The following is a 114455-nucleotide window of genomic DNA, read 5'->3' as shown; positions in this document are numbered from 1 at the left end:
GCCCGTTGCCACCTATTACGCCTTTGCTCAAGACACCGCCGGTCACTGGTTTATCAGTCTGGCATTTGTGGCGCTCTATATGTATCTGGTCAGTACGGCCGGTCGTGTATCGGAACTGGTGTGGGGCTTTTTAACGCATAACCACGAATTGAAAATGCGTTTGCGAGCACTGGAACAGGCGCGCGAAGCCAATGTGATTCAGGCCACGACCAACCGCCGCTTCATCAATCAATTGCTGCATCGGGTGAAGAACCCACTCAGCGGCTTGCTGGGTGTTTTGGGCATGCTCAGCCACGATGAGTCATCCAGCGAGCATCAAGGCATGCTGAACATTGCTCGTCGTAGCGGTCATTCCATTCTCGATCTGGTGAATGACCTGGAAGCCTACATCGAACAGCGAGATCAGGCGCGAGTGCCGCAGTCGGTGGTGTTCAATTTGCGCAAAACGCTTGAGCATGCGTTGTCGGATATGGGCAGTAAGGCTCATGAACATGGTCTGGAACTGGCGTATCTCTATCACCCTGCGGTGCCTGAACGCATTGAATCGGACCCACAATGGTTGTCCAACGCCTTCCGCCGTCTGCTTGATTTCGCCCTCGACAGCGCTCAGGAAGGTGAAATCACGGTGCGTATTGCGGTCGATCAGCGCGGTGAAGAAGAGCGTCTGTTGTTGTCGTTCTATTTCATCAATGAAGAAGTCACTACTGAAGATTTACGTGCGGCCATTCATCGCAATATGGATACCTTGCCGGAAGACGAGGATGTTTCCGATCAACTAACGCTGATGGTCGCCTCCGCTCAATTCCGCGCGATGGGCGCTGAACTCACCGCTAGTAGTCGAGACAAGGGTCACCTGAAAACCATACGGGTGTCGCTGCCGATGATTGCATCCTCGCAACAGGCCAGTTCGTTCCGTCCCGCACGGTTTATGGCGGGTCGCTCGGTGGTGTTGTCCGATTTGAGTCCGGTCAACGAACGAGCGCTGAGCGCCGAATTCCTCAGTTGGGAGATGAGTGTTTCCACCTGGCCTTTGGAACGATTGCTGCAGGAATCGGATCAGCCAGCTGACTTTATTTTGTTGAATATTCCGGTTCAGGATGGGCCAGCGCGCCACACCCTGGCGCAAGTGCAACAACTGCTACAGCGGCTAGAGGGACAGTCGGTTTCGGTTTTCCTCTACGCCTCCGAACTGCAACGCGGCTTATTGTCTGATTTGAGCGGCCGTTTCCAGTTCATTGAAAAGCCCATTACCCGTGATGCGTTGCTGCATGCATTTCGTCGCGCTTTGGATGATCATCGTCCTGACAGCGATCAGGATTATCGCTGTGGCGATACCCGTGTGTTGTTGGCTGAAGATAATCTGGTGACTCAAAAGGTGATCAGCCGCTTGCTGGAGCGCATTGGCGTGACTGTCGATTCCGTGGTTAACGGTCGCGAAGCTGCGCACATGGCCATGTCGGGTGATCCGTATGATCTGGTCATCATGGATTGCTTGATGCCGCGCATGGATGGCTTGGAAGCCACCCGTCTGATTCGCCAGCAGGAGTTAAACTCGGGCGAGCACATACCGATCATCGCTATGACGGCCGAAGATACACCGGAGCAGGAGCGGGCCTGCCTGGCCGCCGGAATGGATGATTTCATGGTGAAACCGGTCAGTTATGAAAACCTGGTGACGTTGGTCCAACGCTGGGTAGGCTGACGTTTCCGCCGTTTGGGTCGCCAGGATCAGGACGGTTACTATAACGCTTAAGGATAAGCGGATTGAACATCGGGATGACGCAATGACAGCGGTACCTTCGGTCGAATTTGAACGGCGTTTGCCATTCGCCTTTGCCAAACGACATGGCGTGGTGATTGATTTTCAGCATGTCGATGGCCCTCGCTTGCTGTATCGGCCTAATGCCAACCTGAATGCCTTACAGGAAGCGCAGCGACTGGCACAGCAGCTGTTGCCACAGGTTCAGGTCAACGATCAGGAATTTGCCGATCATCTGAATAAGGCCTATCAAACCGATGGCGATGACGCCATGCAAATGGTTGAAGGTCTGGGGGAAACTCTGGATCTGAGCTCACTGGCCGATTCTGTCCCTGAAACCGAAGATCTGATGGAGCAGGAAGACGACGCGCCCATCATTCGCCTGATTAACGCCATTCTGACCGAGGCGGTGCGAGAAAATGCCTCGGATATTCACATCGAAACCTATGAAAAACGCCTGTCGGTGCGTTTTCGTGTGGATGGCGTACTGCGTGAAGTGGTCCAGCCCAAGCGCGCCTTAGCGCCACTTCTGGTGTCACGGATCAAGGTGATGGCGCGACTCGACATCGCTGAAAAGCGGGTGCCGCAAGACGGCCGAATTGGCCTGCGCGTGGCCGGAAGAGAAGTTGATTTGCGGGTCTCAACAATGCCTGCGAATCACGGTGAACGGGTCGTGTTACGTCTGCTCGACAAGCAGGCCGGGCATTTGGAGCTGACGCATCTCGGTTTGCACGAACAGGCTTTGTCGACACTGAGCGATCTGATCCAGCGTCCCCACGGCATCATTCTGGTAACCGGGCCGACCGGTTCGGGTAAGACCACCACGCTCTATGGCGCGCTGCAGGCGTTAAACAGCCACGCTCGCAATATCATGACGGTTGAAGACCCTATCGAATACAGCCTTGCCGGTGTCGGCCAGACTCAGGTGAATACCAAGGTGGACATGACCTTTGCGCGGGGGTTGCGGGCCATTTTGCGTCAGGATCCGGACGTGGTGATGATCGGTGAGATCCGCGATCACGAAACCGGCGAAATTGCCGTTCAAGCCAGCTTGACGGGCCATCTGGTGCTTTCAACGCTGCACACCAACAGCGCGGTGGGCGCCGTTACGCGGTTGCAGGATATGGGTATTGAGCCCTTCCTGCTGGCGTCGAGTCTGATTGGCCTGGTGGCCCAACGTCTGGTGCGCACGCTCTGTCCCGACTGCAAAACGCCTTATCAGGCTGATCCCGCCGAATGTGACTATCTGGGTTTGGACCCGGCACAGCCTCCAACCTTGTATCACGCAGCCGGTTGCAGTGCTTGTCGCAACTCCGGCTACCGGGGCCGAGCCGGCCTTTATGAAGTGATTCGTGTCGATGAAGCCATGCGTCAACTGATACACGACCAAGCAGGTGACATTGATCTGGAACGTCACGCCCGCACCTTGTCGCCAAGCATTTTGCAAGACGGCAAAGATAAGGTGCTGGCGGGTCAGACCACGCTGGAAGAAGTTCTGCGCGTTTACCGGAGCTATTGATGGCTGCTTTTGAATTTGCCGCTCTGGATGAAAATGGTAAGCGTCGTACCGGCGTTTTAGAGGCGGACAGCAGCCGACAGGTACGCCAGCAACTGCGCGATAAAGGCTGGTTCCCCGTTGAGGTTGAAGCCAGCCAGAAGAGCCAGAACCGCGGCCCGGGTTTATTGGGTGGTCCATCGATTTCGGTGCCTGACCTGGCTTTGGTGACACGCCAGCTGGCAACCTTGGTGGCGGCAGGTATCCCGCTGGAAGAGGGGTTGCGAGCCGTGGCGGAGCAATCCGAAAAAGCCCGTATACGCAGCCTCATGCTGGCGGTGCGCTCACGCGTGCTGGAAGGTTACAGCCTGGCGCGGGCCCTTGGTGATTTCCCGCGGGCGTTTCCACGTTTGTATTGCGCGACCGTCGATGCGGGCGAACACAGTGGGCACCTTGATCGGGTTCTGAACCGTCTGGCGGATTACCAGGAAGACCAGCAAAAGACGCGCAAACAGATTCAGATGTCGTCCATCTACCCAACCTTTCTGACCCTCGTCGCGCTGGGCATTGTTGTCTTTCTGCTCAACTCGGTGGTACCCGACATCATCGGCGTTTTCACCTCCACAGGCGAGCAACTCCCTGGACCAACCCGTGCCTTGCTGGCGGCCAGTAACTGGGTACAAAGCTGGTGGCTGGTGAGCCTGATTGTCATCGCATTGGCATTGTTGGGGTTTATGATCTGGAACCGCGACCCGAGCCGGCGACGCATCACCCATCGCTGGTTATTGCGTCTGCCACTGATTGGCCGCGTTTCCCGGGGTTTTAACACCGCTCGATTCATCGGTACGGTGGCCATTCTTTCCGGCAGCGGCGTGCCGTTGGTGGAGGCCATGCGCATTGCCGCCGAGGTGGTCTCCAATCTGGAAATTCAGGCGGCCGTTCGAACGGCAACCGTTCGGGTGTCTGAAGGTGGTTCGTTGCATAAGGCACTGGCAGAATCCGGATATTTCCGGCCGATGATGCTGCATATGATTGCCAGTGGTGAGGCCAGTGGTGAATTGGATGCCATGTTGCAACGCACCGCCGATGCCGAGGACCAGCAGATCAAGGATTTGATCAATACGGTACTGGGCTTGTTTGAACCGATCATGGTGTTGTTGATGGGCGGCATTGTGCTGATCATCGTACTCGCCATCGTTTTGCCCATTATGGAAATGAACAGTTTTGTCGCTTAGGAAATATCACGTTATGCGTAAACAGCAGGGTTTTACACTGATTGAATTGATGGTCGTTCTGGTCATCCTGGGGATCTTATTCGGGCTGGTGGTACCCAATGTCATTGGGCGCGGTGATGAAGCCCGTGTTACGGCCGCACAAACCGACATCCGCACGCTGGAAAATGCGCTGGAAACATACCGGCTGCACAACTCGCACTACCCATCGACCGATCAGGGTCTGGAAGCGTTGGTCAGCCAGCCCAGCGGCAGCCCGCAGCCGAACAACTGGCGCGGACCTTATGTGAAGCAGACACCGGCTGATCCTTGGGGCAATCCGTACGCCTATATCAATGACGGTAACGACTACGAGATTATCTCCTACGGCGCCGATGGCCAGGCTGGCGGCAACGACATCAACGAAGACATTTCCTCCAACGCCAGCGAATGATCCTTCGTCCAAATCGCCCAGCCAGCCCTCACGCTGGCGCTGGCTTCAGCCTGATCGAATTGCTGGTGGTGATCATCATCATTGGCGTAGCGGCTGGGGCGGTTCGCTTGGCCATCAGCCAGCCGGATCCACTGGGGGATTTGGAGCGTTCGGCGCAGCAGCTGGTCTATCGCTTCGGGCAAGTCCAGGACCGGGTTTTGCTCAGTGGCAAAGACCGTGGTTTGGTCGTGGTGGATGGAGAAGTTCAGTTTTTGGGTTGGAAGAAGGGGGATCCACGCCAAGGGGAACCCGACATCCTTTGGGCTATCGATGACGCTTTGCCGATCTGGCAAGCGCCTGATGACACCGAGCTGACGTTGTTCAGCGCGGGGCAACCCACCATGACGTTGACTCAAGCGCCGGAAGACCCTCGGGATTGGCGGCCGATGATTATCCTGTTGCCATCAGAAGACTACCAGCCCAGGTTTGACCTCTACCTAAGACCCCAAGGTATGGATAACCAGGCCATACGCGTGCATGGCGACGGTTTTAACCGTCTGGAGGTCAGTCGTGTCACGCTCTGAAGCGGGCTTTACTCTGCTGGAGGTGATGGTCGCCTTAGCCGTGTTTGCGGTGATGGCAGGGGCCATTGCCCTGGCGAACACTCAGAACCTGGCGGCAGCACGGCAAATTGAAGAGCAATCCGATGCGCGCTGGGTGAACCAAAACATCCTGTCACAGCTGCGCTTTTCTGCCTTACCCGATGCCGGTGACCGGTTGACCCGCGACGCCCGTTTTAATGGCCGCGACTGGGAAGTTGAGGTGTCTGTTGCCCCTTTCAGCTTTCCAGGGTTGCCGGCGGTAGAACCTTATTTGCGCCAAGTGGAGCTCAGTGCTCGTCTGGTCAATGAACCCGCAGATGCGCCCCCAGCCGACCGCCTGACAGCGGTCCTGGCGGCGCCATGAACCCGATGAAACACGCCGGATTTACCCTGATCGAATTACTGATTGCTCTGGCTATTTCAGCCATCTTGGCGGTGGGCACCTTCTATTTGGTGCAAACCTCCCGCCAGACTCAGACCACTTTGGTTGAGCGTAATGAAATGCGCAGTCAGTTAACCCGTGTGGTGCGTAAGCTTGAATCGGATATCCGCCAGTGGGTGCCTGACCGTCCGGTACGCGATGCCTTTGGCCAGGAAGTGGCTGCATTGGTTGTCGATGAAAACGGCTTAAGTCTGACCCGGGCAGGATGGGCTCGCAGTGAACTGCTGGAGCTACTGACTGACAACTCATCGATAACGCCATCGAAACGATCGCAACTGCAGCGGGTACGGTACCGCCTGGCCGAGGAGGGCAGTGAACTTTGTCCGTTGCCAGACGATGAAGCGACATTCAATGAGTCACCCCAGGGCTGTCTGATTCGCAGTTTCCTGTGGCAACTGGATGACGATGGTCGTTTGGAGTGGCAGCACCAGCAATTGTTTCGTCCGATTCGGGCGCTGCAATTCCGCTTCCTGGGCCGAGTGGGCGACGAACTGCGCTTCTTCGACAACTGGCCGCCCGACACCCCAGAGGTATTGGACAGCGCGCCGATCCTGGTTGCGATCGAAGTAAAACTGATGTTGCCCGAAGTAGAACTGGAACGCCTGATTGCCGTGCCAATGCAACGAGAAGACGTTCAGGAGGCGGCTGATGCCACTTCGTGAGCGGGGTTTCGCGTTGATTCAAGTATTGCTGGTCTTTGCTTTACTGGCGGTCATTGTTGCGCGCTTGCAGTATCAGCAAGTTGTTCAGCGTGAACGCGCCTCACTGGGCTTGTCATTAAGTCAGGTACAGACGTGTTTAGACAGCACCGAAACACTCGCGCAAACGGCATTGAGACTGGAAGCGCAACTGAGTGATGCGCAGCCATTGAGCGCAATGATGGACGACAAGGGCAATGCTACGCTTGGGTTTCCGTTAAACAACTGCGAACTGACAGTGGTGCTGAGTGATTTGCAGGGTCGATTCAACCTGAATTGGCTGCATCCGTCAGCAGCCAACCCCGAAGCGGCCGCTGCCGGGTTTAAACGTTTGTTACTGCAACTTGAGCTTGATGAGGGCATTGCCGACGAACTGTTGACGTGGTTTGATTCGGACCGCGGCGGCGAGTTCAATTACATCGATCAACAACCCAGTTATCGGCCGTCGTTCCTGCCTATGGCCGATGTCGGTGAACTCTATTTGTTAAAGGCCATCACCCCCGAAGCGTTTGACGCCTTGGCACCCTATGTCAGCACGTTAAGGCCTGATGAACCGTTGAATATCAACACAGCCACCGCCGAGGTTCTGATGACGCTGGCGCCGTTTATCAGTCGCGAAGAGGCCGATGCTCTGACTGAACAACGCAGAGATCATGATTTTGAGCGGGTTGATGAGCTTCTGAATCAGTCATTGTTCCAGGAAAACGACGATAAGCCGCTCTATAACGAGCAATTGAGCGTTACCTCAGACTGGTATGATCTGTATGTTAGAGCGATCTACCAAGAACTCGATGTGCGTCAGGTCAGCCGGCTGTATCGCTCTGAAAACAACGCCGTCATCGTGAATTTTCGGACGCAGGCGGTGAATGACCCCAGCATTTTGATGAATGACAAGGAAGAAGGAAGTACCGAATGACCCCTGTATTGTCCATTTATTGGCAAGAGCTGGATCAACTGGAATGGCGTTGGCACAGCCAGACCGAATCTCAAGCAGGACGCTGGGATGATTTGGTCGATCAGATAGGTGAAACCAACCAGGCCGGTGCTGCAACCCGGCTGTACTTGCCCCATACCCATTTCACCGCTCTGGTCATTAACGTGCCCACTGGCCGCCGTCGTTTAGCTCCAGCAGTCATGCGTTTTACGGCGGAAGAACAATTGGCCCAGGACATCGATGCCCTGCACCTGGTGCCGTTAGATCAGCCGCAGGATGGTCGGATGACCGTTTTGGTGACTGAGGCGTCGTTCCTGACCCAGCTTCAATCCACGCTGGCTGAAGGCGGTTTGACGCTGGTTGAGGCCTATGACGCCGGGTACTTCCAATGGCCGGAGATGCCTTACAGCGATATCCAGCTCGACCTCGATGGTCACCGTGTGTTCTGCCGCCATGGTGGTTTGTTGCACCAGACACACATCCAGGGTTTTGCTGAGTGGTTTGAACGCTTTAAACAACAACAAAATCTGGCTTCACCGCTGCGTTTGGCACTGACCTCACGTGCCAATGACGACGGGGCGCGTCAGTTGCGTACCGAGTTGGAAGCAACCGGCGATGCGTTGGAATGGGTTGTCACCCCGCTGCCCGACATGGCGCAGTGGGACGAGCAGGCGAGCCAGAATCAACACGGCAACCTGATGACCGGGGCGCTGGCCATTAAACGTGAGGGAGGACAGCGTCGCTATTGGTGGCCGACGGCCATAGCAGCGGCCGTTACGCTCTGCCTGTGGCTGGTGGTCAGTGGCGCCAATGCTTGGCGCGATCAGCAACGCGCCGAATCAACCTGGACCGCCAGTGATACGGTTTTTCGCCAGGTCTTTGGCCCCGACAAACGCATACAACGTCCATTGATGATCCGCGAAATCGACAACCGCATTCGATCACTCAACAGCGGTCAAAGTGGCAGTGAAACAACGGTGATCAGTGCTCTAGAAGCCCTGAATGTTTTAGATGATGTGCTGGTTCTCGATGACTTCCGTTATCAACAAAGCAGTGGCCAGATGCTGTTTACGTTGCGCCAACCCAATGGCATTGAGGGCGATGCATTTGCTCGGTTTGAAGCCACTAAAACCGCGTTGCAGGACCGAGGCTATCAAGTGGAATATTCAGCGAGTCAGGACAGTCAGGCGGTCCGCGGTCGCTTTCAGGTGAGTCTGGAGAGTAACGGATGAAGGCAGCTATCTTACAAACCCTGGAGTCGTTGAACACGCGCTGGCAGCAACTGGGGCAGCGTGAGCAACAGGCGTTGCGTCTCTTGGCAATCGTTGTCGGGTTGCTGGCGATGTGGCTGTTATTAATTCAGCCGGTCTATCAATGGCGTCAACAAGCCAGCCAGCAACTTGAAAATGCTCAGTCCACCTACCAGCAATTACTTCAAAAAGCGCCATTGGCACTCGCGTCAGGCTCCGCAACCTCGGCGACCAGTAATGCCTCACTGAACACAGAACTTCGCCAGCAAGCCAACCGATTTGGTTTATCCATCCAAGGATTTGAACCCGACGGTGATTGGCTCCGTGTTCGGTTGGACGAAGCTCGTTACAGCCAGGTCGTTCAATGGCTGGCGGCGCTTCAGGCGCAGGGCGTTGTTGTGGATCAACTGACACTGAACGGACGTGACCGACCCGGCCGCGTTCAAGTCATCGCAGTGATGCGACGCTAGGCAGCTTTTCCAAAAGCTGGCACGATTGGGCCTCAAGCCAAAATAACAACATCAGAGGCCTGCATGACCCAAAACGACCTGGATTGGGTGGAACTGGTTCGGCTGGATGAGCGCAACAGCCGTCAGGCGCGCTCCTTGCTGTACCATTCCTACCGCAATGAACCCACCTTTCGTTACCTGCTTAATGCCGAACGTCCGGGCTATCGACAGCGCATTCGGGCGACGATCCGTGAACTGATCTTTCTGCATTTTGAGCGTGGCGAAACCGTCTTTGGCGTGCTCGACAAAGCCAGCCAACGCTTATTAGGTGTGGTCTTTGTCAGTGATGTCGGGCTGAAAATGGACATATCCCGGCAATTGCGTTGGCGCTTGAAAATGACACTGACGGCGGGTTTTGAAGCCACTCGTCGGTTCATCAACTATTACAACGATGTGCAGAACAGCCTTCCTGACAAGCACCATCGCTTGGTCAGCCTGATCGGTATTCATCCGGATTTTCAAAAACGTGGGCTAGGGCGCATGTTGATGGAGGCGGTCCATGATTTAACGGAACAGGACCATGAATCGATCGGACTGTTTCTCGATACGGGCAATACGCGGTATTTGTCGTTTTATGAATCCCTGGGCTATCGCAGCTTTGCCGAACTGCCGTTAGGGGAACTGACCGAGACGGTTCTGTTTCGGCCTAATCCTAACTATGCCGAGCAAGCAGCCTGAACGGTTGGTTTAATGGCACCGGCGCCGGTTGGAACTTTTCACCGGCGCCCCCATCCAAGCCTCTCATTTACCTCTCTAGGAAGTCCCATGTCTGCATCCTATGACTATGACCTGGTGGTCATCGGCGCGGGATCCGGCGGAGTTCGTGCCGCTCGGATGTCAGCTTCTCGCGGTGCCAAAGTCGCTGTTATTGAATCACGGTACCTCGGTGGCACCTGTGTGAACGTGGGTTGTGTGCCCAAGAAACTTTTCGTTTATGCCTCAGAATACCGCCAGGCGTTCGACGATGCGCAAGGTTATGGCTACCGTGTAGATAATATGCCGAGCTTCGATTGGGCCACACTTAGAGATAACAAGACGGCAGAGATTGAACGCTTAAACACTGTCTATGACGGGCTTTTAAGTCGGGCTGGGGTGGAGATTATTAATGGTCATGGCCGTTTCGTAGACAATAATACGGTCGAGGTAAATGGCGAAAAACGCCTCACGGCGAAGAACATTCTGATCGCCACAGGCACTTGGCCCAGTAAGCCGAATATTCCCGGGGCCGAACATTCCATCACCTCTAACGAAGTGTTCTACCTCGACCAATTGCCCGATGATGCCATCGTAGTTGGCGGTGGTTATATTGCGGTCGAATTCGCAGGAATTTTCACCGGTTTGGGTGTTTCAACCCATTTGGTTTATCGCGGTGAACCGGTGTTGCGTGGCTTTGATGAAGAGGTTCGGCATTTCGTATCGGCCGAGATGGCCAAAGCCGGTGTCGATCTTCAATACAACCGCAACCTCGCCAGCATCAAAAAACTGGATAACGGCCGTCTTCGCGTCACCTATGATGACGGCGCTGAGGTCGAAACCGGTCTGGTTCTCTTTGCAACCGGTCGTGATGCCTTAGTCGACAATCTTGGCCTCGAAAACACCGGCGTGACGCTGCAAAAGAATGGGTTTATCCAGGTGGATGAGCATTACCGAACCGAAATCCCACACATCCGCGCGCTGGGTGATGTGATCGGTCGGGTACCACTGACACCAGTAGCCATTGCCGAAGGCATGTTTATCTCGGCCGACCTCTTTGCCGATCAGGCGCCTGCACCGGTTAACTATGAGCAGATTCCTACTGCGGTATTCTGCCAACCCAATGTGGCCACCGTTGGGTTAACCGAGGAGGCTGCAGCAGAACGCTTTGATCGGGTCGAGGTTTACAGCACCCAGTTCCGGGCAATGCGCAACACCTTGTCGGGCAATGCCGGCCGAACACTGATGAAAATGCTGGTGGAAGCCGAATCACAACAGGTGATTGGCCTGCATATGGTAGGCGATGATGCGGGTGAGATCGTTCAAGGGTTAGCAGTTGCCATAATTGCGGGGGCGACCAAAGCCGATTTTGACCGCACCATCGGTATTCACCCAACGTCGGCAGAAGAATTCGTCACCATGCGCGAACCCAGCCGAGTCGTGGGGCAAGCCGTCTAATCAGACCGGATTGATCTTCTTGTTGCGCGCCGAGGCATGGCGCGCTTGCCGTTCGACATCGATATAGCGGTCAGTGATGGCGCTGGAGCCGTGTCCGGCGTCATCGCGTACGTGCTCACGCGGTCGTGTTTTAACGTCTTCGGAAATACCCGTATGGCGCAGCCAATGCACCGTAGCCGCTTGGAGGGCGTCGGCTTCTTCGGGCTCGCCCTGGGCGCGAAGCCGATCAATCGCCAAGTCGAAGCACTCCTGCACAATAAAACGAATTTGTCGCGTACTGGTGATACCGCCACGGCCTCGAACCTTAGGGATTAGCGGCGCAGACTCACCAGGCAATGGCAAAGGTGTCTGTCCTAAAAAGCTGCGAAAACGGCGCAGCGATGTCAGCATCGCATCGGACACCGATACGTCGCGTTCTTTGTTGCCTTTACCAACGGTCGTAAACCACCAGTTGCCGTGAGCATCCTGTGTGAAATCGCCCATGCTGGGCTGCCAGCGATCGGTTTCAGCCAGTTCAGAAATCCGCAGATACATGCCAAACAGGCAGCTGACAATGAACAACGCGCGTTCATAGCGTTCCGGGTTTTCCGGAACGGCCTGTTCTATGGCATTTAACACCTCGTGCCATTGGGCTTCGGAGAGTCGACGAATGGTCGCTGCGCCCTGGCGTTTGCGCAGGAATTTGCCTTTCTGGCGGATCTGAGCAACCGGATTCAGTTCGACATGTTCTTCCTGCAGCAGGTAATTGAAGAAGGTCGACAACACCGAAAAGATCGCCTGTAACGCGCTTTGGCTTAAATCGAAACCACCGATATCGGCACTCTGGCCACGCTTATGGTCACGTTTTGAAACCTTGGCAACAAAGGGCTTCCACTCTGTGTTACGCACCCGCTCACCGCCGCTGTCACGAAACCGCGCCACACTTTTTGTACCAATCCAGTGTCTGGGAGGAGCCTGGCAAAACTCAACAAAGGCTTCGATGTGCTGACGCCGCACCTCGGCCAGAGCGATTCCTTGCAGAAACCAACACCATTGCATAAAGCGCTCAATTTCGCGGCGGTAAGACGCAAAGGTATCGGAGCTACCTCGGTAGCTGTACAAAAATTCATGGCAAAGCTGCAAATCGCCGGCTAAGGCGGCTTCGTCAATACGAGCGTGTTCGCGTACCAAGGCACTGGGGTGTGGCCGGTGTCGGAACGGGTTCTCAACGTGACTGAGGTTATCGAAGATGGGGATCGGGTCGGGGAGGGGGGTTGTCACTGGTAAAACATCCTGCTTTATAGCGATTGATAGCGGTCAGTGCCGTCTAGCCAATCTTTGATAGAAACCAGCACCAAAGGACCGCCGTTGTACGCACCACGGTCGATAAAGACGGAATTACCCAACTGAGCGACGGATGGCACAATGGTATGTCCGTGGAATATCCAGTCAACGCCTGCCACCGTTTGGCGGTCTCCGCTGTTTAAGCGCGACCGACCCCACATCCAGTCAGCTCTGTCGTAGTCGCCCGCACTTAAGCGGTCATCCCAGTTTGGCAGCCGATACTGAGCGTGGCACACACCAATTCGGTGATCCCCGTGCGATACCGTCAGGCTGTAGGGCAAGGCTTGCAGCCGCTCGGCCCAGTACTGCAGTTGGGCGTCAGCGCAGTCGAGCGCCCAGTTACCGCCGTTCATCAGCCAGCGACTCCAGGCCAAGGAATTCTGATCCTGAACGGCATCGATCAGCATCTGCTCGTGGTTACCACGAACGGCGTAAAACCAGGGTTCGTCGAGTAACGCCAGACAGCCCAGACTATCCGGGCCTCGATCAATGAGGTCGCCGACAGACAACAACCGATCACGCTTGGGGTCAAAGGCTCGCTCGGCCAGACTGTCTTCCAATTGTGACCGATGGCCGTGCAAATCAGCTAAGACAAAGTCACGTCCGTGAGGATTGGAAGCAAGCAGCTGATGATTCTCGGTCTGAACAGTCATAAGTGCATTATGCGCGTGCGGCCGCCCAAGCGAAAGACGACTGAGTCACGTGGTTGATGACCTTTGGGCACTGGGCGTTATACGCGGCTCAGGCTAAACTTCGAGTAATTCGACGACTGTCTAACAGCGTCACAGCGAACTGTTTTAGGAGATGTCTGTGTACCGCAATGTGCTGGTGCAAACGTTAGAGGGGGCCATAGGCTACCTGGCTTGGGCGGTGGTCTGCTACCTGACGCTCAGCAGCGAACCGGCAGATACCCCCGGAGGCCAGATCCGGCTATTGCTGATCGTGGCTGGCTTACTGGTCTATATCGTCGGGTTCTACTTCTCGTCACGTGATGCTCAATATGAGCGCTTTGACCTGCGCATCCGGCAGCTGGCCTATATGGCACAGTTTCTGGCCGTCGTCAGCATTCGATTTGAAACCGAAACCGGCGTTATTGCCATTCTCAGTGTCGCGCTGGCGGCCCAATTGCCGTTTTTCTTTTCACGTCAGGGTGCCTTGGTCGGCTTGGCAGTACTGGTGGGCATTGATTTCGGTTTCACCTTTTGGGCTTGGGAGCTGGAAGATCCGGTACTGCGCTGGACCATGGTTGCCGCATTTCATGCCTTCGCCATGCTGATGAGCCAGAGAGTCATCCAGGAACAGGAAGCGCGTGATCAGGTATCCGCGCTGAACCGCGAGCTGCTGGCGACTCAGGCCTTGCTGGAGGAATCGGCAAAACAAACCGAGCGTATTCGTATTGCCCGCGATCTGCATGACGGTTTGGGGCACAAACTGACGGCGCTGATTCTTAAGCTCCAATACCTGACGCACACGACGGAAGGCGAAACCCAGAAAAGAGTAGGGGAAACGCACGAACTGTCCCGGGCATTATTGTCAGATGTGCGCGAAACCGTGCATCAGATGCGCGGTGATTCCAGTATTCGCCTCAAAGAAGCGTTAGAGGCGCTGGTATCACAGGTGCCCCGGCTGCGCATCGAACTCGACCTGGATCCTACCGCCAGTGTCGCTGACGTCGAAGTCGCTGAAGCTCTGTTCCGGTGCATTCAGGAAGCCATTACCAATACGCTTAAACACGGTAATGCCAGCCGGATGACCATCACCACGCGCAAAGGCCCTAATGATATTCAGCTGTTTGTGGCGGATAACGGCGGCTGCCAGGGCGGTTGTTTTGAAGAAGGCGACGGCCTGCGAGGCATGCGTGAACGCATTGAAGCGTTGCGTGGCCGTTTAGACATTGCGACCCAAAGCGGTTTTGCACTGAACATTTCCATTCCTGTTGCGGAGGCGCTATGAGCGAGTCCATCAAAGTCATGCTGGTGGATGACCAGACCCTGGTGCGCGAAGGCATCAAATCCCTGCTGCAGTTGGCCGGACATATCGACATTGTCGGCGAAGCCAGCGATGGCGTTGAAGCGCTGGAGCGCATTCCGCAATGCCAACCTGACGTCGTATTGATGGACATTCGCATGCCTCGGCTGGATGGCATCGAGACCACGCAGCGTCTGGCAGAAGAAGAGAGCGCACCTCCGGTGATTATCCTCACCACCTTCGACGATCACGAGCTGGTGCTCAATGGCATTCGCGCAGGCGCCCGAGGGTTTCTGCTCAAAGATGTCTCCCTGGAGAGCCTGGTTGAAGCCATAGAAGCGGTTAACCGCGGCGAAACCCTGATACAGCCGGCGGTTACTGAACGGGTGATGCGTGGCTACACCGAATTAACTGGGGAAACCAAGATCGACAGCGATCCGATTCAGGAGCCGCTGACGCAGCGTGAAATTGAAATTCTGCGGTTAATGGCCGGTGGCTACAGCAACAAAGAAATCTCCCGTGCGATCTTCAAATCCGAAGGGACCATCAAGAACCACGTCTCCAATATTCTTGCCAAAATGAACGTCCGAGACCGCACAAGAGCCGTCCTGAAAGCGCTCGAGCTTGGCCTGATCTAAGCCGGGTTGATTTCGCTCTCAGGCCATGGATACTGGGCTTAAATAATCTACCGTGTAGACGTTTATGCCCAGACCTCGCTTTCGCATCGGCGCTGATGACTGGTTCGATGCTCTCGACTGGATCGATTACCAACTCAGCCAACCTACCTGGCTGCTCGCGGAGCAGCATCCCATTCACCATTACGGCCTGGCTACCTTCAAAGAGCAGTGTCGGGCGTTTCGTGACGTCACTGAGCCTGGCCAGGGGCATTGTGACGACCTGCAAGCCATTTTGAATGAGATTCTTGAGCGATCGGACTGGGATAGGCTGCGCAAAACGTTGTCAGCAAGACGCCGACGCCGTCGGGAAAAACGCACCAATCAAGGACCCGTCAATCTGACACTCAGTGGCCAAGCACACCAATGGTTGAAACAACTGGCACAAGCCGGTCAATACAGCACGCTCAGTGAAGCACTGGAACAGCTACTGCCGGACGTCGTCGCTCAACTCGAAGCCGATCTACAAGCTGAGCGCGCCTCGGCGATAGAAGCCGAGCTGCAACGATGGCCACAAGATCGTTTACTCACGGCCATCGAAGCCTACTTGGCTAAAGCCGCCGATGAACGCAGCCTGGCAACGGCCTGCCGCATTGCTTACCAGTGGTATCAGCGTGAGCCGGACAACACCAAGGCAGCGTTACTGCGTGAGCGCTTTATCGAAGACCTGGTGTGGAACGAAGCGCATCTAAAACGGCCGGCTGCCGACTTTTTAAGCGACTTCTGACGGTCTTTTCAAAATACCAAGACAGCTCAGCGTCAGCAGACAGAAGAGAGCGCCGATCACAAAGGTTAGGGCAGGAGAATAAAGCGTCCAAAGCAGACCTGCGATGATGCTCGCCAACAGCACCGTCAGTCCCATGATGAGGTTAAAAATGCCAAAGGCCGTGCCCCGGGATTCGGCGGGCGCCGTTCGGGCAACCAAGGTTGCCAATAACCCCTGAGTCATGCCCATATGCAGGCCCCAGAAGGCGGCGCCGATCATCAGGCTGAACCAGCCCGACGACCAGGCAAGCACCAGGTCGGCAACGATCAATAGCAGTAACCCTGCCGCCAATAGCTGACGAGGGTCCATTCGGTCTGACATCCGGCCGGATGGATAGGCGGACAGCGAAAAAGCGATGTTCATTACGACAAGCACCAGCGGCGCCCACAGCAGTGACAGCCCTGCATCTTCAGCCTTTAACAAGAGAAAGGCCTCGCTGAATCGAGCCAGGGTAAAGAGGGATCCAATCAGCACCACCGCCCAGTAAGCCTGAGTAAAACGCTTTAGATGACTGAATTGGATGGGATTACCCCGGTTTTGGCGATTTTGGCGTTCGGGCTCGCGCAGCCCAACACACAGCAGGATGACGGCAAGAAACGCCGGGATAACGGCGATCCAGAACACCCATTGATAGTTGTTCGCCAACAACGCCATCAAGGCGATGGCCAGCACAGGCCCGACAAAGGCACCAATGGTATCGAGCGACTGACGTAAACCATAGGCTGCGCCGCGCATCTGCGGTGGCGTTAGATCGGCCACCAAGGCGTCTCTGGGAGCGCCACGAATGCCTTTGCCAACGCGGTCAGTTAAGCGTGCTGCCAAAACCCAGCCAACACTGGGCGCTAAGGCAAAAACGGGTTTGGTGATGGCCGCCAGGCCATAACCGAGCAACGCCAGACCTTTGCGTTTGCGCCAGTAATCGCTCAAGGCGCCGGAGAAGACTTTGAGCATCATCGCAGTAGCTTCAGCAAAGCCTTCAATCAGCCCCAGCGTTAAAGCGCTGGCGCCCAGAACGCCAACCAGGTACAGCGGCAACAGACTGTGAATCATCTCCGAAGAGACATCCATTAACAGGCTGACAAACCCCAGCACCCAAACACCAGCGGGTAAAGAGCGGCGGTAAGATTTCGTTGATGACATCAAGACATGGCAGTTACGGCAAAGACGCTCAACGTTAGCAAAAAGCGTTAGCTGAGGCGATACGCAATGGACAAAGACCGGGGCTGATCGTCTTTCGACTCCTTAATATAAATTATCCTGTAATAAAGATTACAGGAAATAATGGAAGACCAGATTACCCTCCCATCACACGTCACAAACCCGATCGATCAGATCGGGCTTTCTCATTAGCCGACGCCGTTCTTCAGTTCCGCTCTGTGCCTGAGCCCGACACCACTCACTCAAACGACTCAGGCACGACGGTTTGTCGTAATGCCGCTAGTACGACACGAAATGCTGCGGTCTGTTGGCGACGACTGGTGTAATACAGATGGTAACCACTGAACGGTTCCGACCAGTCGGCCAGTACCTCAATGAGATCGCCGTTGCGCAAACCCTCATCCACCAGTCCGTCTGGTAGCTGCGCCAAGCCGATACCCGCTAGGCAGGCATCGAGAATTTGCTCAACGCTGTTCATGATCAATGGCCCCTGCACACGCACCTGAAACTCTTTCCCGTCGCGACTGAATTCCCAGGCAAAGAGTCCGCCTTGCGTTGGCAGACGCAAGTTAATGCAACGATGTTGTGTGAGTTCATTTGGGGTCGCCGGCACTGAGTGAGTGTTGAGGTAGCTTGGCGATGCAACCGTGACCAGACGCATATCCGGAGCAATGGGAATGGCGATCATATCGGCGGCCACGACGTCTCCAAGGCGTACCCCGCCATCGAAACGCTCCGCAGCAATATCGGTCAGGCCGTAATCGGTGCTCAGTTCTATGGTGATGTCGGGATAGGCTTCCAGCACGGGCTTTAAGCGTGGCCAAAGTACGTAACGAGCCGCAAATTCATCAGCCGTGATACGTACAGTGCCCGCCGGATGGTTGCGTAAATCAGAAACTGCGGCCAAATGCCCTTCAATTTGATCGAGCAAAGGTGCTAACGATGCCATTAACCGCTCACCGGCTTCTGTGCGGGTAACGCTGCGGGTTGTGCGGGTTAACAGCCGAATGCCCAGCTGTTCTTCCAGCGTTTTGATGGTCTGACTCACCGACGAGGGAGACACACCTAACTGTGCCGCCGCCCGGGTGAAGTTGCCTTCACGACCCACACTGACAAACACCGCCAAATCGTCGAGACTGGGTGCACTCATTATGAAGCCCTGCTTTATATTGCATTAAGTATTTTGTATCTAATCAATTAAATCCCGCCCTGCTATTTTGATCAATGCCCCAATTCGATCAACAAAGAGAGACTGAGCATGAGTGATTCCGATCAAGATATGCAGGTGATTCGTGCCGGTAACCAAGCCGCCATTGACGGCCCTGCCGACTGGTTTACGGGTACGGTTCGTATCGAGAAGATGTTTAATGCCCCTGCGCCTGCTCGTGTGGGCGTGGCCGTCGTGAGTTTTGCGCCAGGCGCGCGGACAAACTGGCACACCCATCCGTTAGGCCAGGTTTTACTGGTTACGGACGGCGTTGGCTGGACGCAGTGTGAAGGCGGCCCGAAGACTGAGGTTCGACCGGGTGATTTGATCTGGTGTAACTGTGGTCGTCGTCACTGGCATGGCGCTACGGACAAAACCTCGATGCAGCACGTGGCCGTTAACGAAGCGCTGGATGGTAAACCGGTGGATTGGATGGAGCCGGTAAGCGACGAGCAGTATATGGCCGAGCCGGTCAGTCGCGGCTGACGCCTTAAGAGCGTGCAAGCGGGTTGAGCAAACCGGCTGTGTATCCATGATCCGTCAGAATTCATCACCGGTTTGCTCATAATGAATGCCTCAAGTCAGGTATTCGACAATCACCACATCCAGCCATTGACCGTTCAACTGGCCATGGCGTTCGTAGATCCCCACCTCGCGGAAACCGAGCTTTCGACACAGGCCTCGGCTGGCCTCATTGGCGGTAAAGATGCGCGATAGCACCTTATAAAAGCCAGCTGCACGCGCCGTTGTTAATAACTCCGTTAGCAGTCGTCTACCGACGCCCTGCCCCTGAACTTGCGGAGTCAGATAAATCGAAAACTCGGCAATGCCGTCGTAACAAGGGCGATCGCGGTAGGACGAAAGCCGAGCGAATCCGGTGACTGAGTTGCCCTGAACGGCCACCAGCGTCGGATAGCGTTCAGCGTCGTCCAGCCAGGCGGCAATCTCCGCGGGCTCCCGCAGACGAGTTTCAAAGGTTCCCAGCCCGGATTCTATGCCCCGGTTATAGATATCGGTAATGTCGGCAACGTCGTCTGCCAGGGCTTGTCGAATCGTCAGTTCATCAGTCATTAGTACGAAACCAGTGTTGGGTGCGATTAGCAAAGGCCACCAGCGACAACATAACCGGCACCTCGACCAGGACACCGACCACCGTAGCCAGGGCTGCACCGGAATTCAGACCGAACAAGGCGATCGCCACGGCGACCGCCATTTCAAAGAAATTGGAGGTGCCGATCATGCAGGCTGGCGCGGCTACGCTGTAAGGCAACTTAATCAGCCGCGCCAACGCGTAGGTTAATGCGAAAATGCCATAGGTCTGAATCAGCAAAGGGATGGCAATGAGCGCAATCACCAGAGGTTGATCAAGAATGCGCGGTGCTTGCAGACCAAACAGCAGCAGCACGGTGATCACTAAACCCACAATGGAGCCAGGCTTGAGCCGTTGAATAAACGCATTCAGTCGTTGATCGCCCTGACGCTGTAGGTGTTGACGCGTCAAGTAACCGGCAATAACCGGCAACACAACATAAAGCAACACCGACAAAATCAACGTCTGCCAGGGAACTTGTATGTCGTTTAATCCCAGCAGCCAAGCGGTAATGGGGGCATAGGCAACGATCAGGATCAGGTCGTTCAGCGACACCTGCACCAGGGTGTAGTTGGCATCGCCCCGCGTCAGCTGGCTCCAGACAAAGACCATGGCGGTACAGGGCGCAGCACCCAAGAGAATCATACCGGCAATGTATTCTCCGGCAGATTGAGGGTCGACCCAGGGTTCAAACAACACCCGAAAAAACAACCAGCCCAGCGCAGCCATGGTAAAAGGCTTGATTAGCCAATTGACGACAAGCGTCAACACCAGGCCTTGAGGTCTCTGTCCGACGTACTTCAGCGCGCTGAAATCGACCTGAATCATCATCGGATAGATCATCAGCCAGATCAGTACCGCAATGACGCCATTGACCTGAGCGTATTCAAACGCCGCGAGGAACTCGAACCAGGACGGGAAAGCCGACCCCAGTGCCAGACCCAGCACAATAGCAAGGCCAACCCACACCGATAGATAGCGTTCAAAAAGACCCATGCGTTACTCCGTCGTGGTCGGTTGATTGACCCGTTGCATCAGTTCTTCAGCACTTTCGACCCGTTCGGAATAGCGATCGACCAGATAAGCCCCCTGCCCGCGCGTCAGCAAGGTGAATTTCATCAATTCCTCCATGACATCGACGATGCGGTTGTAGTAACTCGACGGCTTCATGCGGTCGTTCTCATCGAACTCATTAAAGACTTTGGCAACGGACGACTGATTGGGGATGGTGATCATGCGCATCCAGCGACCCAGCACGCGCAACTGATTGACCACATTAAACGATTGGGAGCCACCGCAGACCTGCATCACCGCCAGCGTTTTGCCCTGAGTCGGACGTACGGCCCCCAAGGATAATGGAATCCAGTCAATCTGGCTTTTAAACACCCCGGTCATGGCACCATGTCGCTCGGGTGAACACCAAACCTGACCTTCGGACCATTGCACCCAATCGCGCAGCTGCTGGACTTTGGGGTGTTGAATGTTGTCCTCGTCCGGCAATGGCAGGCCGTGTGGATCAAAAATACGCACGTCAGCGCCCATTTCGATCAATAAGCGGGCGCTTTCCTCAATCACCAAGCGGCTGTAAGAGCGCTCGCGCAAGGAGCCGTATAGCAGCAGGAAACGCGGTGGTTGCTCAGCATAGTCGCGCTGAAAATGCTCATTCGACGGGCGCTTGAATTGCTCGCTATCCAGGTTAGGCAGGTTCAGATCATTGAGGGTCATGGTGTGCTCCCAGTTCAGTCAGCCTCATTGGCCATTGCGAGGGGGCTTGTTGAGACAGTTCTATCAAGGCGTTCACGCGTTGCTCAATAATCTGGATGGTCGCGCGAAACGCATCGGCCACCTCCGCTTCTGTGCCCGAATGCTTGGATGGATCGTCCAATCCCCAATGCACCTTCAGCGTTTTACCAAACCAGACAGGGCAGCTTTCACCGGCGGCTGAATCACAGACCGTGACCACGATATCTGGCGCAAAATCCTCAAACTCATCCCATGACTGACTGCTCAGGTTTTGTGTGTCGTAGCCGGCTTCGGCAAGGTATTTGAGCGACAAGGGGTGCACTTCCCCCGCCGGTTGACTGCCGGCGCTGCGCGCTTCGATCAGCCCTGCCGCGTGTGCCCGGGTGATGGCTTCACACAGAATGCTGCGGCAGCGGTTATGGGTGCAGATATAGAGAATCTTCATCAGCAGCTCTCGGCTTCAGTGGTTCGGTTGGCATCGCTCTCACAGCAACCCTCGGGCAGCCGTGTCAGGCAGTCATTTAAGTAGTTCGTGTTGTTGGCGACCGTCACCCTCAGGACTTCTTGGGCCCAGTCGGGCAAGCCGGGATTGAGTCGGTAATGCACCCATTTACCGCGGCGTTCGTCCGTCACCAGTTCACATTTGCGCAGTTCAGCCAGGTGTCGTGAGACTTTGGGCTGGCTCAGCTGCAGTGCGTCTTGAATATCGCAGACGCAGAGCTCCCCTGCCCGACTGATCAGCAGCAGGGTTTTTAGCCGAGTGTCATCGGCGAGACATTTGTAAAAAGCCAAGGGTGATTGCATGACGCACCTCCTGATATACGAAATAACATATATATGAAATTTCGAATGTCAACTGTTTAGGTGCGCTTAGGGTATTGAGGTTTGTTGTTTAAGAGCCTGTCCCAGTTGACTGAAGTACTCACTGAACGCCCGTTTTATGCGCTCTCGCTCCACGCCTTGAGGATAGAGACCGGCGCGTGCTTCCGGCGATGTACGACTGCCGCGTACCAGAAATCCGTTACGGATACCGGCGTCTTCAACAAAGGCTTCAAAAGCGCGCGCGCAGAGTTCCTCTGGTTGGCTGTAATAGAGCTGCCCGCGTTCACGGTCGGCCTGGGCAGAGGCTTGGAACAGTTCGCTGGGTTGTTTGCCATCGGCATCGAGCAGCACCGCCTGATAACAGCCAAACAATCGTTGATTAAGGGGGTGGGATTGAGCCGGACGGCTGTCCAGCCAGGCACGCGACCCCATCATGCTTGAAGGCGCGCCCATAAAGGCTTTGTCGGCGATGTAATGGTCAAAAGCGTGAAACCATTCGTGAGCGATGCTCCCGGGACCGGCGTTCTTGGCCAACGCAAAGGCGCGACTGGTGGGCATATAGTGCGCCGCCACGCCCAGCTGCCCGCCCAAACCGTACTCTAATGAGAGTGTGCCGCGCAGGCCGATCAACACTTCATTGCCACCAAGAATGACCATCAGATCGCACAGCGCGTCGTAAAAAGCCGTGGCTGCACGATCACGCTCGTCTGGCGTGACCCAGCGACCCAGGCGCACCGAGCGAAAATCGAAACGTCGTCGAATATCAGCAAAGCCGACCGCTTGACCGTTACGGTGGTCCGGGCCATGTCGTTGCCAGTGTCGGTTGGTCATTGAATGCAGGGCCTGGCTGGTAAGTTACAAATTCTGACGTCTGTCAGCTGGCAAAGTAAACCACGCCAATTATACTGTATTTATATACAGTATTCGTGTGCAGTTTCATGTCTCTACTGACGACTTTAACCGAACGCGGCGACCTCTGGTCTGGTCAGCACTGGCCACAACACCAACTCGCGGCGCTGCCTACGGGTTTGTCCGATCTGGACGCCATTTTACCCGGCGGTGGCTGGCCGGCCGCTGCCATGACCGAGCTGTTTTACCACTGTTCGGGCCAGGGTGAATTGCGACTTCTGTTACCGGCGTTGGCGCAACTGAGCCAGAGCGATCCGCGTTGGCAGATCTGGTGCAATGCGCCCTACCGGCCTCACGGCTCAGCATTGGCGCACTGGGGACTGCAGCTTGATCGAATTCTGCTGTGTCAGACCCAAAGCGAAGCAGAACTGAGTTGGACACTGGAGCACAGTCTGAGCAGCGGTGGCAGTCAGGCAGTATTGGCCTGGGTGGATCAACTCGACCCTCGGCGTTTACGGCGCTTGCAGTTAGCGGCCGAAAAAAGCGCCGCGCCCTTGTTTTTGCTGCGGCCAGCGCGCTTGCAGCACCAGGCTTCCATGGCGGCCTTGCGGTTGTTGATCGAGCCAGACAGTGCTGAGCGCTTACATTGCCGGGTACTCAAACGCCGCGGCGGTTGGCCGGGCGCCGATGTTCAATTGACGCTGCCCTTAATTCAAGAGCCTGGGGGTAAGGTTCATCATGCCTAGCCCCTATCAGTCACTGTGGCTTTATCTGCACTTCCCGCTATTAGCGCTGGAAGCCCGCTTTGGTGAGGTGGCGCAAAGCCGGTCTGTGCTGCTCACGGCCAGCGATGGCCGAACGGTTAAACAATGCAATGCGCTGGCGCAGGCACAGGGTGTGAAACCGGGCATGACACTGCGGACGGCGTATTGTCTGGTCGATAACGTCGCCCAGGCCAGTTACAGCGCTGAGCTTGAAGCGGCCCAACTGCGGAATCTGGCCGTGATTTGTTATCAATATTGCGCCGACATCCGCTTATGCGCGCCCTTGGGGTTGAGCCTGGAAGTAGGTTCCATGTTGCGCTGGCACGGCGGTCTGGATGCCTTTATCGATGTCCTGGAAAGCGCCATAAAGCACAGCGGACATGGCTACCAGCTGGCGCTGGGCCACACCCCGCTGGCCGCGCGTTTATTGGCAGAAAACCGCGCTGGCTGGCGGGTCATCGATGCACCGGCTGAACAACAACAGCTGGCTAAGCTGAGCATCACCCAGTTGGCCTTACCGCTGGAAGCGCGCGATATCCGCTCGCTGGCCGCTATGGGCCTGAAAACGTTACAGCAGCTGCGCCAGGCTCCGCGCTCTGAGCTGGGCTATCGCTTCGGGCAAGCGCTGATTGATCACCTGAATGCGCTGCAGAAACCGCGTGAACTGGGCGAACGGTTTCAGTTACCGCCCTGTTACGATGAACGCCTTGAGTTGTGGCACGAAGTGGCCGCCGCCGATGCACTGATTTTCCCCATCAAACGCTTGCTGCATGGGCTGGATGCCTATTTAAACGCCCGCCAACTGAGCACGGGTAAGCTTTGTTTCAGCCTGGCGCATCGCGAAGCGCCCGTCACACCCCTGACGATCCAACTGAATAGCGCCTCACGTGGCTCACAGAGCTGGGCTGTGCTGGTGGCGCTGGCCTTGGAACGTCTGACGCTGCCAGAACCCGTGCTTATCATTGGCTTACGCGCAGAAGCGCTGACCGCCCGGGACGCTATTAACGAGGATTTGCTGGGTGACCGTCGCCCTCAAGCCGAGGCGCAACATCTGTTGGCAATGCTGGCGTCCAAGCTGGGCAATCAGTCCATTCAACAACCCAATGCTGGTGCGGATTGGCGCCCGGCTCTGGCCAGTCGACCGGTCGCGGTTGGTCAGACAACCGGCGCGTCTTATGCTCGCGCCCAGCCGGCCTTACTGCTGGCCCAACCAGAGCCCATTGATCCGACGCATTATCACGCCCTAAGCGGCCCGGAGCGCATTGCTGTGCCCGCCTGGGCGCAACCGGGCGGATTCCAGCGGGACTACTACCGGGCCTGGCACCCCAAAAGCCGCAGTTATCACTGGATCAGCCGACATCGCGACGGGCGCTGGTACCGCGAAGGCGTTTTCGCATGAGCGCAGACTTCGACTATGCCGAGCTGCATTGCCTGAGCAACCACAGCTTTTTGCGCGGAGCTTCCCACCCGGATGAGCTGGTACTGCGGGCCGCTGAACTGGGTTACCAGGCCTTGGCGTTGACCGATGAGTGCTCCGTCGCAGGTGTGGTCAAAGCCTGGCGGCCCATTAAAGAAAAGCGCGTCTGTCTGAAACTGATCATTGGCAGTGAGTTCCGGTTCGATGATCAAGGGGTTGTGCTGTTAGCGCCCAACCGACAAGCCTACGCCCAACTCTGCCATCTGATCACTCGCGCCCGGCGTCGCTGTGGTAAAGGCGACTACAGCATCACCCGTGCTGACTTTTCGCAGGGGCTCGACGACTGCTTTTGCCTGTGGCTGCCATCGGGGCATTCGGATGATCTGAAACGTCTACACGGTTTCCGAAATGACTTTCCTGAGCGCTGCTGGGTGCTGGTTGAAAACCTGCTTGATGAAGGCGCCTTTGAACGTGCCCGGCGCGCGATAGCGCTCGCTGAAGCCGCTGATGTACCCGCCGTTTGCGGCAATGCAGTTCTGATGCATCACCCTCAGCGCAAGGAATTACACGATGCATTGACCGCCATCCACTATCGGCAACCACTGGATCAGGTGTGGCTCCACCTTAAGCCCAATGCGGAGAATCACCTGCGCTCTTTTAACAAGCTGCGCTCGCTCTATTCCCCTGCACTGCTGGCCGAAACGATGCGCATCGCCGAACGTTGCCATTTTGATCTCAGTGAATTGAGCTACAGCTACCCCAGCGATCTGGTACCGGGCCAATTCACAGCACCGGAATACCTGCGGTTACTGGTGCGCCAGGGCGCGAAACGACGTCACCCGAAAGGCATCAGCGCAGCCTTTGAAGAACAGCTTGATAAGGAACTGGCGCTGATCCGTGAGAAAGGTTACGAGCACTACTTCCTGACGGTCTATGACATTGTCCGCTTTGCCCGCTCACAAGGCATTCTGTGTCAGGGGCGCGGTTCGGCGGCCAATTCAGCGGTGTGTTATTGCCTGGGCATTACCGAGGTCGACCCGGTGGCGGGCAAGCTGGTGTTTGAGCGTTTTATCTCCACAGGACGCAATGAGCCGCCGGACATCGATGTCGATTTCGAGCACGAGCGCCGTGAAGAAGTGATTCAGTATTTGTACCGCCGTTATGGCCGCAAACGGGCTGCCTTGGCAGCAACGCTGATCAGTTATCGCCCCAAAAGTGCGGTGCGTGATGTGGGTCGTGCCCTGGGCATCGATCTGGCCCAACTGGAGCGACGTCTGGCCAACTACGGCTGGCGCTATCGCTCCAAAAACTGGATTGATGAACTGGTTCAGGACGAAGGGCTGGGCCTGTCCGCACAGCAAATCAGCGTCTTTAAGCGATTGCTGGCGGGTATTCTGGGCTTTCCGCGCCATCTGTCGCAGCACGTGGGTGGCTTTGTGCTGACCGATCAGCGCATAGCAGACTACGTGCCGATCGAAAACGCGGCTATGGCCGAGCGCACCGTTATCCAGTGGGATAAGGACGACCTCGAAGCCGTCGGCCTGATGAAGGTGGATGTGCTGGCGCTGGGCATGCTCACGGCGGTGCGCAAGACGCTGGACCTGATCCGCCAGCATCAGGGCAAGACACTGCGTTTGCAGGACATCCCACAGGATGACGCCGAGGTCTACGCCATGATTCAGCGCGCCGATACCATCGGAGTGTTCCAGATCGAATCCCGCGCGCAAATGAGTATGTTGCCAAGGCTCAAACCCAAGGCGTTCTACGACCTGGTGGTCCAGGTCGCCATTGTGCGCCCGGGTCCCATTCACGGCGACATGGTGCATCCCTACCTGCGTCGCCGGCTGGGACAGGAAAAGGTCGATTATCCCAATGACGCATTAAAGGATGTGCTCGAACGAACCCTGGGCGTGCCCATTTTTCAGGAACAGGTGATCTCTCTGGCGCGAGTGGCGGCCAATTTTAGTTCGGATGAAGCCAACACCTTGAGATCTTCGATGGCAAGCTGGAAAAAAACCGGACATATCAGTGACTTACGAGACAAACTTCAAGCCAATATGAGGGCGAATGGCTATACCGAAGACTTCATACAGCGCATTAATCGGCAGATCGAAGGCTTTGGTGAGTATGGCTTTCCCGAGTCACACGCCACCGGTTTCGCGATGATTGCCTACGTCTCGTCTTGGTTGAAGCACCACCACCCCGCCGCATTCTGCTGCGCACTGCTGAACAGCTTGCCGATGGGCTTCTATTCAGCATCGCAGCTAGTGCAGGATGTGCGTCGACACGGCGTTGAGGTCCGTCCGGTCGACATTAACGCCAGCGCGTGGGATTCCACCTTGGAAGCCAGCAACCAAGATTGGGCCATTCGCCTGGGACTGTGTCGGGTAAAAGGATTAAACGAAACGGTGGCGCGCGCACTCATTGCCTGCCGGCCCAGCGATGGTTTTCAACATTGGCGGCAGTTAGAAGGCATTCCCGGCTTAAGTCGACGTGACCTGGAAGCTCTGGCCGCAGCGGATGCCTTCCGCACTTTGTCTGAAAACCGCCATCAGGCGCGCTGGGAGAGTGCAGCGCTTAACCTTCAGGCACCACTGTTGAAAGACGCATTCGAGCAACCGGTGACGACTGACTACGCCTTACCCGCCCCCGATGCCATGGACAACCTGGTTGAGGACTATCACAGCCAGGGACTGACTCTGGGGCAGCATCCGGTGCAGTTGCTGCGCGAGCGCGGTCAGATACCCGACAGCGTCTGCGCCGACCAGCTGCTGGTCTTGGCTGAAGCCGAACAGGCACGACTGGAACGCCTGGCCGAACAACACAGCCTGCCGTTGCCTGAACGGGTGCGGATACCGGTTCAGGTACTGGGTTTAGTGACTAATCGACAGATGCCCAAGACCGCTACGCGCATCACCTTCGTCACCCTTGAAGACGACACCGGCAATATCAACGTCATCGTGCGACTGACCTTGGCGCAGTCGTCACTGAAAGTGCTGACCACTCGCAGCCTGATTCGCGTCACTGGCGTGCTGGAAAAAGCGCTCGATAACGATGTCATTCATGTGCTGGCCGATCGGCTGGAGGCGCTGGAAGCGGAGCTTGAATTCAGCGTGCGTTCGCGTGACTACCATTAGTCATTAGCGTCAGCGCTGGGCGACCCATTCGTCCACCTCCAACAGCCCACTGGCCACGGCTTGCTGACGAACCCACTGGCGCAACAGGCGGATGCCGGCTTCCTGGCGGCGTGACGTTTTAAAAGCGAAGTAGAAGCGATCGCCGGTAACCAGGCTGTGACAGGGAATGCGCACCAGATCCGGGTCGTCATCGACGTTGTGCATATAATCGTTGGTCAACGCCAGGCCCTGATGATGACGCGCCGCTTCCAGCGCCATCAACATATGGCTGAAATGCTGCACGCGGGTGCTCTCTGGCAACGTCAGGTCGGCCTGGGCAAACCAACGGCGCCAGTCTTCGGTATGGATGTCGTAGATGCTATACGTCGATAACAAGGGGTAGCGCAACAACCAGGCGGGATCGATTTGCTGCGGTTCATTGCTGTCAATCAGGCCGGCTTGCTGCCAATCGGCACACATGGATTGCCAGAAGGATCGGCTGGCAATCACGAACATCCGCTCGCAATACAGCAGATCGGCGGTAAAGCCCCGGTGTTCGTTCTGCAGGGTTATAAAACAGTCGGCGACCCGATCCGACAATTGCGGCGACTCGTTCATCATTTCCAGTGCCAGGTCCAGCTGGGGATGCTGCCGTTGTAGTGTGGGAAGCCGGGGAATCAACCAACGCACGGCAATAGAGCTGTACATGGCGATCCGTACCCGGGTATCCACTCGGCCTTGCAGTTGCTCGCTGGCGCACTCCAACTGAAACAACGCCGAACTGACTGCCTCCTGATACTCCCGCCCTTCGTTGGTCAAACTGAGGCGACGACCCTGACGTTGAAACAGCGTCTCGCCCAAATAGGCTTCCAACTGATGAATTTGATGGCTGACCGCGCTCTGGCTGACGTTCAGCTCAACCGCGGCGCGTGAAAAGCTGTTCAAACGAGCGACGGCTTCAAACACCGGCAAGGCTTTCAGCGGTGGCAATTTCATCGCAAACCTCAGTATCTAAAAAACTAATAGATAAAAGAATAACTCATTTCTCGTGATGACACTGTCTCACTAAACTGCCCTGCTCTGGTGCGACTGAGCGCCTTCATCGTTTTAATCAGGAGTAGGATATGTCGGGTAAGACGGTTCCCAGCGCCATTCTTTTGCTGGTAATCGGCAACGCCTTGGCGCTGGTGTCGGACATCATCATCAAGCTTCAGGACGCCGATGCACCCATTTTTCAGTTTATTCTGGTGCGCACGCTGTGCGTGCTGGTGATTCTGTCGCCCTTGATGCGTCAGATCGACCGTCAGCAGCTATTGCGAGGCTGGCGAATCCACCTGTTGCGCGCCCATATCAGCATCTTTGGTATTGCCTGCATGGTGGTGGCATTGAAATCCCTGCCACTGGCGACCGCCAATGCCGTCTTCTACGCCGCTCCCTTATTGGTCATGCTGCTCGGCCTGCTGTTTTTCGGCGAGCGTTTGACCGCACCAAGCCTGACCGCGGTGCTCAGCGGCTTTATTGGTATCGTGGTGATCCTGCGTCCGGTCAATGTTGATTGGGGTGCCTTAAGCGCCGTCGGTGTGGCGTTTACGCTGGCGCTCGGTGTGCTGCTGGTGCGTAAGTTGCCGTCGGGCCAATCGACGGTACATTCACTGGTGCTGGTGCATGTGTTGATGGTGCCGACCTTGGTCCTGCTGGCTCTTATTGAAGGCGCCCCTTGGAAGACCGAAATCCTGCTGTCAGGTGTCGGATCGGCCTTTTTTATCCTCTGCTATCAGGTCACGGTGCTGAAGGCCTATCGCTGGGTCGCCGCTAATCAGGTCACCAGCGCTGAATACACGGGACTTATTTGGGCGTTGCTGGGGGGCTGGGTGTTCTTTGGCGAGCAACCGGACCTGTTTTTCATTCTCGGCTCGCTGTTAATTGTTGTGCCGTTGCTGTGGCTGGGTTTGCGTGAGCGTCGGCCGCGTCGTCGGGCTTCCATTACCAGTGCGGAATCTCAGCCTTCCTCGATATAAAGTACGAGTGAGGCGGGTTTAATCTTCAGCCTCTTCCGGCCACAGGGTTGGGTAACCTCTGACAATACGTCCGAAATCGCCGTTGTTTTTCAAGCGCGCCAGGCCGGTATTGAACTGTTCGATAATGGCTTTCCCGGCCGGGGTTTTTGCGGCGATCAAATAATGATGACTGCGTTGAACCGGCGTTGTGGCGAGGTGGAAATCGTCGGGATTCAGATGATTGACCTGCGCCTGGACTTCCCATTGCAGGTTGTTACTGAGTAGAAAATCAACGCGTCCGGCCAGCAGCATGCGAAAGCAAGAGGTGTATTGCGGCGCATCAACAACCTCGATAATCCCTGCGTCGATGCCGTCGCGAATAGCCGCGGGCAGCCCCCAGCCTTGCGCCCTGCATAAAGCCATGCCCTGCAACGACGCCACCGACGCGTAGTCCAGTGGCTGTGTCGCGCGGCTGATTATCACGGTGTCGACGTTCATAAAAGGATCTGAAAATACCATTTCAGATTCGCGTTGATCGGTGTGGACATAGGGAAAGGTCGCGGCAAAGTCGCCGTTCAGGGTGGCACGGTAGCCGCGTAACCAAGGTTGGAAATGTATCTCGACCATTGCTCCTGTGGCGGCAAATGCGGCCTGAACCAGGCGTGTGCTGAGCCCGCCATCGGGCAGGTCTTGGTCGGTAAAGGGTGGGTAGTCATTCCCGGTCACCAACATGACATCAGCCCGGACCGAGACAGCCAAGGCCATCCCCAGGATGGCCAGTACGATACGTTTAGCACTCACCGCATTACTCACTGCAGAGCAGAAACTCCAATAATGCCTTTTGCGCGTGTAGACGGTTGCCCGCTTGCTCCCAAACGACCGCGCGTGGGTCATCCAGCATGTCTTCGCTGACTTCTTCGCCACGATGCGCCGGTAAGCAATGCAGGAACAAGGCCTCTTTATCGGCTTTGTCCATCAGCGCAGGCGACACCTGGAAACCGTCGAAGGCTTTAAACCGCGCTTGCGCTTCTTCTTCCTGACCCATGCTGGCCCAGACGTCCGTGGTAACCAGGTGGGCACCTTCGACCGCTTCGGCCGGATCGCGCAGAATACGCACCCGATCACCCGCTTCGTCAACCAGAGACTGAATGGGCTCGTAGCCTTCCGGGCAGGCAATGTTCAACTGGAAATCGTACAGACGGGCAGCGTTGATGTAAGAGTTACACATATTGTTGCCATCACCGATCCAGGTGACGGTCTTGCCCTGAATCGGGCCACGCACTTCGTGGTAGGCCTGCATATCGGCCAGCAGCTGGCACGGGTGGTAATCGTCGGTCAGGGCATTGATGACCGGCACCGAGGCGTATTTGGCAAAGGTGGCGACTTTCTCGTGCTCGAAGGTGCGGATCATCACCGCGTCGACCATTTGCGACAGGACGCGGGCGCTGTCTTCGATCGGTTCGCCGCGACCGAGCTGGGTATCACGCGGTGACAGGAAAATAGCGCCACCACCAAGCTGAATCATGCCAGCTTCAAAGGAAACGCGAGTTCGGGTTGAGGATTTCTCAAACACCATACCCAGCACGCGGTTTTTCAGCGGCTCATAGCGGGTGCCGCGCTTGAACATGCCTTTGAGTTCGATCGCGCGTTCGACCAAATGCCGAAGCTCGTCCGTGCTCAGGTCGTTCAGTGTAAGGAAATGCCTGACCGCCATGCTGTTTTGCCTCTCAATGATTGTGCTGGTTTATTGTCGTAACCGCGCAACGGCGCGGAAAACCCTCGATAATACTGAAGCAGCAACAGCGCAGCAATGCGCAGATTTTTTCCAGCCGCCCGAGTGCTGTCATCCCATCCATTGAAAACAGGCGCCTCATCCCCATCTGCACGAAGACAGAAATGGCGTACACTAGCCGCCATTGACTCCACTCCTTATTGACTAATGGACGCAGCAAGATGAGCGACGAGACCCTCAACACCATTAAAGACCAAATCGCCAGCAACCCCGTGCTGCTGTACATGAAGGGCAACCCGAATCAGCCCATGTGCGGCTTTTCCGCGCAAACCGTTCAGGCGGTGATGAATTGCGGTAAGCGTTTCGCTTATGTCGATATTTTGTCCAACCCGGATATTCGCGAAAAACTGAAAGAATTTGCCAACTGGCCAACCTTTCCCCAATTGTGGGTGAACGGTGAACTGATTGGCGGCTGCGACATCGTGACTGAAATGGCGGGTAACGGTGAACTGCAAGAGTTAATCGACGAAGCGGTACCGGAAGACCAAGCCGGTTGATGATTCAGGCCCGATGGCATCGGGCCTTATTCCCTCCTTTCTTATGACTCCTTTCCCCGATCTCACCGACGATGAACTGTTGCGCTATAGTCGCCATATCTTGCTTCCGCAGGTGGATATCGCGGGTCAGCAACGAATTCGCAATGCCTCGGTGTTGGTGGTTGGCGCCGGTGGCTTAGGCAGCCCTATTCTGTTGTATTTGGCGGCAGCCGGCGTTGGTGAGCTGCGTATTGCCGACGGAGATACGGTCGATGCCACCAATCTTCAGCGCCAGATCGTTCATACCACTGACAGCGTTGGCCAGGCTAAAACAAGCAGCGCAGCGGCGACCCTCAAACGTTTAAACCCCGATTGCCAGGTGGTTGAAATTGATCGGGCACTCGATCAAGACGGTTTGCATCGATGGGCTCAAGGCTGTGACTTGGTGGTGATCGGAACAGACAGCTTCGCCAGTCGTTATGATGCCAATGTGGTCTGTATTGAGCTGGGTTTACCCTTGGTCAGTGGCGCTGCCCTGGGTATGAGCGGTCAGGCAACCAGCATTGACGTTCGTCGCGACGACAGTCCGTGCTTTCGCTGCCTCTACCCCGATGGAGAGGATGGTGAAGTCAGCTGCGCCACCTCAGGTGTTCTGGGCCCGCTGGTCGGTATGATTGGCGCCATTCAAGCCACCGAAGCGCTTAAAATTCTGGCCGGGATTGGCGAGCCTCTGGTCGGACAGTTGCTGACCGTCGATGCGCTCGATATGAGCGTGCACCGCTTTCAATTCAAACGTAACCCCACCTGCCCCGACTGTGCTCATCGCCCGACCTGAATCGGCTTGACCTAAACCGACTGGGCTGGCGTACTAAAGCGAACGATATCAGCGCTGGGAACCCCTTCATGAGCACGCAACACGATGATGGCAGCAGCCTCAGCAACCACTTTATTGTCGCCATGCCGGATATGTCCGACCCTTGGTTCAGCGGCACGGTTTCCTACCTTTTCCAACACGATGGCGATGGCTGCATGGGCCTGGTCATCAATCGCTTAACGTCCATGAAGCTCGGCGATGTGTTCGATTCCCTCGACATTGAATGCGACGACCCGGTGCTGTGTGACACTCACGTCTATTCCGGTGGTCCGGTGATGCCAGAACACGGTTTTATCATTCATCACTCCAAGGAAGGCCCGTGGAGCAGCACGGTGAATAACGGCTATATCAGCATCACCACCAGCCCGGACATTCTCGAAGCCATCGCTCGTGGCGGCGGTCCCAGTGATTATTTGGTCTGCCTGGGGTGTTCCGGTTGGTCGCCAGGCCAGCTGGAGGGCGAACTTAAAGGCAATGCCTGGCTGACGGTACCCGGCGATATGGGCCTGATCTTTGAGGAAGGCATCGAAACCCGCTATGACGCGGCGCTAAAACGGCTGGGAATCGACAAGATGTTTCTCAGTGACAGTGGCGGCCGCGCTTAACAGCCAACCGCCGCTCGATGATCAAAGCTGCGCCAAGCGCATCAGGTCGGCCGAAATTCTGTCGGTCGGCAACTCACTTTTGATCAGCACCCGCGTTTTTCCTTCAGCGTCGAAACCATACACCGCAGAACTGTGTGAGACGTTGTAAAAGCCGTTCTCATCGGGCTCGCCATAACCATAAGTCGCGCGCATGCGCTTATTCAGAGTCTCTAGCTGCCGCTGGGTCCCTGTCAGACCGATAAATTGCGGACCAAAGGCTGAGGTGTATTCGCGCAGGCGATCGGGCGTATCGCGCTGAGGATCGACGCTGACGAACAACACCTGATAATCATCCTGCTGATCCGCCTGCAGTCGATCGATCGCGCGTGACAGACTGGCCAGCGTGCCCGGGCAGATGTCCGGGCAGTTGGTAAAGCCGAAAAACAGCAACGTCGGTTGGCCAATGTAATCGCTCTCGGTCACCGCATCACCGTCTTCGTTGATCAGCTCAAATTCCAGGTCCGGCATCACTCCGGACAAATCCGTGCCTTCCCATTGGACTTTTTCGCCGCCACAGGCGCTCAGTAGCCCCAGCACCGTGAATACCAGTGCGGCAGGCTTCCACAAGGGTTGCATTACATCGTTCTCCTTAGGTAATGATCAGGCAGTGGCCGGCCGGTTGGACGCATGTAGCAGGCGTCGCAACACAATCAGCATGGTCAGTACGGCCATCATGCCAGGAGGAATCCAGGTGAGGATGCCACCAAGCAGTTGATCGTTCATTGGGTCGATCGGCCAGGCACGACCGCAAACGTCGTAGACATCGAATAAGGGCTCGCGGCTGGTGGCAATGTAGGCACCCAGCCACAGCTGGGGAATGGTGACAAACCAAATCAGCAGGATGCGTTTGCCAAAACCGAGTGTACGCGACTGCTCCGGATGGCGCGGATCCAGAATCAGCCACCAGAACAACAGCCCTTCCAGCCACATACTCCAGTTCATGACCAGGTAGTATTGCTGATCCAGCATGGCGCGGAAATGGATACCCGGCTCCAGCCAAAAGAAAATCAGACCGAAAAACAGCACACCGGCAAACAATGGGTATTGAACGATGGCGTACGTCCAGCGAACCGGGGCGGATTGCAGCAAATTGCCCAGTAATAGTCGGGAACGACCTTCCGGGACACCCGCAGCCAGCACGCGCCACGGATTCGCCAAACACAACAGAATCGGCGCCAAATGGTGCAGTACCAGATGCTGGCCACGGTGAATAAAGAACATGAACTGAGCGTAATAGTCGAACCGGGTGTGCAGCACGGTATAGGCCAACAGCAAGCCTAACCAGAACAACAATTGGCGGCCGGGATGTTCACCCTGCCCGGTCTCTTTCAATGCCTGACAACCGCGCACATAGAGTACGGCCGCGGTACCAAAAAACACCACGGCCAACCAGGAAAATTCATAGGGAAGTACGAAGTTCAGGACGTCAGTAATCACAGTAACCGTTCCGGCGGGCTGAAGAGTCCACTCTAGCAGGCCCGCCAGTAAAAGATAAAACGTCTTTAGTCGTTATCGCCCAGTTTTAGTGCACGCAGGCGCAACGCATTACTGATCACGGAAACCGACGACAGACTCATGGCAGCGGCGGCCAGCATCGGCGATAACAGCGCACCGACAAAGGGATACAGCACACCCGCCGCGACAGGCACGCCGAGGCTGTTGTAGACGAAGGCAAAGAACAGATTCTGTTTGATGTTGCGCAAGGTCGAACGCGCCAGTTTTCGCGCGCGCACCAGTCCGACCAAATCCCCTTTGATCAAGGTAATGCCCGCGCTCTCGACGGCAACATCGGCGCCTGTGCCCATGGCGATACCAACGTCAGCCGCTGCCAGCGCGGGCGCATCGTTAATGCCGTCACCGGCCATGGCAACCTTGCGACCCCGGTCGCGCAGCTCTTCGATCAGTTGCTGTTTACCTTCCGGGGTGACGCCAGCGCGAATTTCATCGATACCCAGTTCACGTGCGACGGCCCGTGCGGTGGTTTCGTTGTCACCCGTCGCCATCACCAGATGCACGCCCTGCTTTGCCAGCGTCTTAATGGCATCGGCCGTGGTGGCTTTGATGGGATCGCGGACAGCAACCAGTCCGGCTAACTGACCATCCACGGCGACAAAAATGACTGTCTTACCGTCTTGGCGCAGTGATTCTGCGATGTCCTGCAACGCATCGAGACTGACATCGCGCTGCTCAAACAAGGCGGGATTGCCCAGCCACAGCTGCTTACCTTCCACCTCACCGACCACGCCCTGGCCGGTGATGGATTCGAAACTGGAGACATCCACCGGTTCAGCACCTTCCTCCTTCGCGCCGGCAACCAAGGCCTCGGCCAATGGATGCTCGGAGCCGCGCTCCAGACTGGCGACCCAACGCAGCAATTGCTGACGATCCTGGCCATCGGTCAGTTCCACGTCGGTCAGCTTGGGACGGCCTTCGGTCAGGGTGCCGGTTTTATCGACCACCAAGGTATCGATGGCCGCAAACCGCTCCAGCGCCTCGGCATCTTTGATCAGAACGCCTGCCTGAGCGCCACGACCGGTGGCGGTCATAATCGACATTGGTGTCGCCAGGCCCAGTGCGCACGGACAGGCAATGATCAACACCGACACGGCGGCCACGATGGCATAAACGAAGCTGGGCTCAGGCCCAACCAGCGACCAAACCACAAAGGCGATTAAAGCAACCGCCACGACGGTTGGCACAAACCAGGCAGCAACACGGTCGGCCAGGCCTTGAATGGGCGCTCGCGAGCGTTGTGCTTTAGCAACCATCTCGACGATCTGCGACAAAACGGTGTCATCACCGACCCGTTCAGCCATCATCACCAGGCTGCCTTGCTTATTGAAGGTGCCACCGGTCAGTGCATCGCCAACGGCTTTTTCGACCGGCACCGACTCTCCTGTGATCATGGATTCATCGACCGCTGACTGCCCTTCAGCAACAACGCCATCAACCGGGATACGATCGCCTGGCCGCACTCGCAGTTTGTCGCCACTGCGGACAGATTCGAGCGACACCTCTTCGTCCTGACCATCGTCTTTAATGCGCAGCGCGGTTTTCGGCGCCAGGTCCATTAAGGCTTTGATCGCCGATCCGGTTCGCTCACGAGCACGCAGTTCCAATAGCTGACCAAGGAAGATCAACGCCACGATCACCGCTGAGGCTTCGAAGTAAACCGCCACCTGGCCACCGTGCTGGCGGAAGCTATCCGGAAACGCACCCGGTACCAGCGTGGCGATCACGCTGTAACCGAAGGCGGCGCCGACGCCAAGCATGATCAAGGTCCACATATTGGGACTGCGATTGATGATCGAATTCCAGCCGCGCACAAAGAACGGTTGAGCCGCCCAGAGCACCACTGGCGTGGCCAGTACCAGTTCAATCCAGATCGCCAGGCGTTCACCCAGCCAGTCACGGAATGGCAATCCGGCCATGGAACCCATCGTCAGAATCAGTAACGGCACCGCTAAGGCAACGCTGACCCAGAAACGGCGCGTGAAATCGATCAACTCGGGATTTGGCCCAGTATCGACAGCGCCCGGGTTCATCGGCTCCAGGGCCATGCCGCATTTGGGGCAGGTGCCCGGCCCTTCCTGAACAATTTCCGGGTCCATCGGACAGGTGTAGAGCGTACCTTCAGGCATGGGTTCCGGTGCCGAACGATCACCGAGGAAGGTGTCGGGTTCGGCTTTGAAGCGCTCGGCGCAGCGTTCGGAGCAGAAGAAAAAACGTTCGCCTTGATGGTGTTCAACGCCAGCCGCGCGAGCGCGTTCGACGGTCATACCGCAGACCGGGTCTTCGTCCGTCAGGTACTCTTCGGGATGCGTCTGAAAGCGGTCACGACACCCAGGGCCGCAGAATCGGTACGTCGTGCCCTGGTAGTCGGCTTCGGGCTTTTCCGCCTCAGGGTCAACCGTCATGCCACACACAGGGTCGCGGGACATAACGGAAGAATGGTCGTGATGGCAACTCATGCGGTTCTCCTCGATCGATTGATCAGCGGTGACCGAGGCTAAACCTTGACGCAACTGGAAGGTCAAGCGTCGGCGATGGCTTCCTTATAATGACGTCGACACATTGAGACATAACGCTCGTTACCACCAATCACAACCTGATCGCCTTCTGCAATAGCACGACCGTTTTCATCCAGGCGCGCCACCATGATGGCCTTACGGCCACAGTGACAGACCGTTTTCAGTTCACTGAGTTTGTCAGCGATGGCCAGCAGGCGTTCCGAACCGGGAAAGAGTTCGCCGCGGAAGTCGGTACGAATGCCGTAACACAGGACTGGAACACGGTCGTCATCCACCAGCGTTGCCAGTTGATCCACTTGTTCCCGGCTCAAAAACTGCGCTTCGTCAACGAGAATGCAGTCGGCTTTATTGGCTTTATCTCGGTACCAAGCAATCAGATCGGTATTGGCGTCGAAACAGTCGGCGGGTTTTTCCAGCCCAATGCGTGAGCGGATAACGCCCTGGCCGTAGCGATCATCGACGCGAGCGGTCAACAGCAAGGCGTTCATACCGCGTTCGCGGTAGTTGTATTCCGACTGCAGCAGTGACGTCGATTTGCCGGCGTTCATCGCCGAATAATAAAAATAGAGTTGGGCCATGAGTGGGTGTTTCCGGAACGGGTGATTAAAGATTTGCTGGTTTCAAAGCCGGCGGTGGTTCGCAATAATAGCCGCCACTGTCTGACTCAGGAAAGCACTACCATGCGCATCATCTCGTTCAATATCAACGGCATACGTGCCCGCTTGCACCAGCTGGACGCGCTGCGTCGACTGCAGGACCCGGACATTCTCTGTCTGCAAGAAATTAAAGTTCACGACGATATGTACCCGCATGACGATGTCCAACAAGCCAGTGGCTTACAGTCGGTAACCTGGGGCCAGAAAGGCCACTTTGGTGTCGCAACGTTAAGCCGGACAGCACCACAAAGCGTTGAACGCGGCTTTCCCGATGATGAAGACGATGCTCACCGACGGATGTTGATCAGTCGGCATGCGGTGGCTGACGGCCACACCTTGACCGTACTCAACGGCTATTTCCCTCAGGGTGAAAGCATCCACCACGAAACCAAATGGCCAGCCAAACGTCGTTTCTATGCCGACTTGCTGGCTTGGTTGGAGAACAACGTCACCCCAGATGACCTAGTGATCGTGCTGGGCGACTTCAACATTGCCCCGGTCGATGAAGATCTTGGTATTGGTGAAAAGAACGTCAAACGTTGGCTCCGTGACGGTAAGTCTGCCTTCCAACCAGAAGAAAGAGCCTGGTTTGAAAAATTGCGTGACTGGGGATTAACGGACAGTTATCGCCATCTCTATCCCGACAACAACGAATGGTTCAGTTGGTTTGATTACCGCTCCAAAGGCTTTGAAGACACGCCCAAACGGGGACTGCGTATCGACCATCTTCTGGTCAGCGCGCCCTTGGTTCCGTTGATCCGGGGAGCCGGAATCGATTATGAGATTCGCGCTCTGGAAAAGCCGTCCGATCACGCACCGGCCTGGCTCGATCTCGATTTAAAACTGGTGTAACGTCTACCGCGTAGACGTTACGCGCAGGAATCACCGTGATGGAATTCAAAACGCAACGCCTGCTGCCCAGACTAAGAACCCTCGCCGATCTGGATGACAGCTATGTCCTGGACCAGCAGCCAGGCGTTTTAGACCACGTTCAAGGTCACTGGCAGGATCCCATCGCGCATCGAGCGTTCATTCATCAGCGAACGGTTCAGGACTATGGTGAGGGTTTGGGCTATTGGGTTATCAGCCTGGCCTCCCAGCCTGAGCAGTTTTTGGGCTGGGTTTTGTTAATACCCGTTGACGCTGTCGGTCCGGACATTGAGATTGGCTGGCGATTGTTGCCACAAACCTGGGGTCAAGGCATCGCCACTGAAGCAGCGAAAGCATTGCTGAACCATGCCTTTGAAAACCTGAGGCTTGAACGCGTCATCGCCGACATTCACCCCGACAATCTTCGCTCCAAAGGCGTGGCCCGAAAAATAGGGTTGATGAACACGCATCAGCGGCTGGACGGCTATGAGCGGTTTGCAATCGATCAGGCCCGATTCTTTAGCATCTAATGTCTACACGGTAGTCTTTTCAAGCTGTCAGTGCCCATAGAATGCACTCTCCAGAGCGGCGACACACCTCGAACAGAACCGTCATCTCCGATCAATTGCGCTACGGTGCCCTGCTCCATGAACGTCAACATCGACCTGGGAACGACTTAGCGTGGTCGAACTCTTGGGTTTGAACGCGACATTCTGTCCAGTCATCAGGCATAAAAAAGGCCCCTTTCGGAGCCTTAGCGGGTTCAGCAAACGGAGCCTTAAAGGGTCTCGATGCTGAATCCTTGTTCGGTCAGCGCATCCGCGTGTTCTTTGTCCGTGACCACTGCAGCAGAGGCGCGTTCCGCATCAAAATAACGCTCAGCGACGTTGGCGATATCGGCCGGTGTTACTGACAGCAAGGCTTCACGATAAGCCTTGCGGAAGGTATCGGTCCGGCCAAACAAGCGGTTTAGGAACGCCTGTTTCGCTTCTCCGGCCGGTGATCCCGGTTTATCCATCGAACTGACCACGCCCAGAATGGCGGATTCCACCTGGTCGGCGGTCGCACCGGTGTCGCGTACCCAGTCAATACTGGCACGGAAGTCGTTGAGCGTGCCGTCAATGCGTGGGTCTCGGTAAGAATAAAACCGGAAGGTCCCGGTATTGGAGTCGTGACTGGCACCCCCACCGTAGGCGCCACCCTGCTCACGGATGGTGCGATGCAGGTAATTGTCACGCAGCACACCTGCCAGAACGGTCAAGGGAGCGGAATCTTCATGCTCAGGCAAAACCGTCGGGTACGCCATGGAACAAAAGTTCACTTGGGTATTCACGGCCCAGGCCAGTTGCTGACCGGCGGCATTGATCGCCGCGGTCTGATCCGGCGCCGACAGTGACTCCGTGCGTTGCGCCAGACCATGGCGTTCAGTTAACTGCGCCAGGCCATCGAGTTCAGTTGGCTCGCCGACCAGTACGGCCAAAGCACGTTGATCGGAGAGTTTAGCGTGCAGATCACTTAAGCGGGCCAGCCATTGATCAAAAGCGGATTCGTCGCTTTTGAATGCCTTAAGCCAGCCTTTCAGGCGACGAATGGCCGGTAATCCACTCATGTCGTAAGTCAGGCCGTTGGCGTAACTGTGGAAGCTGCCAGCAGTCTGCATTGCCAGGGCGTGGCCTTGACCGGTAACGCTTTGTTCGCGGCGGGCGCTCAATTGGGTCAACAGATCACGAATGCGGTTCTTCTCGTCGAATCGGGGTGACGTCCAGTGCTGGGTCAGAATCTGCGTCAGTTCGTCGAAATGGCGCACCAGAGCACGACCGGAAAGCACCAGATAACCGGCGACTTTATCAACGCTGTCGAGCGGGCTGCGGAACTGACTGTAGACGCTCACGCTACCGGTACGAGCGGCCTGCCATTGTTGCATGCCCAAATAATCTTTATCACCGGCGCCGACTTCGGTCAGTAAGGCGGTATAGAGCGGCAGCAAGGCCAATTCGTCGGAGGTCAATTCAGGCAATGGCAAATACCATTGCTGATAACCCAGGCCATTAGTGCCTGCCTGATAGCGGGTAATGGCGCCGTCGGCAACCGGCTGAATGCGTTTCACGTCTGGCTTGACATCGGCCAGGGTCACCTTGGGCAATTGGCCTGCATCGTCCTCTTCTTCCTGACGGGCTTTCAACGCCAGCGCCTGATCAATAATGGCCTGTTGATCGGCTTCGCTCAGACCCTGCTGGATGCGATCGAGCTTGGCGCGTTCATTATCGAGCTGGTGTTGATGCAGGTCGGCATCCGGGCGCAGCGTCAAGCGAACGCGGTGGACGTTATCGAGCAGCAGGCGACGAATCAGGCTGGGAATGTAGTCTGGATCTTTGGCCAGTTCGCGCAGTCGCGCCAGTGCCGGATCGATATCCAACGAATCCATGACCGAACCACCGTGCGTGGCGGCGCCGACGACGCTGAAAATCAGCTGCATCCCATAAGGCATGCCATCGCCAGTGACTTCGCGTTGCGACAGTTCCAACTGGTGCAACATGGCTTCGACGTCTTCTGTCGGCACGCCTTTGTTCGCCACGTCGGTGAGCGTATCGATGATCAATTGCTCAAACTGAGCGGCTTTTTCCGGCTCGCTGCCTTCTAAGCCACAGACGAACATCATCTCGCGATTGGAATCTTCCAGGCCGCACATCGGCGACGGATTTGAACCCAAATCGGTGTTTTCCAACGCCTGGCGCAATGGCGAGGCGCTGTTGTCGAGCAGCACATCGCTGAGCAGGTGCGCTTCCAATTGTGCAAACAAATCGGTTGATTCTCCGAGTAACCAACCATAGACGTGATGCGTCTTGCCACTGAGGTCATCGCCTTCGGCGGCGTAGGCGTCTTCAACGCGCAAAATACGGTTGAATCGACGTTCCAGCGGTACTGACAGCTTGTGATCAAGAGCGTCAAACCGATGCAGCGCTTGTTCGTGAATGCGTTCTTGAATGTCGGCCGCAGGACGATCACCAAAGGTGAAGAAGCTGGCATTACTGGGGTGGTAATGCGTTTTGTAGAAGGATTTGAGCTGCTCGTAGCTCAAATCGGTAATGGCTTCAGGATCGCCACCGCTGTTGTAGTGATAGGTGTTGTAGGGGAACAGATAGTGCTTGATCGCCTGGTACAGCTGACTGACCGGTGAACTCATGGCGCCTTTCATTTCGTTGAAGACGACACCTTTATAGATCAGCGGCGTGCTGGGGTCGGTCGCTTCGGTGAACTCCAGACGATGGCCTTCCTGTCGGAAATCCAGTTCGTTGAGGTTGGAGTAAAAGACGGCATCGAGATAGACCGACAGCAGATTTTCGTAATCCTGGCTGTTTTCACTGGCAAACGGATAGGCTGTCCAGTCGCTGCTGGTCATGGCGTTCATAAAGGTGTTCAGCGAGCGCCGCGTCATCATAAAAAACGGATCGCGCACCGGGTACTTTTCACTGCCGCACAGAGCGGTATGTTCCAGAATATGAGCGACCCCGGTGGAATCGGTCGGCATGGTGCGCAACGCCACCATAAAGACATTTTCCGGGTTATCACTGGCGATGTGGAAATGATCAGCGCCTGTCTGGCGGTGCCGATAGTGTTCCAGCGTGACGTTCAGTGAGTCGATACGACGGCTTTCGATGTGCTCAAATGAGCGATGCGCGGTGGCGGTCATAAAAGAGTCAAACCTTGAATATTCAGCTACCCATAATGGGGTTATGCAACGGTAGCGCAAGTCCCGAAAAGCAGCATAGAGTGAAGCAATAATCGGCAGTCCGCCCTGCTACGCTTTCATGCTCACGCAGATTCCGTAGAATACCGGCCCTTTTCGGGGATGTGAGGTCGAGATGTCTGAATTTATGCAAGGTCAACGCTGGCTGGCAGATGGTGAACCAGAGTTGGGCCTGGGCGTGGTACAAAACGTTGACGCCCGTACGGTGACGCTGCATTTTCCCTCCGCCGAAGACGAGCGCTGCTACGCGTTGCGCGAACCACCGCTAACCCGAATCCGGTTTGATGTTGGCGATAGCATCGAAAAGCGCGGTCAAGGCGAGGCAGAGGTGCTCGCGGTGCATGAGCTGAAAGGTTTGCTGGTCTATGAAACGGCTGACGGCATGGTGCCAGAAAGTGAGCTCGCCGATTCCATCGACCACGACAATCCGCTGACCCGTCTGTTAACCAGCCAGACCGACCACCCCAACTGGTTTGCCTTTCGTTCCGCGTTGAGCAATGGCCATCAGGCCATCTGGAACCAACACCTGAACGGCCTGCTGGGTACCCGCTCCACGCTATTGCCCCATCAGTTGTACGTCGCGTATCAGGCCACTCAACAGACCCGTGTGCGTGCGCTGTTGTCTGATGAGGTCGGCCTGGGTAAAACCATTGAGGCTGGCCTGATCATCAATCGGCTGCGTCAGCAAGGTCGAGCTTCTCGTGTATTGATTGCAGTCCCTGACGCCTTACAAGCGCAATGGCTCGTTGAATTGGTGCGTCGCTTTGCCATCCAGCCCGAGTTTTATCAACACAGCGATCACGACTTCGGCCTGGGTCAGGTGCATTTAGTGCCGCATTCATTATTGGCGAACGCTGAAGAGATGCCCTGGGTGACCGCCGCAGACTGGGACATGTTGGTGGTTGATGAAGCCCACCACCTCGACATGACCCCGCCAACAGATGAAACCGCCGAAGCCTCATGGTTGACCATCGCACAGCGTTCTCCTCACCTGTTGTTGCTGACCGCTACGCCGGAACAACTGGGTCAGCAAGCGCACTTTCAACGTCTGCAACTGCTGGATGCCTCACGATTTTCCAGTTTTGAACAGTATCAGTCGGATGAAGGTCATTTCCTGGCGTTGTCCGACCTGGCTCAAGCATTGGACCAAAACCAGGTTGACGATGAATTACTCAAACAGCTACAGACGCTGGGTATTGAGTGGCATGACGATCGGCAACGCGCACTGAACGAAGTGCTCGATCGCCATGGCCCAGGCCGGGTGGTATACCGCAATACCCGTCGCGGTGTCAGTGGCTTTCACAGCCGACAAGTAGAAGCTCATCCTGCCGAAAGCGATGCCCAACGCCGTGCCTGGTTGGTCGATTGGCTGAAGCAGCATCGTGACCAGAAGGTCCTGTTGATCGCCCAGGCTGCCGAAGTCGCCCAGGAGTTGGCGCAGGCACTCTGGCACGAGCACGGTATAGAGGCGACGGCCTTCCATGAAGGACTGAATCTGATTGAACGCGATCGCGCCGCGGCGCATTTCGCATCAGACGAAGACGGCGCCCAGGTGCTGGTGTGCTCAGAAATTGGCGGCGAAGGCCGCAATTTCCAGTTTTGTCATCATCTGGTGCTGTGGGATTTACCCGGCCATCCGGATGTATTGGAGCAGCGCATTGGCCGACTGGATCGCATCGGCCAGACTGAAACGGTGCACATTCACCTGCCCTATCTCACCAACAGCGATGAAGAGTACCGCTTCCAGTGGTTCCATGAGGTACTCGACTGTGTCGAACAGCACCAACCCGCTGCAGGCATCGTACATGCTCAGCACAGCGAAATCTGGCTGGCAGATCCGCACGATCCTTTGCTGACCGAACAGATTCGCGACGATTTGGAACGCCTTAACAGCGAGTTAGAGCAAGGCCGTGATGTGATGCTTGAGCTCAACTCCTGCCGGCAACCGCAGGCGGGCCAGCTCACCGACGCCGTGGCCGACTTAGAACAGCACAGCGCTTTGGATGTCGTCGAACAAGCTGCCAACCTGCTGAACCTGCATTTTGAAACCATCAGCGACGGTATATATGAACTGATACCCTCCGATAAAATGCTGATCCCCATTATTCCCGGCATTCCCGAAGGCGGTGCTTTGGTCTGTTTTGATCGAGCAACCGCTTTAGCTCGCGAAGACGTCCACTTTGTCTCGTGGGAGCACCCTCTGGTGCTAGGTTTACTGGATCTGGTCAGTGGCTCGCAACTGGGTCAAGCCAGCGTCGCTTTGCTGGAAACCAAACAAGTTCCGGCTGGGCAACTGTTGCTGGAAACCCAATGGCGTCTGGCCATTCCCGAACGCAGCGCACACGCACTGAAACCGCATCTTAATGAAGGCCTGTTGCGTACTCTGACTCTGGAGGGCGGCCAAAGCGACTTGTCTCAGACGCTGGGACAAGACGTATTGCAAGCTCAGGTTAAAACCTTACCCGTCAAAACGGTGCGCAAACTGGTGCAATCAGCCAAAGAGCGCATTTCTCCAATATTCGATGTTGCTCAAGGTCATGCTCAAACCCAGTTTGAACAGACGTTAAGTCAGGCGCGTGCCTCTCTGGCAGCTACCAATGAAGCTCGGGTGGAGCGATTGCAGTATTTGTCGGGCGTAAACCCCTTTGTGACCGAACAGGACGTGACCAAAGCACAAATGCAGGCCGAGTTACTGGATGCCGCCTGGGACAGCGTCGAGCTTCAGCCGGCGGGTGTTCGCCTGATTCTGTGTGCACCACCGGGAAGCATCTGAAAACGATTTCCCCGCCAGTAAAAAATCTCAATTTTGCCGCTGGCGGCCAGGGTATATCTGGTTTAGGGTGAAAAGGACCTTCACCCCTACAAAACAACAAGAAGAACGCTCATGAAGGAAACGGTACTGATCGAACGCCGGGATGCGGGACTGGTTCGAATTATTCTGAACAAGCCGGAAACCGGCAACGCCTACGACGATGAATTGATCTGCACGCTGGTCACGGCCTTGGATGATCTGGCCGATGACGACAGTGTGCGGCTCGTTTGGCTCAGTGGTCGTGGTGCCCATTTCTGTACAGGCCCAGATCGGGCCTGGCTAAAACGTCGACAGCATGCCGGCCGCGCCGAACATCAACAAGACGCCGAGCAATTGGCTCGACTGTTGGCGACGCTGTATAACTTTCCCGCACCGGTGTTACTGACCGTCCGTGGTGACGTTAACGCGGCTGCTGTTGGAATTGCCTGCTGTTGCGATCTGGTGCTGGCCACTGAACGAACGGCTTTTTGCATTACGGAGTCGCTGTTTGGCCAGGTTCCTGCACTGAGCAGTCCCTACCTGATCAAAGCTCTGGGTGAACGCGCTGCCAAATATTATGCGCTGACGGGCGAGTCCATTGATGCTTATACCGCAACCCGGCTGGGGTTGGTTAACCGACTGGTGCCAGCTGAAGAACTCGATTCGGTTGCCGAGGTGTTGGTGAACTCGATGCTGAATCGGAGCATTGAATCATTGCACACAACGAAATCGGTTCTGCATCTGGCAGCCAATGAGGTGTACGACGAGAGTTTGCTAGAAAGCCTAATTGATTGCTCAATCGAAGTCCGCAACGACTTAACACTGACCGGGAATGCTGGCTAACGCTCGAGTGCCGCGGCCAGAAAATCGATCAACTGATTCATCACCTCATCAATGGCGGTGTCTTCGCCAATGTCAGCCTGCGACATATCGCGTAATACCTCGATACTCGACATGGTGAAGACGCAGGCGCCGATGGCGAAATGAATGCGCCAGAATATCTCACGTGGCGACAGCTCCGGATGGGCATCCCGCAGATAGCTGATAAAGCGGTTGTAGCTGTCGTTGTAGTGCTCTTTCAAAAAGCGGCGCAAATGCCCTTGAGCCTGTGTATAGGCAAGCCCCAATAGACGCATAAAAACCGACAACTTGTTTGAATTGCTCGACGTGTACACACCGGTGAGCATGGTTCTGGCTAAGACGCCAAGGACGTCGTGCAAGCTCGGTTCGGCTTTACCCGAAACCAGAGTGGCCATTTCTTTATCCAGCTTATTGCAGAACGGCGTCAGGAAGCGCGCAAAAACCGCCTGTATCAGGTCTTTTTTCGAACCGAAATGATAGTTGACCGCCGCCAGATTAACCTTGGCTCGCGTGGTGATCATACGCAATGACGTTTCGGCGAAGCCCTTTTCAGCAAAAAGCTCTTCGGCTGAATCGAGAATGCGGGTAACGGTGTCGGCTTGGCTCATGAAAAGGGGCCTGATTTCTGAGTGTGTTTCAAACGGGCGTTTTAAACAACAATATAACGCACCAGTCTTTGGATTGCAGGCCTTTTTTGACGTTCAAAAACAAGACGTTATGGGCAGCTGTGAGTGAGGGTCTCCGGCCAGTGAATGGGCGTTGTCAGTTAAAATGTCAGAGTTCCGTAAGTTGGCAAGGCCGAACGAGCGATGTTTATTGAAAAGCCATTCAACACCTATATGATGGCAGCAGAATAACTAATGGAGGCTAGACCTATGGCCAACTATCAAACCACAGCCACTCAACGTTCTGAGTCGGCTCTGGCAACCAATAAAGTTCTCCGAAACACCTACGCCCTGCTGTCTATGACTCTGGTATTCAGTGCTGTTTGCGCATTGTTTGCCATGAGCGCCAATCTTTCTCCGACGGCGAGCTTGATCATGATGATTGCAGCCATCGGCATTATGTTCTTCGTCATTCCCCGTACCGCCAACTCAGGCATGGGAATCGTATGGACATTCGTCTTTACCGGTCTGCTGGGGGCAAGCCTTGGCCCAACCTTGAATTATTATCTGGCCATGTCGAATGGCGGCGCCATTGTTGCGCAAGCACTCGGCGGAACAGCCATCGTGACATTTGGTTTGTCTGCTTACGCAGTCACCACTAAGAAAGACTTCAGTTTCTTAGGCGGCTTTCTCATGGTGGGCTTGATCGTTGCGCTGGTCGCCATACTGGCAAATTTTTTCTTTACGATTCCGGCCCTTAGCCTGGCGATCTCCGCGGGTGTTGTACTGCTGATGTCTCTGTTCATCCTCTACGATACCAGCCGCATCGTAAACGGTGGCGAAACGAACTACATTCACGCGACCGTTTCTTTGTACTTGAACATTTATAATCTGTTTGTTCACCTGTTGGCTCTGGTTGGCGCTTTGTCGAACGACTAACCAACCCCGAGTTGAAAAGGCCGCCCAGTGCGGCCTTTTTTGTGCCTGCTGAGGTATGATGCGCGCATGAAATATCAACTGAATATTTATGCTTCGCCCTGGGCCAGCAATGCTCAAGCCGATGCGCTGTCCTTCGCCACAGCACTGAATTCGAGCGAGCACCAGTTGGTTCGAGTTTTCTTTTTTATGGATGGCGTTTACACCGGTCTGAGTAGCCAGTCTCCGGCTAGCGATGAACCCAATTGGTACGACCGCTGGATGGCATTGCAACAGAACACACAGTGCGAGTTGCTGTTGTGTATTGCTGCCTCGGCTAACCGTGGTTTGCTGAACGACAACGAAGCCAAACGACAAGCCAAAGTCACCGTAACGGTTGAACCGCCTTTCGAACTGGTGGGTCTTGGGCAATGGGCCGCCGGTTTCGGTGACTGTGACCGCGTGGTGAGCTTCCGATGAACACGTTTGAAACGCTGATTTTGGTAACGGCAGCGCCCTATCAGCAACGGCGCAGCGAAGAAATTCTGGAAGCCATCATGAGCCTGGCCCTGTTTGACCGCGATCATGCTGTTATTTTCTGGGATCAGGGTCTTGGCTGGTTAACCCCAGACCAACAGCCAGCTAACGGGAAATCACTCAGTCGGCAACTGGAGGCATTACCTTTGTATGGCAGTGATTCGTTATTTTTCTGCCTCGAACATCGCGATTTGGTCCTGGGAGATCAGCCGATTGCCGATCAGGTAGAACCCCTTGGCCTAACAGCGATTGCTGAGCTGATGCGTCAGTCCCGCTACGTCGAGGTGTTTTAATGGCGCTGCTAACGCTCAGCCAAAAGCCCGACGCTCAACAGTTGGCGCTGTTTAACGAATGGTTGACCGCTAATGATTGGGTGCTGCTCAGTGGCGACGCGCGTACCATGCTTTGGCACCCCAACCCCCTACCCGCTCAGGGTTGCATTCGTCACGAAGACGCCCAATCCATGGCAGGCAAAGCACACTCAGACTGGCTACTGATCCATGACCATGATTGGGTCCGCCTGAGCGCCGAACACTCACCTTTGGTTCATTGGTAATTCAACTTCTCACATGACGACTTTCAGCACCGACCACCTTGGGTTCCTCAAAGATGCCAACCAATGGACCGAGGCTTGGGCTCAACAGCAAGCCCAACAACACGATATAGCGCTGACCGATGACGACCTCAACATCATCCAGGCGTTACGGGACTTTTATTTCCGCTATGACTTATCACCGGCTATGCGTCCTCTGGTGAAACACCTGAAAACCGAATTCGGGCCCGACATTGGCAATTCCATCTACCTGATGCAGCGATTTGGTGAGAGCCCGGCACGGATGCTCGCCTTGTTGGCAGGCCTGCCAAAACCGAAGAATTGTCTATGAGTGACTCTCTCTCTTTCGCACAACTGGTTCGCACCCTGGGGCGTGGGCGCAAAGGCAGCCGATCGTTAACACGTGACGAAGCCTGTTTTGCCATGGAAGAAATCTGGGCAGACCGAGAAACGCCGGCTCAGTTAGGGGCTTTGCTGATGCTTATGCGGGTTAAAGAAGAAACCCCAGATGAATTGGCAGGCATGTTATCCGCCGCGCGCAACGCACAACCAACCTGGCAAGGCCGAACAATACGCATCGACTGGCCAGCTTATGCCGGTAAGCGCCGGCAACCATCCTGGTATGTATTGGCCGCTTGGGCACTGGCTCGCGGCGGCTATCCGGTACTGATGCACGGTGGCGGTGAACACACCGCCGGCCGACAGTATGCCCGCCAAGCCTGTGAGGCATTGGGTATTGCCGTCGCCCATAACTGGCAGCAGGCTCAGGAGTTGAGCCTGACAGAACCCATGGTTTACTGCGCCTTGGACAGCTTTGCACCCAAGCTGTCACACATCATCGATATGAAAGCAGAGCTGGGGTTACGTTCGCCGATCAACACTCTGGTTCGTCACCTTAACCCCGCTGAGGCCGAGATCACTCTGCAGGGCATGTTTCATCGGCCCTATCAGGCCATTCATCACGAAACGGCCCGAGCATTGGGCGACACTCGCAATGTGGTACTAAAAGGCGACAGTGGCGAATTTGAAGTCCGCCCGGATGCGGATCAGAGTGTACTGATGCTCAGCCCTCATCAAGGTGAAGAGGTTGCGGTTCCCCGTGTGCTAGCCAAGCGCGCTATTCGTCCTCCAGAGCCCGACTTACAGAGTCTGATAGACACCTGGTCGGGTCAGCAGCAACCGTCCTATGGCTTAACTGCAATTCAGGAAACCATGGCTCTGGTCTTAATGCTCACCGACGAACTGGATCTGCCTCAGGCTCGTAAGCGTGCCGATGATATCTGGCACGCTCGCTGACTATGGGCTAAACCGCATCCCAGCCGCCATCGGCAGCAATCACCGCACCGTTTATTCGGCGTGACTCATCGCTGGCCAGAAACAGCGCCAGATCGGCAATATCGCTGGCATCTAAAACGGCAGGTATTAAAGCCGCAAACTCTCCGGCTCTGGCGGCACCGCGGGCATCCAGTTTGTCTTGCGGCATGGAGTCAGAAATCTGCGTTGAAGTTGCGCCCGGTGCGATAAGATTGCAGCGCACCCCGCTTTTGGCATACATCCAGGCCGTATTCTGACTTAAGCCTAACAGCCCGTGCTTCGACGCAGTGTAGGCAGCGCCGGCAGCCGCGCCGTGTTTACTGGCCGTTGAGCCGACGTTAACAATACACCCTCCTGATCGCTTGAGCTCAGGCATAGCTCTGCGCATGCAATACATCGGACCGTACAGGTTGATACTCAGCACTCGCTGCCAGACGTCATCACTGAGCTCGCCGACACCCTGCATATAATCCATGACGCCCGCGTTGTTACAGAGAATGTCCAGACGACCAAAACGATTGAGGGCGGCTTGGACCAAGGCATCCGCGGTTGCAGGGTCGGCAATGTCACCGGCAACGGTTACCACTGCGACGCCACCAATCTCCGCGGCCACGGCATCCAGTCGCTCCGCAGCAATATCCCCAATGACTAACGCTGCACCTTCTGCTGCAAAGCGTTGGGCAATGGCCTTTCCCATACCGGAACCTGCCCCGGTCACGATGGCGACCTTGTTGTTAAGCCTCATAAGCTGACCTCCTGTGCCTTTTCAGGTCAGTATGAAATCAGCCGTGCCCTGCCATGCTGATCTGCATCAGTGTTCCTAGAACAGTTCGATAATGGAAGCTGGCATAGCTTTTGAGATGAGATCGATATTGCCGTCGTTTAGACCGGGTTGGCACCCGATAACGCACCGTTTAAGGGCACTACGCCGTTGGACGTGCGCCAAAATCGTGAGAGAGGAACATGCTATGACCGAACCTGGCGCTATTGCCTTAACTGCCAAGCAACAGCATCTGTTGATGGCCAGTGTGTTTTTTGTCGGAATTTTACTGCTGCTGGTCGCATCGGCCGTCTTAGGCGCGGCGTTGCTGGGTGTGGTTCCGGTGGAGACGGCCAGTATGGGATTGATGCCGCTGATCAGTGGGCTGGCGTCGGTCGCCGCAGCGGTTTTTCTATCGTCTTAAGTTTTTATTGGGGCCAGCATCACAAGCTGGCTCTGCCCTTCTTTTCTCACGCTTCCTGGCCAATTAATCGACCTTAGTTTCCTGCACCGTCCCGGCCCAGTTCAAACGTTCATGCAACGACACAACTTCACCGACAATGGTTAAGGTCGGTGCTAGGGGTGGGTCCTGTTCAATCATGGTGGGCATGGTTGCCAGAGTGCCAATCCACAATCGTTGCTCTGGTGTTGTCCCTTTCTGCACCAGCGCCACCGGCGTATCCGGTGAACGACCGTGTTGAATCAATTTATTGCAGATGGTGGGTAAGCCCAGTAGACCCATGTAAAACACCACAGTCTGCTGAGTGGACGCCAGTTCTGTCCAGGGCAACTCTAAACTGCCATCTTTGAGATGTCCGGTGACAAAGCGCACCGATTGAGCGTAGTCACGATGAGTTAACGGAATGCCGGTATAACTGGCGCAGCCAGATGCTGCGGTAATGCCGGGAACCACCTGAAAAGGAATGCCATGCGTTGCCAGCAGGTCAATCTCTTCACCGCCTCGGCCAAAAATAAAGGGATCGCCCCCTTTAAGGCGTAATACTCGTTTGCCCTGTTTTGCCAAATCGACCAGCAGCTGATTGATGTCCTGTTGCGGTACGGCGTGTTCAGAACGCCGCTTGCCAACGTATAAGCGGTCTGCGTCACGACGAACGAGGTCTAAAATTGCCTCCGGCACTAGGCGGTCGTGCAACACCACATCGGCTTGCTGCATTAACCGTAACGCTTTGAACGTCAGTAAATCGGGGTCACCCGGCCCGGCACCGACCAGATAAACTTCACCGAGTTGTGCTTGATCCGGCTCGTCCAGTTGGCGTTGCAGTTCGTGTTCAGCTTGGTCCAGTCGACCGGCATAAACGTGCTCTGCAACGGTACCGTTGAGGATTTTTTCCCAGAAATAACGACGATCGTCGAGACGCTTAAAGCGCGCTTTAACGGCGCTTCGAAATCTCGACGCCAGCTTTGCGAGTTGTCCGTAGCTGGCGGGTATTGTGCTTTCCAACTTGGCTCGAATCGAACGGGCCAATACCGGCGCCTGACCACTGGAAGTGATCGCAATCAGCAAAGGATCCCGATCAACAATGGAAGGAAATATCACGTCACAGAGTTCGGGCGAATCGACGACATTAATCAAAACCCGCCGCGCCCGGGCTTGTTCGCTGACCGCACGATTTAAAACGTCATCATCGGTGGCTGCGACGGCTAACGCCACGCCATCCAGGTCCGCTGGCTGAAAGGGTCGTTCAATACATCGGCACTCTGGCCAGGCGCGAATGGCGTCCAGAATGTCCGGGGCAACCACCTTGAGTTCACAACCCGCCCGCCGCAGCAGGCTGATTTTACGTAAGGCAATATCACCACCGCCAACGACCAGGACGGCCTTGCCTTGTAGTTGATGAAACAGAGGGAAATAGTGCACGGACAACCTCTTCGCTAAATCGAAAAGCCCCGGATACTTCCAGGGCTTTTTATTAAGCTGTTAACCGTTCCAAACCACCCATGTACGGACGCAGGACTTCGGGAACCGTGACTGAACCATCCGCGTTCTGATAGTTTTCCAACACCGCAACCAGGGTTCGCCCAACAGCCAAGCCAGAGCCATTCAGAGTGTGTAACAAGTCCGGCTTATTGGTTTCCGGATTGCGATAGCGGCCTTGCATTCGGCGTGCCTGGTAGTCAGTCATATTGGAGCAGGAAGAGATTTCACGGTAGGTATTCTGGGCTGGCAACCAGACTTCCAGATCATAGGTCTTGGCCGCACTGAAGCCCAGATCGCCGCCACAGAGCAACACTTTACGATACGGCAATTCCAGCTTCTGCAAAATGGTTTCGGCGTGGCCAACCAGCGCTTCCAAAGCATCCATGGAAGTTTCCGGACGCACCAGATGGACCAGTTCTACTTTTTCAAACTGATGCTGGCGAATCATGCCGCGCACATCCCGACCATAGCTGCCCGCTTCACTGCGATAACACAGCGTATGAGCGGCAAAACGCAAAGGTAAGGTGGCGGCATCCAGAATTTCATCCCGAGCCAGGTTGGTCAGCGGCACTTCGGCCGTTGGGATCAGGTAGTAGTCCTGCTCGACGTTGAGTTTAAACAAGTCTTCTTCGAACTTGGGCAGCTGGCCTGTCCCCACCAAAGAGTCGCGATTGACGATGGTCGGGACATTCGCTTCCAGATAACCGTGTTCATCAATATGGGTATTGAGCATAAACTGCGCCAGAGCGCGATGCAGACGCGCTACCGGACCACTCATCACGGCAAAACGGCTGCCCGTCAGTTTGGCGGCTTGCTCGAAGTCGAGTCCACCGATAGCCGCGCCGACATCAACGTGGTCTTTAACCTCAAAATCAAATTGGCGCGGTTCCCCCCAGCGGCTGACTTCGAGGTTGTCGTTCTCGTCCTGACCTTCCGGCACAGCCTCGTCCGGCACGTTAGGGATGTTTTGCATAAATGCATCCAGGTCAGCCTGAACTTCTTTCAGTTCGGCTTCACGAGCGCCCAACTTGGCAGCGATGTCATCGAGAGCCTTTTGCACTTCGGCTTTGGCGTCGTCAACACTCATGCCCTGGCCCACTAACTGGCCAATCTGCTTAGAGGCTTTCTTGCGTTCGGCCTGGAGCTGTTCGGTTTCTACCTGCAACCCCTTACGACGGGACTCTAATGACTCAAACGCCGACACATCCAAAGAGAAGCCTTTTACCTTCAAGCGGGCAGCCAAGGGTTCAATGTCCTGTCGCAGGCGTTTGATGTCGAGCATGGAAAGCGGTTCCTGTTTAGAGTCAGTAGAAAAAAGATGAAACGGCCCGAGTGGGCCGACGCGCTAGAATAACAGCTTGGCAACCCCTAAGCCCAGAGTTGCGGCTGCAAGACAAGCCAGTACCGAGCCCAACACATAGAGCGTCGCAGAGACATAATGCTGTTGTTCGATCAGCACCAGACTTTCGATGGCAAAACTGGAAAAGGTGGTGAAGGCACCCAGCATCCCAACCACCACCAAAGAGCGCCCTACACCACTGGGATCGGTGTGCTTAAGGGCAAAAAAAACAAAGGCGATGCCAATGATAAAACTGCCGGTAACGTTGGCCGCCAAGGTGCCCCAAGGAAAGTGACCGCCGTTGTGACGATTCACCAATTGCACGACGGCAAAACGTCCCATGGCGCCCAGTCCACCCCCAACGGCAACCGCTAGCCAATGAGCCCATCCCAACATGGGTTAGTCCTCTTTATTTTGTGCGTCGGCATCCAACTGACGCAGGAAAACCAGTTTCTCAGCGATTTTTTTCTCTAAGCCACGATCAACCGGTTGGTAAAAACGCTCATCGCCCAGTTCCTCGGGCAAATAGCGTTCACCGGCCGCATAGGCGTGAGGTTCATCATGCGCATAGCGATAAGCCGCGCCATAACCCAAGTCTTTCATTAAACCCGTAGGCGCGTTACGCAGATGCACAGGCACTTCCCGGCTAGGGTCAGATCGAACCACTTCCATCATGCGATTGAAGGCCAAATAAACCGCATTGCTCTTTGGTGCACAAGCCAAATACACGCAGGCATGGGCCAGTGCCAGTTCCCCTTCGGGCGTACCCAGCCGTTCTTGAACCTGCCACGCATCCATGGCAATGGTTAACGCGCGCGGATCGGCATTACCGATGTCTTCACTGGCCATTCGCACCAGGCGCCGAGCGATATAAAACGGATCGCAACCACCATCAAGCATGCGGCATAACCAGTACAAGGCGCCATCAGGTGACGAGCCACGTACGCTTTTGTGCAGCGCCGAAATCTGGTCGTAGAAGGCATCGCCACCTTTATCAAAGCGGCGCGTCTGCCCCTGAGTCATCTGACCCAGTCGTTCGGCCGTTAGACCAGCGGGGTCGTCGGCATAGAGATCGGCGGCCAATTCCACCAGGTTGTAGAGACGGCGGGCATCACCATCGGCCAGACGAAACAGAGGGAGCTGAGCGTCTTCGGCAATGGCCAACTGCCCCACTTTAGTGTCCGCAACTTGGGCCTGCTTTAGCAATGCCGCCATGTCGTCGTCTTCAAGCGATTTCAGCGGATAAACGCGCGCCCGGGATAACAAGGCCGCGTTCAATTCGAAACTCGGGTTTTCCGTGGTCGCGCCTACGAACACAAAGGTGCCGTCCTCGACATAGGGTAAGAAGGCATCTTGCTGGGCTTTATTAAAGCGATGCACTTCGTCGACAAACAACAGGGTGCGTTTGCCTTCCACCGCAGCCTGCTGCGCTCGCTCTGCCGCCGCTTTGATGTCTTTGACGCCCGCTTGAACAGCGGATAGGGGTTCAAAACGACTGGCGGTACTGTGTGCCAGCAGACGCGCCAGTGTGGTCTTACCTACGCCTGGCGGTCCCCAAAAGATCATCGAGTGGATTTGGTCGCGTTCAATGGCCTGGCGCAGCGGCTGATCCGGTCCCAAGACATGTTTCTGTCCGACGTAATCATCCAGCGAAGTGGGCCGCAAGCGTTCGGCCAGCGGTTTGAAGGCGTCGTTAGCGTCGGCGGTAAAAAGGTCCATCACATCTGCTCGAAAACGTCCGTGCCAGCCGGTGGCTCAAACTCAAACGTTTGGTCAGGGAAGTTCACACCCGTACGAACGTCGGAAAAGCGAATACGCGTATCCTGACCCAGATTATCGGTCAACCGCAGTTGACTGATGACGCCATCGATAAAGACCAGTGTCAGCTCGCTGAATACCGCATTCTCATCGGTCGGATACAACTGATAGCTGGTCAATTCCTCATTGGAGGCTTCGGCAACTTCATAAGACGATGACAATGTTGAACGAGGCTGCGTCAGTATCATTGCCGGAGATTGACGAATCTGGTCTGCCACCGGCTGGTAGGTTGCCTGCGCCAAATCTGGGTCATAGACCCACAGTGTTTCGCCATCAGAGATAACGCTCTGCTCATAGGGCTCACTGACTTGCCATACAAAGCGTAAAGGCCGGGCTATTTGCATCAAGCCGCGAGATCGATCGCCACGCAACTCACCTTCGGCATAGGTTTCCTGCTCGAACTGGGCGCTCAGATTCGAGGTTGCTTCCAGGCGCTCAATCAACCGAGCGCGGGCCGCCTCATCCGCCAAAGCAAGGGTACTCGCAGCGGCCAACAATAAAGCTAAAACAACTTTCATACTGACTCCTTTAACTCGCTGGCGGTGGCGGTGCGAGAACTTCCCGAGTGCCGTTATGGCCAGCCGAGCTGACGATGCCGGCCGCTTCCATTGCATCGACTAATCGCGCAGCCCGGTTGTAGCCGATGCGCAACTTGCGTTGCACTGAGGAAATCGATGCTTTGCGGCTCTGCGTAACAAAGGCAACGGCCTCATCGAACAAGACGTCAGCTTCCGGGTCTTCACCGCCCTCTTCCAGGCTTGGTACGCCAGGCAGATCCGCATCGCCACCGGTCAGAATTTCTTCGACGTAATCCGGAGCGCCGCGTTTTTTCCATTCACTGACCACGCGATGCACTTCATCATCATCAACAAAAGCGCCATGAACACGCACCGGCAATCCGGTTCCTGGCGGCAGATAAAGCATGTCACCATGCCCCAGCAACTGCTCTGCTCCGCCTTGGTCGAGAATGGTTCGGGAGTCGATCTTGGACGATACCTGGAAGGCAATCCGGGTTGGAATATTGGCTTTGATCAAGCCGGTAATGACATCCACGGATGGACGCTGAGTCGCCAGAATTAAATGAATACCGGCCGCTCGGGCTTTTTGCGCAAGACGCGCAATCAGCTCTTCGACTTTTTTACCGACGATCATCATCATGTCAGCAAATTCATCGACAACGACAACGATAAACGGCATCGGCTCCAGTTCGGGTGCTGGGGCATGCGGATCCAGCTGCTGTAACGGGTCGTATAGCGGATCGCGAATCGGATCACCCGCCTTCTTGGCATCCGTCACCTTCTTGTTAAAGCCAGCAATATTGCGTACACCAACGGACGCCATTAATTTGTAACGACGCTCCATTTCCGCCACACACCAACGCAGACCATTAGCCGCATCTTTCATATCGGTTATAACTGGCGTCAGCAAATGCGGGATGCCTTCGTAAACCGACAGCTCCAGCATTTTCGGATCCACCAGTATCAGGCGTACTTCTTCGGGAGTCGCTTTGAACAGAATGCTGCACAGCATGGCATTAACGCCGACCGATTTACCCGAGCCCGTCGTACCAGCAACCAGTAAGTGCGGCATCTTACCCAGGTCAGCACAGACCGGCGTACCGGAGATATCATCACCCAGAGCAAGCGTCAGAGGCGATTTGGCCTTGTCATACACCGGTGAGCGCAGCACATCGCTGAGCCTGACAATATCGCGTTTCTCATTGGGAATTTCGATGCCAACCGTCGTCTTACCCGGAATGATCTCGACCACTCGCACACTGACCAGCGCCATAGAACGGGCCAGATCTTTAGCGAGATTGGCGATCTTGGAGACTTTTACGCCAGCAGCCGGCTGAATTTCAAACCGGGTGATGACTGGCCCTGGAGCCACTTCGGTCACTTCCGCTTCCACCCCAAAATCTTTGAGCTTGATTTCCAGTAACCGCGACATGGCCTCCAGCGCTTCTTCGCTGAAGCCGCCCACGCTGTCGTGTTCACTGGACTGCAACAGACTCAGCTCGGGCAGCGCTGTATTGGCATTGCTGCCCTCAAACAAAGGCTGTTGGCGCTCTTTCTCAACGCGTTCACTGGCTTTGGCCACACGCGGTTGCAGTGGTTTGATCTGAGGCGGTTTGCGCTTGGCCTGTTTTTGCATCTGTACTTCAAGATTGGCCTTACGCGACTCAATCACCTGTTGGCGCTGTGCGTCTTCTTCGTGACGGCGCTTACGGGCATGACGGCGATCACGTAACCGATCGAACAGCCCCAGCAGACGGCGCCCCAACGCTTCCATGACAGCCAGCCAGGAAACATTCATTGCCACAGTCAACGAAATAAACCAGAGCACAACCAGCAGCAACGTGGCTCCTGTTAAGCCCAGGCTGGGGAAAATTAATTCCGACAAATGGCGACCAAGCCACCCACCGGCACTGGCGTTCGATGCGGAAGCAATGTGGACCGTTGCCAACGTACAGCTGGTCGCCACAAACAGTACCCAGCCGAGGCTGCGCACTAAAATGAGTACTGGGTTCCAGTGCAGTCCCGCACGACGATCACGGAACGTTGCCCAGGCTCGATAAAAGAAGATGACCGGCAAGCCATAGGCTAAGCCACCCACCAGACTGAACAAGAGGGAGGAGATCCAGGCGCCGGCACGCCCGGCAAGGTTACGAATGCCTTCACCGGCACCGGAAAACGCCCAACCAGGATCGGACGGGTGGTAACTCATCAGCGCTATCAGCAGGTAGACACCGATAGCGAGTGACAATAATAGACTGCCCTCAAGTAAAAGACGCTGCTTGAGGTCGAGTACGCGGTCGTCGTCCCGCGCGCGTGCGGATTTCTGCGTCACCGATGTTCCTTTGCTTACCTTGACCGAGCATGGCCGGTCGCATTCTAACCAAGGACAGTGCCACCACGCATTGGCAAGCACCACCCACTGCCCCTAAGATACCACAGACACCGGGGCAACTTATTGATACATCAAGCATTTTTATGCCACAGATCGCCTGGCTGAACGCTGAACAGCCACCTGACTTTCCGCCGACCGAAACAGCCCTCAGTTCGCCTAGCGGCATTCTGGCAGCTGGAGGCTCACTTCGCCCCGATTGGCTGTTAACGGCCTATCAGCGAGGTATTTTTCCGTGGTTCAACGAGGGTGAACCGATTCTGTGGTGGTCACCTTCACCTCGCATGGTTCTGCTGCCCGGTACCATGCAACCGTCACGCAGTCTGCGCAAAGCTTTCCGCCGAGCCCCAATCCAATTGGCCGTCAACCGTAACTTTGCCGGGGTTATTCAAGCCTGCCGGGCGCCACGACCAGAACAAGCGGGCACCTGGATTACCGACGACATTGTCGACGCTTACTGTGAATTGCATCGCCTGGGCTGGGCGCACAGCATCGAAGTCTATCAAGACGAGGAACTGATTGGCGGCCTCTACGGTCTGGGTATTGAAAAGGTCTTCTTTGGGGAAAGCATGTTTTCTCGTCAACCCAATGCGTCCAAATACGCCTTTTTGGCGTTGAGTGACTGGGCTAAAGAATCTGAACTGCGCCTCATTGACTGCCAAGTCTACAATGATCATCTGGCCAGCTTAGGTGCAGTGGAAATTGATCGGCCGCTTTTTGAAGCGACGCTGCCGCAACAGTTGACGCCGATCACCACGCTCAGCTCGGCTCGATTGAATGATTTACTGATTCAGCGACTGGCCCACTCGACCAATCGCCAGGATACGCCATGAATAATGCGGATAACGATCAGGGCAACTCACCCGCTGACGAGCAGCAAACCATCAAGCTGTTTCGAACCGGTGAACACCAATGCAGCTATCTGCCGGATCAGCAGTCCCGAACGCTCTTTCTGGACCCGGAGCTGACGTTCAGCACCCCTTTGTACGAACAGCTGATGCACCTGGGCTTTCGTCGCTCCGGCCAACACCTCTATCGCCCCGACTGTGAAAACTGCGGTGCTTGTTTGCCATCCAGAGTGCGGGTTGATGCGTTTGACTGGAAACGCCGGTTTCGGCGCATCCTCAAACGCAATAACGATCTGACGCTAAGACGTTTACCCTGCCGTTTCAGTGAAGAGCACTACCAGCTCTATGAGCGTTATCTCAGCGAGCGCCATTCCGAAGGGGACATGTATCCGCCCACGCGCGACAGCTATCGGGATTTTCTGGTCAGCCGCCCCGATCTTGGGTTTATCTTGGAAGTTCGTCAGGGCGATCGCTTGTTGGCCGTCGCCTTCACCGATTTACTGGCAACCGGTTTATCGGCCACCTACACCTTCTTTGAGTGTGAAGACGATAAGCGCAGCCTCGGTACATTCGCCATCCTCAGCCAAATCCAGTTGTGTCGGGAACTGAACTTACCGTTTCTCTATCTGGGATACTGGGTTCCAGGGTCTGCACAAATGCAATATAAGGCCGACTTCAGACCGTTAGATATTCTGATCAATCGCCAATGGCGCACACTGAACGACCAACTGATTGAAACGCTGCCACTTACTCACCCCTCTTAACTGACTGATTTCGGCCCGATTTTTTTGATCATTGGCGCATTTTCAGGCAGAATGCCCGCCGGTTTGAACTTTCTAAAACGGGGCTGCGCGCCATCCCGCCCTGTTGCAACCCTCAGAGGACTGCAAAAAAATCTATGGCAAAAGAAGACGTCATTGAAATGGAAGGCGAGATTCTCGATACCCTTCCCAACACCATGTTTCGCGTTAAGCTGGAAAACGGCCATGTCATCACGGCCCATATCTCCGGCAAAATGCGCAAGAATTACATCCGCATTCTGACGGGCGACAAGGTCAAAGTGGAGTTGACTCCCTACGATCTGACCAAAGGTCGCATCGTCTATCGCGCCCGTTAAGCGCTCGCTTTAACACTGCATAAAAAAAGCACCCCAGGGGGTGCTTTTTTGTTATGGCCACTGTTTAACGTGGCCCCATAGCGATTGAGTGGATCACGCGGTAGCCACTTCTTCCTCTTCCACATCCAGAGCCAGCTCATCGTCACGTACCCGCAATTTGACGGTACCGCCTTTGGTGAGTGGTCCGAACAGGATCAGATCGGCCAACGGACGCTTCACCTTATCTTGGATCAGACGGTTCATCGGACGAGCGCCCATGTTACGGTCGTAGCCTTTCTCAGCCAGCCACTCACGCGCATGGTCATCAACATCCAGCATGACACCTTTGTCATCCAACTGGGCCTGCAGTTCGGTCAGGAACTTATCGACGATGTTGACGACAACTTCCATCGGCAAGGCACCAAACTGAACAATGCCATCCAGACGGTTACGGAATTCCGGCGTAAAGCTGCGCCGCAACACTTCCATACCATCGGTGCTGTTGTCTTGAGTGGTAAAGCCAACCGTCCGTTTATTGAGCATCTCCGCGCCGGCATTACTGGTCATAATCAGAATGACGTTGCGGAAATCCGCTTTGCGGCCGTTGTTGTCCGTCAGCGTGCCGTGATCCATTACCTGCAACAACAGGTTGAAGACATCCGGGTGTGCTTTCTCGATTTCGTCGAGCAGCAATACCGAATGTGGATGTTTAGTCACGCCATCGGTCAGCAAACCACCTTGATCAAAACCGACGTAGCCCGGAGGCGCACCAATAAGGCGTGATGCGGTGTGACGCTCCATGTACTCAGACATATCAAAACGCAGCAGCGGGATGCCCAGTGACTCGGACAACTGCTTGCTGACTTCGGTTTTACCCACACCGGTCGGACCGGCGAAGAGGAAAGAACCAATCGGCTTGTCTGTCGGTTTGAGGCCCGCACGAGCCAGTTTGATCGCGGATGCCAATTGCTCGATCGCGTTTTCTTGTCCGAAGACGGTCATCTTCAGGTTGCGCTCAAGGCTTTCCAGCACTTCTTTGTCGTTACGGCTGACGCTTTTCTCGGGAATGCGCGCAATGGACGCAATCACTTTCTCAACATCAGGTACACCAATCGACTTCTTGCGACGACTGGTTGGCAGTAGTCGCTGTGCGGCACCGGCTTCATCAATAACGTCAATGGCCTTGTCTGGCAGATGACGATCGGTGATGTAACGAGCCGATAATTCAGCCGCTGCTTTCAAGGCTTTATCGGTGTATTTGAGATGATGATGCTCCTCAAAGCGCGACTTCAGGCCCTTCAGAATGCGATAGGTTTCGTCCACCGACGGCTCGGTGACATCAATTTTCTGGAAGCGGCGGGTTAAGGCGCTGTCCTTCTCGAAAATGCCACGGAATTCCTGGAAGGTGGTCGAGCCCATGCAACGCAGTTCACCAGAGCTGAGCATTGGCTTCAGCAGATTGGACGCATCCATAACGCCGCCTGAAGCGGCACCGGCACCGATGATGGTGTGAATCTCATCGATAAAGAGGATGGCTTTTTCTTTCTTTTTTAGCTCTGCCAGCAAGGCTTTCAGGCGTTTTTCAAAGTCACCGCGATATTTCGTACCGGCTAACAGCGCCCCCAAATCGAGTGAGAAAACCTGGGCATTTTGAACGATGTCGGGAACATCACCGTCGACGATGCGCTTGGCGAGGCCTTCGGCAATCGCGGTTTTACCCACGCCGGTCTCACCAACCAGCAGCGGGTTATTCTTACGGCGACGCGACAGAATCTGGATGACCCGTTCAACTTCGTGCTCACGCCCCACGAGCGGATCAATACGTCCACGACGAGCCTGGTCGTTTAGGTTGGCCGCAAAGCTTTCCAAAGCGCTGCCCTGAACGCCATCAGCACCGCCCTCTTCCTGCTGGTCACTGAAGTCTTCATTGGGTTGTGCATTTTCGCTTTGCACCTTAGAGATGCCGTGAGCAATGAAATTCACCACATCGATACGAGAGATGCTTTGTTGCTTCAGGAAGAAAACTGCCTGGCTCTCCTGTTCGGAGAAAATGGCCACCAAGACGTTGGCACCGGTGACTTCTTTTTTACCCGACGACTGCACATGAAAGACGGCACGTTGAAGCACACGCTGAAAACCAAGCGTCGGCTGGGTCTCGCGCTCGTCGTCCTCTTTAGGAATCAAAGGCGTGGTGGAATCAATAAATTCGGTCAGGTCGCGCCGCAACTGTGAAATATCAGCGGCGCAGGCATTGAGCACCTCAGCGGCGGCATTATTATCGAGCAACGCCAACAGCAAATGCTCGACCGTCATAAATTCGTGGCGCTTGGACCGGGCTTCTTTAAACGCATTGTTCAGCGTTAGCTCGAGATCTTTACTTAACATATCAGCAGACCCTCTCGCAGATCATTCGTCATCGACTTCTTCGACCTCACACACCAGGGGGTGCTCATTATCCCTGGAGTACTGGTTGACCATGGCCGCCTTGGTCTCGGCAATGTCCTTAGTATAGACACCGCACACGCCTTTTCCTTGTGTATGCACCGTTAACATAACCTGAGTTGCTTTTTCCCGGGACATATAGAAGAACGACTCCAGGATGTGTATGACGAACTCCATGGGGGTGTAGTCGTCATTCAGCAAGACAACTCGATACAGCGGCGGTTGCTTGAGCTCCGGCTTGCTGGTTTCAAGTGCAACGCCGTGGTCATCATCCTGGTGCGGATCTTCCGGTCCCAGACGGGTTAACAGCATCTTTCGGGCCAATACAGGGGTGTGTGAATCGTTGATGCCTCGATACCTCAACTTCATATCAGACTGCCCGTTATCAGTGAATGCATAGCGGATGAATTTACGATCGGCGACACCTGACGACCTAGTTTTTGGTCGTTCTTTAAACAACCCATTGAACTGTGGTTGAACCCTGACTGGGCCCTGATACCGCCGATCTAAGCAGAATGTCTAATGTGCGTCCGATCATAAGCTCCTTCAATGGGGGTTGACTTCATTGAATCAACAGCCAACCATTAGCCCGACGCCGAATCGTTTATTTTGTGATCAGCACGTTCGTGACTTTGGTTTTTTGCACACTGGGGTTTGTGAACACACTGGATCAGGCTGTACCAGAGATCATAAAACGACGGTTTTCGCCGCTGAACGTTAGCGAGTTCGTCACCAGACGCCTCAAAAGCCCCTTTCCCGGCTATAAGCTAACGCATCAGCGACACGACGTCAGCGTCGGAAGTCACTTGACTACCACAGTGACCTCCAGGCTCAGTCTAACGTGGTTGTAAGGAGTCCGTTATGCCGGTAGGGAAAGTAAAATGGTTCAACAACGCCAAGGGGTTCGGGTTTGTCGTCTGTGACGAACACGAAGAAGACCTCTTCGCCCATTACTCCTCCATCCAGATGGAAGGCTATAAAACGCTGAAAGCTGGCCAGGCCGTTGAGTTTGATACGGTTAAAGCTGAGCGAGGCATTCATGCCGTGAACATTCGTGTGCTGCCAGAAATGGCGGGTACTGAACGTTCAACATCTAACCGGAACGAAGCGAAGGAGCGCTCAACCAGTACCAGCGATCAAACATAAAAAAATAATGATAAGCCCCATCTCACTGCACATGCTGCAGTCCGCCTGAGATATCCAGGCTAACGCAAAAAGCCCTCCCAATTACTGGTGAGGGCTTTTTTGTGGGTGCAAAAAGCAAAAAACCGCGCCGAAGCGCGGTTTTTCAGAACACCCAATTAATTAGGCGCGCATGTCATCGATGATGGCGTTCAACGTCGCGCTGGGGCGCATCGCCTTAGCAGCCAGATCACCATCGAAACGATAGTAACCACCGATCTCAACGCTGTCACCTTGCACATCCGCCAACTCTTTAACGATCGCAGCTTCGTTCTCAGCCATCGCCTTATAGACAGACTGAAAGCTTGCCTTAAGATCCGCATCTTCATCCTGACTCGCCAGAGCTTCCGCCCAATACAAAGCCAGGTAGAAGTGTGAACCGCGGTTATCAATACCACCTAAACGACGCGTCGGAGATTTGTTTTCTACCAAGAATTTGGCGGTTGCGGTATCCAGTGTCTTACCCAATACGGAGGCTTTGGGCAAACCTGCAACCGAAGACAAATGCTCCAGTGAAGCCGCCAACGCCAGGAATTCACCCAGTGAGTCCCAACGCAGGTAGTTTTCAGACAGCAACTGTTCAACGTGTTTAGGCGCTGAGCCACCGGCACCGGTTTCAAACAAACCCCCGCCATTCATCAACGGCACCACAGACAACATTTTCGCTGAGGTTCCCAGCTCCAGGATTGGGAAAAGGTCAGTCAGGTAGTCGCGTAACACATTACCGGTGACGGAAATGGTGTTTTCGCCTTTCTTAACCCGATTCAAAGTGAAGCGCGTGGCTTCTTCCGGCGACATGATGCGAATATCCAGACCGTCGGTATCAAACTCTGGCAGATAGGCGTGCACTTTCTTGATCAATTCAGCATCGTGTGCACGCTCTGGGCTCAGCCAGAAAATAGCAGGCCAGCCAGTGGCACGAGCGCGACTGACAGCCAGTTTTACCCAGTCTTTGATCGGTGCGTCTTTCGCCTGACACATGCGCCAGATATCACCGGCTTCGACCTGGTGTGACATTAGGACGTTGCCATCCACATCAACGACACGCATGACACCGTCGGTCGGCACTTCGAACGTCTTATCGTGCGAACCATATTCTTCGGCTTTTTGCGCCATCAGGCCTACGTTGGGCACAGTGCCCATCGTCCGGGGATCGAAAGCACCATTTTTCTTACAGAAATCAATGGTTTCCTGATAAACGCCGGCGTAGCAACGGTCCGGAATCATGGCTACTGTGTCATGCAAGGCATTATCCGGGCCCCACATCTGACCAGAAGAACGGATCATGGCTGGCATGGAAGCATCGATGATAACGTCGTTCGGCACGTGCAGGTTGGTGATGCCTTTGTCTGAGTTCACCATCGCCAGTTCAGGGCGCTGCTCAAAGGCTGCTTTGATATCGGCTTCAATGGTTGCGCGTTCATCAGCGGGCAACTCGGCAATCTTGGTCAGGACATCATTAAAACCGTTTTTGACGTTCACACCGAGTTTCTCGAACGTGGCCGCATGCTTTTCAAAAACGTCTTTGAAGAAAACAGTCACAGCGTGACCAAACATGATGGGATCGGACACTTTCATCATGGTTGCCTTCAGGTGCAATGACAGCAGCACACCCTCTTCTTTGGCTTCCTGAGTCGCTTTTTCATAGAAAGCACGTAACTTAGCAACACTCATGCAAGATGAATCGATGACCTCACCACTGAGCAGTTTCAGTGATTTCAACACCTGAACATCACCGCCTGACTCCAGTTCAATACGAACATCCGTGGCTTTATCCATCGTGACCGACTGTTCGCTGCTGAAGAAGTCGCCATCGTCCATATGAGCAACGCGGCTCTTGGATGATGATGACCAGTCACCCATAGAGTGCGGATTAGCACGGGCATAGGCTTTGACAGATTCCGGTGCACGGCGATCTGAGTTGCCTTCACGCAGAACCGGGTTAACGGCGCTGCCTTTAACGCGGTCATAACGCGCCTGGATGTCTTTTTCTTCGTCGTTTGACGGATTAACCGGGTAATCGGGTAATGCGTAGCCTTTGGCCTGCAGTTCTTTAATGGCGGCGGCAAGCTGGGGGAAAGAGGCGCTGATGTTTGGCAGCTTAATAATGTTGGCTTCCGGGGTCTTCGCCAGCTCACCCAAATAGGCCAGATCGTCAGATTGACGCTGTTCTTCGGTCAGATAGTCAGGGAACTGAGACAGAATTCGACCGGCCAGAGAGATGTCACGGACTTCGAATTCAACGCCAGACTGAGCCGCGAATGCCCGGATAATTGGGAGCAAGGAATAAGTTGCCAACGCTGGGGCTTCGTCGGTCTCGGTATAGACAATGGTGGGATTCTTGGTAGCCATTCTTACTCCTGTAAAGGGTTTTGCTGAGGCGATAGCGCGAAAATTGCCTAAGAGCTATGCAGATGCCGAATACTCAGGAAACGTGCAATTTTCGGTGATGATTCAATAACAAGGCGGCTTCAGTGTAGATACACTCGTGCAAAACACGATGGTTATATTGTGTCCAGCAGCGACCAGAGCCTCGCGTCGGGCGCATAATTTGTGGTTTTTCGTCAAAAATTGCAAGCTAGACCATTGGCCCACAGCCCGCAAACTCACGTATAGACCCGTTATGAGCACTGTTGTTCTCTTGAACAAACCGTTCCAAGTCTTGTGCCAGTTCACCGATACCGAGGGTCGCGAAACCCTGGCGGACCATGTTCCCATCCCTGATATCTATGCCGCCGGTCGACTGGACTATGACTCCGAAGGCCTGCTGTTGCTGACTGACGACGGCGGGCTCATTCACAGCCTGGCGAACCCGCGCTTTAAAGTACCGAAGGTGTATTACGCACAGGTTGAAGGAAAGCCCAGCGAGTCCGATCTGGAAAAACTGCGTCAGGGGATCACGTTGAAAGACGGCCCTACCCGACCAGCAAAAGTCGATTGTGTGGACGAGCCGTCCTGGCTGTGGCCCCGTCAGCCTCCCATTCGGGAGCGCAAGGCTATCCCAACACAGTGGTTACGCATCACCTTGACCGAAGGACGCAATCGTCAGGTTCGCCGCATGACGGCAGCCATTGGCTTCCCTACCCTACGATTGATTCGCTGGTCGCTAGGCGGGTTGTCTTTGGATGACTTGCTGCCTGGGCAATATCGCTCCCTAGCTATGAAAAGCTTAATTGATAACGGTATAAATATTCAGGCCAAAAAAAAGCAGCGCCGAAATGGGGCTGCTTCTCGTGGTCAGAACGCAAAACCGATCAAACGATCGGATTCACGTCCTGCTCATAATCGACCTGGTCGTAACCGAAGCCGAAAAGCTTAAAGAACTCTTTTTGGTATTCCGCGAAATCGGTCAACTGGTCAACATTGGTGCTGTCGACCTGCTTCCAGATCGCCTCCACTTCCGCTTGAACCTCTGGCTCAAGCTCTTTCAGGTCCATACGGATGCGACCTTCCTCATCCAATGTCAGACCGTCGCCGCTGTAGAGTTGATCGCTCAGCAAGCCATGAACTTGCTCGATGCAGCCTTCGTTCGTTCCCCGCTCTTTCATCACACGGATCAGAATCGAAAGATAGAGCGGCATGACCGGAATGGCAGAACTGCTTTGAGTGACTACGGCTTTAAGAACCGAAACATGGGCGCTGCCATTCAATTCCGCTTTCAGTTTGTTTTGGATAACGCCACAGGCACGATCAACATCCTGCTTGGCGCGACCGATGGTGGCGCCGCCGTAAATGGGCCAGGTCAGATCTTTGCCGATATAGCTGTAAGCCGTGGTTTGTACACCTTCAGCCAGAACACCAGCCGCGGCGAGTTGATCAATCCAACGCTCCCAGTCTTCACCACCCATCACTTTAATGGTATTGGCAATCTCTTCATCCGTTGCCGGATCTAAGGTGAAATCGGAAACCGCCTTGGTATCTGTATTCAGACTTTTGCGGGTTACCGGCTCGCCAATTGCTTTCAAAGAAGAGGAGTAAGTGACTCCGGTTTCCGGGTCGGTACGACGCGGCGAACCCAAGCTGTAGACAACCAGGTCGACCTTTCCGCCCATTTCGTTTTTGATGACGTCGATGGCCTGAGCCTTCGCTTCATCGGAAAACGCATCAGCGTTCAGTGACTTGGCAAACACGCCTTCAGCCGCCGCCGCGGCTTCAAATGCCTTGGTGTTGTACCAACCCGCAGAAGCTGGACGTTTCTCTGATGGTTCTTTCTCAAACATCACACCCAGCGTATTGGCGCTGTAACCGAAGGCAGCAGAAATCCGAGACGCCAGGCCATAACCGTTAGAGCAACCAATGACCAAAACGTTTTTGGGCCCCGACCCATTTGGCTTATGAGCTTTGACGTAGTCGATCTGCTCCTGAACGTGCACCTTGCACCCTTCCGGATGGGCGGTTGTACAGATAAAACCACGGACCTTGGGTTTGATAATCATGCCTAGAGTTCCTTGATATGGTGTATTGCTTAATAGGCCTGACCGCACGAACAGGCCGAATGATTCGAACTTTAGCGTCATTTTACTGCCAGGCGTAGCACTAGGCGTCGCCAGCAACGCAAAAGACTTGTGAGCATCACGAACAGAGCTGGGTTTCCAGCTTGACCCGAACAGCCAGGGGTTTAAGCTCTGCGCCCCTCGAGGAGAAGTGAATGAATGCCAGCGATTATCCCCATCTGACGGCCTCCGTGTTGATAGCAGACCAAAACACCATTTTGATGGTTAACGAGATAGATAACGGTATAAATGTCTGGAATCAACCCGCTGGACACGTTGAGGTCGGTGAAGACATTCAAGCCGCGGCGGTTCGGGAAACCCTGGAGGAAAGTCGTTATCAGGTCCAGCTGACTCATCTGCTGGGCATATACCAGAACATCCATGCTGCCACCGGGGTTCACTATTTACGGGCATGCTTTATCGCAGAAGCGGTTTCACTGGTTGAAAACGCGCAACTGGATGCCGATATACTGCAAGCCGCCTGGTTACCCTTGGACGAGCTATTAGCCGGAAAATATCCACTGCGTAGCCCCATCGTCCATCAGTGTTTGTTGGATTATCAAGCCGGCCAGCGTTTTCCGCTGAATTGTATTCAACCTTTGCAGCCACCTCTTCAGTCTCAGGAGCGTTAATCGTCATGTCCAACCCAGCCAACACCAAGGTCATCGTCGGCATGTCCGGCGGTGTCGACTCGTCGGTGACCGCCGCCTTGTTGCTGGAAGCGGGCTATCAGGTCGAAGGCCTGTTTATGAAGAACTGGGATGAAGACGATGGCACTGAATACTGCACCGCCAAAGAAGATTTAGCGGACGCTCAAGCGGTCAGCGACCGACTGGGCGTCAAACTGCACAAAGCCAATTTCGCCGCTGAATACTGGGACAACGTCTTCGAACATTTCCTTGAAGAGTACAAGGCAGGACGCACCCCCAACCCGGACATCCTCTGCAATCGGGAAATCAAGTTCAAAGCCTTCCTTGAGTACGCCTTAACCTTAGGGGCTGACCGCATTGCCACGGGCCACTATGCACGTACGCGTCTAGGTCCGAACGGTGCAGAACTGTTGCGCGGACTGGATAACAACAAAGACCAGTCTTATTTCCTGCATGCCGTTGGCCACGAACAGTTCGAGAAAACGTTGTTTCCTGTGGGCGAACTGGAAAAGCCTGAAGTCCGCCGGATTGCAGAAAAGTACCAACTGGCCACGGCACGCAAAAAAGACAGCACCGGTATTTGCTTCATCGGTGAGCGTCGCTTCAGCGATTTTCTCAAGCAATACATTCCGGCCCAACCCGGCGTCATAGAAACGCTTGACGGTGAAGTGATTGGTGAGCATCAGGGCTTAATGTATTACACCATCGGTCAACGCCAAGGCCTGGGTATTGGTGGTACGCGTAATCATGGTGAAGCGCCTTGGTTTGTCGCCGCCAAGAATCTTGAGCGCAATGTGCTGACGGTTGTTCAAGGCACCGATCACCCTGCTCTGTTCACCGACCGTATGACACTGAGCCATATCCATTGGGTCAGCGGAAGCGCACCTACAATGCCAACACAACTGACGTGCAAGCATCGTTACCGCCAGCCTGATCAAGATTGCACTGTCACAGCGGATGGTGATGGCTACCGCGTTGTCTTTGATCAGCCTCAGCGCGCCATTACACCCGGACAGTCAGCAGTATTCTACGATGGCGAAGTTTGCTTAGGTGGCGGCGTTATTGAACAAACCTGGCTGGCGGATGCTTGAATTCGGCCAACCGACCGTCACTCATCCTCTCTACAATCGAACGTTAACTGACAGAATGGCTGTTAAGGATTATGGATGTCGCAGACTGAACATCAGGTAATGGCGCTGGCGGGTGTTTTCCAGGCCGCCATTTTAGTCGAGCAACTGGCCCGACAAGGCCAGATAGACCGAGAAGAACTCGCACGCAGTGTCCGTTCGGTGCTCAACCTGAACCCTGCCAGTGTGGAAGATATCTACGAGGGTAGCGGTGGTGTTCGCATCGGATTGCAGGGCGTTCGCGATGTGCTGTCACGTCGTGGCACCGGCATCTCTACTGAAGTCATGCGCTACGCCATGGGCATTCTGCACGCTCAACGAAAACTCTCTCGTCGCAGTGACTTGATGGATACCCTGGGCAAGTCACTGGAACGCGCTGTGGAACAGTATCAGTATTTTGATGACCCTCTGCACGATTCCGTCATTGGTGCGGCGGCGCATTGCTATCAGGAAAGCGTCAGTAAGCTGAGCTTTCGCATCCGAGTGATGGGCAACCCTACCTATCTTCAGAATCCGCGCACGGCCGATCAGGTCCGCGCACTGCTTCTTTTTGGTATCCGCAGTGCACACCTCTGGCACCAACAAGGCGGTCGGCGCTGGCATATTCTGTTCAAACGCAACGCCCTCTACCGCAATGCCCAGCAAATGCTGATGCGCAATACCCACTGAGCCCGCCTTGGCGCTGCGGGCTTCAGGCCGCTATAATCGCCAGCCTTTTCGACCACCACCGACCGGATGCCCGCCTGCTATGGAACTGACCGCCCTTACCGCTATATCTCCCATCGACGGCCGCTATGGCAGCAAGACCGAAGCGTTGCGCCAACATTTCAGTGAATTTGGTCTGATACACGCACGGGTTCGGGTAGAAGTGCGGTGGTTGCAGCAACTGGCCGCACATCCACAGATCGAAGAACTACCCGCTTTCAGCGATGCCACTCAGGCATTTCTGAACCGATTAGTGGATGACTTTTCGGTGGCCGACGCCGAGGCGATTAAAGCCATCGAACGCACCACCAACCACGACGTCAAAGCGGTTGAGTATTTCCTCAAGGATAAAATGTCGGGCCACGAGGAACTGGCACAGGCCAGCGAATTCGTCCACTTCGCTTGCACCTCAGAAGACATCAACAACCTGTCACACGCTCTGATGCTGAACAGTGGCGTCAACGACGTATTGGTTCCGGCAATGACCGAAGTGGCTGAGCAAATCACCAAGCTGGCTCATCAACACGCCGATTTACCAATGCTCAGCCGGACTCATGGACAAACCGCCTCCCCGACCACTCTGGGCAAAGAGATGGCCAACGTGGCCTATCGCCTGCAACGCCAATTGAAAACGCTTGGCCAGATCGAATACCTGGGCAAGATCAACGGCGCAGTGGGTAACTATAACGCTCACCTGGCGACCTACCCTGACATTGACTGGGAAGCCAACGCACGGAACTTTATTGAAGGCCTGGGTCTCAATTGGAACCCCTATACCACTCAGATTGAGCCGCATGACTACATCGCTGAGTTGTTCGATACCATCAGTCGTTTCAATACCATCCTGATCGACTTCGATCGCGATATCTGGAGCTACATCTCGCTGGGTTACTTCAAACAGAAAACCATCGCTGGCGAAGTAGGCAGCTCAACCATGCCTCACAAGGTGAATCCGATCGATTTCGAGAACTCTGAAGGCAACCTTGGTATTGCCAATGCGGTTCTCGGTCACCTGGGCGCCAAACTGCCCATCTCTCGCTGGCAGCGGGATTTGACCGACTCGACCGTGCTGCGCTCCATGGGGGTCGGCCTGGCACACAGTTTGATCGCCTACCAGGCCAGCTTGAAAGGCATCAGTAAGCTCGAAGCCAACCCCGATCGCCTCGCCGCCGATCTGAATCTGGCCTGGGAAGTGCTCGCCGAAGCCATACAAACGGTCATGCGCCGCTACGGTATCGAAGAGCCTTACGAGAAACTCAAAGCCTTCACTCGTGGTAAAGCCATCACCGAAACCATGATGCAAGATTTCGTCACTCAACTGGATTTGCCCAAAGACGCACAGCAGGCCTTGCTGGCACTGACCCCAGCCGCTTATGTGGGTAATGCCAGCGACCAGGCTAAGCGTCTCTGATTAACCGCCGTCAGGTCGTTTAGCCAAACGTTTAATCGCCGTTTCAGGAGTCCGATTATGAAAGTCCTGGGAGGCCTGTCGGCCCAATCCTTCCTCAGCCAATATTGGCAAAAAGCGCCGTTATTGGTCCGCTCTGCATTGCCAGATTTAAGTGATTTAATTGAAGGCGATGACTTAGCAGGACTGGCGACGGAAGAAGCCGTTGAGTCGCGCCTGGTTACGGCCAATGACTGGCGTCTGCGGCACGGCCCGTTCTATGAAGACGACTTCGCAGCTCTGCCCGAAAAAGACTGGACCTTGCTCGTCCAAGCCGTCGATCACTGGGTACCCGATATCGCAGCCCTGTTCGATCACTTTCGCTTTATTCCCAGTTGGCGACTGGACGACATCATGCTCTCCTACTCCGTTCCCGGAGGAGGCGTCGGCCCCCATTTCGATCATTATGACGTTTTTCTGATTCAGCTCAGCGGCCAACGCGAATGGCGCATTGGTCAAAGCTGCACGGAAGCCGATGACTGCCGTGACGACACCGAACTGAACATATTGGCGCAATTCGAAGAACAGGAGCGCTGGGTATTAGAGCCGGGTGACATGCTCTATGTACCACCCGGCGTTGCTCATTGGGGGACCGCAATCAGCGAGGGCATTACCTGTTCAATCGGTTTCCGCGCGCCGGCTCGGGCAGAGGTCTGGAATGAGTTTGCTCACTTTATGGCCGAACAGGACAGCGATTTTCAACGCTACGCCGACCCAGACCTGGAGCCCCGGACGAACCCACACCGGGTGAGTGAAGCCGACATCGATCGTGTGCAACGCTTGTTAGCGCAGCTGACATCCGACCGAGAAGCCATCGCCGAATGGTTTGGCCGTTATATGACCGAGCCAAAATACGGCGAAACCAGCACGGATGAGCCCGCCTTTACTCAAACCGAAATTCAGCAACAGTTGCTACAACAACCGCTGCTGCGCAATCGTGCCGGCCGGCTGGCTTATGTTCCAGGCCAGTTATTTATTCAAGGGCACGCCTTTGCGACGGAACTGAACGAAGATCAACTATTATGGTTGTGTGACCGTTCGGAACTCAAATCCACCGACATCCAGCAAAGGCTAAACGGTCTGTCCGCGGAACTGCTGACTGAATTGGTGCAAAGAGACGTCTTCTATTTCGCAGACGCTGAAGAGGATTGGCTGTAGCGATTCGTTGAACTAACACGATGATTCAACAGGCCGCGCTCATCATCTGGGTCATCACCGAAGATGATGAGTGCGGTGATTAATGCAGAGTGGCGTCCTCTGCTTCCATCTCCAGCTCTTCGTCTTCATCAAGACTTTCAATATCCGTTGCAACCTGAACACCGGCGCTGATCATGGCTCTGGCAACATCCAGGCGCTGGTCTTGCAGTCGGTCTTTCGCTTCATCGGAAAAGCGGATGGTCAGTAGCGGTTCATCTTCGGAATCGACCTTGCGCAAGGCAATATCGCCATTTCCCAGCTCTATGATTTCCCAGTACATATTGGCCTTTTAGTTGGGTACATGGACAACAACTCAGCTGTAGTCGCCAAGTTCACGTATGCGATCGACCCATTGTTGCAGGTCAGTCATCCAGTTGCGGTAATGATTTGTAGTGCTCTGGTCGTCGCTCAGGACCAGCTCAATGCGGTCATGAGATTCTGATTTAACGGCAGACTGCCCCACCCGCCCGGCCCAGTGTTCGCCGGCTTGATGCAGACGTGTCAGCCAATGCTCCGGCTGCGTTAACGCCTCTTGCGTCGTGCGATACTCCCAGGCATCCGGTTGCTGCTCACCAAATTGTCGCAGCAGGTCATACAAGGGTCGATCGGGTGATAACGCCAGGCCGTAAGCCTCAGCGGCTTCCGCCAAGGCCGACCGAACGGCGCGGTGCATAAACGCCATGGCCGCGTCTTCACTGGCGTCGATCAACGCAGGCGCATCAGCCACCTCCGCCTGATCCAGCATTAAACGCGCTTGATACAGCAGCTGATTGGTTTGGGCCCGGCGGTTCATCGTTTTAGTAGTTCATTCGAAAACCAAGGTGCAGCGCATTATCGACTTTCACATTGCTGCTGCCCCGGTAGGAAGAGACGTCATGCCAACCGACCAGTACGCGAGCTTGCGGCAACACTTTATAGGTCAGTCGGGCCTGAACATCCTGAAACCCATCCAGACTGTTAAACGCCAGAATTTGTGGTGAGTAATACAGGCTGCCTTCTGCGCCCAAACCGTTCATAAAGTCGGGATTCCAACGCAAGAATCCACCGACGGCAATCGCACCACCGGCATCCGCGCGATCTTCAAAAAAGTAACCTTTAAAGCCAATCCCGCCGATCAACTCGCGATTTTGCAAAGTGGCATCAACCGCATTGAAGCCCGCACTGAACGCAAAGGTGCTGTCACTGCTGCTGTAACGTTCGCTGTAGAGCACGCCCGTAGTGATGTGAGCCGATGTTCCGGAACGAACCGCTTCGTGTTCAAGGCGCACAGAGGTGTCAGACAATGAAAAATCGATCGCACCACCGGCTTGAACAGCCAACGGAAAAACAGCGGCAATGAACAACAGCCAACCGGTTTTGACAGACATGCAGGAACTCCAGAATAAATTTGGCAAAATTGTACTGAATTACCGGCCCAGCGGCATCATCCGACAGTCACCTCTGTGAAAAGTGACACGCCGAATGATGCTTTTGGAGACACTAAGGGCCTCTGAAGCGACGCTTAACCCGCCAGGTCCAGTAACAGTTTGTTTAATCGCGTCACGAAGGCCGCTGAATCCTTAGGATGAGAGCCTTCGGCCAGACGTGCCTGCTCTAACAGAATATTGGCCAGATCGGCAAATCGCTCATCGCTGGCCTCAGCTTCCAGACGACGCACCAGGGGATGCTCCGGGTTCAGCTCGAAAATCGGCTTGGTTTCCGGGACCGGCTGACCGGCAGCTTCCATGATGCGACGCATCTGCGCGCCCATGTCGTTATCACCGACCACAATGCAGGCTGGTGATTCAACCAGACGGTGAGTCATACGCACTGATTCAACGTCCGCTTCCAGCAGCGTTTGCAAACGCTCCAGCAACGGCTTGTGCTCATCGTTGGCTTTCTGCTGTGCTTCCTTCTCTTCTTCGGTTTCAACGCCAGACAGATCCAGACCGCCGCGGGCCACATCGACCAGTTGCTTACCATCGAATTCTTGCAGGTAACCCATCAGCCATTCATCGATGCGATCACTCATCAGCAATACCTCGATGCCCTTCTTACGGAAGACTTCCAGGTGCGGGCTGTTCTTTGCGGTTTGATGGCTATCGGCGGCCACGTAATAGATTTTGTCCTGGCCTTCCTGCATCCGCGACACATAGTCGTCCAGAGACTGATCCTGTTTCGCCTCACCGGTATGGGTGGTGGCAAAACGCAGCAGCTTAGCGATCTTCTCGTTGTTGGAGGAGTCTTCGGCCGGACCTTCTTTAAGCACCTGACCAAACTCATCCCAAAACGCCTGGTATTTTTCAGCGTCTTTCTTGGCAAGCTTGGTCAGCATATCGAGCACGCGCTTGGTCAGTGCCGCACGCATGGCATCGATCGCCTCGTTGCTCTGCAGAATTTCGCGGCTGACGTTTAATGGCAGATCGTTGGAGTCGACGATGCCTTTAACGAAGCGCAGATACATGGGCAGAAACTGCTCGACGTCGTCCATGATAAAGACGCGCTGCACGTACAGTTTCAGGCCGCGTACACGTTCGCGATTCCACAGATCAAAAGGCGCTTTGGCCGGCACGTACAGCAAGCTGGTGTATTCCATCTTGCCTTCGACCTTGTTGTGGCTCCAGGTCAATGCGTCGCCATAATCGTGGGAGATGTGCTTGTAAAGCTCCTGATATTCTTCGTCTTTGATCTCACTTTGAGAGCGTGTCCAGAGCGCTGTGGCGCTGTTGACGGTTTCCCATTCTTCGACCGCTGGCTGATCGTCACCTTCCACCTCTTTGAGCATCTGCACCGGAATGGAGATGTGGTCAGAATACTTGCGAATCAGGCTGCGCAAACGCCAGCCATCGGCAAAATCGGCGCTGTCAGATTTCAGATGCAGAACAATACGGGTACCGCGCTGAGGCAGCTCCACGTCAGCCAGCGTGAATTCACCATCACCGGCACTGCTCCAATGAACACCGTCACCCGTGGGTAAATCAGCTCGGCGAGTAAACACATCCACTTTATCGGCGACAATAAACGCCGAATAAAAACCGACACCAAACTGACCAATCAATTGGCTATCTTTGCGTTCGTCGCCTGTCAGGTTCTGCAGGAACTCTGCGGTACCGGATTTGGCAATGGTGCCCAGGTTGGCCACCACGTCATCGCGGCTCATACCAATGCCGTTATCGGCCAGGGTCAGCGTTTTGGCATCCGCGTCGAATTCGATACGGATTTTCAGATCGCTGTCGTCAGCCATCAGGCTGTCGTCTTTCAAGGCCCGGAAACGCAGCTTATCGGCGGCATCGGAGGCATTGGAGATCAACTCGCGCAGGAAGATTTCCTTGTTCGAGTACAACGAGTGAATCATCAGTTGCAGCAGCTGTTTGACTTCCGTCTGAAAGCTGTGTGTTTCGTGATGGGTTTCAGGCATAGAGCACCTCAAATCAATAACTTAGCGATGGACACAATTTATGGGTGAGCGTTCTCATTTCAAGCACTGCACATCGCTTCCTTCCATTTCTTGCCTCAGGCAAACTGATCAACGTCGTCATTCTGACGCATCTCAGCACAAGGAATCCCTGCCATGAGTTCTTCGGACGAGTCCCTCAGTCCTGCTCAAACCGTACGCAAGCGCGAAATTGTCGGCTGGGCGATGTATGACTTTGCCAATTCCAGTTACACCACTGTGGTGGTGTCGTTTATCTATTCCGCATTTTTCGTTGCCTACATCGTGCCACCTGAGTTGGCGCATTTAAAAAACACCTTTTGGGCGGCCAGCGTCGCCATCTCGACCGGTCTGGCAATCTTGCTGGCGCCCATTGTCGGTGTACTGTGTGATTACAGCGGCCATAAAAAGCGTTATCTGGCTTGGTGTACCTGGGTATCCGTATTGGCGACCGGCGGGCTGTTTTTTGTCGACCCGGGCAACATTGCGTTAGGCATGGCGTTTCTGATCTGCTCTAACACCGCCTGGATGCTGTCTGAGAGCTTTATTGCCAGCTTCCTGACCGAGCTTGCCAACCGCGACAACATGGGCCGTATATCGGGTTTCGGCTGGGGCATCGGTTACATCGGCGGTCTGCTGAGCCTGATGATGATTATCGGCATCGTCACCACCCGTGCCGAAGATGACCTGGCGCTCTACATCAACCAAACCCAACTGGCGATGGTGGCTATCGCTGTGTTTTATGGTTTGGGCGCCCTGCCCACTTTCCTGTTCGTCAAAGAAAGAGCCATTCCACGACCCGGCTTTGAACACGCCACAATCGGCGTTTTATTGCGTGCAGCCGGAACCCGATTGAAAGACATGCGCAGCCTGATCGGTGACTACCCCGTGCTGTTTCGCTTCTTTATCGCCTTTATGGTCTTTATGGCCGGCGTATCGGTGGTGGTGAAATTCTTTGGCATCTACGCGCAAGAAGAAATCGGCATCAGTGGAGGCCAATTACTGATCATTGGCGCTACGCTGCAAATCGCTTCGATGATCGGCGCCATTGGTTTCGGGTTTCTGGAAGACTCGCTGGGGTCAAAAAACACCCTGTTGCTGTCGTTACTGTGGTGGTTATGCGGGTTACTGGGGATCTATTGGCTGGAGCCACTGCAATACTTGACTGGCCTTGGAGTCGTACCGCTGTTTGTGGTGATTTCCTTTATCGCTGGCAGCGCCATGGGCGCCACTCAGAGTGCCAGTCGTGCCGTCGTGGGTTTACTCGCCCGACCAGAAGATTCTGCGCTGCTGTTCGGTCTCTGGGGTACCTTCGGACGTTTTGCCATCATCATCGGCATGACCTTCGGTCCGGTTTCCGACGCCATTGGCCGACACAACGCCCTGCTGGTCATCATGGTGTATTTTATAGTCGGAGGTCTATTGTTGCGTCGCGTACCGCTCAGCGAAGCCATTGCTCAAGGACCGGCTGCTGAGCAGGTGAATTAACTCGGCGGGTGTTCGTCGCCACTGTGAATAGGCAGATTCGGGTCCAACCCCCGGGCCCGAATCAACTTCTTTAATGTATTGCTGCGAAACTCCCGCCGATACAACACCGCAATAATGATGACGGTGCCGGCGACAAACCAGAACGGCCCGATAAACCAACCCACCACTGCCAGGCTGAAATAAAACGCGCGCAGGCCCAGGTTAAATTGCTTACCCGCCAGGTCCATCACTTCAGCCGTGTGTATGGCGAAGGTGCTTTTCACGCTGTCATCAATGCTCTCTGTCGGCGTTGGCGCCGATCCGATCATCACCGATAAAAAACCAAACTGACGCATGCTCCATGTAAAGCTGAGGAAGGCGTATATATAAACGAAGATCAATATGCCTACCTTCGCCTCCCACATGGCCTTGGTGCCGTCCTGCACAAAGGAAATATCGTTGAGCAGCGCCATCACCTGCTCTGACGCCGCCAGCACCGTTATCAAGCCACCGACGGCAAACAGACAGGCCGAGGCAAAAAAGGCCGAGTTACGCTCTAGATTGCCCACCGCCGACATATCCGCCACCCGGTTTTCACGACGCAGCAACCGCCGCATCCAGTCGATACGAAAATGGTGCATGATGGAAGACAGGCTGTGGCGACGCTTACCCTCAACCGAGGCATAACGCGTATAAGCGATCCAGCTTGTGATAAAAAGTACTAAGGCGAGCCAGTCAAAAAACGGCGGCATGGTTGCATCCTTGTTGCTCCAGGCAGGTATTTCTATTGTAGATGAGACCGGTGCTAAGTCAGAGCTCTGGAGCAAACAGACTGTCGTGAGTGCAACGCAAAAAAGCCCGATCAAAGATCGAGCTTGGCCGTTTAATTTAACGCCGTGTCAGGCTGGTTGATTGAGCGAATTGCGCGAACGAATCAACCAACATTGCAGCGCGAACCCCACAACAAACAATGCCAGCCAGGCCAGTAATGTCAGTTGAATAACGGGTGACGTCGGACCTTCTGCCAATGGATGCGACAGCGGAACCCGGGTCAGCGTTTCATTGGTGCCAGGCACCAGCGATAACAAAAAACTGAACGACAGTCCGAAAGTCGCCAAATAGGGCCGACTGCGGCCAAGAAAACGCAGCTTAGCCGCCACAACACCACCAAAAGCAAAAAACAGCACTACCACACCAAAAGCATGGCCGGCATTAATACCACCGGTGCTGGATACAGCAAAGGAGCTCAATACAGCCAAGACGGTCCCCAGCAGGTAGAGCTTGCCAGAGCGCTTTGAGACATCAATAAAGCGATAGCGCACAAAGCCATACAGGCCTGCGCCAATGGGTATCAAACTTACGATGGTATGGATCGCCCCTAGGAGCGAAATGGAAGGAGACATAAATGACCTCGTCATCTGTTAAACACTGCACCCAGTGCGATTGAATGGCGCATCAAAAACTCCCCTGATAACGCCGTTTCCTCTGACGCCGACCACCGGTCATCAGAAAATCCAAACCTACTAGTTGGTAGACACAATAAGTAAATTTTTTACCCGCCTCCGGGTCAGTTAGTGACTGATGTCAAACGATCGATAGCCAGCTGAGCCAATTCCGGAAAAACCTGTGGGTTACCAAAACCACGCGCGGCCACCATGGCACCATGAATCTCAGCCATAAAAGCCTTTGCTTCGATTTCAGCAGCACGATTCAAACTCAACTGCCCGGATTGCTGACCGGCCTGCAAAATGCGCGTCAACCAGGTCGACAGATCCTGAAAGTGGCCTTGTACTTCAACGGCGGCAATATCTGGAATGGATGGCAGTTCTGCAGCCAGCATGGCGCAGATACAAAACGACGAGGTTTGGCCCAGAATGCAGTCAGACCAATAGTCCGCATAGGCTTTGAGTGCGCTCAGAGCGTCCGGTTGATGCCGCTCCATCAATTCCAAGCCTTGTAAAGCTTGCTGGCGATAACGGGAAACCACCACCCGTACCAACTCCGCCTTGCTGGGGAAATGATGATGAATACTGGCTTTACTGATGTTCACCTCGGCCGCGATATTGGCGTAGCTAAAGCTGTTATAACCGCCAGCCTCTAATAAGGTCTGAGCGTAACTGGCGATTTCAGCCGCTTTGGGTGACAGCTCTGTGGACATAACTACCCCATCTCTATATCTGCTTGGCCATTACAAGATGTCGAGAACTAAACCTACTAGTTGGTAGGTTGAATTGCAAGTACTTTAAGACTTTATCTCATCTGGTCGCAGCAATCTTTATTCAGCCCTACAGCAGTAGCGGTTCCTACACCTAAACCACCGCCCATAAAAAAAGGCAGCCCTAGGCTGCCTTTTCGACTTGAAGCTCACCGGCTTACCAGCCAGTCAGTTCCTTCAGTGCTTCCCCGATCTGAGCCAGTGAACGAACGGTTTTCACGCCCGCATCTTCCAGCGCCGCAAACTTCTCGTCTGCAGTACCTTTACCACCTGCAATGATGGCGCCAGCATGGCCCATACGTTTGCCCGGAGGTGCGGTAACACCCGCGATGTAGGATACAACCGGCTTAGAAACATTGGCTTTGATATACGCCGCTGCTTCTTCTTCGGCCGTACCACCGATTTCACCGATCATCACGATGGCTTCGGTTTGCGGATCCTTCTCGAACATCTCCAGGATGTCGATGAAGTTGGAACCCGGAATCGGGTCGCCACCGATGCCGACGCAAGAAGACTGACCGAAACCGTGGTCAGTGGTCTGCTTAACGGCTTCGTACGTAAGGGTACCGGAGCGAGACACGATGCCGACTTTACCCGGCTTGTGAATGTGGCCCGGCATGATGCCGATTTTGCACTCTCCCGGAGTGATCACGCCCGGGCAGTTCGGGCCAATCATACGCACGCCTTTACGGTCGACGTATTCTTTGGCTTTCAGCATGTCCAGTGTCGGGATGCCTTCGGTGATGCACACCACCAACTCAACGCCACTGTCAGCGGCTTCGATGATGGCGTCCAGGCAGAAGGCTGCCGGTACGTAGATTACAGAGGCGGTTGCGCCAGTGGCTTCAACCGCTTCACGAGCGGTGTTGAAGACTGGCAGGCCCAGATGAGTGGTACCACCTTTGCCCGGCGATACACCGCCGACCATCTGCGTTCCGTATTCAATGGCCTGTTCACTGTGGAAGGTGCCCTGAGAGCCGGTAAAGCCCTGGCAGATTACCTTGGTGTTCTTATCGATCAGTACGCTCATGCGGCACCTCCAGCTGCGCTAACCACTTTCTCGGCAGCATCGGTCAAGGAAGCGGCGGCAATGATGTTCAGGCCACTCTCGGCCAATTTCTTAGAGCCCAGTTCGGCGTTGTTGCCTTCCAGACGAACCACTACCGGCACTTTAACGCCCACTTCTTCAACGGCGCCGATGATGCCTTCTGCGATCATGTCGCAGCGCACGATGCCACCGAAGATGTTAACCAGTACGGCTTTAACAGAGGTGTCGGACAGGATGATCTTGAATGCTTCAGCAACGCGCTCTTTGGTCGCGCCACCACCGACGTCCAGGAAGTTAGCCGGTTGGCCACCGTGCAGCTTAACGATGTCCATGGTACCCATGGCCAGGCCCGCACCGTTAACCATGCAACCGATGTTGCCATCCAGAGCCACGTAGTTCAGTTCCCAGGCAGCGGCCTGCGCTTCACGCTCGTCTTCCTGAGACGGATCGCGCATGTCGGCGATCTGCTTCTGACGGAACAAGGCGTTGCCATCGACGTTGATCTTGGCATCCAGGCAATGCAGATTGCCTTCGTCGGTGATAACCAGCGGGTTCACTTCGATCAGCGCCAGGTCTTTGTCTTCGAACAACTTGGCCAGACCCAGGAAGATCTTGGTGAACTGCTTAACTTGTTCACCTTTGAGACCCAGCTGGAAAGCGATGTCACGCGCTTGAAACGGCTGAGCGCCGACCAGCGGATCGATCTGGGCACGCAGGATTTTCTCCGGCGTTTCTTCAGCCACTTTCTCGATTTCAACACCGCCTTCGGTGGAGGCCATAAAGACCACGCGACGGCTGCCACGGTCGAGAACGGCACTCAGGTACAGTTCCTGAGCGATGTCGGTGCAGGATTCAACCAGAATCTTGCTGACCGGCTGACCGTTTTCGTCCGTCTGGAAAGTCACCAGGTTCTGACCCAGCCACTTTTCGGAAAACTCGCGGATTTCAGCGTCGCTCTTGACCAGCTTCACACCACCGGCCTTACCACGGCCACCGGCGTGAACCTGGGCCTTAACGACCCACATGTCACCGCCGATTTTCTTGGCGGCAGCAACGGCTTCATCAGCGGTATCGCAGGCAAAGCCATCAGATACCGGCAAGCCGTACTCTTTGAACAGCTGCTTGGATTGATATTCGTGTAGGTTCATGGTTCTTTCCGTTTTTGAACGTGAGTGTTCAGGGAGAATTTTTTATTGTCGTCGGTTTCACCCGATTCGCACTCTGATTAGCGAATAAGAAAACCGGAGACAAGCTCCGGTTTTCTTCATCTATCAACGTTTCTTGCGATTAACTTTGTGGATGGCGATGTTGTCGACCGCCAGAGCCGCTTCGTGCACCGCTTCAGAATTGGTCGGGTGCGCGAAGCAGGTCAACTGCAGATCTTCGGCACTGGACGCGAATTCCAGAGCGATCACGCCCTGAGCAATCATTTCAGATGCTCCGGCAGCAAAGATGTGCATGCCCAATACCCGGTCAGTCTTGGCATCGGCAATGATCTTCACCTGGCCGTCTGTGGCGTTTTGCGCCATGGCACGACCGATAGCGGCCATCGGGAAGGCACCAACTTTGTAATCAACGCCTTCGTTTTTCAGCTCTTCTTCGGTCTTACCTACCCAGGCAATTTCCGGGTGGGTGTAGATCACGTTCGGAATGGCGTCGTAATTCATCTGAGCATTATGGCCGGCGATGATTTCCGCCACCATCAAGCCTTCTTCAGAACCTTTGTGCGCCAGCATCGGGCCACGCACCACGTCACCAATCGCGTAAACGCCCGGGACAGTGGTCGCGCACTGATCGTCTACCTGAACGAAGCCGCGCTCATCCAGATCAACGCCGCAGCCTTTATCCAGGCAACCTTCGGTGTAAGGACGACGGCCCACCGCAACGATGAGCTTGTCGAAGGTTTCCTTCTGCTCACCGTCAGCTGTTTCAAAGGTCACTTCGACTTTGTTCTTCTTCACTTCAGAACCGGTCACACGGGCACCCAGACGGATATCCAAACCTTCTTTCTTGGTGAAGTATTTCAGTGCGTCTTTGGCAATTCCCTGGTCAGCGGCGGCCAGGAATTTATCCATGGCTTCGAGAATGACCACTTCAGAACCCAGACGCTTCCAGACAGAGCCCAATTCCAGGCCGATAACACCGGCACCGATAACGCCCAAACGCTTAGGTACGGCATCAAATTCCAGAGCACCTTCCGAGTCGACGATGACATCGTCAGTCAGCGGTGTTGGTGGGATCTCTACCGGCACAGAACCGGTCGCCAGGATGACGTTCTTAGCTTCGAGAGTTTCGGTACTTCCATCGTGCAAGGTCACTTCCACAACCTTGTTCGACTTGAGCATGCCTTTGCCTTCAAAGGCCGTTACACCATTGCCTTTGAGCAAGCCCGCAACACCGCCGGTCAGTTGCTTAACAATGCCGGCTTTGCGATCGATCATGCCTTTGACGTCGATCTTCAGGTCTTTCAGGGAAATGCCATGCGTATCGAATTCGTGCTTGGCCTGGTGGAACTTCTCGGAGGATTCCAGCAGCGCCTTTGACGGGATACAACCGACGTTCAAGCAAGTACCGCCGTATGAAGGCTTCTCTTCTTTATCGAGCCATTTCTCGACGATGGCGGTTTTCAAACCCAGTTGACCCGCTTTAATCGCGGCAACATACCCACCCGGGCCAGAACCGATCACGACTACATCAAACTGTTTTGCCATCTGTTTTCTACCTTTAACGATGAGTTCCGGACCGAGCTGGCCGATTCAGCCAGCGCCGGTCCTAAATAATGCCGGTCCGCTATTACAGTTCGAGCAGGATGCGAGCCGGATCTTCAAGCATGTCTTTGATGGCGACCAGGAACTGTACCGCTTCCTTGCCGTCAATCAGACGGTGATCGTAAGACAGCGCCAGATACATCATCGGCAATACCTTAACTTCACCGTTTACCGCCATCGGACGTTCCTGGATTTTGTGCATACCCAGAATGGCCGTTTGTGGCGGGTTGAGGATAGGAGTCGACAGCAGTGAACCGAACACACCACCGTTGGTGATGGTAAAAGTACCACCCTGCATGTCTTCCAGACCCAGCTTGCCTTCTTGAGCACGCTTACCGAAGTCACGAATGGTGCTTTCCATCGTCGCCAGGCTCATCTGGTCGGTGTCGCGCAGTACCGGTACGACCAAACCGCGATCGCTGGAGACGGCTACGCCGATGTCGAAGTAGCCGTGATAAACGATGTCATCGCCGTCAATCGACGCATTCACTTCCGGGAAGCGCTTCAATGCTTCACTGGCCGCCTTGGTGAAGAAAGACATAAAGCCCAAGCGTGTGCCGTTGTGCGCTTTCTCGAAGGTGTCTTTGTAGCGAGCACGCAAATCCATGATCGGCTTCATGTTGACTTCGTTGAAGGTGGTCAACATAGCGGTGCTGTTCTTGGCGTCGAGCAGACGTTCAGCAACACGCTTACGCAGGCGCGTCATCGGAACACGCTTCTCAGTGCGCTGTCCGGCCGGAATGCCCGCGCTGGCCGTCGCAGACTGACCCTGAGGGATCATGCCTGGCGTGCTTTCTGCCGGAGCGTTGCTGGATTTACTGCCAGAACCGGCATTCACCACGTCTTCTTTGGTGATACGACCGCCTTTACCCGTGCCGGTAATGTCAGCCGCCGTCAGACCTTTCTCATCAGCCAGTTTACGGGCCGCCGGGCTCATAGCCGCATCCGGATCGCCACCGCCTTGGTCAGAAGACGATTGCGCAGACTCAGACTGCTCCGTTTTCTCTTCACTGGCTTTCTCGTCTGACTGACTGTCATCACCACCAGCGTCACTGCTGCCACTGGCGCCTTCTTCGAAGATGCCAATCACTTCCTGGCTTTCGACGGTTTCATCGACGTCTTTGATGATTTCTTTGATAACACCATCAGCCGGAGCCACGACTTCCAGCACGACTTTATCGGTTTCAATATCAACAATTAACTCATCGCGAGAACAGGCTTCGCCGGGCTTTTTGTGCCAAGTCGCAATCGTGCCGTCAGCGACGGACTCTGGAAATTGTGGAGCTTTAATATCTGTGGCCATCTGTACGGATCCTTAGTCGTAGAGCGTCGATCACTGAGCAAGCAAAATTGCTTCGTTAAGGAATTTTTCAAGTTGTTCAAGGTGCAGCGACATATAACCGGCCGCCGGTGACGCCGAAGCATCACGACCGGCATACGTCAGGTACAGGTCGGAATTGACTCGCTGCAGTACCTTGCGCATGTGGTGCTGACTGGAATACCAGGCGCCCTGGTTCATCGGCTCTTCCTGACACCAGACGACGTCTTTGAGCTTAGTGTAACCTTTCAGCGTTTCGTACAGGCGCTCTTCCGGGAACGGATACAGCTGTTCGATACGTACAATGGCTACGTTCTTAACCTCTTCGCTCTGACGTTTCTCGATCAGATCGTAATAGACCTTGCCGGAACACAGCACGACGCGTTCGACCTGTTTCGGATCGATGTCGCTGTTGGTTTCGTCAATGACCGTCTGGAAGCTGCCACTCGCCAGCTCTTCCAGGCTGGACGTGGCGTCTTTATGGCGCAGCAGGCTCTTCGGCGACATCACCACCAGCGGTTTACGCAGATTGCGACGCACCTGACGGCGCAGCATGTGGTAAACCTGAGCGGGCGTTGTCGGCATGCACACCTGGATGTTCTGCTCGGCGCACAGCTGCAGGAAACGCTCCAAGCGCGCGGAAGAGTGTTCCGGCCCCTGACCTTCGTAACCGTGCGGCAGCAACATCACCAAGCCACAGAGACGACCCCATTTGTGCTCACCTGAGGTGATGAACTGGTCGATCACCACCTGGGCACCGTTGGCGAAATCACCGAACTGAGCTTCCCAGATCACCAACGCATTCGGCGTGGTGGTTGAGTAGCCATATTCAAAGGCCACTACCGCCTCTTCCGACAGGAAGGAATCGTAGACTTCAAAGGTCGGCTGGTTTTCTTCCAGATGCGCCAGCGGCGTATAGGTGCTGCCATCTTTCTGATTGTGCAGTACCGCATGACGGTGACCGAAGGTACCCCGACCTGAGTCCTGACCGGTCATCCGTATCGGATGGCCTTCTTTGATCAGCGTTGCATAGGCCAGCAACTCGGCCATACCCCAGTTCAGTGCCAAGGCACCTTTGGCCATTTTTTCGCGGTCGGTAATTACCTTGCCGACCTGACGCTGCAGCGGGAAGCCTTCCGGCATCTGGTTGATTTCATCCGCCAGAGCCTGCAGCTCTTTCAGCGGCCAACTGGTGTCGTATTCATCAACCACCGGCTGATTCAGATAAGGCGTCCAGTCAACGAACAGCGACTTGTTCGGTTCTTTGACCAGAGACTTAACCACGTGCTCGCCTTTATCCAGCAGGTCGCGGTATTCGTCGGCCATCGACTTAACGGTATCCTGGCTGACCACCTTCTGCTCAACCAGCTGGTTGGCGTACAGCTCCAGCGTGCTCTTGCGTGAGCGAATGGCCTGATACATTAGCGGCTGAGTCATCGCCGGTTCATCGGCCTCGTTGTGACCACGACGGCGATAGCACACCAGATCGATAACCACATCGCGCTTGAATTGTTGACGGTAATCAACGGCCAGCTGGGTGACGAAAATAACCGCTTCAGGATCGTCGCCATTAACATGGAAGATCGGCGCCTGAACCATTTTGGCAATATCGGTGCAGTACTCGGTAGAGCGCGCATCGATCCGCTTAGAGGTGGTAAAACCAACCTGGTTATTGATGATGATGTGAATGGTGCCGCCGGTTGTGAACGCACGGGTTTGTGACGCCTGGAACGTTTCCATCACCACACCCTGACCCGCAAAAGCCGCATCACCATGAATATTGACCGGCACCACCTGGTTACCCTCGTGATCGCCACGGCGATCCTGACGAGCCCGTACTGAGCCGACCACAACGGGTGCGGCAATTTCCAAATGCGACGGGTTAAAGGCCAGCGCCAGGTGCACTTCGCCACCGGACGTCATGACGTTGGAGGAGAAACCCTGGTGGTATTTCACGTCACCGGAGCCCTGATCCAGGAAGGACTTACCTTCAAATTCTTCAAACAGATCGGCTGGGTTCTTACCGAGGATGTTGACCAGCATATTCAGGCGGCCACGGTGGGCCATACCGATCACTAACTCTTTGGCGCCGTAAGAACCGCTGCGCTGAATCAGCTCGTTCATCAGCGGAATCAACGACTCGCCACCTTCCAGACCAAAACGCTTGGTGCCTGGATACTTAGAGCCGAGGAACTTTTCCAGACCTTCAGCCGCCGTCAGGCGCTCAAGAATATGCTGACGCGCTTCATCGGAATAATCCGGACGTGAACGCACTGACTCCATACGCTGCTCAACCCAGCGGCGCTCGGCGGTGTTAACGATATGAGTGAATTCAGCGCCGATAGAGGAGCAATAAGTCTGCTCAAGGGCCGCAACAATTTCCTTCAGCGGGGCTTCGTTCTTACCAATATAGATGTTGCCGCACTGGAAAACGGTGTCTTCATCAGCCTGAGTCAGACCGTGATAATTCATATCCAGATCGGGAACCGGATCGCGTTCGGTCAAACCGAGCGGATCAAGCTGAGCTTTCTGGTGACCGCGAAAACGATAGGCTGTTACCAACTGGTGAACGCGCACCTGTTTGCGCTCGTGCTCGCTGACGATGCTCGGCGCCAACGTATCAGAGGCTACCTTGGGAGATTTGGCAAGCAACAGAAAATGATCACGAACCGGCGCGTGCGGGGTGTCGGTCGTTACCTGATCATTAATGTTGGGAAGCTTGTCGAATACCGCACGCCACTGTTCGGGAACGGAATTAGGATCAGCCAGATAGGCTTCGTACATCTCGTCAAGGTAGGTTTGGTTGCCGCCCGATAGATGGGACGTCGACCAAAGTTCCTCCATGGTGCCGTTTTGCATTGCTTGAACCCTGTTTGTTCAAAACCGCGGAAGAAATCATGATGCCCGCAGGCATCAACTCGAATTGTGCACTCTCTGCTCAGAAATCCCCAACAACATCACAGGCTGGAGCCGAACAAAACCCCGGCAGAGCCGGGGTTTCTGACCGCGAGAGACGCGGTTGTTCGTGTTTAGGTGGCGTTCGCCAACAGCATAGACCGAATGTGGCCAATTGCCCGCGTCGGGTTCAGCCCTTTAGGGCAGACACTGACACAGTTCATAATGCCACGGCAACGGAACACACTGAACGGATCGTCCAAATCGGCGAGACGATCAGCCGTGGCGGTATCACGGCTGTCCGCCAGAAAACGGTATGCCTGCAGCAAACCGGCCGGGCCGACGAATTTATCCGGGTTCCACCAGAACGACGGGCAAGAGGTGGAGCAGCAGGCGCACAGAATGCACTCATACAGACCATCCAGCTTGTCACGATCTTCAGGGCTTTGCAGACGCTCGATCGCCGGTGCAGGCTGATCGTTGATCAGGTATGGCTTGATCTTCTCGTACTGCTTGTAGAACACACCCATATCGACAACCAGGTCGCGGATGACCGGCAACCCTGGCAGCGGACGAATGACCAGCTTTTCACGGCCGCCCTTCACATCCGACAGATGGGTAATACAACCCAGGCCGTTCTTACCATTGATGTTCAGACCGTCCGAACCACACACGCCTTCACGGCAGGAACGACGATAAGAAACAGTGGTGTCCTGTTCTTTCACCAGGTTCAGAACGTCAAGGACCATCAGATCCTTGCCTTCCGGAATCTCAACCTCGTAGTCCTGCATATAGGGCTTCTTGTCGGTTTCCGGATTGTAACGATAGATACTGACTTTCATAGCGTGCTCCGAAAAGGCAACCGTTAGTAGGTGCGGACCTTGGGTTGGAAGGTGTCGACCGTCTTCGGCGAGAAGTTAACCGCGCGCTTGGCGATCGATTTATCCGCCGGCTTGAAGATGGAGTGGCACAGCCAGTTCTCATCATCGCGGTCCTGATAGTCTTCACGAGCGTGAGCACCACGGCTCTCAGTGCGCTGCTCTGCGGCAACTGCCGTCGCTTCAGCCACTTCCAGCAGGTTGGCCAGTTCCAGCGCTTCGATACGAGCGGTGTTGAACGCCTTACTCTTATCGTCGAGCTTAACCTTACCAACACGCTCGCGAATTTCCGCCAGCTTCTTCAGACCTTCGGCCATGCTCTTGCCTTCGCGGAATACGCCGAAGTGCAGCTGCATTGTGTTCTGCAGGTCTTTCTTCACAGCGGCAACGCTTTCGCCTTCGGTGGTGTTTTCCAAGGCGTTCAGACGCGCCATTGCACGATCGATGTCCTCGGCAGTCGCCGCATCGGATTCGTAGCCTTCGCGAATGGTTTTCTCGATTTGCATACCCGCTGCGCGACCAAAGACCACCAGGTCAAGCAAGGAGTTGCCACCCAGACGGTTGGCACCGTGAACCGATACACAAGCCGCTTCACCACAGGCGTACAGACCATCAATGACTTTGTCGTTGCCGTTTTCGTCCATCATCAGGGCTTGGCCGCCGATGTTGGTCGGAATGCCGCCCATCATATAGTGGCAGGTTGGCACCACAGGGATCGGCTCTTTAGCAGGGTCAACGTGGGCAAAGGTTTTAGACAGCTCAACAATACCCGGCAGACGGCTTTGCAGCAGTTCTTCACCCAAGTGATCGAGCTTAAGATAAACGTGATCGCCCTCTTCGCCGCCACCGCGACCTTCAAGGATTTCCAACACCATGGAACGTGCCACGACATCGCGGCCGGCCAGGTCTTTGGCGTTCGGCGCATAACGCTCCATAAAGCGCTCGCCGTCTTTATTGATCAAGTAGCCGCCTTCACCACGGCAACCTTCGGTGACCAGTGTGCCAGCGCCGTAAATACCGGTCGGGTGGAACTGCCACATTTCCATATCCTGAACGTGGAAGCCGGCACGCAATGCCATGCCGATACCGTCGCCCGTGTTGATCAGGGCATTCGTGGTAGACGCATAAATACGGCCCGCACCACCGGTCGCCAGCACGGTCGCTTTTGACTGGATATGAACAACGTCGCCGGTTTCGATTTCAATCGCAACGACGCCGGTGACCGCGCCCTTGGCGTTGGTCACCAGATCGACGGCATACCATTCATTAAGGAAAGACGTTCCGGCTTTCAGGTTGCCTTGATACAGCGTATGCAGCAGAGCGTGACCGGTACGGTCCGCCGCGGCACAGGTACGAGCAGCCTGAGTGGGGTTATCGGGGCCTTTGGACTGACCGCCAAACGGACGCTGGTAGATACGACCGTTTTCAAAGCGAGAGAACGGCAGACCCATATGGTCCAGTTCGAATACCGCTTCCGGGCCGACTGAACACATGTACTCGATCGCGTCCTGGTCACCGATGTAATCGGAACCTTTGACGGTGTCGTACATGTGCCAACGCCAATCATCATCCGGATCGGCACTGGCGATCGCGCAGGTAATACCACCCTGAGCAGATACGGTATGAGAACGCGTCGGAAACACTTTGGAAACCACAGCGGTATTCAAACCCGACTGTGCCAATTGCAGCGCTGCCCGCAGGCCGCTGCCGCCACCACCGACGACGATGGCGTCGTAGGTCATCGTTTTAATCTTAGCCATACCTTATACACCCCACACTGCGGACACACCGGCGACCAGATAAACAAAAGCGGTCACAGCGATCACAAACAAAACGATAAAGCGAACCCAGGCGTTTTTCAGATAATCAGTTGCGACGGTCCACATGCCCACCCAGATATGCCCGACCAAAGCCAGCAGCGTTACCAGAGTGTAGATTTTGACCCAGAACTGAGAAAACAATTGCTGCCATTCGGCATAACCGAGATCCGGGTTGGCAACAAAAACGCCCAGAATAAAGAGTGTGTAGGTGGCCAGGAGTACCGCGGAAATCCGCTGAATCATCCAGTCCGCAAGGCCGCTGCGCGACAGGTTCGTGATGCTTCTTACCATACCCAAACCCCCATCAATACAATGCCAGCAACAGCCAGTACCAGAGCAATACGAGAAGCCCAGGTACCGCCATTCAATGTTTCAGCATAACCAGCATCCATGATCAGGTGCTTAATGCCTGCAATAAAGTGATACACCACCAAAGAAAGAATGCCCCAGGTGATCAGTTTGGCCAGCGGATGGGTCAGGACGGCAGCGACCTGATCAAACCCCTGACGGGACTCGAGACTCAGGCCCAGCGCCCAGACCAGAAAGCCAACGGCGAAAAACAGGCCAACACCTGTGACACGGTGGATGATCGACGCTATCGCAGTGACCGGGAAACGTATCGTTCCCAGGTCAAGGTTCTTTGGTCGGTGATTGTTCACGGCAGTTCACTCTTATTGATGTGCAAGCCCTTTGGGGGCGGCTGGAACGGTCAAACCAACTACCAGGCACGGTTAAGGCAATTGGCCCGACCCCGAAATGCGCCGGAATTATAGTGACCGATTCCGACAATTACAAATGGATACAGGTCGGGAACGCAGTGTTTACGGGGGCCCCATAGGGTTCTGCTATTGTATCCATCGATTTTAACTTGCCATTGATACTTTTGGTTTAGACCAACTTCGGTCAAATTGACAAACGATCGCAACTCTCTATAGTTGTGCGCGATTTCGCACCCTGCGTCACAACTCTATCAAGATAGATGCAAGACAGTGCTTTTCCTGCTAGAGCGCTATCGTCTAAAGGTGCACTGTTTCACCCCTTTTGCGTCACCCTTTCCGACGCTTAACCCCGGCATTACAGAGGAGGCCCTCATGACTGACAAGACTGCCAAGTTGGTCATCGAAGGACGCGACCCAATCGAACTGCCTGTGCATTCCGGCACCATGGGTCCTGATGTTGTGGACGTTCGTTCACTGACTGCAAACGGTCTGTTTACCTACGACCCCGGCTTCGTTTCCACCGCATCCTGCGAGTCTGAAATTACCTACATCGACGGTGACCAAGGTGTGCTTTTGCACCGTGGCTACCCCATCGATCAATTGGCCAATAAAGCCGATTATCTCGACGTCTGCTACCTGCTGCTCTACGGAGATTTGCCCAGCGCAGATCAGAAAAAAGAGTTTCAGCATGTGATCAGCCACCACACCATGGTGCACGAGCAGATGCGTCAATTCTTCCAAGGCTTCCGCCGCGACTCTCACCCTATGGCGATCATGGTCGGTGTGGTTGGCGCGTTGTCGGCCTTCTATCACGACTCACTCGACATTACTAACGAGCGTCATCGTGAAGTCGCGGCTCATCGTCTGATCTCGAAGATGCCGACCCTGGCAGCGATGACCTATAAGTACTCCATCGGTCAGCCGTTTGTGTATCCGCGGAACGATCTGTCCTACGGTGGGAACTTCCTGCACATGATGTTCTCGAGCCCCGCTCAGGAATATCAGGTCAGCCCTACCCTGGCTCGCGCCATGGATAAAATCTTCACGCTGCACGCCGATCATGAGCAAAACGCCTCAACGTCGACCGTGCGTCTGGCCGGCTCCTCTGGTGCCAATCCGTTCGCCTGTATCGCAGCCGGTATTGCCGCGCTGTGGGGCCCGGCACACGGTGGTGCTAACGAAGCTGTGCTGACCATGCTTGAAGAAATCGGTGATGAATCGCGCATCGAAGAGTTCATTGCCCGCGCCAAGGACAAGGACGATCCGTTCCGTCTGATGGGCTTTGGTCATCGGGTTTATAAGAACTACGACCCGCGCGCCAAAGTGATGAAAGAAACCTGCGATGAAGTGCTGTCTGAACTGGGCGTCGGTAACGACCCTCTGCTGAAGATTGCCATGCGCCTGGAAAAAATCGCTCTGGAAGATGAATATTTCATCGAGAAAAAACTCTATCCGAACGTCGATTTCTATTCCGGCATCATCTTCAAAGCCCTGGGCATTCCGACCGATATGTTCACGGTTTTATTTGCCGTCGGCCGTACTCCAGGCTGGATTGCGCACTGGAAAGAGATGATCAGCGGCGCTTACCGCATTGGTCGTCCGCGTCAGCTGTACAAGGGTCACACCCAGCGCGACGTACCGGGCAAATAATCACTGCCCCATTAAAAAAAACCGGCTTTTGCCGGTTTTTTTTGGTCTGAATTCCATAAAAAAAGCGAGGCGCTGGCCTCGCTTTTTTTTGAACCGCGGCAAATTAAGCCGAGGTTTTTTTCTTCGCCGTTGCTTTGGCCTTAGGTTTGGCTTTGGCTTTCGATTTAGCCTTCGCTTTGGCCTTTGGCTTCGCTTTGGCGGGCGCCTCTACCTGCCACTGACCATCACGATAAAACGCCTTCCAGCCCGTTGCTTTGCCGCTGTCATCTTCCGTCATGACGTATTGTTCCTGAGTCTTACGGCTGTAACGAATCACGGTTGGGCGGCCATCGCCGTCTTCAGCGGGCGCATCCAGAATGTATTGATATTTGTCCGGCAGTTCCGCTTTGTGAGGCACCAATTCCTGCACTTGCGGCGGTCGTGTTTCCCGGTTTTTAGGGAACTGACTCGCTGCCAAAAACAGTCCGGACGCGCCGTCACGCAGTACATAGGTGTCATCCACTTTCTGACACGCCAGCTCGGGCATCTTAATCGGATCCATTTTCGGTGGTGCAGGCTCGCCACTGCGCAACAGCTTGCGGGTGTTCTTGCAGTCTTCGTTGGTACAGCCGAAGTACTTGCCAAAACGACCGCTCTTTAATTGCATCTCACTGCCGCACTTATCGCACTCCAGTGTCGGACCGTCGTAGCCTTTAATCTTGTATTGGCCCTGCTCGACTTTAAAGCCGGAACAATCCGGGTTATTGCCGCAGATATGCAATTTACGGTGTTCGTCGATCAGGTACGAATCCATCGCCGTACCACAGATATCACAACGTTCTTTGTGGCGCAGCGCCTGGGCTTCGGCTTCATCATCGTCATCATCGACGGACAAAGCTTCCTCGCCTGGGATCAGGTTCAGCGTGCCTTTGCAGCGCTCTTTGGGCGGCAGGTTGTAGCCTGAGCAACCCAGGAACACACCGGTGGTGCCGTTGCGGACCATCATCGGCCGACCGCATCGTGGGCATTCGATATCGGTCAGCGTCGGCTCATTAGCACGCATGCCGCCGTCATCCGACTCGGCCTGCTCCAACTGACGGGTGAAATCGGTGTAGAAGGAGTTCAGCACCTCTTTCCAGGTGCGCTCACCGGTGGCGATCTCATCGAGATACTCTTCCAGGCGCGCGGTGAACTGGTATTGCAGCAAATCGCTGAACGATTCCGTCAGGCGATCGGTCACAATGTCACCGATTTTTTCTGCGTAGAAACGCCGGTTTTGCAACCGGACATAGCCACGATCCTGAATGGTGGAGATGATCGACGCGTAGGTCGATGGCCGGCCAATGCCCTGCTTTTCCAACTCTTTAACCAACGACGCCTCGGTGTAACGCGCGGGCGGCTTGGTGAAGTGCTGTTTGGGTTCGAGCTGTTGCAGCGACATGGCGTCCTGAACGCTCAGGTCCGGCAATTCAGTCGCGTCATCCCCTTTGGCGGGCTGCGACATTACCCGGGTGTAACCGTCAAAAACGACCACTCGACCGCGGGCTTTCAGTTCGTAATCGCCCGTCTTAATCGTCAGCAGCGTGCTCTTATATTTGGCTGGCACCATCTGACAAGCGACGAAGCGCTGCCAGATCAACTCATAGAGGCGCTGTGCGTCGCGTTCCATGTCACTGAGGTCAGCACTGCGTCGATTGACGTACGAGGGCCGTATCGCTTCGTGCGCTTCCTGAGCACCTTCCCGGCTGCCATAGACCGCTGGCTTTTCGGGCAGGTAGTTATCGCCGTACTCGTCACCAATAAACTCACGCGCAGAATTGACCGCCTCCGCACTGAGGTTGGTTGAGTCGGTTCGCATATAGGTGATGTGACCGGCCTCGTAAAGGCGCTGCGCCATGGTCATGGTTTTCTTAACGCTGTAACCCAAGCGGGTACTGGCGGCCTGTTGCAGCGTCGAGGTAATGAATGGCGCTGACGGGCGCGACTGCGTCGGTTTGTCTTCACGATCGGTAATGGTCAGCGGCAATTCACGCAGGCGTTCAACGTGCGCCTGGCTTTGCTCAGCATTCACCGGCCGGTATTTTTCGCCCTGATAATGGGTGACCTCAAAACGCACTTGAGCGCCCGCGGGGCTCTGAGTCAATGCATGAAGGTCCCAAAATTCTTCCGGGGTAAAGGCGCGAATTTCACGTTCGCGCTCAACAATTAACCGGACCGCCACCGACTGCACACGGCCAGCACTCAGACCGCGAGCCACTTTCGCCCACAACAGCGGCGATACCATATAGCCGACAACGCGATCGAGAAAACGACGCGCCTGCTGCGCATTAACCCGGTTCAGGTCCAGCTCACCGGGCTGTTCAAACGCGCCCTGAATGGCTTTTTTGGTGATCTCGTTAAAGACCACACGACGGTATTTTTCCGGCGCCTGGCCAATACTTTCCTGAAGGTGCCAGGCAATGGCTTCCCCTTCACGGTCCAAATCCGTCGCGAGATAGATGGCATCGGCTGACTTGGCCAGACGACGTAATTCATCGACAACTTTTTCTTTGCCTGGCAGCACTTCGTAATGGGCTTCCCAGTCTTTATCCGGGTTGATGCCCATGCGCGCAATCAACTGTTCCTTGGCTTTGCGCTGCTTGTGGCGTGCCTTTTGTTCCGGTGACATCTTGCGAGTTTCCGCCGCCTGGCGAGCGCGCGCCTTGGCATCCACCGGCTTGGACTGGCCGCTGGTGGGCAGGTCACGAATGTGGCCCACCGAGGACTTAACGATAAAATCGTTGCCCAGGTAGCGGTTGATCGTCTTGGCTTTGGCCGGAGACTCGACAATGACCAGTGATTTACCCATGCGTTTTAATTCCGCCTATCGCTTCCTTTTATATACTTAGCTCACGACCCGCTGAAGGCGCAAGAGGCGCAGACGTATATACGCTTGAATCAGCGAGGTCAAGTTTTCGAGTGACCAGGACGACCCCGAAAAATCCGCTTCCACGCCGATAACACCCGGCTTTGCGCCACATAGCGATGCGAAATTAGGCCCCGACTTTAACGCCACCCGGTTGGGTAGCAAACGCTGGAAAACACCGTCCATCCAACCTTCTCGGACCGCTTTCGTTGTGGTCACACACGAATCAATATCACTTTCACCCCAAGCCAAGGCCTTTTATAGTGACTTGACGACAACATAATTGCGCCCATCGGCCGATACCCTATCGTAATCGGGGTTCAGGCCGTATGCATTTGCCTGATATTGGCTAAACGAAGGAGTCTGCTGGCGTGTCTTTTTTTGCCATTATCGCCATCATTTTATTGATTGGCCTGATGTTTGGTGGCCTCTATATCAGCCGATTGGCGCACCAACGCGAAGTGGAAGACAGCGAACTGCGCGAAGCATTGCGAGTTCGTCGCTCGCGCCAGCACAAAGTGGAAGAATTATTCGACACCCTAATGTCTTATGACCGCAACCCCGAGCTCTTGATGCACCTTCAATCCATGCTGATTGACGACGCTCAAAGCCTGATAGAACTCGCACCTGACGACAAACATTCACAAGAACGCCTGCAATATTATCAGGACCTCGAGCGAACCATCGAAGCGCTGGGTGATAATGCCAATCAACCAATTACACCGACAACAGACCGTGAAATTCTGTTGATGAAACGTCATTTCAATCGCACCGCCAAGCTCATCAAACGACGCATCACTGATGGCGCGTTAACCGAAGGCGAAGCGGATGTTCATCTCGAGCGACTGCGTCGTCGCACCTTAGAGCTGGAAGCGGAAGCCTATAAATTCCAAGCCGTACAGGCGCGCGATAATGGCGATCTGGCGATGGCTGCAGCTTATTATAAGCACGCCAAGGACATGCTGATTAACTCTGATATTCACTACGAAGAAAAGACGGAGCAAATCCGTAAATTGTCACGATTGATCGCGGGACTTTATACCTCGGAGTTTGAAGAATCCGAGAACGAATCCGATGCCAAAGCCTTACCTAATGCCAGCCAATCCGCTTCAGATAAGGGCTGAATCCATTTAAACCGCTCAACAATCTCCCCTTCCCACTCAGCTTGGGATTCGAAGCTTTCCAACGGGCGAACCCAAAGATCGAAATCCCCGTATAAGCACTGATAAACCACCAAGGGTGCTTCAGTTTCACTGTGGCGGGAAAGGCCAATAACTCGGTAAGTTGGCCCTTTAAAATGTTGATAGATGCCTGGTTTTACCACGGCCACGCTCACTCCCATTCTGATAAAAAAACCAGCCAAGGTTGAAGACGCCTGGCTGGTTTATCTCAGTATCGATCGTCAATTAAGAACTTAAACAGGTACGGCGAAAGGTGTCGTCCAAATTCAACGGCAGCACCAGAGTGCTGAAACGCAAGGTGTTAGAAGCTGAACATAAATCGGTGACAGCAGCGTCATCAATATCACTGTCCGTAAAGGGCTCTGGCGCGACCGCGGCGTCCCTCAGATCAGCATCCTCTTCTGGGTATTCAGCGTTAAGTACGGGTTTACTGGCATTAATAAAGGGCACCAGTAAGTCACACTCGTCGTATTGAAAGCACTGTTCATTCACCGAGAAATCGTAGTATTCGACCAGATCATCAACCTGGTCCAAGTCGTTTTTCAAACCGACAGAAAGATTTCGCTTGTGCGCTTCATTCGCAATAAATCGGTTATAAGCCAATTGATCACGAGCGGTAAAATTGAAGCCCGGATCGTTCAGATAACCATCCATATTGTCCGGCTCGACACCGTCACAGCCCTTATTAACAGCGGTGTCCAGGCGCGCCTTCATGATGCGGTGCACATTGGTGGATCGAATATCGAGCCAACGCTCATCGTCCCAACCATCCAACGTATTACCCAGTTCATTCCCGGCAAAATCACCTTCGTCATCGCGCCAGTCTTCGTATGAGCCGGCGGAGAAATAACAAATAACCTTGTGACTGCCTTTCAAGGTGGCAATGTCGGCAGCGGAGGTATCGAACAAATCCACATCGTAGATATCAACGCTGTAACCGGTGTTCAAGGTGTCACCACTGGGGACCAACAACTGCCATTGCCAGGTCGCTTCAACCGCAGGCTGATACCAGGTACCACCGGTTATCGGATCCACATCAACCGGTAATGGCATGGTGCGGTTCATTACCGATGACCCAGATACCTGACATCCGGATAATACAATCACAAAAAGACCGACCAGAAACCCAACTGCTTTCATGGGTGCACTCGCTTGTAGGAGATCAGGAAAAATACCATCTGAGGCACCGGCTCTGAACCGCCCCCTGACAGCGGGGCAATTCTAGCCCAAGCAATCTCACTGCGATGGATTATTTGTGCAACACTTTGTTATTGGCGCTGTTCAATGCCCCCGCAACGCACTATATTACCGCCGCCGAAAAGATAGAGACCGGTTCGGTTATTCCGGTCCCCGCGCCAGCGGGATGCAGTCGTTTCCAGCGAACCCACGGCACCACCGATGTTAAACCCGGATGGTGCTGTGACGACAACTGCCTGTCTTGTCATGCGCCATCACTGTTCTATGAGGATGCCATGACCAACACTCGCATACTGATTACCGCTCAACTCTTCATTTCCTGCATGATGGCTTTATTGATGTCCGGCATTATGTCGGCCATTTCATTGGGCTTTTCCATGCTCTGGCTGTATGTGTGGTTGCAGAATTTCCTGATAGCCTGGCCGATAGCCTTTGTGTTATCGATGCTGGTCAGCAAGCTGGCCTTCTGGTTGGCCTTTAAGCTTTTCGCCCGGTTTGAGAAGACCGTCTGACCAGCCGTGCTAACCCACCAAGCGCTCTTCGTCGCGCAGCGTTAATACTTCATAACCATTGTCGGTAACGGCAATGGTATGTTCCCACTGTGCCGATAGCTTCTTATCGGCCGTCACCACGGTCCAGCCATCGGGTTTGGTTCTGACCTTGGCCTTGCCTTGGTTAATCATGGGCTCGATGGTGAAGGTCATGCCGGCCTCCAGCGGCAGGCCTGTTCCGGCCCGGCCGTAGTGCAATACCTGTGGTGCTTCATGCATCTCAGTGCCAATGCCGTGGCCACAGTATTCACGGACGACGCTGTATCCCTGGCGTTGTGCATAGTGTGCAATCGCATGGCCAATATCGCCCAGTGTCGCCCCCGGACGGACCAATTCAATACCCTGCCACATCGCTTTATAGGTGTGATCGACCAATCGCTGAGCCTGGGGAGAAACGACGCCAATGCGATACATTTTACTGGAATCGGCGATATAGCCATTCTTTTCCAGTGTAATGTCGATATTGACAATATCGCCGTCTTTCAGGAATTGCGTTGCCGATGGGACACCGTGGCACACGACCCGATTGATCGACGAGTTCAATACATAAGCGTACCCATACTGCCCTTTGCTGGCGGGCCGGGCGTGAAGCTCGTCGACGATATAGCGCTCAACCCAGTCGTTAATCTGCATGGTTGAAACGCCGGCAGTGATCTTGGTATCCAGATACGCGAAAACCGTTGCCAACAGCCGCCCTGACTCACGCATCCGAGCAAGCTGATCGGCATTCTTCAGACTAATGGTGCTCAAGGCTGACCTTCTCCAGATCGACCGAGGCTCGATTCATTTGTTCGCGGATGATGTCACTGAACGTTAACTGTGGATTGGCTTCGGCTAGCATGCCTATTTTCAGCCAGAATTCGGCTTGAGCGTTGATCGAACGCACCATGGCGGCGCTGGCTTTACGCACTTCGTCGTGCATTTCATCGCTGATTTTAACAATGCCCATAACGGCCTCGATATATGATTCGTATACACATCATATATTCGCATGGGATCACAAACAAGCGCTTGCTTGACTTAGCCTCAGCTGCGCGGGGATGACCAACGCTTTAACTTTGGAATTTGTCGCGCAGATAACCAAGCCAATAAAGCAGGAAACCCCTGCTCCTTCATCTTGCTGATGCAGAATTGCTGCATCTGCTCCACACTGAAGTCTGGCTGAGTAAAAACACCATCCTGATAACAATAATGGCAATAAAGTGCGCTCTTGCGTCCGTTGGACTCGGTGCCCGCGATGGCGGCATCTCCTTTCATCGGCATACCGCAGCTTTGACATTGATTCTTCACAAGCACTCCCAATAGCGTTAATACTGCTTAATACTCTAGGCAAGCTTGCCAAAAGCGAACACTTTTATTTACCCCTTTGAATTACCGGTTTCCTACCCAACCTAAATAAGCTCCTTCGTTAAAAGGAGTGTTACATGTTTGTGTTATCCGGTATTTATTTACTATTAGGCCTCGTGCTACTGGGAGGTGGCAGCTGGCTCATCATCTTGGGTGGAAGCTGGTATTACGCGCTGGCAGGCCTTGTCCTGGTTGCCATAGCTACAGCCGCCCTCAAAAACCGCCGCTGGGCTCAGTGGCTCTACGCAGCGCTGTTAGTCACCACAGCACTCTGGGCCCTGACTGAATCAGGCTTACAGTGGTGGCCATTAGCAACGCGCCTTGGCCTGCTTTTATTATTGGCCATTCCGTTGTTATTACCCCTGCGATTGAAATCGCCTGGCGTCGCCGTTTTAGCGCCGGTGTGGGCAATTGTTGGTATCGGTTTATTATCGACCCTGGCGCTCAACCCAACGCAGATGGAAGGTCAGATCGATTCCTCCCAATTGGCGAATGCATCTCTGGGCGGTACGCCTGACGACAGTTGGCACGCCTACGGGCGAAACAACTACGGGCAACGGTATTCACCGCTGGATCAGATCACTGTCGATAATGTCGGCGAGCTGGAACTCGCTTGGCAATATCAGACGGGTGATCGCAAAGGCCCGAACGACGTTACTGAAACCACTTATGAGGCGACTCCGCTAAAAATTGGCAACAGCCTGTACCTATGCACACCGCACAACTGGCTGATTGCGCTCGATGCGGATACGGGTGAAGAGCAATGGGTCTACGATGCTCAGGTTCCGGCAGAAAGTCAGCGTCAGCACCAAACCTGTCGCGGTGTGTCTTTTTTGCCGCCGACGAGTGGCAGTGCGGATGATCTGAATACCCTCCCCCAAACAACGCCAGCGCAAAATCTCGACAGCATCAATTGTGATGCACAGCTCTTTATGCCGACCTCCGATGCGCGACTCCTGGCTGTCGACCCTGAAACCGGCGCCCGTTGCGCCAACTTTGCAAACGATGGTGTGCTGGATCTGATGCACAACATGCCGTTTCAACAAAGTGGCTATTACTATTCCACATCCCCGCCTGTTGTAGCCGATGGCAAGGTGGTCGTCGCGGGCTCGGTTAACGATAATTACGACACCCAGTCACCCTCCGGTGTTATCCGTGCTTACGATGCGAAAAGTGGCGAACTGATCTGGAATTGGGACCCGGCCAACCCGGACGACACCACCCCGATCGCCGAAGACGAAACCTACTCCACCAGCTCGCCCAACAGTTGGTCAGTCGCCAGCGCCGATGAAGAACTCGGGTTGGTTTACTTTCCGATGGGCAACCGCACGCCCGATCAATTGGGCATGTACCGCACCGAGAATGAAGAACGCTTTGCGTCGTCCGTCGTCGCGCTCAGCTTGCAAAGTGGTCAGGTGGAATGGGTACAGCAGTTTGTCCACCACGACCTGTGGGACATGGATACCCCGGCTCAACCGGTATTGCTTGACCTGGACACCGACAGCGGTCGTCAGCCCGCTCTGGTTGTGCCAACCAAGCAAGGCGATGTTTATGTCCTGAATCGTGCGACCGGTGAACCGATCATTCCGGTGACTGAACAGCCAGCTCCACAGGGCGCCATCGAGGGTGACTACACCGCCGAGACCCAGCCGATCTCGGGCTTAAGTTTCCGGCCACCTACGATGCGTGAGGCCGACATGTGGGGGGCGACCCTGATCGACCAAATGATCTGTCGCATTAAATTTCAGTCGTTGGATTATCGTGGCCAGTACACGGCCCCCTCTGAGCAAGGCACCCTGGTCTATCCGGGGAACTTTGGTGTGTTCAATTGGGGCAGCATTGCCGTTGATCCCAATCAACAGGTCATGTTTGGCATGCCGCTCTATCTGGCATTTACCTCCAAGCTGGTTCCCAAAGACGGTCAGGACCTGGGCGAAACCAACCAAGGAGAAGCCGGTATTAATGAGAACGCCGGCGCACCTTATGCGGTGGACATGAAACCCTTCCTGTCGCCATTGGGTGTCCCCTGCCAGCAACCGCCCTGGGGTTATGTCGCCAGTGCAGACTTGACGACCGGTGAGATCATTTACCGTCACAAAAACGGCACCATCCGCGATATGACCGCGCTGCCCTTGCCCATCGAAATGGGCGTACCGGGTATTGGTGGGCCAATCATCACGGCCGGCGGTGTGTCGTTTCTGGCAGCAACGGTTGATGATTATCTGCGTGCTTACAACCTCAGCAATGGTGAACAACTCTGGCAAGCTCGCTTACCCGCCGGTGGCCAGGCAACACCAATGACGTACTTAAACAGCCAGGACGAACAAATGGTGGTTTTGGTTGCCGGTGGCCATGGATCCATTGGCACGACCATTGGCGATTACGTCGTGGCTTATAAACTGCCCTGAACAACACCACTCAGGCACTCAAAACCCGGCTCAGTGCCGGGTTTTTTTCGTTTTGACCAAATCCGTCAACGCGATCAATTTCAATTTAGGTATATTTAAAAGATACCTTTAAATAAATTAATAAGTTTAGAGTATTCTTATACGCTCTTTTTATGTGATCCAAAGCACATTTCTAACCCGTTCCTTTTGTTGATCCACCAACCTCTGTTTAGGCTCCCGGACGCTAGACACGACCTTTACCTTTACAAACAGTCATCCATTAAGAGATCCCAATATGAACATCAGTATTCGGCCGTTATTGGGCACCTGTTTGGCCCTGCTGGCGCTTGCCACCGGTAATGCCAACGCGTCCCTTCTCAGCGACGATCAAATTGAACAGTGCGGTTGCGACTATGTCGTACCCGAAAACCAATACCGAACCGATGGTGAAGCCCTGGGAATCGAACCCGGCCAGTCCATCTGTTTTGCAGCTGGCGCGGAATATCGAAAAATTCTGCTGGAGAACTTGAACGGTACTGAAGAAGATCGCATCACCGTCAAAAACTGCGGCGGTCAGGCGCACATCGATCACGGCCTGTACGTCAGCCAATCGAGCCAGTTCAACATTCTGGGGAATGGCGACCCGGAAGTTGAATACGGTCTGCGCGTTAGGACGGAAAGCAGTTACTTCATGAGTTTAGGAAACTTCTCGACCAACTTTGAAGTCGCGCATGTCGAAGTCGCTGGCTACCACCCTTATGGTATTGGTCCGGACAATGGCTTTGCGGGTATTGGGGTTAAAACGCTGCCGAAATGCGATCACTCCGCCGACCGCGATGTCTGGAACGCTTACGATGTTCGCATTCATGACAACTACATCCATGATACCGGCGGGGAAGGCATGTACATCGGTCATGGTTTTTACGATGGCCGTGTAGAGAAATGGTGTAAAGGCGATCCGAATGCCACCCCAACCCTACCCCATGCCATTCGTGGCCTACGGGTTTACAACAACCTGGTTGAACGGGTCGGTTATGATGGCATCCAGGTTAAAAATGCGGATACCGACGCCCAAATCTATAACAACACCATCATCGATTACGGCAATTTAGATGATGGAAATCATAACGAAGGCCTCTTTGTCGGCGACGGTACTGAAGCGTTGATTTTCAACAACTATGTTGAAGACGGTCCCGGTTTTGGCATTCAGGCCAACTTCTTTGGCAACACCTCGGTGTTCAACAATGTCGTGGTCAATGCCGAACAAGGTGGCATCTACTTCAACAACAACAGCGTTCATTTTTCCAACGAAAAAGACGGCCTGATCCGCTTCTATCACAACACTGTGATCAATTCTGGTGGCGCGGGCTTTACTGCCTACACACCCCAGGACGTCGAGGTGTATAACAACATCTTTGCCTCCCCAACCCAGGGCCGTATGCCCAGAGGCAGCAACCTGGATGTTCAAGGAAACCTGGTAACGACCAGCCCGGAAAGCGTCGGCTTTGTTGATCTGGCAAACAATGATTTCCATCTGTTGGATAACTCTGCAGCCATTAACCGCGGACTTTACCAGAGCCTTGTCAGCGACGATTTTGATGGCAAACAACGCCATGATGGTGCGCCCGATATCGGTGCCTATGAGTACGGCACGGCGTTGGTCGAAGGTAAGATGGATCTGTCGAACGCCAGTGTCACTGCGCTGAACGACTGGACCACCAACGCCGTCGGTTTGATTGACGAGCAGACCGCCGCCGGCGATCCGCGTAATGGCAATGGCCAGGACGTGGTCAGTAATTTCGTTTCCAACCGGGGCGATCAGGCCATCAGTGCGCTGATTGATCTGGGGCAGCCCCACTCTTTAAACGATATCTGCTTCTACGATCGCAACGGTCACAGCGATATGCGTATCGAAACGGGTGCCGAAGGCAACTGGACCGTCGCTGTCTCCGATGCCTTGGATACCTATCGTCAATGGCGCTGTCAAAGCGTTAACGTCAGCAGCCGTTACATCAAAGTCACCCTGGATAACGGCCTGGCTAGCATGCCAGAGATTGTTCTATACGGTTTGCAATAACCCCTCAATAAAACGCCCGGCTTCAATAGCCGGGCTGTCATCATTTGAAAGCATGATTTACGGCCGCTATTTAATAATCTCAACCGCTGCGTTCGATATGTTTTTCGTATGCTGATACAGGGTTGCCAGATCACTTTCGAACTGAACACGAGTCCGTTGGTTATTATAAAAAACGTCAAACCAAACCGGCTCATCGCCCTTAAACTTTGCTTTTATTGCTGTAATGTCATCGCCACGAATGGAACTGACTGCCGTTCCTTTACGAAACATCAAAGCCCCGTCCACCGCACTGACTTGCCACGGTTCATCCCCAATCACACGCGCATTAGAAATCACAGAGCTAAGAGATTGAAAAGGATAGATGGATAAGGCTACGCAAAAACCACACACAATGGCGAAGAAAAAAGCCATGATGAAGACCGGGACGTTTATCTCAGCAAAGTCGTAATAGTAAAAAGCACAGATTGAGACAAAAAACAGCGCCCCCACTAGCACTCCCAGTCTAGGCTTTGGATCGGGTCTGGATACGTCTTTATCTGAAGGTTTTTTCATTTAGGATTTAACCTCGAACGGACCACTTTTAAAAAACAACGAACAACCAAAGTCAATCAAGATGAGCCTCCATCAGCAACGTTTTGGATGCCTTATCGAACGGACTGATCAAAGGCTTAAATCCGCAGTGACGGTAAAGCCCACCGTTCAGCGCCTTGGTTTTTAAATAAACCCTGTTGAACCCAGCCATCCGAGTTTGTGAAAGTGCTTCCAGTACCAACTGCCTAGCGATTCCTTGGCCACGATAATTCTCATCAATATAAACACCGTCCAACCAAACCCGGCCATCGTTATCGTCGTCGTGACATTTCACTTCAACGGCCCCGACCAGGGTTTGCTGTGACAAGGCTAAAACAATAAAAGGCACGCTTTGCTGTCGCGTACTGGCTAACACCTTATCCAACACATCGACATAACCGTTGGGGTTCGATGCGGCAACCCAATGTTCAAAATACCAGCGGGCAACTGAATCGGCGTATTCGGGCAAATCGGACAGACGCGCAAAGTAATATTGCATATACAACCAATAAGGAAGGTGACTGGCTTCAATCGTTTTTATGACGACACCACAATGCCGACACTAACGCCAGCGATGCGGGAGGTATACACCAAACATCGCCCGACGATCACTGTCCTTTTTTATTAATCGGCTTCCGTGCGATTCAACGCCGGTTCCAGTATCCATTCAGCGCTGTCATTCAATACATCCATACGCACGATCAAGCCATCCTTAACCTCAAATCGGTCGGTGTATCGATTGCCGTTAAAGGCCGTACCATCCGGCCAACAGCCATATAAAAAGCCCGTCGAATACACCACGCAATGATCGTCGCGTTGGCAAGCGTCGGTTCGTCGAATGTCCTTTTTAACCCACTGATAACGGCTTTTATTAAAGGCGGTGATTTCCTGAGCACTCGCCATTTCACGTCGCCCGGTAAACACAATAACCGCATTCTCAGCCATAAAAGTGGCGGCTGTTTCCGGGTCGGGCACCATCGATGCTTCCAAAAACTGCTGCACAATTTCAATCGCTTGCTCGGTCTCATTCATTCGTTCTTCTCCTGCGCCGTCGGCATTTATTTTGGGCATCTCAACCCAGGGTGTTCTGTTTTAGTGCGTTTTAGTCCCGTTTCGCGGGCTTTTTGCATGGCATGCATAGTGCTAGCAATTTACATGCAAGTGCTAGCAACTAAAAGAGACCAAAGGGGAAAATCATGTTCAGCAAGCTATTGAGAAAGACAGGAAGGTCGCTGAAAGTCGCCATTTTGGCTGGCTTAATAGGCAGCTTTAGTCTGGCCGCCAGCGCCGAAGATCCGATTAAGATCGGCCTGGTTGCCGCCTTATCCGGCCAATCAGCCAAGTCGGGTGAAGCCATTACGCGCGGCCTAACCATTGCCATCGAAGAAATCAACGCCAATGGCGGTGTGCTCGGCCGCCCTCTAGAGCTGGTGCGCCGCGACGATGAAAGCAATCCTTCAAAAGGATTGCTGGCTGCGCGCGAACTGATTCAACGTGAACAAGTCGCGGTGCTCTTCGGTGGCCTGGATACCCCGGTATCGCTGGCCATTGTGCCGCTCGCCAACCAGATGCAGGTGCCTTTTATGGGCGTTTGGGCCGCCGGTACCCCCATCACCCGCAATGGCGCAGACGACAACTACGTATTCCGTGTTTCGGCTGTGGATGAAATCGTCGATGAAGCACTGGTGCAGTACGCCATCGATAACTACGACATGAACAACCCCGGCATGATCCTGATCAACAACCCCTGGGGCGAATCGAACGAATCCGGTTTCACCAAGGCACTGGACAGTCGGGGCATGAGCACCGCGGGCATCGAACGCTTTGAATCCAGCGATTTGGACGTAGTACCGCAATTGACGCGGCTGCGCGAAGCGGGTGCCGATACGTTACTAATGGTTGCCAATGTGGCCCCGTCGGCGCAGGTGGTGAAGTCGCTTGATCGTATGGACTGGGATGTACCGATCGTATCGCATTGGGGCCCAGCGGGTGGCCGCTTCGGCGAGCTGGCGGGCCCGTCAGCGTCAAACGTGCACTTCATTCAGACCTTCACCTTTACCGAAGATCAGGCCGGCAAAGGTGCGGCCATCTTCGAGGCCTTGCAACAACGTTACCCGGCCATTGAAAGCCTGGCCGACGTTACGCCCGCGGTTGGTATCGCCAACGCCTACGATGCACTGCATTTAACGGCCCTGGCCATTGAAAACGCGGGCTCTACCGACGGCACCGCCATTCGCGATGGTTTCTACACCATCGATAGCTACGAAGGTCTGATCAAAACCTTTGAAACGCCGTTTACGCCGGATGAGCACGACGCGTTGGGACCGAACGACTATGTCTTCACCCACTTTGTCGGCGACCAAATCGTCCCGGTCGAAGACTGATAACAACTGGCAGCAGGGAAGCTGCCCATTTTCTGACGTTAACTACAGGTACCCACCATGCTCACCGCAGCCATCGTGACCGGTTTGGGTATGGGCAGCATGTATGCCCTGCTCGCCCTTGGCTTTCACATCACCTACATCGTGTCCAACACGGTGAACTTTGCTCAGGGCAGCGCCATGATGGTCGGTGCCATCCTGGCCTACACCTTCTGCATCAGTTGGGGCCTGCCTTACTGGCTGGCGTTAATCGCAACCCTCCTGTTGTGTGCACTTTATGGCCTGGCCATTGAACGATTTCTGGTCCGACCCTTTATTCAGGGACGTGCTCAGGCGTGGCTGATGGCGACGGTCGCTGGCGGCATTCTGGTCGACAACCTGGTGCTCTTTACCTTTGGTAAAGAACCGCGTCAGTTCACCAGTGAATTTGCCAACCTGGGCGTCAGCGTCTTCGGTTCCAGCATCTACTACCTGCAAATGATCATTCCCCTGGTCGGTGTTGGCGTGGTCATCGCGCTGGTGCTGATCAGTCGTTATACGCGCCTGGGCAAGGTGCTCCAGGCCTGTGTGCAAAACCCCGATTCGGCGCAATTGATGGGCATCAACGTGACTCGCGTGGTAGCCGTCGCCTTTGCCATCTCAACGGTATTCGCCGGTATTGCCGGCATTCTGATCGCCCCGTTATTTGCGGTGCATGCCGACATGGGCACGCTGTTCGGTTTAAAAGCCTTTGCCGTTGCCATTCTCGGCGGCATCACCAGCGCCCGCGGCGTGTTCCTGGCCGGCATCTTATTCGGCCTGACCGAAGCCATCGTTACCATCTATTTCGGCTCCGCCTTTACTCAGATCATCACCTTTTCACTGGTCATCCTGGCATTGGCAATACGCCCCAATGGCCTGTTCGGACATAAAGAGGCGGTTAAAGTATGAGTCTGTTGTTTTCTGCCAATCGTTTGCTCCTTTCCGCCTTTGCATTGGCGACCCTTGCGGCCGTGCTGCTGCTCGACAGCTATTGGCTGCTGGTGTTCACCCTGTGCACTCTAACCGCCCTGGTCGGCGTCGGTTTAAACGTTCTAATGGGCCTGGCTGGTCAGATTTCCTTTGGTCATATCGCTTTCTATGCGCTCGGCGGTTATGCCTCGGCGCTGCTGCTGTTAGCGGATTGGCCTTTTCTGACAGTGCTGCCGGTCGCAACGCTGGGTTGTGCGCTGATCGGTGCCCTATTGGCCATTCCCGCCACGCGCGTGACCGGCCCCTATTTGGCGATGATTACCATCGCCTTTTCCTTCGTAATTCATCACAGCCTGATCGAATGGGACAGCCTGACAGGCGGGGCCAATGGCTTGATGGGCATTCCCATGCCACAAACCGGCGGATTCGACCCTAACCGCGCGTTAGCCTTGTTGGCGGCGGCGGTTTTGGTGGTGGCGCTGGGTTTATACAGCCGCTTTTACCGCAGCGGCTGGGGCAAGGCGATACGGGCGGTTAAAGCCAGTCCTATTGCGGCTCGTTCGCTGGGTTTTAACCCGGTGCACACCAAAACAGTGGCGTTTGCACTCTCGGCCGGACTGACCGGTCTTGCCGGTGCGTTCCTGCCCCCACTGATGATGTTTATCAGCCCCAGTACGTTTCCGTTTTCGCAATCCATTCTGTTTGTGCTGGTGGTGATCGTCGGCGGCACTGGCACACTCTGGGGGCCAATTTTGGGCGCCTGTATCGTCGTTGTTCTACCCGAACTGCTGGCGCCTTTGGCTGAATATCGCTTGCTGATTTTTGCCGCTTTGCTGCTGACGGTGCTGTGGCTCAGCCCTAAAGGCCTGGTTGGCGAAATCCAGCAACGGTTTACCCGGTTGAAACAGGAAACCGTCAATGCCAGCCCAGAACCACGGTCCTCCACTGGCCACAAAGACAACGCGACCGCATTAACCGTCCAAGGACTGAGCATCGCATTCGGCGGGGTTCAGGCCGCTAAAGACGTGAGTTTTCAGGCACCGCCAGGTCAGATTACCAGCATCATTGGCCCGAACGGTGCAGGTAAAACAACGGTGTTAAATCTGATCAGCGGCTTTTATCAACCCGATCAGGGAAGCATCGAATTGGATACGGACCTGACGGGTTACAACGCCTGGCGCATCGCTCGCGCTGGCATCGCTCGCACCTACCAGACCAGTGAACTGTTCGACGAAATGAGCGTGCTGGAAAACGTGCTCAGTGCAATGCAACAAGGCCGCTTGGGCAACCCCTTGCTGGATGCCAAGCCGGAACAGAAAGACGCCGCTCTACAGTGGCTGAAACTGGTCGGCTTTCAGGGATCGATTCACACCCCAACCCAGGACCTGCCCCATGTCGACCGTCGCCTGGTGGAAATTGCCCGAGCCTTGGCTGCTGAACCCAAGGTGCTGTTGCTCGACGAACCCGCTGCAGGCTTAAGCCGCGAGGACACCGATCAACTGGCGACATTACTGCAACGCATCGCCGGTTTTGGCATTGCCGTAATTTTGGTGGAACACGACATGCAACTGGTCATGGGGGTGTCTGACCAAGTGCTGGTGCTCGATGCAGGCAAACCAATCGCGCTGGGCCAACCGGCCGAGGTGCAAAGCAATCCGGCCGTTATTGCCGCTTACTTGGGCGGCACCGATTACCAGTCCAATGAACGCACGATGGCCTGGCAAGGCAGTCGGGACGCCCTCTTATTCACCAAGGGTTTAACCATCGATTATGGCGCCGCGCCTGTTGTTGAGGATGTTGATCTGGTGGTCAACCCGGGAGAACTGGTCGCTATCCTGGGCGCCAATGGCGCGGGCAAGAGCAGCATATTGCGTGCTCTGGCCGGACTGAAACGTCCGGTGGGCGGGCGTATTGGCCTGCATGACCGTTACATCGAACAGCTCAATGCCCATGACATCGCTCATCGCGGATTGGCCTTGGTGCCCGAAGGGCGGCAACTGTTCAAAGCCCTGAGTGTGCGAGACAACCTCTTGCTTGGTGCTCATACCCGAAATGCCGACCTGAACCCTGACGCCGAAATCGAGGCTATCCTGCAGCGCTTCCCACGATTGCGAGAACGCATTGATGCACCGGCCGGCTTACTCTCTGGCGGCGAACAACAGATGGTGGCGCTCGGTCGTGCACTGATGGCTAAGCCCAGTCTGCTGCTGCTCGATGAGCCTTCACTGGGACTGGCACCGGCGATGATTGCTGAACTCTACGACGCCCTGGCAGCACTGCGTGATGATGGCGTTACCCTGCTGCTGGTCGATCAAATGGCCAACCTCGCCTTGCAGGTGGCCGACCGGGCTTACGTGCTGGAAACGGGTCGTATTGTGCGCAGTGGCGATGCCAAAACGTTGCTCGCCGACCCCGCTTTGGCGGCGGCCTATCTGGGAGGCAACGATGCAGAACACTGATTTGTTAGTCACTCATTGCCGGTTGGAAGGCATCGAGGAACCGCAGGCGTTATTGATTGCCGACGGCCACTTTCAAGCCATCAAAGCGATGCGAGACGTGACACCTGACGAGCTGGATGCCTGCGATATTTTTGATGCGGCCGGTCAACTGGTTCTGCCGGGGTTAATCGAAACCCACATCCATTTGGACAAAGCCTGCATCGCCGATCGCTGCCAGATACAGCACGGCACACTCGACGAAGCGCTAACCGAAACCGCACGCGCCAAACGCGGCTTTACCGAAGAAGACGTTTACCAGCGAGGCGCCCGCGTCATTGAAGCCGCCATTACCATGGGTACCACCTGGATGCGCACCCACGTTGAAGTCGACCCGGTTGTTGGCCTGACGTCTTTTCACGCCATCCGCAAACTTCAGGCGGATTACGCTTGGGGATTGACGCTGGAAATCTGTGTATTTCCGCAGGACGGTCTGCATAACAATCCAGGCACACTGGCATTGCTCATTGAAGCGTTGGACCAGGGTGCCGACCTGCTCGGTGGTTGCCCTTACACCGACAGCGATCCCGATGCGCACATTGCCACGCTTTTTGACTTGGCTAAACGCTACAACGTCGATTTGGATTTCCATCTCGATTTTGATCTCGATCCCAGCCAAATGAGCTTGCCAACCGTCATCGAACAGACGCTTGCTCATGGCTATCAAGATCGGGTAACGGTTGGGCATGTCACAAAATTATCGGCGATCGCGCCTACGCAGTTGCTCAACATCGCTGAGCGTATGTCTGCAGCCGGTGTGCATCTGACCGCCCTGCCCAGTACCGATCTGTACCTGATGGGTCGAGGCATCGAGCACACAATTCCACGCGGCGTCGCCCCGTTGATGACGCTAAAAAACGCAGGCGTTATCTGTTCAATTTCCAGCAACAACATCGCCAACCCTTACACGCCTTACGGCGATGCCTCTCTGGTTCGGCAGGCGAACCTGTACGCCAATGTCGCTCAATTAGGAACGCAAGACGCACTCGGCAATTGTTTGGCCTGGGTCTCATCAGAATCGGCGCGGTTGTTGCGCCTGAAAGGCTACGGCATTAAAGCAGGCTGCCGTGCGGATTTTGGACTCTACCCTGCAACGTCAAGCGCGCAGGTGATTGCCGCTGTTCGACAACCCAGTTGTGGCTTCAAACAAGGACGGATGGTGTTTCAGCGTGACCAGGCCCGGCTGTTGCCACCGGCCGATTAAAGCCCTTGCAAGGCGTCGGCCAGGTCGAGTTCAGCGTCCTGGCCG

At 54.8% G+C, this 114455-nt stretch carries 110 protein-coding genes (2 of these 110 running past the window's edge); 54 read left to right on the top strand and 56 right to left on the bottom strand.

The window, feature by feature from the left end; genetic code table 11:
* The 12 genes from BGP77_RS13785 to gorA all read left to right on the top strand — a co-directional run.
* Nucleotides 1-1702: the 3' portion of a response regulator gene (locus BGP77_RS13785; protein WP_108165297.1), read on the top strand. The gene continues 461 nt to the left of window position 1, outside the view; 1702 of the gene's 2163 nt are visible here — the last part of the coding sequence; the start codon falls outside the window, past its left edge; its stop codon occupies nucleotides 1700-1702.
* A gap of 82 nt (nucleotides 1703-1784) precedes the next feature.
* Nucleotides 1785-3278 (top strand): type II secretion system ATPase GspE, encoded by a 1494-nt coding sequence (gspE, locus tag BGP77_RS13780; protein ID WP_108165296.1) that lies wholly within the window; start codon nucleotides 1785-1787, stop codon nucleotides 3276-3278.
* On the top strand, nucleotides 3278-4489 hold the full coding sequence (gspF, locus tag BGP77_RS13775; RefSeq protein ID WP_108165295.1) for a type II secretion system inner membrane protein GspF: 1212 nt from the start codon (nucleotides 3278-3280) through the stop codon (nucleotides 4487-4489). The genes gspE and gspF overlap by 1 nt, the downstream gene beginning before the upstream one ends.
* A gap of 13 nt (nucleotides 4490-4502) precedes the next feature.
* The gene (gene gspG, locus BGP77_RS13770) at nucleotides 4503-4919 is read left to right on the top strand and encodes a type II secretion system major pseudopilin GspG (RefSeq protein WP_108165294.1); all 417 of its coding nucleotides are present in this window, start codon (nucleotides 4503-4505) and stop codon (nucleotides 4917-4919) included.
* A complete protein-coding gene (locus BGP77_RS13765; RefSeq protein ID WP_108165293.1) occupies nucleotides 4916-5482 on the top strand; it encodes a prepilin-type N-terminal cleavage/methylation domain-containing protein in 567 nt (188 codons plus the stop codon). Before gspG ends, BGP77_RS13765 begins: the two co-directional genes overlap by 4 nt.
* On the top strand, nucleotides 5469-5864 hold the full coding sequence (gene gspI / locus BGP77_RS13760; RefSeq protein ID WP_158269381.1) for a type II secretion system minor pseudopilin GspI: 396 nt from the start codon (nucleotides 5469-5471) through the stop codon (nucleotides 5862-5864). The genes BGP77_RS13765 and gspI overlap by 14 nt, the downstream gene beginning before the upstream one ends.
* A complete protein-coding gene (locus tag BGP77_RS13755; RefSeq protein WP_108165291.1) occupies nucleotides 5861-6604 on the top strand; it encodes a type II secretion system protein GspJ in 744 nt (247 codons plus the stop codon). Before gspI ends, BGP77_RS13755 begins: the two co-directional genes overlap by 4 nt.
* Nucleotides 6591-7556 (top strand): type II secretion system minor pseudopilin GspK, encoded by a 966-nt coding sequence (gspK, locus tag BGP77_RS13750; RefSeq protein ID WP_108165290.1) that lies wholly within the window; start codon nucleotides 6591-6593, stop codon nucleotides 7554-7556. The genes BGP77_RS13755 and gspK overlap by 14 nt, the downstream gene beginning before the upstream one ends.
* Nucleotides 7553-8806: a type II secretion system protein GspL gene (gene gspL, locus BGP77_RS13745; RefSeq protein ID WP_108165289.1), complete on the top strand. Its 1254-nt coding sequence runs from the start codon at nucleotides 7553-7555 to the stop codon at nucleotides 8804-8806. Before gspK ends, gspL begins: the two co-directional genes overlap by 4 nt.
* Nucleotides 8803-9294, top strand: a complete 492-nt coding sequence (gene gspM, locus BGP77_RS13740) for a type II secretion system protein GspM (RefSeq protein ID WP_108165288.1) — start codon at nucleotides 8803-8805, stop codon at nucleotides 9292-9294. The genes gspL and gspM overlap by 4 nt, the downstream gene beginning before the upstream one ends.
* A 63-nt stretch (nucleotides 9295-9357) precedes the next feature.
* A complete protein-coding gene (locus BGP77_RS13735) occupies nucleotides 9358-10011 on the top strand; it encodes a GNAT family N-acetyltransferase (RefSeq protein WP_108165287.1) in 654 nt (217 codons plus the stop codon).
* Between the two features lie 12 nt (nucleotides 10012-10023).
* Nucleotides 10024-11484, top strand: a complete 1461-nt coding sequence (gorA, locus tag BGP77_RS13730; protein ID WP_370446846.1) for a glutathione-disulfide reductase — start codon at nucleotides 10024-10026, stop codon at nucleotides 11482-11484.
* Here the strand turns inward: gorA and BGP77_RS13725 are convergent, their stop codons facing one another.
* Nucleotides 11485-12744 carry a site-specific integrase gene (locus tag BGP77_RS13725; RefSeq protein ID WP_199224279.1) on the bottom strand — a complete coding sequence of 420 codons (1260 nt, stop codon included), beginning with the start codon at nucleotides 12742-12744 and terminating at the stop codon, nucleotides 11485-11487. It abuts the gene before it with no gap.
* 17 nt (nucleotides 12745-12761) lie between these two features.
* A complete protein-coding gene (locus BGP77_RS13720) occupies nucleotides 12762-13460 on the bottom strand; it encodes a metallophosphoesterase (RefSeq protein WP_108165285.1) in 699 nt (232 codons plus the stop codon).
* Nucleotides 13461-13617: 157 nt separating this feature from the next.
* Between BGP77_RS13720 and BGP77_RS13715 the strand changes: the two genes are divergently transcribed.
* From BGP77_RS13715 to BGP77_RS13705, 3 genes are all read left to right on the top strand, one after another.
* Nucleotides 13618-14760: a sensor histidine kinase gene (locus BGP77_RS13715; RefSeq protein ID WP_158269380.1), complete on the top strand. Its 1143-nt coding sequence runs from the start codon at nucleotides 13618-13620 to the stop codon at nucleotides 14758-14760.
* Entirely contained in the window at nucleotides 14757-15413 is a 657-nt protein-coding gene (locus tag BGP77_RS13710) for a response regulator transcription factor (RefSeq protein WP_199224278.1), read from the top strand. The genes BGP77_RS13715 and BGP77_RS13710 overlap by 4 nt, the downstream gene beginning before the upstream one ends.
* A 64-nt stretch (nucleotides 15414-15477) precedes the next feature.
* Nucleotides 15478-16176, top strand: coding sequence for a hypothetical protein (locus BGP77_RS13705; RefSeq protein ID WP_108165283.1), 699 nt, complete (start codon nucleotides 15478-15480; stop codon nucleotides 16174-16176).
* Here the strand turns inward: BGP77_RS13705 and BGP77_RS13700 are convergent.
* Nucleotides 16162-17355: an MFS transporter gene (locus tag BGP77_RS13700; RefSeq protein ID WP_108165282.1), complete on the bottom strand. Its 1194-nt coding sequence runs from the start codon at nucleotides 17353-17355 to the stop codon at nucleotides 16162-16164. The genes BGP77_RS13705 and BGP77_RS13700 overlap by 15 nt on opposite strands.
* Before the next feature lie 256 nt (nucleotides 17356-17611).
* Entirely contained in the window at nucleotides 17612-18523 is a 912-nt protein-coding gene (locus tag BGP77_RS13695; protein WP_108165281.1) for a LysR family transcriptional regulator, read from the bottom strand.
* A gap of 108 nt (nucleotides 18524-18631) precedes the next feature.
* Between BGP77_RS13695 and BGP77_RS13690 the strand changes: the two genes are divergently transcribed.
* A complete protein-coding gene (locus BGP77_RS13690; RefSeq protein ID WP_108165280.1) occupies nucleotides 18632-19066 on the top strand; it encodes a cupin domain-containing protein in 435 nt (144 codons plus the stop codon).
* Nucleotides 19067-19156: 90 nt separating this feature from the next.
* On the opposite strand, the gene BGP77_RS13685 is transcribed toward BGP77_RS13690, so the two are convergent.
* The 6 genes from BGP77_RS13685 to BGP77_RS13660 form a co-directional block, all read right to left on the bottom strand.
* A complete protein-coding gene (locus BGP77_RS13685) occupies nucleotides 19157-19651 on the bottom strand; it encodes an arsinothricin resistance N-acetyltransferase ArsN1 family A (protein WP_108165279.1) in 495 nt (164 codons plus the stop codon).
* On the bottom strand, nucleotides 19644-20666 hold the full coding sequence (gene arsB / locus BGP77_RS13680) for an ACR3 family arsenite efflux transporter (protein WP_108165278.1): 1023 nt from the start codon (nucleotides 20664-20666) through the stop codon (nucleotides 19644-19646). Before arsB ends, BGP77_RS13685 begins: the two co-directional genes overlap by 8 nt.
* 3 nt (nucleotides 20667-20669) lie before the next feature.
* Nucleotides 20670-21395: an arsenical resistance protein ArsH gene (arsH, locus tag BGP77_RS13675; RefSeq protein ID WP_108165277.1), complete on the bottom strand. Its 726-nt coding sequence runs from the start codon at nucleotides 21393-21395 to the stop codon at nucleotides 20670-20672.
* Entirely contained in the window at nucleotides 21382-21858 is a 477-nt protein-coding gene (locus BGP77_RS13670) for an arsenate reductase ArsC (protein WP_108165276.1), read from the bottom strand. The genes arsH and BGP77_RS13670 overlap by 14 nt, the downstream gene beginning before the upstream one ends.
* On the bottom strand, nucleotides 21858-22217 hold the full coding sequence (locus BGP77_RS13665) for a metalloregulator ArsR/SmtB family transcription factor (RefSeq protein ID WP_108165275.1): 360 nt from the start codon (nucleotides 22215-22217) through the stop codon (nucleotides 21858-21860). The genes BGP77_RS13670 and BGP77_RS13665 overlap by 1 nt, the downstream gene beginning before the upstream one ends.
* Before the next feature lie 66 nt (nucleotides 22218-22283).
* Nucleotides 22284-23066: a CLCA_X family protein gene (locus tag BGP77_RS13660; protein ID WP_108165274.1), complete on the bottom strand. Its 783-nt coding sequence runs from the start codon at nucleotides 23064-23066 to the stop codon at nucleotides 22284-22286.
* A gap of 107 nt (nucleotides 23067-23173) precedes the next feature.
* Between BGP77_RS13660 and imuA the strand changes: the two genes are divergently transcribed.
* The 3 genes from imuA to BGP77_RS13645 are packed head-to-tail and all read left to right on the top strand — an operon-like array spanning nucleotide 23174 to nucleotide 28402.
* Nucleotides 23174-23830, top strand: a complete 657-nt coding sequence (imuA, locus tag BGP77_RS13655; RefSeq protein WP_108165273.1) for a translesion DNA synthesis-associated protein ImuA — start codon at nucleotides 23174-23176, stop codon at nucleotides 23828-23830.
* Nucleotides 23823-25247: a DNA polymerase Y family protein gene (locus BGP77_RS13650; RefSeq protein ID WP_108165272.1), complete on the top strand. Its 1425-nt coding sequence runs from the start codon at nucleotides 23823-23825 to the stop codon at nucleotides 25245-25247. Before imuA ends, BGP77_RS13650 begins: the two co-directional genes overlap by 8 nt.
* A complete protein-coding gene (locus BGP77_RS13645) occupies nucleotides 25244-28402 on the top strand; it encodes an error-prone DNA polymerase (RefSeq protein ID WP_108165271.1) in 3159 nt (1052 codons plus the stop codon). Before BGP77_RS13650 ends, BGP77_RS13645 begins: the two co-directional genes overlap by 4 nt.
* A 9-nt stretch (nucleotides 28403-28411) precedes the next feature.
* On the opposite strand, the gene BGP77_RS13640 is transcribed toward BGP77_RS13645, so the two are convergent.
* Nucleotides 28412-29377 carry a LysR family transcriptional regulator gene (locus BGP77_RS13640; RefSeq protein ID WP_108165270.1) on the bottom strand — a complete coding sequence of 322 codons (966 nt, stop codon included), beginning with the start codon at nucleotides 29375-29377 and terminating at the stop codon, nucleotides 28412-28414.
* A gap of 128 nt (nucleotides 29378-29505) precedes the next feature.
* On the opposite strand from BGP77_RS13640, the gene BGP77_RS13635 reads away from it, so the two are divergent.
* Nucleotides 29506-30399 carry a DMT family transporter gene (locus BGP77_RS13635; protein ID WP_108165269.1) on the top strand — a complete coding sequence of 298 codons (894 nt, stop codon included), beginning with the start codon at nucleotides 29506-29508 and terminating at the stop codon, nucleotides 30397-30399.
* A gap of 18 nt (nucleotides 30400-30417) precedes the next feature.
* Here BGP77_RS13635 and BGP77_RS13630 read toward each other — a convergent pair whose 3' ends face one another.
* Together BGP77_RS13630 and argF are read right to left on the bottom strand one after the other, a co-directional pair.
* The gene (locus BGP77_RS13630) at nucleotides 30418-31179 is read right to left on the bottom strand and encodes an ABC transporter substrate-binding protein (RefSeq protein WP_158269379.1); all 762 of its coding nucleotides are present in this window, start codon (nucleotides 31177-31179) and stop codon (nucleotides 30418-30420) included.
* Between the two features lie 4 nt (nucleotides 31180-31183).
* A complete protein-coding gene (gene argF, locus BGP77_RS13625) occupies nucleotides 31184-32092 on the bottom strand; it encodes an ornithine carbamoyltransferase (RefSeq protein WP_108165267.1) in 909 nt (302 codons plus the stop codon).
* Nucleotides 32093-32331: 239 nt separating this feature from the next.
* Here argF and grxD point away from each other — a divergent pair, with 239 nt between their 5' ends.
* From grxD to BGP77_RS13610, 3 genes are all read left to right on the top strand, one after another.
* Nucleotides 32332-32667 (top strand): Grx4 family monothiol glutaredoxin, encoded by a 336-nt coding sequence (gene grxD / locus BGP77_RS13620; protein ID WP_108165266.1) that lies wholly within the window; start codon nucleotides 32332-32334, stop codon nucleotides 32665-32667.
* Nucleotides 32668-32680: 13 nt separating this feature from the next.
* Nucleotides 32681-33481 carry a HesA/MoeB/ThiF family protein gene (locus tag BGP77_RS13615; RefSeq protein ID WP_233252361.1) on the top strand — a complete coding sequence of 267 codons (801 nt, stop codon included), beginning with the start codon at nucleotides 32681-32683 and terminating at the stop codon, nucleotides 33479-33481.
* Nucleotides 33482-33549: 68 nt separating this feature from the next.
* Nucleotides 33550-34125, top strand: a complete 576-nt coding sequence (locus BGP77_RS13610) for a YqgE/AlgH family protein (RefSeq protein WP_108165264.1) — start codon at nucleotides 33550-33552, stop codon at nucleotides 34123-34125.
* Nucleotides 34126-34146: 21 nt separating this feature from the next.
* Here the strand turns inward: BGP77_RS13610 and BGP77_RS13605 are convergent, their stop codons facing one another.
* The 4 genes from BGP77_RS13605 to BGP77_RS13590 form a co-directional block, all read right to left on the bottom strand.
* Entirely contained in the window at nucleotides 34147-34740 is a 594-nt protein-coding gene (locus BGP77_RS13605; RefSeq protein WP_108165263.1) for an SCO family protein, read from the bottom strand.
* Nucleotides 34741-34764: 24 nt separating this feature from the next.
* Nucleotides 34765-35601 (bottom strand): cytochrome c oxidase assembly protein, encoded by an 837-nt coding sequence (locus BGP77_RS13600; protein WP_199224277.1) that lies wholly within the window; start codon nucleotides 35599-35601, stop codon nucleotides 34765-34767.
* Between the two features lie 65 nt (nucleotides 35602-35666).
* Nucleotides 35667-38135 carry a heavy metal translocating P-type ATPase gene (locus tag BGP77_RS13595; protein WP_108165984.1) on the bottom strand — a complete coding sequence of 823 codons (2469 nt, stop codon included), beginning with the start codon at nucleotides 38133-38135 and terminating at the stop codon, nucleotides 35667-35669.
* Nucleotides 38136-38197: 62 nt separating this feature from the next.
* Complete coding sequence (locus tag BGP77_RS13590) at nucleotides 38198-38773, bottom strand: thymidine kinase (protein WP_108165262.1); 576 nt, start codon at nucleotides 38771-38773, stop codon at nucleotides 38198-38200.
* A 102-nt stretch (nucleotides 38774-38875) separates the two neighbouring features.
* Here BGP77_RS13590 and xthA point away from each other — a divergent pair, with 102 nt between their 5' ends.
* Together xthA and BGP77_RS13580 are read left to right on the top strand one after the other, a co-directional pair.
* A complete protein-coding gene (gene xthA, locus BGP77_RS13585) occupies nucleotides 38876-39703 on the top strand; it encodes an exodeoxyribonuclease III (RefSeq protein ID WP_108165983.1) in 828 nt (275 codons plus the stop codon).
* A gap of 38 nt (nucleotides 39704-39741) precedes the next feature.
* The gene (locus BGP77_RS13580) at nucleotides 39742-40251 is read left to right on the top strand and encodes a GNAT family N-acetyltransferase (protein ID WP_108165261.1); all 510 of its coding nucleotides are present in this window, start codon (nucleotides 39742-39744) and stop codon (nucleotides 40249-40251) included.
* 248 nt (nucleotides 40252-40499) lie between these two features.
* On the opposite strand, the gene BGP77_RS13575 is transcribed toward BGP77_RS13580, so the two are convergent.
* On the bottom strand, nucleotides 40500-43412 hold the full coding sequence (locus BGP77_RS13575; protein WP_108165260.1) for an insulinase family protein: 2913 nt from the start codon (nucleotides 43410-43412) through the stop codon (nucleotides 40500-40502).
* 172 nt (nucleotides 43413-43584) lie between these two features.
* On the opposite strand from BGP77_RS13575, the gene BGP77_RS13570 reads away from it, so the two are divergent.
* Together BGP77_RS13570 and BGP77_RS13565 are read left to right on the top strand one after the other, a co-directional pair.
* Nucleotides 43585-46242, top strand: coding sequence for a helicase-related protein (locus tag BGP77_RS13570; RefSeq protein WP_108165259.1), 2658 nt, complete (start codon nucleotides 43585-43587; stop codon nucleotides 46240-46242).
* A gap of 111 nt (nucleotides 46243-46353) precedes the next feature.
* Nucleotides 46354-47103 (top strand): enoyl-CoA hydratase-related protein, encoded by a 750-nt coding sequence (locus tag BGP77_RS13565; RefSeq protein WP_108165258.1) that lies wholly within the window; start codon nucleotides 46354-46356, stop codon nucleotides 47101-47103.
* Here BGP77_RS13565 and BGP77_RS13560 read toward each other — a convergent pair.
* A complete protein-coding gene (locus BGP77_RS13560) occupies nucleotides 47100-47729 on the bottom strand; it encodes a TetR/AcrR family transcriptional regulator (protein WP_108165257.1) in 630 nt (209 codons plus the stop codon). The genes BGP77_RS13565 and BGP77_RS13560 overlap by 4 nt on opposite strands.
* Before the next feature lie 267 nt (nucleotides 47730-47996).
* On the opposite strand from BGP77_RS13560, the gene BGP77_RS13555 reads away from it, so the two are divergent.
* The 6 genes from BGP77_RS13555 to BGP77_RS13530 all read left to right on the top strand — a co-directional run bounded on the left by BGP77_RS13555 (nucleotide 47997) and on the right by BGP77_RS13530 (nucleotide 51027).
* A complete protein-coding gene (locus BGP77_RS13555; protein WP_233252360.1) occupies nucleotides 47997-48665 on the top strand; it encodes a Bax inhibitor-1/YccA family protein in 669 nt (222 codons plus the stop codon).
* Between the two features lie 66 nt (nucleotides 48666-48731).
* Nucleotides 48732-49121: a sulfurtransferase complex subunit TusD gene (gene tusD, locus BGP77_RS13550; RefSeq protein WP_108165255.1), complete on the top strand. Its 390-nt coding sequence runs from the start codon at nucleotides 48732-48734 to the stop codon at nucleotides 49119-49121.
* Entirely contained in the window at nucleotides 49118-49471 is a 354-nt protein-coding gene (locus BGP77_RS13545; protein WP_108165254.1) for a DsrE family protein, read from the top strand. The genes tusD and BGP77_RS13545 overlap by 4 nt, the downstream gene beginning before the upstream one ends.
* Nucleotides 49471-49734 carry a hypothetical protein gene (locus tag BGP77_RS13540; protein ID WP_108165253.1) on the top strand — a complete coding sequence of 88 codons (264 nt, stop codon included), beginning with the start codon at nucleotides 49471-49473 and terminating at the stop codon, nucleotides 49732-49734. The genes BGP77_RS13545 and BGP77_RS13540 overlap by 1 nt, the downstream gene beginning before the upstream one ends.
* 13 nt (nucleotides 49735-49747) lie before the next feature.
* On the top strand, nucleotides 49748-50062 hold the full coding sequence (locus BGP77_RS13535; RefSeq protein ID WP_108165252.1) for a TusE/DsrC/DsvC family sulfur relay protein: 315 nt from the start codon (nucleotides 49748-49750) through the stop codon (nucleotides 50060-50062).
* Entirely contained in the window at nucleotides 50059-51027 is a 969-nt protein-coding gene (locus BGP77_RS13530; RefSeq protein WP_108165251.1) for a glycosyl transferase family protein, read from the top strand. Before BGP77_RS13535 ends, BGP77_RS13530 begins: the two co-directional genes overlap by 4 nt.
* A gap of 7 nt (nucleotides 51028-51034) precedes the next feature.
* Here BGP77_RS13530 and BGP77_RS13525 read toward each other — a convergent pair whose 3' ends face one another.
* Nucleotides 51035-51790, bottom strand: coding sequence for an SDR family oxidoreductase (locus tag BGP77_RS13525; RefSeq protein ID WP_108165250.1), 756 nt, complete (start codon nucleotides 51788-51790; stop codon nucleotides 51035-51037).
* 223 nt (nucleotides 51791-52013) lie between these two features.
* Between BGP77_RS13525 and BGP77_RS13520 the strand changes: the two genes are divergently transcribed.
* Nucleotides 52014-52229: a hypothetical protein gene (locus tag BGP77_RS13520; protein ID WP_108165249.1), complete on the top strand. Its 216-nt coding sequence runs from the start codon at nucleotides 52014-52016 to the stop codon at nucleotides 52227-52229.
* Nucleotides 52230-52292: 63 nt separating this feature from the next.
* On the opposite strand, the gene cysG is transcribed toward BGP77_RS13520, so the two are convergent.
* From cysG to BGP77_RS13490, 6 genes are all read right to left on the bottom strand, one after another.
* Nucleotides 52293-53684 (bottom strand): siroheme synthase CysG, encoded by a 1392-nt coding sequence (cysG, locus tag BGP77_RS13515; RefSeq protein ID WP_108165248.1) that lies wholly within the window; start codon nucleotides 53682-53684, stop codon nucleotides 52293-52295.
* A gap of 52 nt (nucleotides 53685-53736) precedes the next feature.
* A complete protein-coding gene (gene serS, locus BGP77_RS13510; RefSeq protein ID WP_108165247.1) occupies nucleotides 53737-55026 on the bottom strand; it encodes a serine--tRNA ligase in 1290 nt (429 codons plus the stop codon).
* Nucleotides 55027-55089: 63 nt separating this feature from the next.
* Complete coding sequence (crcB, locus tag BGP77_RS13505) at nucleotides 55090-55479, bottom strand: fluoride efflux transporter CrcB (RefSeq protein WP_108165246.1); 390 nt, start codon at nucleotides 55477-55479, stop codon at nucleotides 55090-55092.
* Nucleotides 55480-55482: 3 nt separating this feature from the next.
* On the bottom strand, nucleotides 55483-56802 hold the full coding sequence (locus tag BGP77_RS13500; RefSeq protein WP_108165245.1) for a replication-associated recombination protein A: 1320 nt from the start codon (nucleotides 56800-56802) through the stop codon (nucleotides 55483-55485).
* The gene (lolA, locus tag BGP77_RS13495; RefSeq protein ID WP_158269378.1) at nucleotides 56802-57419 is read right to left on the bottom strand and encodes an outer membrane lipoprotein chaperone LolA; all 618 of its coding nucleotides are present in this window, start codon (nucleotides 57417-57419) and stop codon (nucleotides 56802-56804) included. The genes BGP77_RS13500 and lolA overlap by 1 nt, the downstream gene beginning before the upstream one ends.
* Before the next feature lie 10 nt (nucleotides 57420-57429).
* Entirely contained in the window at nucleotides 57430-59751 is a 2322-nt protein-coding gene (locus BGP77_RS13490) for a DNA translocase FtsK (RefSeq protein WP_233252359.1), read from the bottom strand.
* Between the two features lie 143 nt (nucleotides 59752-59894).
* Here BGP77_RS13490 and aat point away from each other — a divergent pair, with 143 nt between their 5' ends.
* The 3 genes from aat to infA all read left to right on the top strand — a co-directional run bounded on the left by aat (nucleotide 59895) and on the right by infA (nucleotide 61773).
* Nucleotides 59895-60641, top strand: coding sequence for a leucyl/phenylalanyl-tRNA--protein transferase (aat, locus tag BGP77_RS13485; protein ID WP_108165243.1), 747 nt, complete (start codon nucleotides 59895-59897; stop codon nucleotides 60639-60641).
* Nucleotides 60638-61420, top strand: a complete 783-nt coding sequence (locus BGP77_RS13480; RefSeq protein ID WP_108165242.1) for an arginyltransferase — start codon at nucleotides 60638-60640, stop codon at nucleotides 61418-61420. The genes aat and BGP77_RS13480 overlap by 4 nt, the downstream gene beginning before the upstream one ends.
* Before the next feature lie 134 nt (nucleotides 61421-61554).
* A complete protein-coding gene (gene infA, locus BGP77_RS13475) occupies nucleotides 61555-61773 on the top strand; it encodes a translation initiation factor IF-1 (RefSeq protein WP_008043370.1) in 219 nt (72 codons plus the stop codon).
* 93 nt (nucleotides 61774-61866) lie between these two features.
* Here the strand turns inward: infA and clpA are convergent, their stop codons facing one another.
* Nucleotides 61867-64137: an ATP-dependent Clp protease ATP-binding subunit ClpA gene (clpA, locus tag BGP77_RS13470; protein WP_108165241.1), complete on the bottom strand. Its 2271-nt coding sequence runs from the start codon at nucleotides 64135-64137 to the stop codon at nucleotides 61867-61869.
* A gap of 21 nt (nucleotides 64138-64158) precedes the next feature.
* Nucleotides 64159-64506 carry an ATP-dependent Clp protease adapter ClpS gene (gene clpS / locus BGP77_RS13465; protein WP_108165981.1) on the bottom strand — a complete coding sequence of 116 codons (348 nt, stop codon included), beginning with the start codon at nucleotides 64504-64506 and terminating at the stop codon, nucleotides 64159-64161.
* A gap of 549 nt (nucleotides 64507-65055) precedes the next feature.
* Between clpS and BGP77_RS13460 the strand changes: the two genes are divergently transcribed.
* Nucleotides 65056-65340, top strand: coding sequence for a cold shock domain-containing protein (locus BGP77_RS13460; RefSeq protein WP_108165240.1), 285 nt, complete (start codon nucleotides 65056-65058; stop codon nucleotides 65338-65340).
* A gap of 159 nt (nucleotides 65341-65499) precedes the next feature.
* Here the strand turns inward: BGP77_RS13460 and BGP77_RS13455 are convergent, their stop codons facing one another.
* The gene (locus BGP77_RS13455) at nucleotides 65500-67728 is read right to left on the bottom strand and encodes an NADP-dependent isocitrate dehydrogenase (protein WP_108165239.1); all 2229 of its coding nucleotides are present in this window, start codon (nucleotides 67726-67728) and stop codon (nucleotides 65500-65502) included.
* A gap of 271 nt (nucleotides 67729-67999) precedes the next feature.
* Here BGP77_RS13455 and BGP77_RS13450 point away from each other — a divergent pair, with 271 nt between their 5' ends.
* Entirely contained in the window at nucleotides 68000-68695 is a 696-nt protein-coding gene (locus BGP77_RS13450; protein ID WP_108165238.1) for a pseudouridine synthase, read from the top strand.
* On the opposite strand, the gene fabV is transcribed toward BGP77_RS13450, so the two are convergent.
* On the bottom strand, nucleotides 68631-69812 hold the full coding sequence (fabV, locus tag BGP77_RS13445) for an enoyl-ACP reductase FabV (protein WP_108165237.1): 1182 nt from the start codon (nucleotides 69810-69812) through the stop codon (nucleotides 68631-68633). The two genes, BGP77_RS13450 and fabV, sit on opposite strands and share 65 nt — an antisense overlap.
* Nucleotides 69813-70024: 212 nt before the next feature.
* Between fabV and BGP77_RS13440 the strand changes: the two genes are divergently transcribed.
* The 5 genes from BGP77_RS13440 (at nucleotide 70025) to BGP77_RS13420 (ending at nucleotide 74956) form a co-directional block, all read left to right on the top strand.
* Nucleotides 70025-70501 carry an NUDIX domain-containing protein gene (locus BGP77_RS13440; protein WP_108165236.1) on the top strand — a complete coding sequence of 159 codons (477 nt, stop codon included), beginning with the start codon at nucleotides 70025-70027 and terminating at the stop codon, nucleotides 70499-70501.
* A 5-nt stretch (nucleotides 70502-70506) separates the two neighbouring features.
* A complete protein-coding gene (mnmA, locus tag BGP77_RS13435) occupies nucleotides 70507-71610 on the top strand; it encodes a tRNA 2-thiouridine(34) synthase MnmA (protein ID WP_108165235.1) in 1104 nt (367 codons plus the stop codon).
* Nucleotides 71611-71685: 75 nt separating this feature from the next.
* Nucleotides 71686-72315, top strand: a complete 630-nt coding sequence (hflD, locus tag BGP77_RS13430; protein ID WP_108165234.1) for a high frequency lysogenization protein HflD — start codon at nucleotides 71686-71688, stop codon at nucleotides 72313-72315.
* Between the two features lie 79 nt (nucleotides 72316-72394).
* A complete protein-coding gene (gene purB / locus BGP77_RS13425; RefSeq protein WP_108165233.1) occupies nucleotides 72395-73762 on the top strand; it encodes an adenylosuccinate lyase in 1368 nt (455 codons plus the stop codon).
* A 57-nt stretch (nucleotides 73763-73819) separates the two neighbouring features.
* Nucleotides 73820-74956, top strand: a complete 1137-nt coding sequence (locus tag BGP77_RS13420; RefSeq protein WP_108165232.1) for a cupin domain-containing protein — start codon at nucleotides 73820-73822, stop codon at nucleotides 74954-74956.
* Nucleotides 74957-75035: 79 nt separating this feature from the next.
* On the opposite strand, the gene BGP77_RS13415 is transcribed toward BGP77_RS13420, so the two are convergent.
* The 4 genes from BGP77_RS13415 to htpG all read right to left on the bottom strand — a co-directional run bounded on the left by BGP77_RS13415 (nucleotide 75036) and on the right by htpG (nucleotide 78392).
* On the bottom strand, nucleotides 75036-75275 hold the full coding sequence (locus BGP77_RS13415) for a hypothetical protein (protein WP_108165231.1): 240 nt from the start codon (nucleotides 75273-75275) through the stop codon (nucleotides 75036-75038).
* A gap of 33 nt (nucleotides 75276-75308) precedes the next feature.
* The gene (locus BGP77_RS13410) at nucleotides 75309-75788 is read right to left on the bottom strand and encodes a DUF6586 family protein (RefSeq protein WP_108165230.1); all 480 of its coding nucleotides are present in this window, start codon (nucleotides 75786-75788) and stop codon (nucleotides 75309-75311) included.
* A gap of 4 nt (nucleotides 75789-75792) precedes the next feature.
* Nucleotides 75793-76362, bottom strand: coding sequence for a YfaZ family outer membrane protein (locus tag BGP77_RS13405; protein WP_108165229.1), 570 nt, complete (start codon nucleotides 76360-76362; stop codon nucleotides 75793-75795).
* A 134-nt stretch (nucleotides 76363-76496) separates the two neighbouring features.
* The gene (gene htpG / locus BGP77_RS13400) at nucleotides 76497-78392 is read right to left on the bottom strand and encodes a molecular chaperone HtpG (protein WP_108165228.1); all 1896 of its coding nucleotides are present in this window, start codon (nucleotides 78390-78392) and stop codon (nucleotides 76497-76499) included.
* A gap of 153 nt (nucleotides 78393-78545) precedes the next feature.
* Here htpG and BGP77_RS13395 point away from each other — a divergent pair, with 153 nt between their 5' ends.
* Nucleotides 78546-79895 carry an MFS transporter gene (locus tag BGP77_RS13395; RefSeq protein ID WP_108165227.1) on the top strand — a complete coding sequence of 450 codons (1350 nt, stop codon included), beginning with the start codon at nucleotides 78546-78548 and terminating at the stop codon, nucleotides 79893-79895.
* Here the strand turns inward: BGP77_RS13395 and BGP77_RS13390 are convergent.
* From BGP77_RS13390 to sdhC, 12 genes are all read right to left on the bottom strand, one after another.
* The gene (locus BGP77_RS13390; protein ID WP_108165226.1) at nucleotides 79892-80626 is read right to left on the bottom strand and encodes a DUF599 domain-containing protein; all 735 of its coding nucleotides are present in this window, start codon (nucleotides 80624-80626) and stop codon (nucleotides 79892-79894) included. The two genes, BGP77_RS13395 and BGP77_RS13390, sit on opposite strands and share 4 nt — an antisense overlap.
* Before the next feature lie 147 nt (nucleotides 80627-80773).
* Complete coding sequence (locus BGP77_RS13385) at nucleotides 80774-81277, bottom strand: hypothetical protein (protein WP_108165225.1); 504 nt, start codon at nucleotides 81275-81277, stop codon at nucleotides 80774-80776.
* Nucleotides 81278-81441: 164 nt separating this feature from the next.
* Complete coding sequence (locus tag BGP77_RS13380) at nucleotides 81442-82032, bottom strand: TetR/AcrR family transcriptional regulator (protein WP_108165224.1); 591 nt, start codon at nucleotides 82030-82032, stop codon at nucleotides 81442-81444.
* A gap of 214 nt (nucleotides 82033-82246) precedes the next feature.
* Nucleotides 82247-83119: a succinate--CoA ligase subunit alpha gene (gene sucD, locus BGP77_RS13375; RefSeq protein ID WP_108165223.1), complete on the bottom strand. Its 873-nt coding sequence runs from the start codon at nucleotides 83117-83119 to the stop codon at nucleotides 82247-82249.
* Nucleotides 83116-84285: an ADP-forming succinate--CoA ligase subunit beta gene (sucC, locus tag BGP77_RS13370; protein WP_108165222.1), complete on the bottom strand. Its 1170-nt coding sequence runs from the start codon at nucleotides 84283-84285 to the stop codon at nucleotides 83116-83118. The genes sucD and sucC overlap by 4 nt, the downstream gene beginning before the upstream one ends.
* Nucleotides 84286-84408: 123 nt before the next feature.
* Nucleotides 84409-85848, bottom strand: coding sequence for a dihydrolipoyl dehydrogenase (gene lpdA / locus BGP77_RS13365; RefSeq protein ID WP_108165221.1), 1440 nt, complete (start codon nucleotides 85846-85848; stop codon nucleotides 84409-84411).
* An 82-nt stretch (nucleotides 85849-85930) separates the two neighbouring features.
* Nucleotides 85931-87208, bottom strand: a complete 1278-nt coding sequence (odhB, locus tag BGP77_RS13360) for a 2-oxoglutarate dehydrogenase complex dihydrolipoyllysine-residue succinyltransferase (RefSeq protein ID WP_108165220.1) — start codon at nucleotides 87206-87208, stop codon at nucleotides 85931-85933.
* Between the two features lie 30 nt (nucleotides 87209-87238).
* Nucleotides 87239-90082 carry a 2-oxoglutarate dehydrogenase E1 component gene (locus BGP77_RS13355; protein WP_108165219.1) on the bottom strand — a complete coding sequence of 948 codons (2844 nt, stop codon included), beginning with the start codon at nucleotides 90080-90082 and terminating at the stop codon, nucleotides 87239-87241.
* Nucleotides 90083-90252: 170 nt separating this feature from the next.
* Nucleotides 90253-90960, bottom strand: coding sequence for a succinate dehydrogenase iron-sulfur subunit (locus tag BGP77_RS13350; RefSeq protein WP_108165218.1), 708 nt, complete (start codon nucleotides 90958-90960; stop codon nucleotides 90253-90255).
* 23 nt (nucleotides 90961-90983) lie between these two features.
* A complete protein-coding gene (gene sdhA / locus BGP77_RS13345) occupies nucleotides 90984-92756 on the bottom strand; it encodes a succinate dehydrogenase flavoprotein subunit (protein WP_108165217.1) in 1773 nt (590 codons plus the stop codon).
* Between the two features lie 3 nt (nucleotides 92757-92759).
* Nucleotides 92760-93107, bottom strand: coding sequence for a succinate dehydrogenase, hydrophobic membrane anchor protein (sdhD, locus tag BGP77_RS13340; RefSeq protein ID WP_108165216.1), 348 nt, complete (start codon nucleotides 93105-93107; stop codon nucleotides 92760-92762).
* The gene (gene sdhC, locus BGP77_RS13335; RefSeq protein WP_108165215.1) at nucleotides 93101-93475 is read right to left on the bottom strand and encodes a succinate dehydrogenase, cytochrome b556 subunit; all 375 of its coding nucleotides are present in this window, start codon (nucleotides 93473-93475) and stop codon (nucleotides 93101-93103) included. Before sdhC ends, sdhD begins: the two co-directional genes overlap by 7 nt.
* 432 nt (nucleotides 93476-93907) lie before the next feature.
* Here sdhC and gltA point away from each other — a divergent pair, with 432 nt between their 5' ends.
* A complete protein-coding gene (gene gltA, locus BGP77_RS13330; RefSeq protein ID WP_108165214.1) occupies nucleotides 93908-95185 on the top strand; it encodes a citrate synthase in 1278 nt (425 codons plus the stop codon).
* A gap of 103 nt (nucleotides 95186-95288) precedes the next feature.
* On the opposite strand, the gene topA is transcribed toward gltA, so the two are convergent.
* Nucleotides 95289-98012: a type I DNA topoisomerase gene (gene topA, locus BGP77_RS13325; protein WP_108165213.1), complete on the bottom strand. Its 2724-nt coding sequence runs from the start codon at nucleotides 98010-98012 to the stop codon at nucleotides 95289-95291.
* A gap of 428 nt (nucleotides 98013-98440) precedes the next feature.
* Here topA and BGP77_RS13320 point away from each other — a divergent pair, with 428 nt between their 5' ends.
* The gene (locus BGP77_RS13320) at nucleotides 98441-99193 is read left to right on the top strand and encodes a hypothetical protein (RefSeq protein WP_108165212.1); all 753 of its coding nucleotides are present in this window, start codon (nucleotides 98441-98443) and stop codon (nucleotides 99191-99193) included.
* Here the strand turns inward: BGP77_RS13320 and BGP77_RS13315 are convergent.
* Both BGP77_RS13315 and BGP77_RS13310 read right to left on the bottom strand, forming a co-directional pair.
* Nucleotides 99106-99411, bottom strand: a complete 306-nt coding sequence (locus BGP77_RS13315; protein WP_199224323.1) for a DUF1653 domain-containing protein — start codon at nucleotides 99409-99411, stop codon at nucleotides 99106-99108. The two genes, BGP77_RS13320 and BGP77_RS13315, sit on opposite strands and share 88 nt — an antisense overlap.
* 64 nt (nucleotides 99412-99475) lie before the next feature.
* Nucleotides 99476-100390, bottom strand: a complete 915-nt coding sequence (locus tag BGP77_RS13310; protein WP_108165211.1) for an endo alpha-1,4 polygalactosaminidase — start codon at nucleotides 100388-100390, stop codon at nucleotides 99476-99478.
* Between the two features lie 125 nt (nucleotides 100391-100515).
* Between BGP77_RS13310 and BGP77_RS18255 the strand changes: the two genes are divergently transcribed.
* Nucleotides 100516-100959: a DUF2798 domain-containing protein gene (locus tag BGP77_RS18255; protein ID WP_233252358.1), complete on the top strand. Its 444-nt coding sequence runs from the start codon at nucleotides 100516-100518 to the stop codon at nucleotides 100957-100959.
* Between the two features lie 9 nt (nucleotides 100960-100968).
* On the opposite strand, the gene map is transcribed toward BGP77_RS18255, so the two are convergent.
* From map to BGP77_RS13290, 3 genes are all read right to left on the bottom strand, one after another.
* Nucleotides 100969-101706 (bottom strand): type I methionyl aminopeptidase, encoded by a 738-nt coding sequence (gene map, locus BGP77_RS13300; protein ID WP_370446857.1) that lies wholly within the window; start codon nucleotides 101704-101706, stop codon nucleotides 100969-100971.
* A gap of 28 nt (nucleotides 101707-101734) precedes the next feature.
* The gene (locus tag BGP77_RS13295) at nucleotides 101735-101947 is read right to left on the bottom strand and encodes a ParD-like family protein (RefSeq protein ID WP_108165209.1); all 213 of its coding nucleotides are present in this window, start codon (nucleotides 101945-101947) and stop codon (nucleotides 101735-101737) included.
* 77 nt (nucleotides 101948-102024) lie between these two features.
* Nucleotides 102025-102288, bottom strand: a complete 264-nt coding sequence (locus BGP77_RS13290; protein WP_108165208.1) for a zinc ribbon domain-containing protein — start codon at nucleotides 102286-102288, stop codon at nucleotides 102025-102027.
* Nucleotides 102289-102422: 134 nt separating this feature from the next.
* Between BGP77_RS13290 and BGP77_RS13285 the strand changes: the two genes are divergently transcribed.
* Entirely contained in the window at nucleotides 102423-104753 is a 2331-nt protein-coding gene (locus BGP77_RS13285; protein ID WP_108165207.1) for a glucose/quinate/shikimate family membrane-bound PQQ-dependent dehydrogenase, read from the top strand.
* 274 nt (nucleotides 104754-105027) lie between these two features.
* Nucleotides 105028-106809, top strand: a complete 1782-nt coding sequence (locus BGP77_RS13280; RefSeq protein ID WP_108165206.1) for a right-handed parallel beta-helix repeat-containing protein — start codon at nucleotides 105028-105030, stop codon at nucleotides 106807-106809.
* 66 nt (nucleotides 106810-106875) lie between these two features.
* Here BGP77_RS13280 and BGP77_RS13275 read toward each other — a convergent pair whose 3' ends face one another.
* The 3 genes from BGP77_RS13275 to BGP77_RS13265 all read right to left on the bottom strand — a co-directional run bounded on the left by BGP77_RS13275 (nucleotide 106876) and on the right by BGP77_RS13265 (nucleotide 108411).
* A complete protein-coding gene (locus BGP77_RS13275) occupies nucleotides 106876-107361 on the bottom strand; it encodes a hypothetical protein (protein WP_146171258.1) in 486 nt (161 codons plus the stop codon).
* A 52-nt stretch (nucleotides 107362-107413) separates the two neighbouring features.
* A complete protein-coding gene (locus tag BGP77_RS13270) occupies nucleotides 107414-107878 on the bottom strand; it encodes a GNAT family N-acetyltransferase (RefSeq protein WP_108165204.1) in 465 nt (154 codons plus the stop codon).
* A gap of 125 nt (nucleotides 107879-108003) precedes the next feature.
* The gene (locus BGP77_RS13265; RefSeq protein WP_108165203.1) at nucleotides 108004-108411 is read right to left on the bottom strand and encodes a nuclear transport factor 2 family protein; all 408 of its coding nucleotides are present in this window, start codon (nucleotides 108409-108411) and stop codon (nucleotides 108004-108006) included.
* A gap of 164 nt (nucleotides 108412-108575) precedes the next feature.
* On the opposite strand from BGP77_RS13265, the gene BGP77_RS13260 reads away from it, so the two are divergent.
* From BGP77_RS13260 to BGP77_RS13245, 4 genes are read left to right on the top strand one after another with little or no spacing between them, the layout of a single operon-like run.
* Nucleotides 108576-109763, top strand: coding sequence for an ABC transporter substrate-binding protein (locus tag BGP77_RS13260; protein WP_108165202.1), 1188 nt, complete (start codon nucleotides 108576-108578; stop codon nucleotides 109761-109763).
* 57 nt (nucleotides 109764-109820) lie between these two features.
* Nucleotides 109821-110690, top strand: a complete 870-nt coding sequence (locus BGP77_RS13255; protein ID WP_108165201.1) for a branched-chain amino acid ABC transporter permease — start codon at nucleotides 109821-109823, stop codon at nucleotides 110688-110690.
* Nucleotides 110687-113170, top strand: coding sequence for a branched-chain amino acid ABC transporter ATP-binding protein/permease (locus BGP77_RS13250; protein ID WP_108165200.1), 2484 nt, complete (start codon nucleotides 110687-110689; stop codon nucleotides 113168-113170). Before BGP77_RS13255 ends, BGP77_RS13250 begins: the two co-directional genes overlap by 4 nt.
* On the top strand, nucleotides 113157-114410 hold the full coding sequence (locus BGP77_RS13245) for an amidohydrolase family protein (protein WP_199224276.1): 1254 nt from the start codon (nucleotides 113157-113159) through the stop codon (nucleotides 114408-114410). Before BGP77_RS13250 ends, BGP77_RS13245 begins: the two co-directional genes overlap by 14 nt.
* On the opposite strand, the gene BGP77_RS13240 is transcribed toward BGP77_RS13245, so the two are convergent.
* Nucleotides 114407-114455, bottom strand: partial view of a GntR family transcriptional regulator gene (locus BGP77_RS13240; RefSeq protein ID WP_108165199.1) — the final stretch only. 656 nt of this gene lie beyond the right edge of the window; only the last 49 of its 705 coding nucleotides appear in the window; the start codon falls outside the window, past its right edge — the gene reads right to left on this strand; its stop codon occupies nucleotides 114407-114409. The two genes, BGP77_RS13245 and BGP77_RS13240, sit on opposite strands and share 4 nt — an antisense overlap.

This window comes from Saccharospirillum sp. MSK14-1 (assembly GCF_003054965.1).
Classification (GTDB): Bacteria; Pseudomonadota; Gammaproteobacteria; order Pseudomonadales; family Natronospirillaceae; genus Saccharospirillum.
The sequence above is the reverse complement of the archived record's forward strand: the minus strand, read 5'-3'. Positions and strand labels throughout refer to the sequence as shown.

What these genes read in the sequence shown, in the direction of transcription:
- BGP77_RS13650 (WP_108165272.1), top strand. Translation starts at nt 23,823, where the DNA reads ATGCCTAGCCCCTATCAGTCACTGTGGCTTTATCTGCACTTCCCGCTA.
- topA (WP_108165213.1), bottom strand. Translation starts at nt 98,012, where the DNA reads ATGGGTAAATCACTGGTCATTGTCGAGTCTCCGGCCAAAGCCAAGACG.
- BGP77_RS13695 (WP_108165281.1), bottom strand. Translation starts at nt 18,523, where the DNA reads ATGAGTGCACCCAGTCTCGACGATTTGGCGGTGTTTGTCAGTGTGGGT.
- BGP77_RS13765 (WP_108165293.1), top strand. Translation starts at nt 4,916, where the DNA reads ATGATCCTTCGTCCAAATCGCCCAGCCAGCCCTCACGCTGGCGCTGGC.
- BGP77_RS13525 (WP_108165250.1), bottom strand. Translation starts at nt 51,790, where the DNA reads ATGAGGCTTAACAACAAGGTCGCCATCGTGACCGGGGCAGGTTCCGGT.
- BGP77_RS13560 (WP_108165257.1), bottom strand. Translation starts at nt 47,729, where the DNA reads ATGAGCCAAGCCGACACCGTTACCCGCATTCTCGATTCAGCCGAAGAG.
- BGP77_RS13710 (WP_199224278.1), top strand. Translation starts at nt 14,757, where the DNA reads ATGAGCGAGTCCATCAAAGTCATGCTGGTGGATGACCAGACCCTGGTG.
- BGP77_RS13245 (WP_199224276.1), top strand. Translation starts at nt 113,157, where the DNA reads ATGCAGAACACTGATTTGTTAGTCACTCATTGCCGGTTGGAAGGCATC.
- BGP77_RS13635 (WP_108165269.1), top strand. Translation starts at nt 29,506, where the DNA reads ATGTCGGGTAAGACGGTTCCCAGCGCCATTCTTTTGCTGGTAATCGGC.
- mnmA (WP_108165235.1), top strand. Translation starts at nt 70,507, where the DNA reads ATGTCCAACCCAGCCAACACCAAGGTCATCGTCGGCATGTCCGGCGGT.
- sdhD (WP_108165216.1), bottom strand. Translation starts at nt 93,107, where the DNA reads ATGGTAAGAAGCATCACGAACCTGTCGCGCAGCGGCCTTGCGGACTGG.
- BGP77_RS13265 (WP_108165203.1), bottom strand. Translation starts at nt 108,411, where the DNA reads ATGAATGAGACCGAGCAAGCGATTGAAATTGTGCAGCAGTTTTTGGAA.
- BGP77_RS13700 (WP_108165282.1), bottom strand. Translation starts at nt 17,355, where the DNA reads ATGTCATCAACGAAATCTTACCGCCGCTCTTTACCCGCTGGTGTTTGG.
- sucC (WP_108165222.1), bottom strand. Translation starts at nt 84,285, where the DNA reads ATGAACCTACACGAATATCAATCCAAGCAGCTGTTCAAAGAGTACGGC.
- BGP77_RS13580 (WP_108165261.1), top strand. Translation starts at nt 39,742, where the DNA reads ATGGAATTCAAAACGCAACGCCTGCTGCCCAGACTAAGAACCCTCGCC.
- grxD (WP_108165266.1), top strand. Translation starts at nt 32,332, where the DNA reads ATGAGCGACGAGACCCTCAACACCATTAAAGACCAAATCGCCAGCAAC.
- BGP77_RS13415 (WP_108165231.1), bottom strand. Translation starts at nt 75,275, where the DNA reads ATGTACTGGGAAATCATAGAGCTGGGAAATGGCGATATTGCCTTGCGC.
- BGP77_RS13575 (WP_108165260.1), bottom strand. Translation starts at nt 43,412, where the DNA reads ATGACCGCCACCGCGCATCGCTCATTTGAGCACATCGAAAGCCGTCGT.
- xthA (WP_108165983.1), top strand. Translation starts at nt 38,876, where the DNA reads ATGCGCATCATCTCGTTCAATATCAACGGCATACGTGCCCGCTTGCAC.
- BGP77_RS13520 (WP_108165249.1), top strand. Translation starts at nt 52,014, where the DNA reads ATGACCGAACCTGGCGCTATTGCCTTAACTGCCAAGCAACAGCATCTG.
- BGP77_RS13260 (WP_108165202.1), top strand. Translation starts at nt 108,576, where the DNA reads ATGTTCAGCAAGCTATTGAGAAAGACAGGAAGGTCGCTGAAAGTCGCC.
- BGP77_RS13540 (WP_108165253.1), top strand. Translation starts at nt 49,471, where the DNA reads ATGGCGCTGCTAACGCTCAGCCAAAAGCCCGACGCTCAACAGTTGGCG.
- BGP77_RS13565 (WP_108165258.1), top strand. Translation starts at nt 46,354, where the DNA reads ATGAAGGAAACGGTACTGATCGAACGCCGGGATGCGGGACTGGTTCGA.
- BGP77_RS13405 (WP_108165229.1), bottom strand. Translation starts at nt 76,362, where the DNA reads ATGTCTGTCAAAACCGGTTGGCTGTTGTTCATTGCCGCTGTTTTTCCG.
- BGP77_RS13350 (WP_108165218.1), bottom strand. Translation starts at nt 90,960, where the DNA reads ATGAAAGTCAGTATCTATCGTTACAATCCGGAAACCGACAAGAAGCCC.
- BGP77_RS13535 (WP_108165252.1), top strand. Translation starts at nt 49,748, where the DNA reads ATGACGACTTTCAGCACCGACCACCTTGGGTTCCTCAAAGATGCCAAC.
- BGP77_RS13605 (WP_108165263.1), bottom strand. Translation starts at nt 34,740, where the DNA reads ATGCAACCCTTGTGGAAGCCTGCCGCACTGGTATTCACGGTGCTGGGG.
- BGP77_RS13660 (WP_108165274.1), bottom strand. Translation starts at nt 23,066, where the DNA reads ATGACCAACCGACACTGGCAACGACATGGCCCGGACCACCGTAACGGT.
- BGP77_RS13455 (WP_108165239.1), bottom strand. Translation starts at nt 67,728, where the DNA reads ATGGCTACCAAGAATCCCACCATTGTCTATACCGAGACCGACGAAGCC.
- BGP77_RS13315 (WP_199224323.1), bottom strand. Translation starts at nt 99,411, where the DNA reads ATGGGAGTGAGCGTGGCCGTGGTAAAACCAGGCATCTATCAACATTTT.
- BGP77_RS13250 (WP_108165200.1), top strand. Translation starts at nt 110,687, where the DNA reads ATGAGTCTGTTGTTTTCTGCCAATCGTTTGCTCCTTTCCGCCTTTGCA.
- purB (WP_108165233.1), top strand. Translation starts at nt 72,395, where the DNA reads ATGGAACTGACCGCCCTTACCGCTATATCTCCCATCGACGGCCGCTAT.
- BGP77_RS13395 (WP_108165227.1), top strand. Translation starts at nt 78,546, where the DNA reads ATGAGTTCTTCGGACGAGTCCCTCAGTCCTGCTCAAACCGTACGCAAG.
- hflD (WP_108165234.1), top strand. Translation starts at nt 71,686, where the DNA reads ATGTCGCAGACTGAACATCAGGTAATGGCGCTGGCGGGTGTTTTCCAG.
- BGP77_RS13685 (WP_108165279.1), bottom strand. Translation starts at nt 19,651, where the DNA reads ATGACTGATGAACTGACGATTCGACAAGCCCTGGCAGACGACGTTGCC.
- BGP77_RS13640 (WP_108165270.1), bottom strand. Translation starts at nt 29,377, where the DNA reads ATGAAATTGCCACCGCTGAAAGCCTTGCCGGTGTTTGAAGCCGTCGCT.
- clpS (WP_108165981.1), bottom strand. Translation starts at nt 64,506, where the DNA reads ATGCTGTTAACCCGTCTGGGACCGGAAGATCCGCACCAGGATGATGAC.
- gorA (WP_370446846.1), top strand. Translation starts at nt 10,024, where the DNA reads ATGGCACCGGCGCCGGTTGGAACTTTTCACCGGCGCCCCCATCCAAGC.
- BGP77_RS13285 (WP_108165207.1), top strand. Translation starts at nt 102,423, where the DNA reads ATGTTTGTGTTATCCGGTATTTATTTACTATTAGGCCTCGTGCTACTG.
- gspM (WP_108165288.1), top strand. Translation starts at nt 8,803, where the DNA reads ATGAAGGCAGCTATCTTACAAACCCTGGAGTCGTTGAACACGCGCTGG.
- crcB (WP_108165246.1), bottom strand. Translation starts at nt 55,479, where the DNA reads ATGTTGGGATGGGCTCATTGGCTAGCGGTTGCCGTTGGGGGTGGACTG.
- serS (WP_108165247.1), bottom strand. Translation starts at nt 55,026, where the DNA reads ATGCTCGACATCAAACGCCTGCGACAGGACATTGAACCCTTGGCTGCC.
- gspK (WP_108165290.1), top strand. Translation starts at nt 6,591, where the DNA reads ATGCCACTTCGTGAGCGGGGTTTCGCGTTGATTCAAGTATTGCTGGTC.
- odhB (WP_108165220.1), bottom strand. Translation starts at nt 87,208, where the DNA reads ATGGCCACAGATATTAAAGCTCCACAATTTCCAGAGTCCGTCGCTGAC.
- BGP77_RS13420 (WP_108165232.1), top strand. Translation starts at nt 73,820, where the DNA reads ATGAAAGTCCTGGGAGGCCTGTCGGCCCAATCCTTCCTCAGCCAATAT.
- gltA (WP_108165214.1), top strand. Translation starts at nt 93,908, where the DNA reads ATGACTGACAAGACTGCCAAGTTGGTCATCGAAGGACGCGACCCAATC.
- BGP77_RS13595 (WP_108165984.1), bottom strand. Translation starts at nt 38,135, where the DNA reads ATGAGTTGCCATCACGACCATTCTTCCGTTATGTCCCGCGACCCTGTG.
- BGP77_RS13355 (WP_108165219.1), bottom strand. Translation starts at nt 90,082, where the DNA reads ATGCAAAACGGCACCATGGAGGAACTTTGGTCGACGTCCCATCTATCG.
- gspL (WP_108165289.1), top strand. Translation starts at nt 7,553, where the DNA reads ATGACCCCTGTATTGTCCATTTATTGGCAAGAGCTGGATCAACTGGAA.
- aat (WP_108165243.1), top strand. Translation starts at nt 59,895, where the DNA reads ATGCCACAGATCGCCTGGCTGAACGCTGAACAGCCACCTGACTTTCCG.
- BGP77_RS13450 (WP_108165238.1), top strand. Translation starts at nt 68,000, where the DNA reads ATGAGCACTGTTGTTCTCTTGAACAAACCGTTCCAAGTCTTGTGCCAG.
- BGP77_RS13440 (WP_108165236.1), top strand. Translation starts at nt 70,025, where the DNA reads ATGAATGCCAGCGATTATCCCCATCTGACGGCCTCCGTGTTGATAGCA.
- BGP77_RS13720 (WP_108165285.1), bottom strand. Translation starts at nt 13,460, where the DNA reads ATGACTGTTCAGACCGAGAATCATCAGCTGCTTGCTTCCAATCCTCAC.
- BGP77_RS13570 (WP_108165259.1), top strand. Translation starts at nt 43,585, where the DNA reads ATGTCTGAATTTATGCAAGGTCAACGCTGGCTGGCAGATGGTGAACCA.
- imuA (WP_108165273.1), top strand. Translation starts at nt 23,174, where the DNA reads ATGTCTCTACTGACGACTTTAACCGAACGCGGCGACCTCTGGTCTGGT.
- BGP77_RS13280 (WP_108165206.1), top strand. Translation starts at nt 105,028, where the DNA reads ATGAACATCAGTATTCGGCCGTTATTGGGCACCTGTTTGGCCCTGCTG.
- arsB (WP_108165278.1), bottom strand. Translation starts at nt 20,666, where the DNA reads ATGGGTCTTTTTGAACGCTATCTATCGGTGTGGGTTGGCCTTGCTATT.
- BGP77_RS13480 (WP_108165242.1), top strand. Translation starts at nt 60,638, where the DNA reads ATGAATAATGCGGATAACGATCAGGGCAACTCACCCGCTGACGAGCAG.
- BGP77_RS13385 (WP_108165225.1), bottom strand. Translation starts at nt 81,277, where the DNA reads ATGTCTCCTTCCATTTCGCTCCTAGGGGCGATCCATACCATCGTAAGT.
- gspE (WP_108165296.1), top strand. Translation starts at nt 1,785, where the DNA reads ATGACAGCGGTACCTTCGGTCGAATTTGAACGGCGTTTGCCATTCGCC.
- BGP77_RS13255 (WP_108165201.1), top strand. Translation starts at nt 109,821, where the DNA reads ATGCTCACCGCAGCCATCGTGACCGGTTTGGGTATGGGCAGCATGTAT.
- fabV (WP_108165237.1), bottom strand. Translation starts at nt 69,812, where the DNA reads ATGATTATCAAACCCAAGGTCCGTGGTTTTATCTGTACAACCGCCCAT.
- BGP77_RS13460 (WP_108165240.1), top strand. Translation starts at nt 65,056, where the DNA reads ATGCCGGTAGGGAAAGTAAAATGGTTCAACAACGCCAAGGGGTTCGGG.
- BGP77_RS13295 (WP_108165209.1), bottom strand. Translation starts at nt 101,947, where the DNA reads ATGGGCATTGTTAAAATCAGCGATGAAATGCACGACGAAGTGCGTAAA.
- BGP77_RS13670 (WP_108165276.1), bottom strand. Translation starts at nt 21,858, where the DNA reads ATGAAGATTCTCTATATCTGCACCCATAACCGCTGCCGCAGCATTCTG.
- BGP77_RS13705 (WP_108165283.1), top strand. Translation starts at nt 15,478, where the DNA reads ATGCCCAGACCTCGCTTTCGCATCGGCGCTGATGACTGGTTCGATGCT.
- BGP77_RS13690 (WP_108165280.1), top strand. Translation starts at nt 18,632, where the DNA reads ATGAGTGATTCCGATCAAGATATGCAGGTGATTCGTGCCGGTAACCAA.
- BGP77_RS13645 (WP_108165271.1), top strand. Translation starts at nt 25,244, where the DNA reads ATGAGCGCAGACTTCGACTATGCCGAGCTGCATTGCCTGAGCAACCAC.
- arsH (WP_108165277.1), bottom strand. Translation starts at nt 21,395, where the DNA reads ATGACCCTCAATGATCTGAACCTGCCTAACCTGGATAGCGAGCAATTC.
- BGP77_RS13755 (WP_108165291.1), top strand. Translation starts at nt 5,861, where the DNA reads ATGAACCCGATGAAACACGCCGGATTTACCCTGATCGAATTACTGATT.
- BGP77_RS13270 (WP_108165204.1), bottom strand. Translation starts at nt 107,878, where the DNA reads ATGCAATATTACTTTGCGCGTCTGTCCGATTTGCCCGAATACGCCGAT.
- BGP77_RS13590 (WP_108165262.1), bottom strand. Translation starts at nt 38,773, where the DNA reads ATGGCCCAACTCTATTTTTATTATTCGGCGATGAACGCCGGCAAATCG.
- argF (WP_108165267.1), bottom strand. Translation starts at nt 32,092, where the DNA reads ATGGCGGTCAGGCATTTCCTTACACTGAACGACCTGAGCACGGACGAG.
- BGP77_RS13310 (WP_108165211.1), bottom strand. Translation starts at nt 100,390, where the DNA reads ATGAAAGCAGTTGGGTTTCTGGTCGGTCTTTTTGTGATTGTATTATCC.
- gspG (WP_108165294.1), top strand. Translation starts at nt 4,503, where the DNA reads ATGCGTAAACAGCAGGGTTTTACACTGATTGAATTGATGGTCGTTCTG.
- BGP77_RS13615 (WP_233252361.1), top strand. Translation starts at nt 32,681, where the DNA reads ATGGCATCGGGCCTTATTCCCTCCTTTCTTATGACTCCTTTCCCCGAT.
- BGP77_RS13530 (WP_108165251.1), top strand. Translation starts at nt 50,059, where the DNA reads ATGAGTGACTCTCTCTCTTTCGCACAACTGGTTCGCACCCTGGGGCGT.
- BGP77_RS13665 (WP_108165275.1), bottom strand. Translation starts at nt 22,217, where the DNA reads ATGCAATCACCCTTGGCTTTTTACAAATGTCTCGCCGATGACACTCGG.
- clpA (WP_108165241.1), bottom strand. Translation starts at nt 64,137, where the DNA reads ATGTTAAGTAAAGATCTCGAGCTAACGCTGAACAATGCGTTTAAAGAA.
- BGP77_RS13410 (WP_108165230.1), bottom strand. Translation starts at nt 75,788, where the DNA reads ATGAACCGCCGGGCCCAAACCAATCAGCTGCTGTATCAAGCGCGTTTA.
- BGP77_RS13555 (WP_233252360.1), top strand. Translation starts at nt 47,997, where the DNA reads ATGGCCAACTATCAAACCACAGCCACTCAACGTTCTGAGTCGGCTCTG.
- BGP77_RS13390 (WP_108165226.1), bottom strand. Translation starts at nt 80,626, where the DNA reads ATGCCGCCGTTTTTTGACTGGCTCGCCTTAGTACTTTTTATCACAAGC.
- lolA (WP_158269378.1), bottom strand. Translation starts at nt 57,419, where the DNA reads ATGAAAGTTGTTTTAGCTTTATTGTTGGCCGCTGCGAGTACCCTTGCT.
- BGP77_RS13275 (WP_146171258.1), bottom strand. Translation starts at nt 107,361, where the DNA reads ATGAAAAAACCTTCAGATAAAGACGTATCCAGACCCGATCCAAAGCCT.
- map (WP_370446857.1), bottom strand. Translation starts at nt 101,706, where the DNA reads ATGCGTGAGTCAGGGCGGCTGTTGGCAACGGTTTTCGCGTATCTGGAT.
- BGP77_RS13380 (WP_108165224.1), bottom strand. Translation starts at nt 82,032, where the DNA reads ATGTCCACAGAGCTGTCACCCAAAGCGGCTGAAATCGCCAGTTACGCT.
- lpdA (WP_108165221.1), bottom strand. Translation starts at nt 85,848, where the DNA reads ATGGCAAAACAGTTTGATGTAGTCGTGATCGGTTCTGGCCCGGGTGGG.
- BGP77_RS13735 (WP_108165287.1), top strand. Translation starts at nt 9,358, where the DNA reads ATGACCCAAAACGACCTGGATTGGGTGGAACTGGTTCGGCTGGATGAG.
- sucD (WP_108165223.1), bottom strand. Translation starts at nt 83,119, where the DNA reads ATGAGCGTACTGATCGATAAGAACACCAAGGTAATCTGCCAGGGCTTT.
- BGP77_RS13610 (WP_108165264.1), top strand. Translation starts at nt 33,550, where the DNA reads ATGAGCACGCAACACGATGATGGCAGCAGCCTCAGCAACCACTTTATT.
- gspF (WP_108165295.1), top strand. Translation starts at nt 3,278, where the DNA reads ATGGCTGCTTTTGAATTTGCCGCTCTGGATGAAAATGGTAAGCGTCGT.
- BGP77_RS13545 (WP_108165254.1), top strand. Translation starts at nt 49,118, where the DNA reads ATGAACACGTTTGAAACGCTGATTTTGGTAACGGCAGCGCCCTATCAG.
- htpG (WP_108165228.1), bottom strand. Translation starts at nt 78,392, where the DNA reads ATGCCTGAAACCCATCACGAAACACACAGCTTTCAGACGGAAGTCAAA.
- infA (WP_008043370.1), top strand. Translation starts at nt 61,555, where the DNA reads ATGGCAAAAGAAGACGTCATTGAAATGGAAGGCGAGATTCTCGATACC.
- BGP77_RS13500 (WP_108165245.1), bottom strand. Translation starts at nt 56,802, where the DNA reads ATGGACCTTTTTACCGCCGACGCTAACGACGCCTTCAAACCGCTGGCC.
- tusD (WP_108165255.1), top strand. Translation starts at nt 48,732, where the DNA reads ATGAAATATCAACTGAATATTTATGCTTCGCCCTGGGCCAGCAATGCT.
- sdhA (WP_108165217.1), bottom strand. Translation starts at nt 92,756, where the DNA reads ATGGCTAAGATTAAAACGATGACCTACGACGCCATCGTCGTCGGTGGT.